This window comes from Candidatus Neomicrothrix sp. (assembly GCF_035329545.1).
GTDB classification, from domain to species: domain Bacteria; phylum Actinomycetota; class Acidimicrobiia; order Acidimicrobiales; family Microtrichaceae; genus Microthrix; species Microthrix subdominans.
The window spans coordinates 1-115343 of record NZ_DAOLGP010000011.1 but is presented as its reverse complement, the minus strand read 5'-3'; the positions used below and the strand labels follow the sequence as shown (position 1 = coordinate 115343).

At 67.9% G+C, this 115343-nt stretch carries 100 protein-coding genes (1 of these 100 running past the window's edge); 60 read left to right on the top strand and 40 right to left on the bottom strand.

Annotated elements, in window-relative coordinates; all coding sequences use genetic code 11:
* Positions 1-85 carry the 5' end (the start) of a Holliday junction branch migration protein RuvA gene (gene ruvA / locus PKD89_RS08685; protein WP_287379275.1) on the bottom strand. The gene continues 530 nt to the left of window position 1, outside the view, so the window shows 85 of its 615 coding nt (coding positions 1-85); it begins with the start codon at positions 83-85; its stop codon lies off the left edge, out of view.
* Entirely contained in the window at positions 82-609 is a 528-nt protein-coding gene (gene ruvC, locus PKD89_RS08680; protein ID WP_287379274.1) for a crossover junction endodeoxyribonuclease RuvC, read from the bottom strand. Before ruvC ends, ruvA begins: the two co-directional genes overlap by 4 nt.
* A 113-nt stretch (positions 610-722) precedes the next feature.
* Between ruvC and PKD89_RS08675 the strand changes: the two genes are divergently transcribed.
* Entirely contained in the window at positions 723-1706 is a 984-nt protein-coding gene (locus PKD89_RS08675) for a hypothetical protein (protein ID WP_287379273.1), read from the top strand.
* A 13-nt stretch (positions 1707-1719) separates the two neighbouring features.
* Here PKD89_RS08675 and PKD89_RS08670 read toward each other — a convergent pair whose 3' ends face one another.
* Positions 1720-3891: a hypothetical protein gene (locus PKD89_RS08670; protein WP_324332382.1), complete on the bottom strand. Its 2172-nt coding sequence runs from the start codon at positions 3889-3891 to the stop codon at positions 1720-1722.
* A 341-nt stretch (positions 3892-4232) separates the two neighbouring features.
* Here PKD89_RS08670 and PKD89_RS08665 point away from each other — a divergent pair, with 341 nt between their 5' ends.
* The 5 genes from PKD89_RS08665 to PKD89_RS08645 all read left to right on the top strand — a co-directional run bounded on the left by PKD89_RS08665 (position 4233) and on the right by PKD89_RS08645 (position 6899).
* The gene (locus PKD89_RS08665; protein ID WP_425591239.1) at positions 4233-4805 is read left to right on the top strand and encodes an Asp23/Gls24 family envelope stress response protein; all 573 of its coding nucleotides are present in this window, start codon (positions 4233-4235) and stop codon (positions 4803-4805) included.
* A gap of 5 nt (positions 4806-4810) precedes the next feature.
* On the top strand, positions 4811-5149 hold the full coding sequence (locus PKD89_RS08660; protein WP_287379270.1) for a J domain-containing protein: 339 nt from the start codon (positions 4811-4813) through the stop codon (positions 5147-5149).
* 66 nt (positions 5150-5215) lie between these two features.
* Entirely contained in the window at positions 5216-5602 is a 387-nt protein-coding gene (locus PKD89_RS08655) for a hypothetical protein (RefSeq protein WP_287393166.1), read from the top strand.
* Complete coding sequence (locus PKD89_RS08650) at positions 5599-6153, top strand: hypothetical protein (RefSeq protein ID WP_287379268.1); 555 nt, start codon at positions 5599-5601, stop codon at positions 6151-6153. The genes PKD89_RS08655 and PKD89_RS08650 overlap by 4 nt, the downstream gene beginning before the upstream one ends.
* Positions 6150-6899 carry a hypothetical protein gene (locus PKD89_RS08645; protein ID WP_287379267.1) on the top strand — a complete coding sequence of 250 codons (750 nt, stop codon included), beginning with the start codon at positions 6150-6152 and terminating at the stop codon, positions 6897-6899. Before PKD89_RS08650 ends, PKD89_RS08645 begins: the two co-directional genes overlap by 4 nt.
* On the opposite strand, the gene PKD89_RS08640 is transcribed toward PKD89_RS08645, so the two are convergent.
* The 11 genes from PKD89_RS08640 to PKD89_RS08590 form a co-directional block, all read right to left on the bottom strand.
* The gene (locus PKD89_RS08640) at positions 6845-7597 is read right to left on the bottom strand and encodes a YebC/PmpR family DNA-binding transcriptional regulator (RefSeq protein ID WP_287379266.1); all 753 of its coding nucleotides are present in this window, start codon (positions 7595-7597) and stop codon (positions 6845-6847) included. The genes PKD89_RS08645 and PKD89_RS08640 overlap by 55 nt on opposite strands.
* Positions 7598-7662: 65 nt before the next feature.
* On the bottom strand, positions 7663-8250 hold the full coding sequence (gene pdxT, locus PKD89_RS08635) for a pyridoxal 5'-phosphate synthase glutaminase subunit PdxT (RefSeq protein ID WP_287379265.1): 588 nt from the start codon (positions 8248-8250) through the stop codon (positions 7663-7665).
* 29 nt (positions 8251-8279) lie between these two features.
* On the bottom strand, positions 8280-9194 hold the full coding sequence (gene pdxS, locus PKD89_RS08630; protein WP_287379264.1) for a pyridoxal 5'-phosphate synthase lyase subunit PdxS: 915 nt from the start codon (positions 9192-9194) through the stop codon (positions 8280-8282).
* A 72-nt stretch (positions 9195-9266) separates the two neighbouring features.
* Positions 9267-10136 (bottom strand): M48 family metalloprotease, encoded by an 870-nt coding sequence (locus PKD89_RS08625; protein WP_287379263.1) that lies wholly within the window; start codon positions 10134-10136, stop codon positions 9267-9269.
* A gap of 7 nt (positions 10137-10143) precedes the next feature.
* A complete protein-coding gene (locus PKD89_RS08620; RefSeq protein WP_349257335.1) occupies positions 10144-10641 on the bottom strand; it encodes a LemA family protein in 498 nt (165 codons plus the stop codon).
* A gap of 421 nt (positions 10642-11062) precedes the next feature.
* Positions 11063-12949, bottom strand: coding sequence for an excinuclease ABC subunit UvrC (gene uvrC, locus PKD89_RS08615; RefSeq protein WP_287379261.1), 1887 nt, complete (start codon positions 12947-12949; stop codon positions 11063-11065).
* A gap of 351 nt (positions 12950-13300) precedes the next feature.
* Complete coding sequence (locus PKD89_RS08610) at positions 13301-14419, bottom strand: patatin-like phospholipase family protein (RefSeq protein WP_289010688.1); 1119 nt, start codon at positions 14417-14419, stop codon at positions 13301-13303.
* Between the two features lie 16 nt (positions 14420-14435).
* The gene (gene pyk, locus PKD89_RS08605) at positions 14436-15863 is read right to left on the bottom strand and encodes a pyruvate kinase (protein WP_289010687.1); all 1428 of its coding nucleotides are present in this window, start codon (positions 15861-15863) and stop codon (positions 14436-14438) included.
* An 89-nt stretch (positions 15864-15952) separates the two neighbouring features.
* The gene (locus PKD89_RS08600) at positions 15953-16780 is read right to left on the bottom strand and encodes a methyltransferase domain-containing protein (protein WP_287393168.1); all 828 of its coding nucleotides are present in this window, start codon (positions 16778-16780) and stop codon (positions 15953-15955) included.
* Positions 16781-16783: 3 nt separating this feature from the next.
* Positions 16784-17575, bottom strand: coding sequence for a transglutaminase-like domain-containing protein (locus PKD89_RS08595; RefSeq protein ID WP_287379257.1), 792 nt, complete (start codon positions 17573-17575; stop codon positions 16784-16786).
* Between the two features lie 57 nt (positions 17576-17632).
* Entirely contained in the window at positions 17633-18970 is a 1338-nt protein-coding gene (locus tag PKD89_RS08590) for an MFS transporter (protein ID WP_287393170.1), read from the bottom strand.
* A gap of 67 nt (positions 18971-19037) precedes the next feature.
* Between PKD89_RS08590 and PKD89_RS08585 the strand changes: the two genes are divergently transcribed.
* From PKD89_RS08585 to PKD89_RS08545, 9 genes are all read left to right on the top strand, one after another.
* Entirely contained in the window at positions 19038-19790 is a 753-nt protein-coding gene (locus PKD89_RS08585; RefSeq protein WP_287379255.1) for a glycerophosphodiester phosphodiesterase, read from the top strand.
* Positions 19772-20494, top strand: coding sequence for a ribosomal RNA small subunit methyltransferase I (locus PKD89_RS08580; protein ID WP_287379254.1), 723 nt, complete (start codon positions 19772-19774; stop codon positions 20492-20494). Before PKD89_RS08585 ends, PKD89_RS08580 begins: the two co-directional genes overlap by 19 nt.
* 97 nt (positions 20495-20591) lie before the next feature.
* On the top strand, positions 20592-22304 hold the full coding sequence (locus PKD89_RS08575; protein WP_289010686.1) for an ABC transporter substrate-binding protein: 1713 nt from the start codon (positions 20592-20594) through the stop codon (positions 22302-22304).
* Between the two features lie 21 nt (positions 22305-22325).
* Positions 22326-22871: an ABC transporter permease gene (locus PKD89_RS08570; protein ID WP_289010685.1), complete on the top strand. Its 546-nt coding sequence runs from the start codon at positions 22326-22328 to the stop codon at positions 22869-22871.
* Positions 22868-23272 (top strand): ABC transporter permease, encoded by a 405-nt coding sequence (locus PKD89_RS08565; RefSeq protein ID WP_289010684.1) that lies wholly within the window; start codon positions 22868-22870, stop codon positions 23270-23272. Before PKD89_RS08570 ends, PKD89_RS08565 begins: the two co-directional genes overlap by 4 nt.
* Positions 23265-24224 carry an ABC transporter permease gene (locus PKD89_RS08560; protein WP_324332380.1) on the top strand — a complete coding sequence of 320 codons (960 nt, stop codon included), beginning with the start codon at positions 23265-23267 and terminating at the stop codon, positions 24222-24224. The genes PKD89_RS08565 and PKD89_RS08560 overlap by 8 nt, the downstream gene beginning before the upstream one ends.
* Positions 24221-25525 carry an ABC transporter ATP-binding protein gene (locus tag PKD89_RS08555; RefSeq protein ID WP_289010682.1) on the top strand — a complete coding sequence of 435 codons (1305 nt, stop codon included), beginning with the start codon at positions 24221-24223 and terminating at the stop codon, positions 25523-25525. Before PKD89_RS08560 ends, PKD89_RS08555 begins: the two co-directional genes overlap by 4 nt.
* A 1-nt stretch (position 25526) precedes the next feature.
* Complete coding sequence (locus tag PKD89_RS08550; RefSeq protein ID WP_287393870.1) at positions 25527-26573, top strand: ABC transporter ATP-binding protein; 1047 nt, start codon at positions 25527-25529, stop codon at positions 26571-26573.
* An 89-nt stretch (positions 26574-26662) separates the two neighbouring features.
* Entirely contained in the window at positions 26663-29014 is a 2352-nt protein-coding gene (locus PKD89_RS08545; RefSeq protein WP_287379248.1) for an excinuclease ABC subunit UvrA, read from the top strand.
* 54 nt (positions 29015-29068) lie between these two features.
* Here the strand turns inward: PKD89_RS08545 and PKD89_RS08540 are convergent, their stop codons facing one another.
* Positions 29069-30157, bottom strand: a complete 1089-nt coding sequence (locus tag PKD89_RS08540; RefSeq protein ID WP_349257333.1) for an S-(hydroxymethyl)mycothiol dehydrogenase — start codon at positions 30155-30157, stop codon at positions 29069-29071.
* Positions 30158-30271: 114 nt separating this feature from the next.
* Entirely contained in the window at positions 30272-30904 is a 633-nt protein-coding gene (locus PKD89_RS08535) for a DNA-3-methyladenine glycosylase 2 family protein (RefSeq protein ID WP_287379246.1), read from the bottom strand.
* A 79-nt stretch (positions 30905-30983) separates the two neighbouring features.
* Here PKD89_RS08535 and PKD89_RS08530 point away from each other — a divergent pair, with 79 nt between their 5' ends.
* From PKD89_RS08530 to PKD89_RS08495, 8 genes are all read left to right on the top strand, one after another.
* Positions 30984-32705: an AMP-binding protein gene (locus PKD89_RS08530; protein WP_287393872.1), complete on the top strand. Its 1722-nt coding sequence runs from the start codon at positions 30984-30986 to the stop codon at positions 32703-32705.
* A 31-nt stretch (positions 32706-32736) separates the two neighbouring features.
* Positions 32737-33441 (top strand): PGPGW domain-containing protein, encoded by a 705-nt coding sequence (locus PKD89_RS08525; RefSeq protein WP_287379244.1) that lies wholly within the window; start codon positions 32737-32739, stop codon positions 33439-33441.
* Positions 33434-34393 carry a hypothetical protein gene (locus tag PKD89_RS08520; protein ID WP_287379243.1) on the top strand — a complete coding sequence of 320 codons (960 nt, stop codon included), beginning with the start codon at positions 33434-33436 and terminating at the stop codon, positions 34391-34393. The genes PKD89_RS08525 and PKD89_RS08520 overlap by 8 nt, the downstream gene beginning before the upstream one ends.
* A gap of 137 nt (positions 34394-34530) precedes the next feature.
* Positions 34531-34821 (top strand): hypothetical protein, encoded by a 291-nt coding sequence (locus PKD89_RS08515; RefSeq protein WP_287379242.1) that lies wholly within the window; start codon positions 34531-34533, stop codon positions 34819-34821.
* A gap of 56 nt (positions 34822-34877) precedes the next feature.
* A complete protein-coding gene (locus PKD89_RS08510; RefSeq protein WP_287379241.1) occupies positions 34878-35624 on the top strand; it encodes a glycosyltransferase family 2 protein in 747 nt (248 codons plus the stop codon).
* Positions 35625-35693: 69 nt separating this feature from the next.
* Positions 35694-36086, top strand: a complete 393-nt coding sequence (locus PKD89_RS08505) for a DUF2304 family protein (protein ID WP_287379240.1) — start codon at positions 35694-35696, stop codon at positions 36084-36086.
* Positions 36087-36153: 67 nt separating this feature from the next.
* Positions 36154-40650, top strand: coding sequence for an alpha-(1->3)-arabinofuranosyltransferase domain-containing protein (locus tag PKD89_RS08500; RefSeq protein ID WP_289010681.1), 4497 nt, complete (start codon positions 36154-36156; stop codon positions 40648-40650).
* Positions 40651-40652: 2 nt separating this feature from the next.
* On the top strand, positions 40653-41864 hold the full coding sequence (locus PKD89_RS08495; RefSeq protein WP_287379238.1) for a glycosyltransferase family 4 protein: 1212 nt from the start codon (positions 40653-40655) through the stop codon (positions 41862-41864).
* A gap of 47 nt (positions 41865-41911) precedes the next feature.
* Here PKD89_RS08495 and PKD89_RS08490 read toward each other — a convergent pair whose 3' ends face one another.
* A complete protein-coding gene (locus tag PKD89_RS08490; RefSeq protein WP_287393876.1) occupies positions 41912-42910 on the bottom strand; it encodes a glycosyltransferase family 2 protein in 999 nt (332 codons plus the stop codon).
* Positions 42911-43004: 94 nt separating this feature from the next.
* Between PKD89_RS08490 and PKD89_RS08485 the strand changes: the two genes are divergently transcribed.
* A complete protein-coding gene (locus PKD89_RS08485) occupies positions 43005-43811 on the top strand; it encodes a TIGR03084 family metal-binding protein (protein WP_324332379.1) in 807 nt (268 codons plus the stop codon).
* Between the two features lie 5 nt (positions 43812-43816).
* Here the strand turns inward: PKD89_RS08485 and PKD89_RS08480 are convergent, their stop codons facing one another.
* Both PKD89_RS08480 and gltB read right to left on the bottom strand, forming a co-directional pair.
* Positions 43817-45277, bottom strand: a complete 1461-nt coding sequence (locus tag PKD89_RS08480; protein WP_289010680.1) for a glutamate synthase subunit beta — start codon at positions 45275-45277, stop codon at positions 43817-43819.
* 10 nt (positions 45278-45287) lie between these two features.
* On the bottom strand, positions 45288-50066 hold the full coding sequence (gene gltB, locus PKD89_RS08475) for a glutamate synthase large subunit (RefSeq protein WP_324332378.1): 4779 nt from the start codon (positions 50064-50066) through the stop codon (positions 45288-45290).
* Between the two features lie 343 nt (positions 50067-50409).
* Here gltB and PKD89_RS08470 point away from each other — a divergent pair, with 343 nt between their 5' ends.
* The 3 genes from PKD89_RS08470 to PKD89_RS08460 are packed head-to-tail and all read left to right on the top strand — an operon-like array spanning position 50410 to position 54207.
* Positions 50410-51642: a CapA family protein gene (locus tag PKD89_RS08470; protein WP_287393879.1), complete on the top strand. Its 1233-nt coding sequence runs from the start codon at positions 50410-50412 to the stop codon at positions 51640-51642.
* Positions 51643-51646: 4 nt separating this feature from the next.
* Entirely contained in the window at positions 51647-53110 is a 1464-nt protein-coding gene (locus PKD89_RS08465) for a M18 family aminopeptidase (RefSeq protein ID WP_324332377.1), read from the top strand.
* Positions 53107-54207: a CapA family protein gene (locus tag PKD89_RS08460; RefSeq protein ID WP_324332376.1), complete on the top strand. Its 1101-nt coding sequence runs from the start codon at positions 53107-53109 to the stop codon at positions 54205-54207. The genes PKD89_RS08465 and PKD89_RS08460 overlap by 4 nt, the downstream gene beginning before the upstream one ends.
* Before the next feature lie 159 nt (positions 54208-54366).
* Here PKD89_RS08460 and hisG read toward each other — a convergent pair whose 3' ends face one another.
* Positions 54367-55206 (bottom strand): ATP phosphoribosyltransferase, encoded by an 840-nt coding sequence (hisG, locus tag PKD89_RS08455; protein WP_349257334.1) that lies wholly within the window; start codon positions 55204-55206, stop codon positions 54367-54369.
* A 94-nt stretch (positions 55207-55300) separates the two neighbouring features.
* On the bottom strand, positions 55301-55564 hold the full coding sequence (locus PKD89_RS08450) for a phosphoribosyl-ATP diphosphatase (RefSeq protein ID WP_287379230.1): 264 nt from the start codon (positions 55562-55564) through the stop codon (positions 55301-55303).
* A 150-nt stretch (positions 55565-55714) separates the two neighbouring features.
* Between PKD89_RS08450 and PKD89_RS08445 the strand changes: the two genes are divergently transcribed.
* Positions 55715-56434, top strand: coding sequence for a J domain-containing protein (locus PKD89_RS08445; protein WP_289011715.1), 720 nt, complete (start codon positions 55715-55717; stop codon positions 56432-56434).
* Here PKD89_RS08445 and PKD89_RS08440 read toward each other — a convergent pair.
* The gene (locus tag PKD89_RS08440; protein WP_289011716.1) at positions 56406-58034 is read right to left on the bottom strand and encodes an ABC1 kinase family protein; all 1629 of its coding nucleotides are present in this window, start codon (positions 58032-58034) and stop codon (positions 56406-56408) included. The genes PKD89_RS08445 and PKD89_RS08440 overlap by 29 nt on opposite strands.
* 100 nt (positions 58035-58134) lie before the next feature.
* Complete coding sequence (locus tag PKD89_RS08435) at positions 58135-58686, bottom strand: peptidylprolyl isomerase (protein ID WP_287379227.1); 552 nt, start codon at positions 58684-58686, stop codon at positions 58135-58137.
* A gap of 276 nt (positions 58687-58962) precedes the next feature.
* Between PKD89_RS08435 and PKD89_RS08430 the strand changes: the two genes are divergently transcribed.
* Complete coding sequence (locus tag PKD89_RS08430; RefSeq protein ID WP_289011717.1) at positions 58963-59913, top strand: type IV toxin-antitoxin system AbiEi family antitoxin domain-containing protein; 951 nt, start codon at positions 58963-58965, stop codon at positions 59911-59913.
* Positions 59914-60055: 142 nt separating this feature from the next.
* On the opposite strand, the gene PKD89_RS08425 is transcribed toward PKD89_RS08430, so the two are convergent.
* Both PKD89_RS08425 and PKD89_RS08420 read right to left on the bottom strand, forming a co-directional pair.
* Positions 60056-60517 (bottom strand): hypothetical protein, encoded by a 462-nt coding sequence (locus PKD89_RS08425; protein ID WP_289011718.1) that lies wholly within the window; start codon positions 60515-60517, stop codon positions 60056-60058.
* 277 nt (positions 60518-60794) lie between these two features.
* Complete coding sequence (locus PKD89_RS08420) at positions 60795-62054, bottom strand: LCP family protein (RefSeq protein ID WP_324332375.1); 1260 nt, start codon at positions 62052-62054, stop codon at positions 60795-60797.
* A 327-nt stretch (positions 62055-62381) separates the two neighbouring features.
* Here PKD89_RS08420 and PKD89_RS08415 point away from each other — a divergent pair, with 327 nt between their 5' ends.
* Both PKD89_RS08415 and PKD89_RS08410 read left to right on the top strand, forming a co-directional pair.
* A complete protein-coding gene (locus PKD89_RS08415) occupies positions 62382-63335 on the top strand; it encodes an alpha/beta hydrolase (protein ID WP_289011721.1) in 954 nt (317 codons plus the stop codon).
* Between the two features lie 54 nt (positions 63336-63389).
* On the top strand, positions 63390-64316 hold the full coding sequence (locus PKD89_RS08410; RefSeq protein ID WP_287379222.1) for an FKBP-type peptidyl-prolyl cis-trans isomerase: 927 nt from the start codon (positions 63390-63392) through the stop codon (positions 64314-64316).
* Positions 64317-64350: 34 nt separating this feature from the next.
* Here the strand turns inward: PKD89_RS08410 and PKD89_RS08405 are convergent, their stop codons facing one another.
* From PKD89_RS08405 to PKD89_RS08395, 3 genes are all read right to left on the bottom strand, one after another.
* Positions 64351-64923: a 2OG-Fe(II) oxygenase gene (locus PKD89_RS08405; RefSeq protein ID WP_287379221.1), complete on the bottom strand. Its 573-nt coding sequence runs from the start codon at positions 64921-64923 to the stop codon at positions 64351-64353.
* Positions 64924-65068: 145 nt separating this feature from the next.
* Positions 65069-65389, bottom strand: a complete 321-nt coding sequence (locus tag PKD89_RS08400) for a hypothetical protein (protein WP_287379220.1) — start codon at positions 65387-65389, stop codon at positions 65069-65071.
* 120 nt (positions 65390-65509) lie between these two features.
* Positions 65510-66952, bottom strand: coding sequence for an aldehyde dehydrogenase family protein (locus PKD89_RS08395; RefSeq protein ID WP_289011722.1), 1443 nt, complete (start codon positions 66950-66952; stop codon positions 65510-65512).
* A 107-nt stretch (positions 66953-67059) separates the two neighbouring features.
* Here PKD89_RS08395 and PKD89_RS08390 point away from each other — a divergent pair, with 107 nt between their 5' ends.
* From PKD89_RS08390 to PKD89_RS08380, 3 genes are all read left to right on the top strand, one after another.
* Positions 67060-67899, top strand: a complete 840-nt coding sequence (locus tag PKD89_RS08390; protein ID WP_287379218.1) for a glucose 1-dehydrogenase — start codon at positions 67060-67062, stop codon at positions 67897-67899.
* Between the two features lie 348 nt (positions 67900-68247).
* Positions 68248-68883 carry a nucleotidyltransferase domain-containing protein gene (locus PKD89_RS08385; protein ID WP_287379217.1) on the top strand — a complete coding sequence of 212 codons (636 nt, stop codon included), beginning with the start codon at positions 68248-68250 and terminating at the stop codon, positions 68881-68883.
* A 41-nt stretch (positions 68884-68924) separates the two neighbouring features.
* A complete protein-coding gene (locus PKD89_RS08380; RefSeq protein ID WP_287379216.1) occupies positions 68925-69272 on the top strand; it encodes a hypothetical protein in 348 nt (115 codons plus the stop codon).
* Between the two features lie 45 nt (positions 69273-69317).
* On the opposite strand, the gene PKD89_RS08375 is transcribed toward PKD89_RS08380, so the two are convergent.
* Positions 69318-70553 (bottom strand): P1 family peptidase, encoded by a 1236-nt coding sequence (locus PKD89_RS08375; RefSeq protein WP_289011723.1) that lies wholly within the window; start codon positions 70551-70553, stop codon positions 69318-69320.
* Positions 70554-70710: 157 nt separating this feature from the next.
* Between PKD89_RS08375 and PKD89_RS08370 the strand changes: the two genes are divergently transcribed.
* From PKD89_RS08370 to PKD89_RS08345, 6 genes are all read left to right on the top strand, one after another.
* Positions 70711-72114 carry a glutamine synthetase family protein gene (locus tag PKD89_RS08370; protein ID WP_287379214.1) on the top strand — a complete coding sequence of 468 codons (1404 nt, stop codon included), beginning with the start codon at positions 70711-70713 and terminating at the stop codon, positions 72112-72114.
* A 108-nt stretch (positions 72115-72222) separates the two neighbouring features.
* Positions 72223-73260: a magnesium and cobalt transport protein CorA gene (locus PKD89_RS08365; RefSeq protein ID WP_287379213.1), complete on the top strand. Its 1038-nt coding sequence runs from the start codon at positions 72223-72225 to the stop codon at positions 73258-73260.
* A gap of 152 nt (positions 73261-73412) precedes the next feature.
* Entirely contained in the window at positions 73413-75281 is a 1869-nt protein-coding gene (locus PKD89_RS08360) for a polysaccharide biosynthesis protein (protein ID WP_289011725.1), read from the top strand.
* A gap of 9 nt (positions 75282-75290) precedes the next feature.
* Complete coding sequence (locus PKD89_RS08355; RefSeq protein WP_287379211.1) at positions 75291-76724, top strand: OB-fold domain-containing protein; 1434 nt, start codon at positions 75291-75293, stop codon at positions 76722-76724.
* The gene (locus tag PKD89_RS08350) at positions 76721-77905 is read left to right on the top strand and encodes an acetyl-CoA acetyltransferase (RefSeq protein ID WP_289011726.1); all 1185 of its coding nucleotides are present in this window, start codon (positions 76721-76723) and stop codon (positions 77903-77905) included. Before PKD89_RS08355 ends, PKD89_RS08350 begins: the two co-directional genes overlap by 4 nt.
* A 32-nt stretch (positions 77906-77937) precedes the next feature.
* Complete coding sequence (locus tag PKD89_RS08345; protein ID WP_289011728.1) at positions 77938-79206, top strand: nucleotide sugar dehydrogenase; 1269 nt, start codon at positions 77938-77940, stop codon at positions 79204-79206.
* Positions 79207-79293: 87 nt separating this feature from the next.
* On the opposite strand, the gene PKD89_RS08340 is transcribed toward PKD89_RS08345, so the two are convergent.
* From PKD89_RS08340 to PKD89_RS08330, 3 genes are all read right to left on the bottom strand, one after another.
* Positions 79294-79983, bottom strand: coding sequence for a hypothetical protein (locus PKD89_RS08340; protein WP_289011729.1), 690 nt, complete (start codon positions 79981-79983; stop codon positions 79294-79296).
* A gap of 101 nt (positions 79984-80084) precedes the next feature.
* Positions 80085-81098, bottom strand: a complete 1014-nt coding sequence (locus tag PKD89_RS08335) for an NAD-dependent epimerase/dehydratase family protein (RefSeq protein ID WP_289011730.1) — start codon at positions 81096-81098, stop codon at positions 80085-80087.
* Positions 81099-81203: 105 nt separating this feature from the next.
* Positions 81204-83453 carry a DUF4012 domain-containing protein gene (locus PKD89_RS08330; RefSeq protein WP_289011731.1) on the bottom strand — a complete coding sequence of 750 codons (2250 nt, stop codon included), beginning with the start codon at positions 83451-83453 and terminating at the stop codon, positions 81204-81206.
* Between the two features lie 328 nt (positions 83454-83781).
* Here PKD89_RS08330 and PKD89_RS08325 point away from each other — a divergent pair, with 328 nt between their 5' ends.
* A complete protein-coding gene (locus PKD89_RS08325; protein WP_289011732.1) occupies positions 83782-84390 on the top strand; it encodes a hypothetical protein in 609 nt (202 codons plus the stop codon).
* Positions 84391-84407: 17 nt separating this feature from the next.
* On the opposite strand, the gene PKD89_RS08320 is transcribed toward PKD89_RS08325, so the two are convergent.
* The 5 genes from PKD89_RS08320 to PKD89_RS08300 are packed head-to-tail and all read right to left on the bottom strand — an operon-like array spanning position 84408 to position 90253.
* Positions 84408-85067 (bottom strand): sugar transferase, encoded by a 660-nt coding sequence (locus PKD89_RS08320; protein WP_289011733.1) that lies wholly within the window; start codon positions 85065-85067, stop codon positions 84408-84410.
* 11 nt (positions 85068-85078) lie between these two features.
* Positions 85079-86215, bottom strand: coding sequence for a glycosyltransferase family 4 protein (locus PKD89_RS08315; protein WP_200865159.1), 1137 nt, complete (start codon positions 86213-86215; stop codon positions 85079-85081).
* 29 nt (positions 86216-86244) lie between these two features.
* Positions 86245-87030 carry a polysaccharide deacetylase family protein gene (locus PKD89_RS08310; protein WP_324332373.1) on the bottom strand — a complete coding sequence of 262 codons (786 nt, stop codon included), beginning with the start codon at positions 87028-87030 and terminating at the stop codon, positions 86245-86247.
* Between the two features lie 47 nt (positions 87031-87077).
* A complete protein-coding gene (locus tag PKD89_RS08305) occupies positions 87078-88862 on the bottom strand; it encodes a polysaccharide biosynthesis tyrosine autokinase (protein WP_012229225.1) in 1785 nt (594 codons plus the stop codon).
* The gene (locus tag PKD89_RS08300; RefSeq protein ID WP_289011734.1) at positions 88859-90253 is read right to left on the bottom strand and encodes a hypothetical protein; all 1395 of its coding nucleotides are present in this window, start codon (positions 90251-90253) and stop codon (positions 88859-88861) included. Before PKD89_RS08300 ends, PKD89_RS08305 begins: the two co-directional genes overlap by 4 nt.
* 1088 nt (positions 90254-91341) lie before the next feature.
* On the opposite strand from PKD89_RS08300, the gene PKD89_RS08295 reads away from it, so the two are divergent.
* The 14 genes from PKD89_RS08295 (at position 91342) to PKD89_RS08230 (ending at position 106344) form a co-directional block, all read left to right on the top strand.
* Positions 91342-92526 carry a glycosyltransferase family 4 protein gene (locus PKD89_RS08295; RefSeq protein ID WP_012229222.1) on the top strand — a complete coding sequence of 395 codons (1185 nt, stop codon included), beginning with the start codon at positions 91342-91344 and terminating at the stop codon, positions 92524-92526.
* 34 nt (positions 92527-92560) lie between these two features.
* A complete protein-coding gene (locus PKD89_RS08290; RefSeq protein WP_012229221.1) occupies positions 92561-93244 on the top strand; it encodes a class I SAM-dependent methyltransferase in 684 nt (227 codons plus the stop codon).
* 37 nt (positions 93245-93281) lie between these two features.
* Positions 93282-94994 (top strand): ABC transporter ATP-binding protein, encoded by a 1713-nt coding sequence (locus PKD89_RS08285; RefSeq protein WP_012229220.1) that lies wholly within the window; start codon positions 93282-93284, stop codon positions 94992-94994.
* An 89-nt stretch (positions 94995-95083) separates the two neighbouring features.
* Positions 95084-95830, top strand: a complete 747-nt coding sequence (locus PKD89_RS08280) for a class I SAM-dependent methyltransferase (RefSeq protein WP_162143577.1) — start codon at positions 95084-95086, stop codon at positions 95828-95830.
* A 217-nt stretch (positions 95831-96047) separates the two neighbouring features.
* Positions 96048-97025, top strand: coding sequence for a UDP-N-acetylglucosamine 4,6-dehydratase (inverting) (pseB, locus tag PKD89_RS08275; protein WP_289011735.1), 978 nt, complete (start codon positions 96048-96050; stop codon positions 97023-97025).
* Positions 97022-98116: an aminotransferase class I/II-fold pyridoxal phosphate-dependent enzyme gene (locus tag PKD89_RS08270; protein WP_289011736.1), complete on the top strand. Its 1095-nt coding sequence runs from the start codon at positions 97022-97024 to the stop codon at positions 98114-98116. The genes pseB and PKD89_RS08270 overlap by 4 nt, the downstream gene beginning before the upstream one ends.
* A 1-nt stretch (position 98117) precedes the next feature.
* On the top strand, positions 98118-99164 hold the full coding sequence (pseG, locus tag PKD89_RS08265) for a UDP-2,4-diacetamido-2,4,6-trideoxy-beta-L-altropyranose hydrolase (RefSeq protein WP_289011737.1): 1047 nt from the start codon (positions 98118-98120) through the stop codon (positions 99162-99164).
* Positions 99157-99726 carry a UDP-4-amino-4,6-dideoxy-N-acetyl-beta-L-altrosamine N-acetyltransferase gene (pseH, locus tag PKD89_RS08260; RefSeq protein WP_289011738.1) on the top strand — a complete coding sequence of 190 codons (570 nt, stop codon included), beginning with the start codon at positions 99157-99159 and terminating at the stop codon, positions 99724-99726. The genes pseG and pseH overlap by 8 nt, the downstream gene beginning before the upstream one ends.
* Complete coding sequence (pseI, locus tag PKD89_RS08255; protein ID WP_289011739.1) at positions 99726-100787, top strand: pseudaminic acid synthase; 1062 nt, start codon at positions 99726-99728, stop codon at positions 100785-100787. The genes pseH and pseI overlap by 1 nt, the downstream gene beginning before the upstream one ends.
* Entirely contained in the window at positions 100784-101659 is an 876-nt protein-coding gene (locus PKD89_RS08250; RefSeq protein ID WP_289011740.1) for an aldo/keto reductase, read from the top strand. The genes pseI and PKD89_RS08250 overlap by 4 nt, the downstream gene beginning before the upstream one ends.
* Positions 101656-103002: an aminotransferase class III-fold pyridoxal phosphate-dependent enzyme gene (locus PKD89_RS08245; RefSeq protein WP_324332369.1), complete on the top strand. Its 1347-nt coding sequence runs from the start codon at positions 101656-101658 to the stop codon at positions 103000-103002. The genes PKD89_RS08250 and PKD89_RS08245 overlap by 4 nt, the downstream gene beginning before the upstream one ends.
* Complete coding sequence (locus tag PKD89_RS08240) at positions 102980-103666, top strand: aminotransferase class III-fold pyridoxal phosphate-dependent enzyme (protein WP_324332384.1); 687 nt, start codon at positions 102980-102982, stop codon at positions 103664-103666. The genes PKD89_RS08245 and PKD89_RS08240 overlap by 23 nt, the downstream gene beginning before the upstream one ends.
* 527 nt (positions 103667-104193) lie before the next feature.
* Positions 104194-105576 carry a hypothetical protein gene (locus PKD89_RS08235; RefSeq protein WP_012229205.1) on the top strand — a complete coding sequence of 461 codons (1383 nt, stop codon included), beginning with the start codon at positions 104194-104196 and terminating at the stop codon, positions 105574-105576.
* 111 nt (positions 105577-105687) lie between these two features.
* Positions 105688-106344, top strand: coding sequence for a class I SAM-dependent methyltransferase (locus tag PKD89_RS08230; RefSeq protein WP_155852240.1), 657 nt, complete (start codon positions 105688-105690; stop codon positions 106342-106344).
* 198 nt (positions 106345-106542) lie between these two features.
* On the opposite strand, the gene PKD89_RS08225 is transcribed toward PKD89_RS08230, so the two are convergent.
* Positions 106543-107601 (bottom strand): GNAT family N-acetyltransferase, encoded by a 1059-nt coding sequence (locus PKD89_RS08225; protein ID WP_289010427.1) that lies wholly within the window; start codon positions 107599-107601, stop codon positions 106543-106545.
* A 653-nt stretch (positions 107602-108254) separates the two neighbouring features.
* On the opposite strand from PKD89_RS08225, the gene PKD89_RS08220 reads away from it, so the two are divergent.
* Both PKD89_RS08220 and PKD89_RS08215 read left to right on the top strand, forming a co-directional pair.
* Positions 108255-109409 carry a glycosyltransferase gene (locus PKD89_RS08220; protein WP_012229200.1) on the top strand — a complete coding sequence of 385 codons (1155 nt, stop codon included), beginning with the start codon at positions 108255-108257 and terminating at the stop codon, positions 109407-109409.
* Positions 109410-109519: 110 nt separating this feature from the next.
* On the top strand, positions 109520-110281 hold the full coding sequence (locus PKD89_RS08215) for an MBOAT family O-acyltransferase (RefSeq protein ID WP_012229199.1): 762 nt from the start codon (positions 109520-109522) through the stop codon (positions 110279-110281).
* A gap of 164 nt (positions 110282-110445) precedes the next feature.
* On the opposite strand, the gene PKD89_RS08210 is transcribed toward PKD89_RS08215, so the two are convergent.
* Entirely contained in the window at positions 110446-111939 is a 1494-nt protein-coding gene (locus tag PKD89_RS08210) for an IS1380 family transposase (protein ID WP_289010428.1), read from the bottom strand.
* Between the two features lie 96 nt (positions 111940-112035).
* Between PKD89_RS08210 and PKD89_RS08205 the strand changes: the two genes are divergently transcribed.
* Positions 112036-112740 (top strand): MBOAT family O-acyltransferase, encoded by a 705-nt coding sequence (locus PKD89_RS08205; protein WP_081661125.1) that lies wholly within the window; start codon positions 112036-112038, stop codon positions 112738-112740.
* Positions 112706-113674 (top strand): SGNH/GDSL hydrolase family protein, encoded by a 969-nt coding sequence (locus tag PKD89_RS08200; protein ID WP_162143664.1) that lies wholly within the window; start codon positions 112706-112708, stop codon positions 113672-113674. Before PKD89_RS08205 ends, PKD89_RS08200 begins: the two co-directional genes overlap by 35 nt.
* A 106-nt stretch (positions 113675-113780) precedes the next feature.
* Here PKD89_RS08200 and PKD89_RS08195 read toward each other — a convergent pair whose 3' ends face one another.
* Positions 113781-114794, bottom strand: coding sequence for a GNAT family N-acetyltransferase (locus tag PKD89_RS08195; protein ID WP_012229174.1), 1014 nt, complete (start codon positions 114792-114794; stop codon positions 113781-113783).
* Between the two features lie 82 nt (positions 114795-114876).
* On the opposite strand from PKD89_RS08195, the gene PKD89_RS08190 reads away from it, so the two are divergent.
* Positions 114877-115014, top strand: a complete 138-nt coding sequence (locus tag PKD89_RS08190; protein WP_155852543.1) for a hypothetical protein — start codon at positions 114877-114879, stop codon at positions 115012-115014.
* The last annotated feature ends 329 nt before the right edge of the window (positions 115015-115343 follow it).

Here is a 115343-nt window from a genome sequence, read left to right as displayed (position 1 = left end):
CACAGCGATAACCGATACCGGCAACCTCGATCGTCAGCTCGGCGCCATGGCGGGCCAGCAGCGTGCCGCGCAGCGACCCGATCATCGGCCGGCCCGGACGCTGGTGGCGCTGCTCGACGCGCGGCGTCCGGTGGTGCCGACGCCGGCGATCGCCACATGACACAACGCGATCGCCGCCGCGTCGGCGGCATCGGCGGGATGTGGCGGCTTGCTCAGCCCCAACAGCCACTGCACCATCGTGGCCACCTCGTCCTTGTCGGCGGAACCGTGTCCTGCGACCGCACCCTTCACCTGGTTCGGCGAGTACTCGACGACGTCGCAGCCCCGCCCGGCCGCCTCGGCCAAGACGAGCCCGCTGGCCTGGCCGACCGAGATGGCGGTGCGCACGTTGACCTGAAACAGCACCCGTTCAACCGCAACCGCCTGGGGTCGAAGCTCGTCGAACAACGCCCGAATGTCGCCGGCCAGCTCGGCCAGCCGCTCGGGCACCGGCGCCGACGGCGGCGTGGTCAACACCCCGAGCGCCACCGTGCGATGGGTGCGGCCATCGGTATCCAAACAGCAGTACCCGCATCGGGACAAGCCCGGATCGATCCCGAGAACGAACACGCGTACGACCCTATCCGATTGATCGCTTTGCCGGGGGGATCGCTCGGGGGCGAATATCGTCGGAGACCCCCTCCCCCGGTCATCTACGCGGGCCACACAGCGACAGGAACTCCATGAGCAACACGAAAGCCTTCACCGGCCCGGCGGGGCGCCACCGGCGAGCTTCGTGGTTGCGGCGCAGCGGTGTGGCGGTGTCGTTGTCGGCGCTGCTCCTGGGTGCATCATGTGGGAGGACGGTCGACGAGGCTGCGACCGATCGCACGACGACCACCGAGACGGAGGAAGCCTTCGTCGCGACGAGCCCCCCACGGGAGCTGACCACCGGGGAGGTCGACGACGACACCATCGCCATCGTCGAGGAGTACCGCATCGACGGCGACCAATTGGTTCCCAACGACGACACGCCAATCCCCGCCTTGACCCAGAAGGCGTGGGGCCGCTTCGCTGCGCTGTTTCCCGCCGCCGGGCGCCCGGAGATCGACCTGCTCGTCGGCATCGACCAGGACGCCTCGGACGGCACCGACGGAGCCCTCCAGAACAGCGCGACCGATGACGACAAGCGGTACCTGGCCATCGACGTCAGCGGCGCGGTGGAGTTCAAGGAGCTGACCCGCACGATGATCCACGAGTACGCCCACCTGCTGCAGTTCCGCCCCTCGGCGTTGACTCCAGGCACCGAGGACGAGTTCTGCGACGTGTACGACGGTGGGGAGGCGTGCCCCAAGCCGGGGTCGTACCTGCGCCTGTGGAGCGAAGCCTTCTACCCGGACGTGACCGATGGCGACGACTATCCGGAGGAGCAGTCCGACATCGACGATCGCTACAGCGCCACCGAGCACGTCACCGACGACTACGCGGCCACCAACCCCGCCGAGGACATGGCCGAGACCTTCGCCGAGTGGGTGCTGCTCAATGCCCCCGCCGGTCCGAAATTCGTCAACGACGACCCCCACTACGACGCTCCCGTCACCGGCGACCGGGTGGTCGACCAGAAGCTGCGCTTCTTCGATCAGTTCCCCGAGTTGGTGGACCTGCGGGCCAACATCCGCGGTGAGCTCGGGTTGGCCCCGCTGGCGGTGCCGGCAGCGACCGGTTGAGCCGGCGGGCCGGTCAGCCGGTCGGTTTGGCCCGGCACGGCTCGCCGCCGCAGGGGTCGATGATCGTGCCGGTCTCGAAGAACGTCTGCTTCTGCGTGACGAATCCGATCGCCCGACGTGGGTCCTCGTGCGGGTCGGCGCACTTGGCGTCGGCATCCACCTCGTCCTCGCTCAGCGAGCTGCAGGTGTCGATCCACTCGTCGCTCATCGTCGGGCTGACGTTGCCGGGGGGCGGGGCGAGCGCACCACTGTCCCAGTAGAACAGCGCCGAGCCATCGGCCGGGTAGTCGGTGATCGGGTCGAGCCCCCACAGCGGCTCCTCCCGGGGGTCCCGGCCATCGGCCAGCGACGGCTCGTGGAAGGGGATCTTCAGCATTCTCGCCATGTTCTCCGCCGTCACCGGGGCCACCTGATGGTCACCGAAGGCGACGGCGAGGATCACCTGGTGTTCGGGGGTTTTCGGATACGGATTGGAGGTGAGGTGTTGCACGTAGCCGCCCGCCTCGCCCCGATCCCACAGCATCTGTAGCAGGCCGAACACCAGCTGGCGGTCGGCGTCGCTCGGGTAGGCGGGGTCCATCACCGCGGCATAGGTGGCCCAGTCGGTCGAGCGCTGCAGCAACGTGGAGTAGTTCATGCCCGGCACCCCCAGCGTCGCCCGCTTCCAGTCGGTGGCCACCGCCGTAGCGGCGGCGCCCATGATGGCGCCCTGACTGTTGCCGTCGAAGAACACCTCGTCGGTGAAGTAGCTGACCGAGCCGTCCTTGTTCCGAAACTGCGGAAGCTGGGGCAGCGACCGGGGGTCGATGATGGCCCTGGCCAGCACGAGCTGCGCCAGGATGCCCTGCTGCATGCGGTCGGCCATCGCCGGAAACTTCGAGAGATCCCCGAGGGCCTCGGTGGCATAGCCGATGTCCTGTGTGCTCATGCCCAGCCAGTCGGTGGCGCAATACATCTGGTTGCCGGAGGCGGCGTTGGCCCCCAGGTCGTTGCCGGCCACCTCGTCCCGGCTGCCCAACAACCCATGGCCGTAGACGACGGCGCGGGCCTTGCCCCCCAGCTCGTTGCCCAGCTGGGCGTTGGTCAGCATGCATGTGAACCCGGCCTGGTAGGTCGTCCCCGTCGCCTTGGGCGTGGTGCCGTCTTTGTCGTAGGTCATCGGCGACCCGGGCTCGCCCTTTCCCTTCAAGAACAGCGGCAGGGCGAAGGTGCCGGTGACCTTGCGGCCGATGCCCTTGGGCAGCTTGGTCGGGTTCTCCTCGGTGCCGGTGACCTTCACGACGACCGGCTGCTTCTCGGTTGCCTTCAGCGCAGCGTTACGCATCGACAGCAACCGGCCCGACAGGCTGGAGGTGCTGGCGACGGTGAAGTCCCAGGCGACGATCAGCCCAGCGGTGTCGACGCCGGCCTCGTCGAGCTGGTCGAGCACCGGCGCCAGCTCGTCAGAGCGCTCGCCCAGCGTGGCCTTGGCTCCGGCCGAGACGTCAACCTCGTCGAGGTCAAGCCCATCCCGGATGGCACGGAAGGCGGCCGACGGGGGGATCGCGCGGCCCCGCTCGTCGAGCAGGTCCCGATAGGCGACCGCAAAATGATGCCCCTCGGGGAGCGAAACCGCCGGCCGCATGATCGTCAACCGTTCGGCCGGGTCCTCGGCCCGCTGGTCGACCTCGACCCAGTGGGGAATCTGCTTGCCATCGGTCAGGTCGAACAACACGCTGGGGCTGTCGGCCGACATGCTGACGCTCAGTTCGCCTTCGGTCGGCGTGGCGCTGCGCTCGAGGTCCACGTTGGGGAAGTAGGTCAGGATCGGGGTGTTCGGGCTGAAGCCGTCGTTACGGTTCCATTCGGTCGGGTCGATGTGGACGTCGTCGGCGTTGGCCGGCATGTTCTTCTCGACAAAGGCCACCGTCCGGCCGGTCCCCTTCTCCGAGGACACCGACGACGTCCCCGAATCGTCGGACACGGTGTAGGTGTCGGAGGGAAACGGCAACAGGCATCTGGTCGTGTCCAGGGCATCGCAGCCGGGACCCTGGTCGTCGAGTCGGGTGAGGGCCTGAAGCTCGGTGGTCGACAGTTCGGGCGCGGCGGTGTCGGAGCCGGTCGACTCCTCGGCGGTCCGGTCCGACGCCGTGCCGTCGGTGCAGGAGGCGCCCAACAGGGCGACGGTCAGCGCGGTTGCCGCCACCGCCAAAGGGGCCTGGCGACGCGTGGTCGGCGGCTGCATCGTTCGCCCCGCTCGGGCCCGTCGTCGGAACACGTTGTCCTCTCCTCGGTCGGGCCGGCTGAGCGCCCGACACCTGGTGGCTGGCACTCGAACGCCTGCGCTTGGTGGCTCGGCCTGCGGCGGCCGACGAGTCGGCGCTGCCGATGCTCAACGCTACCCGTCCACCCTCGATCGTCGTTGGACCCTTGAAGCGGGCCCACGGGTCGCCGATGGAGGTCGCCCGCAGGTTTGGCCGCGTGCGGTGGCGGGCATCTGGCAACCTTGCATACCGCCCACCACCGCCTCCCGGGGGAACCACCATGATCGACCAGACGTCCACCGCCACTTCGCCGCCCACCGATGACGGTGTTGGAGGTGACGTGGACGGTGCCCCGAGCTCCGAACATGGCTCGCAGAACGCTCTCACGGGCGCGGACCCCGGCGCTTCGACATCGATCGAGGTGCGCCCCGAATCGGCGCTGCACACCGATAAGGGCACCACGACGATCGCCGAGGGGGTCGTCGCCAAAATCGTGGGCATGGCCGCTCGCGAGGTGGCGGGCATCCACTCGATGGGTTCCGGGTCGGGCCGAGCGATGGGGGCGGTCAAAGACCTGCTGCCCGGCAGCTCGTCCAGCGTGACCGAGGGCGTCTCGGTCGAGGTCGGCGCCACCCAGGCGGCTGCCGACCTCAGCCTCGTCACCATCTACGGGGCTGCGATCCAGGACGTCGCCCAAGCGGTTCGTGACAACGTCATCCGCCGGGTGCAGGAGATGACCGGGCTCGAGGTGGTCGAGGTGAACATCTCGGTCACCGACGTCAACGTGCCGAGCGACGGTGTCCAGGCCGGCTCCGACGGTCAGGCCCAACCGGGTGCGCACCAGCGGGTGCAGTAGCGGCGATGAGCCCCAACGGTCCCGCAGACGGGCCGCCACCCGCCGCTCCCGAGACCGTCCTGGGGGTCCCTCCGGGTGCGACCGAACGAGAGATCGACCTCGCGTGGCGCGCCTACGTGAAGCGTCACCACCCCGACCGGGGCGGCGACGCCGAGGCGTTCCTGCTCGGACGTTCCGCCAGGGAAACCTTGCTGTCGTCGATCGGCCCCGCATCTTGCACCCCCAGGAGTGCGAGTCCGGTCCTGGGCGCCCCGTCGCGACGACGGCTGAGGGTGCGGCGCCTGCGCCGGTCGTTGGCCACGATGTTCCCGTCCCTGGCGCCTCCACCTTCGCGGGTCGACTGACGCCATGACCGCTGACCCTCACACGCGCCCGAGCCGTCTCGCCGGCGCTATCGACGGACCGATCCGATGAGCGACGTCGTGCGCCTCGCCTTCCCCGGATCGATCGACGGCCGCCTCGACGTGTCCTTCGAGGTGATCGCCAAGTTGGCGACAGGGTTGGCCCTCACCGTCGACGGCGTGGCGCAGCCTGCCCAACGAAGCGGCCTGCGACGCCTGGCCGGGTCGGCCGACGCCCCCGTGACCAGCGCGGTGACCCGGGAAGGCGGCGGGGTTCGGATCACCCTGCGGGTCGATGCCAGCTGGGGCACCCCCCTGGGCGAGCTGGCCGACAGGCTCCGACGAACGGTGTCCGACGGCGTCAACGCCTCGCTGGGAACGACCCTCGACCCCGAGGCGGTCTGGGTTCGCTTCGATGCCCTCCGGGTCGAGGACACCGACGGGGCGCTGCTGTGAGGGGCAACCGGCTCCGTCGCGTCGCCCGGGCAACCGCAGCGCTGGCCGCGTTGGCGCTGATGGGCGTCGGCACGTTGGTCGTCATCGAGGCAGTGGCCCACATCGGCGGGTTTTCGCCGGTTGCGTTCAGATGGCCGGTGCTCGCCCGTCGTTTGGAGGACGTTCGCCTGGGTGAGCGTTGGCTGACGGGGGTTGCGGTGGGCCTCTGTGCGCTCGGCGCATGGTTGCTGCTGCTCAGCCTGGCCAGGACGGAGCGCCGACGGGTGGCGCTGGCGCTCGTTCCCGCCGGGATGGTGGTGACCCTCGACCTGGCCGATGCCCGCTCGGCAGCGGTGCGCGCAGCCCGGTCGGTGCCGGCGGTCGAGCGAGCATCGGCCCGGTGGACGGTCCGCAAGCGGGTCCGGGTGAAGGTTCGCTACCACCCCTCCGACCTGCCGCCGGGCGCCGACGTCGATGCGCTCGTCCAACAGCGGGTGGTCGCCGCCTTGGAGCGTCTGGCCATCCAGCCCCGGCGCGGCATCAAGGTCAAGCGGTCGAGGCGGTCGCCGTGAGCCGTTGGGATCGGGCATGGCTGATCGTGCTCGGCGTGATCAGCGCGTCGGTGGGGGCGACTTTTCTCGTGTGGCACCGCTGGATCAACCCCGGCCGCCGGGTGGTCGGCGAGCCATTCAAGGGCTGGCTGGGCGAGCCGTGGTTTCCGTGGGCGGTCGCCGCACTCGGCGTGGCCGTCGTCCTCGCCGGGCTCGCCTGGCTGATCAGCCAGACCCGCCGCACCCGCGACCGGGCCGACCGCTTCGATGCCGGAGGCGGCCCAGCCGATGCGCCTGTCTCGGTGCGAGCCCGCCCGGCGGCCGACGCGGTCGCCCAGCAGGCCGAGCTGGTGCCCGGTGTGATCTCGGCGGCGGCGCGGGTGCTCTCCGACGCACCGCCCACCATCGAGCTGCGCCTGATCGTCGACGACGGATACGACCTGACCGCCCTCACCGGCCGGATCGACGAGCGGGTGCGGGCCGGACTGCGCCGCACGCTCGGCCGGCCGGACGCTGCGCTGATCCTGCGCATCGGCCTCAAGCACGCCAAGACCGGCGTGGTCGACGGCGGCACGCTCGTTGCGCCGACCGCCTCCGCTCGGGCAATTGTCGCACCGGGCAAGGTGCCCCAGATCACCCTGACCCAGGCCATCCTGCCGGTTCCGGCGTTGCCGCAACCGGCAGGGTGGCCTGGCGGGTCACGGCCGTCAGATCACTCGGCCGAAAGCTCGGCGGCGACGTCGTCGGGCACATCGACGTTGGCGTAGGTGTCGGCCACATCGTCGTGGTCCTCCAGCGCATCGATCAGCGCCAGCACGCCCCGCGCCTCGCCGGCGGTGGCCAGCTCGACCAGGTTGATCGGGATCATCGTCAGCTCGGCCGACGTGGTGGCGATGCCCGCCTCGACCAGCCCGTCGCGCACCGCCATCAGCTCGTGCGGGTCGGTGGTGACCACCCAGGCCCCGTCACCGGGGACGATGTCCTCGGCGCCGGCCTCGATGGCGGTCAGCATCAGCTCGTCCTCGGTCACCTCGGCGGGCACGAGGATCATGCCCTTGCGCTCGAACTGCCAGGCGACGGCGCCCGGCTCGGCCAGCGACCCGCCCGCCTTGGAGAAGATCGCGCGGATCTCGGCGCCGGTGCGGTTGCGGTTGTCGGTCGAGCCGTCGAGGAAGATGGCCACGCCGTGGGGGCCGTACCCCTCGTAGGTGACCTCCTCGTAGGTGACCCCTTCCAGATCGCCGGTACCCCGTTGGATGGCACGGTCGATCGTGTCGACCGGCACCGAGGCGTCCCGGGCCTTCTGGTACATCGTGCGCAACGTGGGGTTGGAGTCCAGGTCGCCGCCCCCTCCCCGGGCGGCGATCTCCAACTGGCGGATGAGCTTGGCGAAGAGCTTGCCGCGCTTGGCGTCGGCGGCGCCCTTCTTGTGCTTGATCGTCGCCCATTTGGAGTGACCCGACATACGTGGTGATCCTTCTCGTTGGCGTGGGGCTGTGAGCGGAGGCCGCGCTCCGAGGAGCGCCCCGCTTATCCGAGCATAGGGGCACCACCGGCGACCGTTTCCAGCCACGCCCGATGGAAACGGGTGTCGTCGCTGAGCTCGGGGTGGAACGTCGTCGCCCAGGCCCGGCCCGAGGCCACCGCCACCGGTTCGGACCCCAAGGCGGCGAGCACCCGCACGTCGGCACCCACCCGCTCGATGCGGGGCGCGCGGATGAAGACGGCGTGGATGGCGGCCGGCAGTTCGGCGCCGTCGGCTACCTCCAGATCGGCCTCGAAGCTGGCCAGCTGGCGGCCGTAGGCGTTGCGCCGTACGGTCACATCGATCGACTGAAAACTCGCCTGGTCCTCGCGGCCGTCCCGGATGTCGGAGGCGAGCAGGATGGCGCCTGCGCAGGTGCCCAGCACCGCCATGCCATCGGCGAGCCGCGCCGCCAGAGGCGCCCGCAGGCCGCTGCTGTCCAACAGCTGGGACATCGTGGTCGACTCCCCGCCGGGGATGATCAGCGCGTCGACGTCGTCGAGCGCCGCTGCGGTGCGCACCTCGCGTACCGGCGCGCCCAGGCCTTCGATCACCAGCCGGTGCGCCCGGAAGGCGCCCTGAAGCGCCAGCACACCAATCGTCGGCCGGGCTCCGCCCAGGGCTACCAGCCCCGCTCGGAGAAGCTCATCTCCTGCGAGGCCGAGTCGAGTCCGCGCATGGCGTCGCCCAGGCCCCGGCTGACCCGAACCACCGTGTCGGGGTCCTGGTAGTTCGTCGCCGCCTCGACGATGGCCTTGGCCATCACCGATGGCGTCTCGGACTTGAAGATGCCCGAGCCGACGAACACCGATTCAGCGCCGAGCTGCATCACCAGGGCGGCATCAGCCGGCGTGGCCACTCCCCCGGCGCAGAACAGCGGGACGGGCAGCCACCCGGTGCGGGCGACCTCCTGCACGAGCGGCAGCGGCGCCGACAGGTCCTTGGCCCAGCCGAACAGCTCGGCCTCGTCGGCCTGCGAGATCGCCCTCATCGCCGAGGTGATCGCACGCATGTGGCGGACCGCCTGGACAATATCGCCGGTGCCGGCCTCGCCCTTGGAGCGGATCATGGCCGCACCCTCGGAGATCCGGCGCAGTGCCTCGCCCAGGTTGGTCGCGCCGCACACGAAGGGCACGTCGAAGGCGAACTTGTCGATGTGGTACGCCTCGTCGGCGGGGGTCAGCACTTCGGACTCGTCGACGAAGTCGACGTTGAGCGCCTGCAGCACCTGGGCCTCGGCGAAGTGGCCGATGCGGGCCTTGGCCATCACCGGGATGCTCACCGTCTCCTGGATGCCCTCGATCAGCGCAGGATCAGACATGCGGGCGACGCCACCGTCGCGACGGATGTCGGCCGGGACCCGCTCGAGCGCCATGACGGCGACCGCCCCGGCGTCCTCGGCCACCTTGGCCTGCTCGGCGTCGACGACGTCCATGATGACGCCACCCTTCAGCATCTCGGCCAAGCCTCTTTTCACCGTCATCGTTGCCGAGGTGGAGGGGGTGTCTGCGTTGCCGTTGGCGGAACTGTCGCTCATCGCCCGAAGTGTACCGACCGCACTCGATGGGTCAGAAGCCGGGGCGTCCGACCGATGGCCACCGGGGCCGCGCTACAACTCGTTGAGCAGCGCCAGGCGGCGGGCGATCGTCACCTGGGCGGCGTTGTTGACCTGGAACTCGTCCGGTGCTGCCATCCACAGGTGGGAGACGGCAGGGTCGCCGTCGGAGCCGGCCGGGCCCATCTCGGCGATCAGCTCGAGGGCGGAGATCAGGCCCGGCGGGTAGCGGGTGAACTCGAGGGCGTTGAGGTCGCACAGCTCCTCGCGACGGGCGGGCAGCAGTCGGTCGAGCTCGTAGCGCCAACCGACGCTGGTGCGGAAGGCATGGGCTGCGGTGGCGGCCTGGGCATCACCGCCGGCCAGGTGAGCCACCTGCTGGGCGAGGACCGCCTCCAAACGCATGCGGTCGGCGGCGTCGAGCAGCCCGGAGGTGACCACAACGCAGGCATCGTCGCCCAACGCCACCGTGGCGGCGTTGGCCCGGGGGTCGTCGACAACGTACAGCCGGGGCTCCGCCACCCCCGACGACATCGCCAGCCCCTCGATCAGGTTGGCGTAGCGGGGATTCTCCCCGGCCCGCAGCCGCCGGGCACCCAGGGCGTTGAGCGCCGCGGTCACCGCGCCGGATCGCCGCCAAGCGACCAGCGCTACGACGAGGGCGATGCTCACCACCAACAGCGCCAGGCCCAGCATCCAACCGACGAAGATGCCCACCAGGAGGGAGACCAGGATCAGCGGCACCGCCAAGGCCGCTGCGGTCGACCGGTACACCGACCGAACTTCGCCCTCGAGCAGGGCCCGGCGCTCGGCGAGATCCAAGGGAACGGTCCGCAGCGAGCGGGTCGCTTCCGCATGGACGGCTGCGGCGTCGGGATCGGCGTCGGTGGGTGGCTCTGCGGTGCTGAAGGACTCTGCGTTCACCACCGGCTCAGAATTCAACCTGGACGTTGGCCCGGCTGGCCTCGTCCGCTTGGAAGTACGCCCGCTCGGTGAAGCCCATCTTGTTGGCGATCAGGCTCTGGGGGAACGACTGGATCTTGGTGTTGTAGGTCCGCACGTTGTCGTTGAAGTACTGGCGCGAGTAGGCGATACGGTCCTCGGTCTCGGACAGTTGGCGTTGCAGGTCGAGAAACTGGGTGTTGGCCTTCAGGTCGGGATAGGCCTCCGACAGGGCAAACACCTGCTTCAGCATGCCGCTGAGCACGCCTTCGGCCTCGGCCTGGGCCTCGGGGCCCTCGGCGGCCACGGCGGCGTTGCGGGCGGCGATGACCCCTTCGAGCGTCGCCCGCTCGTGGGTGGCGTACCCCTTGACCGTCTCGACCAGGTTAGGGATGAGGTCGTGGCGACGGTTGAGCTGCACGTCGATCTGGGCGAAGGCTGATTCGATCTTGTTGCGCAGCTTGACCAAGCCGTTGTAGGCGCCCATCAGGTACAGGCCGCCGCCGATGACGACGAGCAGCACGATGACGAGCAAGACGATGAGAACGGTCACGCAGGTGCCTCCTTCTTCGAGAAGGGTCCATCCTAGCGGTCGATCGACGCTGGGCCGACCGACCCCGGTGCCCCCGGCCGTGGTTCTCGAGGTGCTCGGATTCGACGCCTGGCCATGCGGGTAGCGTCGAGCGTTGCGACACCGCTGGGACCTTGATTGAGGGCTTTCATGTCCGATTGGCACCACGACCTGGCCGGGATCCCACCGTTTGCCGAGGTGGACTACTCCGGTCGCTTCGACGAAGCGTTTTGCGACCCGCTTCGGCATCGCCGTTTGAGCATCCGGCAACCGGAAGGTGTGGACGGGTCATCTCCGGCCGACGGCTCGGGTAGCGCGTTCCAGCCGGAGCCATCCGTCAGCTGTCAGCCACCGGGATACCGTGCAGCGCCTCCCACACCCCGTCGGCGACGGCGTCGGGCAGCCAGCTGAACGCCCGCAGCTCGGACGGTTCGGCTGCCCGCAGCTTGGTGATGCCCCCGGCCTCGTCGAGCAGCCGCCTCTTGCGGGTGGGCCCCAGCCCGGCCACATCGTCGAGCACCGACGCCGTCGACCGCTTCTCTCGCAGGGTGCGGTGATAGCCGATGGCGAAGCGGTGGGACTCGTCTCGGATGCGCTGCAAGAGGAACAGCGCGTCGGAGCCGCGGGGCACCTCGACCGGCACATCGGAGTGAGGCACGAACACCTCCTCGAAGCGTTTGGCCAGCGACGCGACCGGGATCTCCTCTGAGAGGCCGACCGACTCCAAGGCACGCACGGCGGCGCTCAGCTGGCCTTTCCCGCCGTCGACCAGCAACAGCTGCGGCGGGTACTGAAACTTGCCCCGTTCGGCGAGCGGCAGGTCGCGGTCGGCAACGAAGGCCTTCAGGCGCCGGGTGACCACCTCCTCCATCGCTGCAAAGTCGTCGGAGTCGCCGGCGTAGCGTCCGCCGACGGTGCGCACCTTGAAGCGCCGGTACTCGCTCTTCTTGGGCAGCCCGTCTTCGAGCACCACCATCGAGCCGACGTAATCGGTGCCCTGGAGGTGGCTCATGTCGAAGCACTCGATGCGCAGCGGCGCCTCGGGAAGGTCGAGCGCCAGCTGAATCTCGTTGAGCGCCTTGGCCCGGCTGTTGTGGTCCGAGCCACGCTTCAGCCGGTGCCGGTTGAAGCTGTCGGTGGCGTTGCGGGTCACCGTCTCGAGCAGCTCGCGCTTGTCCCCGCGTTGGGGTACCCGAATCTGCACCTTGGACTCACGCCGTTCGCTCAGCCAGCGGGTGAACAGTTCGCCGTCCGCCGGTTCGGCGGGCACAACGATCAGGCTGGGCAGGCCGACGACCGGATCCTCGGCGTACAGCTGCTCGATCACTTCGGCCATCGTCTCGCTGGTATCGAGGTCGAGCGCCTTGTCGAGGATGAAGCCGTTGCGCCCCACCACCCGGCCGTGGCGGACGTGGAACACCTGGGCCGCCGCCTCCAATTCGTCCTCGGCCAGCCCGATCACGTCGAAGTTCTCGTTGCCCGGTGCCACCATCTGTTGACGCTCGATCGCCCGCTCGACGTTGGCCAGCCGGTCCCGCAGCCGTGCCGCCGACTCGAAGTCGAGCTCCGCTGCCGCGGCCGTCATCCGGCCTCGCAGCTCGTCGAGGACCGGTTGGGTGTCACCTTCAAGGAACGCCGCCAGGTCGGCCAACATCTGGTTGTAGTCCTCGCGGCTCACCTCGCCCACGCAGGGCGCCGAGCACTTCTCGATGTGGAAGAGCAGGCAGGGGCGTCCGCTGGCGGCGTATCGCTTGAACTTGCCGTCGGTGCAGGTTCGGATCGGGAACGTGCGTAACAGCAGGTCGAGCGTTTCGCGGATCGCGTAAGCGTGGGCGAAGGGCCCGAAGTAGCGGTTGGGCTTCTTGCGCTTGCCCCGCATCACCATCGCCCGGGGCCACTCGTCGCCCAAGGTGAGGGCCAGGTAGGGGTAGGACTTGTCGTCGACCAGCCGCACGTTGAAGCGCGGTCGGTGGGTCTTGATCAGGTTGTACTCCAGCATCAAGGCCTCGACCTCGTTGCGGACCGTGATCCATTCGACCGATTCGGCCGCCGCCACCATCTGGGCGGTGCGCACGTGCAGGGTGCGGGGGTCGCCGAAATAGTTGGACAGCCGCTGGCGCAGCGACTTGGCCTTGCCGACGTAGATGATCCGGCCGTCACCGTCGCGGAACTGGTAGCTGCCGGGTTCGTCGGGGATCGTACCGGCGGGGGGACGCTCAATCATCGGGTCGCAGCCTACGGTCCGACGCCGCCGTCTCCTTCCCACCGAGCGCCCGTCTCCCCACCTCGTTGGCCAACTCGGGAGCCCAGAGCGCGCCCTGGCGGTCGTTTGGGCTCCCCGGTTCGGGACAAGCCACCAACTCGGGAGTCCAGAGCGCGCCCTGGCGGTCGTTTGGGCTCCCCGGTTCGGGATGGGTGGGTCGAGTCCAGCGTCGGGACACGCCGCCAACCCGGGAGCCCACAGCGCGCCCTGGCGGTCGTGTGGGCTCCCCGGTTCGGGGTGTGGTCGGTTCGGGGTGTGGTCGGTTCGGGGTGTGGTCGGTTCGGGGTGTGGTCGGGTCGGGCTGTGGGCGGGTTAGGCGTCCCCGGGGTGGGGCGAGGCGGCCTCGACCAGCTTGAGCGCCGCGGTGAGCTCGGCGTCGTCCTCGAACGCGGCACCGTCGCCGGGGCCGGGCAAGAGCGCGTCGGCGGGCAGCCGGGGGCCGATCACCACGCCCGGCCGCCCCAGGCCCAGGCGCCCCAACCAACGGGACGGCTTGGGCAGGGAGGCAAACTCGTCGCCGTCGAGGAACTCCGCCGCCCGTAGATATCCGACCTGGATCAGCTCCTCGGTGCGGCTGAAGTCGTCGTAGCGCAGTTCGGGGCGCGCGCCGGTGGGCAGGATGACCACCTGGGTGCCGTTGGGGATGTTGGACAGATCGCGCATGAAGCGGTGGTTACGGGCGATCCAGTAGCCCAACATGGCGCCGTCGACCGGACGACGGATCGTGGCCTCGGGCCGGCCGTGCAGCCCGACGTGCAGCACGTACACCCGCTCGGCACCCAGCTCGACGGCTCGGGAGATCGGAACGTTGTCGATCACCCCGCCGTCCACGTAGCGACGGCCCTCGAGCGTGACCGGCGGGTACACCGCCGGCAACGCGGCCGAAGCGAGGATCGGATCGAGCAGCTCGCCGGAGCCGAACCAGCGGGCCACGCCCGACACCAGGTCGGTCGCCACGCACTCGAAGCGGATCTTCAGCGACTCGAAGGTCTGACGATCACCGAGGAAGGTGCCGACCAGCGAGCGAAGCCCCTCGTTTGAGGACACCGCCTCGCCCTTGCGCAGCAGCTGCACCATGCTCGGCATGCGGCCGGTGGGCATCAGCTTGTCGCCGGTGACCTCCCGCCACTGTGCCTCCATGCGCCGGACACCGGCCAGGGTGGGGTCGGCGGCGTAGGCGGCGCCGTTGAGCGCACCGACCGAGCATCCCAGCACCACGTCGGGCCGGATCGAACGCTCGGCCAGCGCCCGCATCATGCCCACCTGCACCGAGCCCAGGTTGCCGCCGCCCGAGAGGACGAAGGCCACCCGGGGCTCCTTGTGGCGCCGGGGCTTGGGCACTGCGGTCGTGCCGTCGGCGGCGACCGCCGGCTCGGCTTCGGGGCGCTCGGTGGAACCTTTGGGGCGGGGTAGCCAGGCCGGGATCTTCATCGGTTCGCCGGCTCGCTCACGGGACCCGCAACAGGCGCACCGTGTCGGTTTTGCGAACGCCGATGCCCGAGCCCCACACCACCGCGATCAGGTCGCCGGAGCGCACGTGTCCGCTGTCGCGCACCCGGGTGGCCAGGTCGTCCACCTTGGAATCGTCATTCTGGCTGGGCGCCCCCATCGGCGTGACCCCCCAGCTCAGCGACAACTGGTTGACCGTCCGTTGAGACGGCGACAGCCCGATGATGCCCATCGACGGGCGGAATCGGGCGATCGAGCGCACGGTGAAGCCGGTGTCGGACACGCACACGATGGCGGCGACGTCCAACTCGGTGGCCGCCCGCCAGGCGGCGCCGCTGATCGCGTCGGTGATCGAGCTTTCGACCGAGGTGGCGGCGGTGCGGCGCAGGTTGCGGATGCCGCGAGGCCACGCCTCGTAGTCGAACTCGGCATCGGCACGCTCGGCGATGCGGGACATCGTCGCCACCACCTCGACCGGGTCGTGCCCAACGGCGGTCTCCCCCGAGAGCATCACCGCCGACGTGCCGTCGAAGATGGCGTTGGCCACGTCGGTGATCTCGGCCCGCGTGGGGGCGGCCGCATGCACCATCGACTCGAGCATCTGGGTGGCCGTGATCACCGGCCGGCCCGAGGCGATGCAGCTGCGGATGATGCTCTTTTGCAGGTGGGGCAGCTCCTCGATGCCACACTCGATGCCCAGGTCGCCGCGCGCCACCATGACCGCTCCGGCCACTTCGAGGATCCCCTCGAGGTTTTCGACCGCCGCCCTCGTTTCGATCTTGGCGACGATCAGCGGACCCCGCGGCGGCGGCTCCACCCCGACCCGGCGGATGTCGTGGGCCGAGCGGACGAAGGACATGCCGATCATGTCGACGCCTTCCTCGACCAGGGCATCGAGGAAGTACAGGTCCTCGGCGGTCGGCGTTCCCATCGTGAGCCGATCGGACGGGATGTGCAGCCCCGGACGCCCTTGCATGAGGCCTTCGCCGCTGACCGTGGCCTTGAGCGATACCCCGTCGTTGGACGTGACCCGCAGTGCGACCCCGCCGTCGCCGACGGTCAGTACGTCGCCGGGACCGACGTCGTCGATCAGCAGCGGATAGTCCACCCAGAGCCCGTCGGGACCCGAGCGATCGGTACCCGGTGCCACCGACACCGTGTCGCCTTCGTGCAGCACCATGCCGCCCTCGACGAACTCGGTCAGGCGCACCTTGGGGCCGGGCAGGTCGGCCAGGATGCCGACGACGCGCCCGGTCTCGGCCGCCAGGCGTCGCACCAGCCGCATGCGCTCGATCGCCTGGCCGACCGTGCCGTGGGCCAGGTTGAGCCGCACCACGTCGCAGCCGGCCTCGATCATGGCCCGAAGGGTCTCCTCGGGCTCGGACGCAGGCCCGAGCGTGGCGATGATCTTGGTGCGGCGGGGCATGATCCCAGCCTAACGAGGCGATGTCGGATCGCTTCGGCCCGAGCCTGGACCCGGACCCGGAGGTTCGATCCGCCGTCCTGGCCAGGACGTCACTCGGCCAGCGTGGCCAGGATCTCGCCGTGGGGCACGAGGAACCAGCCATCTGGGTGCTCGGCCCATTCCCGAAAAGCGGCGCCGTACTCGGCGAGCTCGTCGGCACCGGCGATACCGAGCTCCACCGCCTGAGCGGCGAGGGTTGAGTGCAGCATCCGGTCGGCCCACAGACCGCCCCACCAGCGCCGATCCTCCAGGGTGCTGAAGCACCAGGTGGATGCCGACGCGACCGGGTTGGGCAGGCCGGCCCGGTTGGCCCACGCCAGCAGACGCCGGCCGGCATCGGGCTCGCCGCCGTTGCGGCGGGCCACCGACTGGTAGGTCGCCATCCAGCGGTCGAGCCGCGGGTCGGCCGGGTACCAGCCCATGGCCCCGTAGTCGGCGTCCCGGGCGGCGACGACCCCGCCGGGGCGGACGACGCGGGCCATCTCGGTCAGCGCGGCCACCGGGTCGGCGACGTGCTGGAGCACCTGGTGGGCGTGCACCACATCGAGGTGAGCGTCGGGGAACTCGATGGAGTGAACATCGCCCACGTGCCCGGTGACGTTGTCCAGGCCCCGGTCGGAGGCCAACGCCACCGCCTCGTCCACGATGTCCGGGCTGCGGTCGAGGGCCACGACGTGCCCCGGGGCCACCAGCGCCGCCAGATCAGCGGTGATCGTTCCCGGGCCGCAACCGATATCGAGTACCGAATCCCCGGGCGTGAGCCGCTCGAGGAGGTAGGCGGCGGAGTTGTGGGCGGTGCGCCACCGGTGGGAGCGCAGCACCGACTCGTGATGGCCGTGGGTGTATCGACCGTCGCTGGGGCCGTCCGGCACCGACACGGCTCAGTTCAGCAGCGCGCTGAGGCGGCGGCCCTCGGCCCGCCACCGGCTGGAACGCTCGTCGTCGTCGATGCCCTCGGCCAGCGCCATGCACACGGTGGCGGCGGCACCCCAGCGACCCAGACGGGTGAGCACGACCGCAAGTTCCTGTTGGGCGTCGATCTTGGAGGCACAGCACTGGGCGAGCAGCGGAAGCACCCAGGCCAGCCCCTCAAGGTCGTGGTGGCGTCCGTAGGCGATCCGCAGGTTGGCGAGCGTGCGCACCAACATGACGCGATGGTCGACCGGGTCGAGCGAGTCGGGCGGGAGCGGACGGCCGAGCAGCCGGACGTGGAGGTCGGCCACTTGGCCGGGCGTCAGGGCACGGCCCCGATCGAAGGGGTCGAAGTAGCGCCCCGCCCCGTCGACCCGGCCCGGTTCACCAAGAAGGAAGTGCCCGGGCATGCCCACCCCGACCAGCGGCGTGTCCCAGCGTTCGGCGACGGCCAAGGCCAGGGCCGACAGCGACAGCGGAATGCCCAAGCGGCGCTCGAGCACCCGGTTGACCAGCGAGTTGGCGGGGTCGTAATAGTTGTGAATGTTGGGTTGAAAGCCGTCGGTGCCGAACAGCCCGGCGCACAGGCGGGCCGGGTCGGCGTGGCCGTATTTCTCGGCCAGGCGATCGAGTTGGCCGGTGACCAGCGCGGGGTCCAGGGCCGGATCGGCGTGGACGGCGATGGCGATCAGGCCCCGCTCCAAGCGTCCGCGCTCGGGGGCGCCGGTCAGTTCGTCGAGCAGCTGGTGTGACGCATCCACGTGGTCAACCTACGGCGCCGTCAGCCGATCGCCCCCGCGCTGTTGGCGGCCAGACGATCACGCCTGCGTCACCCGGGGCGGTGTGGCGGGGGCGGAGCGCTCCAGGTCGCGCCGGGCGGCGAGCATGCCGGCGGCGCTGATCAGCGCCAGCAGCGCAGCGGTCGACCACGTGAGCGGGTAGCCCAGCGACTCGGACACCGGCCCAAAGATCAGCGGGCCGAGCGTGGTTCCGACGTAGATGCCGGTCTGGCTGACGCCAGTGGCCCGTCCCGGTTCGTCGGGGCGGGCCCGGACGACCGCCAGGTTGAACACGCCGGGCCACGCCCATCCGATGCCATAGGCGCCGGGCAGCGCCAGCCACTGCGCCCACGGGGTGCGCAGCCCGAACCCGATGAGCGCCACTGCGCCGACCGCAAGCATTGCCGCCACCCAGCCGAGGATCCGCTCGGGTGAGGCGCCGGTGCGGTCGGCCCGCACCCCGGCGACGATGCGACCGACGATCGAGGTGGCGGATCCCAGCGAGGCGGCCAGCCCGGCGGCGGCAAGGCCGACGCCGGCGTCCCGGGCCGACTCGACGTAGAAGCCGCCGAGCGCCACCGCGCTGGCCGAGCCGAACCCAGCCGCAGCCGCCACCAGCCCCAGCGTCCGATCCTTCCGCGGCGAGGCCGGGGTAGGGAGCGAGGCGGCGGGCCCTGGGGCGGGAATGGCGGCGGACGCTGGGGCGGGCTTGGCGGCGGGCGCCGGGGCGGGCATGGCGTCCGCAGGCCTGCGGTTGGCCACCCGCAGGCCGGGATGCCAACGTCGAACCGCCTCCAGGCCCAGCGCAGCGGCCAGGGCGGCACCGGAGGCGACGCCGAACGCGCTGCGCCAGCCGGTGGTCAGCACCAGGGTCGGCAACAGCAGTCCGGCCACCAGCACACCGCCGGGGTTGGCCGACTGCTTGATCGAGAAGGCCACGCCGTGCCGGGCCGGCGGGAGGTATCGGGCCAGGTACACGTTGGCGGCGATCTGGGTGAGCGCGTTGCACCCGCCGCCAACCATCATCGCCACGGCCAGCACGGGCACCGAGTCGGCGATCGTCGCCATCGTCGCCCCGGTGACGGCCGAGCCGGACAGCCCGACCTGCAGCGTCCTCACCGGGCCGACCGAGTCGGCGATCGATCCTGCGCGCCGGGACACGAGCGCCGAAACGGCGAAGAACGAGGCCATCAGCCAGCCGGCGGTGGTCTCCCGGTAGCCGAACTCCGAGCCCATCGGACCGACGAGGGCGCCGATGAGAAAGACCGGCAGGATCGAGGCGACGATCGCCGGCAACAACGGCGCCAGCAGTCCGACCACCGGTGCCTCGCCGCGCGGAGATGCGGCGCTGCGGCGGTCGGTCGACGGGGTCGGCACGGCCCCAGGATGGCAGCGTCCGGTTCGATCCTGGGCATCGCCGGACCGGGGTGGGAGACTCCCCGATGTGGCACCGACGCTCCATCCCTACCTCGACCTCCCGACCCCTCACGCCATCGCCCACCGTGGCGGGGCATCGGAGGCGCCCGAGAACACGATCGCCGCCTTCCGAAAGGCGCTGAGCGCCGGCTACCCGTTTCTGGAGACCGACACCCACGCCACCGCCGATGGGGTCTTGGTCGCCTTCCACGACGATCGCCTCGACCGCGTGACCGACCGGGAGGGCACCATCGCGGAGCTGCCCTACGCCGAGGTGGCCAAGGCCAGGGTGGGCGACCAGCCGATCCCGAGGTTGGAGGAGCTGCTCGAGGAGTTCCCCGGTCACCGCTTCAACATCGACCCCAAGTCCGATGCCGCCGCATCCCATCTGAGCGCCGTGCTTCGCCGCACCAAGGCCCTCCCCCGAGTGTGTGTGGCCTCGTTCTCCAGCGAGCGGCTCATCCGGTTGCGACGCGACCTGGGCGATAAGGCGTGCACGGCGGCCACACCGCGCGAGATCGCCCAATGGCGCGCCGGTCGGGTGGGCCGGGGCTTCGATGTACTCCAGGTGCCCACGTCGCATCGCAACGTCGAGCTGGTGACCCGCAGGAGCGTCGCCCGTGCCCACCGGACCAACGTCCTCGTCCACGTCTGGACGATCGACGAGCCGGCCGAGATCGAGCGCCTGCTCGACCTGGGCGTCGACGGCATCATCACCGACAGCCTGGAAAACCTGGGCGGCGTGCTGAAGCGCCGAGACCAATGGCATCCGGTCACCTGAACGAGCCTGCGTCAGCGGGTTTGGGCACCCTGGTCGTGATCGCCACGCCGATCGGCGATGTCGACGACCTGTCTTCCGCCGCCCGCCTCGAGCTTCAGCGGGTTGACGTCCTCGCCTGCGAGGACACCCGTCGCACCCGTCGGCTGCTCGCTGCGGCGGGCATCGCCGCCCCGCGCCTGCGCTCGGTTCGGCGGGAGAACGAGGCGGCCGCCGTCGGCTGGACGCTCGCCCAGCTCGACGCAGGCCGGCGGGTCGGGCTGGTCAGCGACGCCGGGCTGCCCGCCATCTCCGACCCGGGGCAGCGCCTCGTCGCCGGGGTCCGCGCCGCCGGGGGTTCGGTCGCCGTCGTGCCGGGGCGCTCCGCCGTCTCGGACGCGCTCGCCCGTGTCGGGTGGGCGAGATCCGGGTTCGTGATGGCCGGCTTCCCGCCCCGCTCGGGCGCCGATCGTCACCGCTGTTTCGAGGCGGTCGCCCACAGCGCCGTGCCCTCCGTGATCTTCGAGAGCCCCCGCCGGGTCGAGGCGACCCTCGCCGACCTTGCGCACGCCTGCGGACCGGACCGGCGGGCGCTGGTGGCCAAGGACCTGACCAAGACCCACGAACGGGTGGTGATCGGCACGCTGAGCACCCCGATTGGTCAGGCGCGCGGGGAGTACGTGGTCGTCGTCGACGCCCTTCGCGCCGGCGACGCGTCAATGCCCTAGAGTGTCGCCGCGCCTGTGTTGGGGGTCACACGCTGTGATCACCTCGGGTGTGACGCAACGGTTTGAAGGGGTGCGACATCAGCGAGCGAGCAACCACGTGAAAGCACCTGGCACGAGCGTGCAGTCGACCGGATCGCGCGCCCGCTGGGCGTCGCCGCTCCGGGCCCTCATCGGCTTGGCCGTGCTGGCCGCCGGGCTGGCCGCATGCACCCCGCCTCCGGCCGAGAACACGGTCATCTACGGCATGGAGGCGGAGAACGACGGAGGCTGGTGCCTCCCCGAAGGGCAACTGGCCATCGCTGGGCTGCAGACCGCCCGGGCGCTGTACGACCCGCTCACCATCCCGGACGAGAACGGCGAGTACGTGCCTTTTCTCGCCAAGGACGTCACCTCCAACGACGACTACACCGAGTGGACGATCACGCTGCGCAAGGGCGTGACGTTTCACGACGGCAGTCCCCTGACCGCCCAGGTGGTGAAGAACAACCTCGACGCCAACCGGGGCCAGTACCCGGGCCGAAGCGCTCTGCTGCAGCAATTCATCTACGGGAACATCGCGTCGGTTGACGTCGTCGACGAGTACGCGGTGAAGGTGACGACCGGGGTGCCCTGGCGGGCGTTCCCCGCCTTCCTCAACAGCTCCAACCGCTTCGGGGTGATGGCCCAGGCCCAGCTCGACGACCCCGACACGTGCGATGCCAAGCCGATCGGCACCGGACCGTTCATGTTCGAAAGCTGGAGCCCGGGCGACAAGCTGGTGCTGAAGAAGAACCCCGACTACTGGATCGAGGGCTACCCGCTGCTCGACGGCATGGAGTTCCGGCCGATCCCCGACGGGGACGCTCGCTCCAACGCGCTGCGCGGCGACGAGATCGACGCGATGCACGTGTCTGACGACCTGGTGGTCGACGACTTCCGAACCGACGCCGACACCGGCAACCTGAACATGTACGACACGTTCAAGTTCGCCGAGCTCAGCTATGTGATGTTGAACAACTCCAAGCTGCCGTTCTCCAACAAGAACGCCCGGCTGGCGCTCGCCTACGGCGGCGACCGGAAGGCGATCAACCAGGCGGTCTATGCCGGCCTGGCCGAACAGCGCAGCGGGCCGTTCCCGCCCGGCAGCCCCGGCTATCTCGAGGACCCGGGTTTCCCCGAGTACAACCCGAAGAAGGCTCGGGAGTACGCCAGGAAGTACGTCGAGGAGACCGGCCAGCCGCTCGAGTTCGAGATGTCGGTCGTCCCTTCCGTCCTCAGCCTCGGCCAGTTGCTCCAGCAGTTGGCCGCAGAAAGCGGGGTCACGATCAACTTGAAGACGATCGACCAGGCCCAGCTGATCAACGATGCGATCAGCGGCGACTTCGAAGCGTCGGTCTTCCGGCTGCACCCGGGCACCGAGCCCGACCTGCAGTCGGTGTGGTGGACCGACGGCCCGACCAACTTCGCACGCTTCAACGCCAAGACCGAGGACGGCGAGTGGATGCACCCGGGCGGAAAGAAGATCAACGACCTGATGGTCGAGGCCCGCTCCGAACCCGACCTGGCCAAACGGACCGAGCTGTACGAGGAGGTCAACCGCACCTTCAGCGAGGAGGTCTTCAACATATGGGCCTACTCGTCGCACTGGGCGATCGTCACCCAGCCCGATGTCCTGGGCATCCTCGGGCCCAACAACCCCGACGGTTCCAAGCCGTTCCCGGGGCTGTCCAGCGGACATGCGGTGCACGGGCTGTGCCGGAAGGGCGTCTCGTGTCCTCCGGAGGCCGAGGTCGACTACATCCCCGTCGATGTGAAGACGATCGATGAATAGTCCCAAGGGAGCCTGACGCCAATGGCCAAGTTCATACTTACCCGTCTCGGCCAGTTGGTGCTCGTCGTCATCGTGGTCACGTTCGTTACCGCGGTGGTGATGAGCTTCATCCCCGGCGACCCGGTGACGGTCATCGCCCCGTTCGCCGAGGGTCAGCAACGAGACGAGATCCGCGCCGACCTCAACCTGGACGACCCGGTGCCCGTGCGCTACGTCAAGTGGCTGGGCGGCTTTGCCACCGGCGACCTGGGTAACTACTACACCGTGTCATCCAACCGGCCGGTTGCCGACCAGTTCTGGCCGGCGATCCGAACCTCGGCGATCCTGATGCTGTGGGCCCAGGTGCTCGCCCTGGCGATGGCGATCCCCTTGGCGATCCATTCCGCCTCCCACGAGGGGGGCTGGATCGACAAGATGATCTCCAACTCGGCCTATGCAGCACTGTCGATACCCGGCTTCGCGCTCACGTTGACCTCGCGTACGTGCTCGGCGTCAAGTTGCACTGGTTACCCCCGTCCGGCTGGCGGGACCCCTGGTACGACACCATCGGTCACCTCCGGCGCGTGATCATCCCGGCCTTCGCGCTGTCGCTCGGTCCGGCGGCGATCTACATGCGCCTGCTGCGGACCGACCTGATCGCCACCCTGCGCCAGGACTTCATCACGATGGCCCGGGCCAAGGGGCTGTCGCCTCGGCGCATCATGTGGCGCCACGCCCTACGGGCGTCGTCGATCACGCTGCTGACCGTCGCCGGCCTGTCGGTGGGCACGATGATCGGCTCCGCACTGATCGTCGAGGTGATCTTCGGCATCCCGGGGCTGGGCACGCTCACCGCCCAGGCCATCCTGTCCCGGCAGTACGGCGCCCTTCAGACCTTCGTGGCGGCGATGGCCATCCTGTTCGTGCTGGTGAACATCGCCGTGGACATCCTCTACGGCTTCGTCGACCCGAGGATCCGCAATGCCTAAGACCCCAACCTCGACCGAAGACCTCCTCGAGGAGGCCGCCGCGCCCGTACGGCCGGTCAGCGCGCTCGACTCGATGACCGCATCCGGACCCGATGAGCTGATCCCCACCGACCAGCGGGCACCCCTCGGCATCGGGGCCTGGCTGTCGATCGCCTGGCTGGCCGTCATCACGTTGGCGTCGATTTTCGCCCCGTTGTTTCTCGTCGACCCGACCGCCGCCAACCCGATCAACGCTCGCAAAGGCCCCTCCGGCGCCGCCATCCTCGGCTATGACGAGGTGGGGCGCGACCTGTTCAGCCGGCTGATCAACGGCGCCAAGTGGACACTGGTGATCGCGGTCGGCGCCATCGCCATCGGGCTGCTCGTCGGTGGGCTGCTCGGCCTGGCCGCCGGCTACTTCCGGGGCAAGACCGATGCCGTGCTGTCGCCGACGTTCAACGCATTGCTGGCATTCCCGCAGCTGGTGTTGGCGCTGCTGTTGGTCTCGGTCTTCGCCAACGGGCCCCAGGATTCGGTCGCCAAGCGGATCGTCGTGTTGATGGCGGCGTTGGGCATCATCGCCATCCCGCTGCTCGCCCGGATCACGCGAGCCAACACGCTGGCGTGGGCCGACCGCGACTTCGTCATGGCCGCCCGGGCGATGGGCGCCAAACCGTGGCGGGGGGTGTTCCGTGACGGGCTGCCCAACGTCCTCCCCGCCATGATGGCGATCACCCTGCTGGCGATCGGCGTCGCCATCGTGGCCGAGGCCGGCCTGGCCTTCCTCGGCTTGGGCGTCAAGCTGCCGACCCCGTCCTGGGGCAACATCCTGGCGGCGGGCAAGCCCGAGCTGCGGCGGGTGCCGATGATGGTGATCGCGCCGACCATCTTCATCTTCTTCACCGTCATGTCCCTGAACTTTCTGGGCGATGTCATCCAAAAGCGATTCAACGTGAGAGAGAGCCTCTTGTGAGCCCTGGAACCAATGCTGCGGCAACCGACCATCCAACGACCCGGCCAACCGAGGGCACCTCGGGTGGCACGGACTCCGCCAACGCTCCTCTCTTGGAGGTCACCGACCTGCACACGGCGTTCAGAACCCCGCGGGGCATGGTGCGCGCGGTGGACGGGCTCAGCCTGACCGTCGAGCGGGGCAAGACGCTCGGCATCGTCGGCGAGTCCGGCTCGGGCAAGTCGGTTGCCAGCCGTTCGATCATGGGGCTCACGCCCCGGCGCAATGTCGAGCGATCGGGCACCGTGCGCCTCAGCGGTCGGGAGATCACCGACCTGTCCGAGGCCGAATACCGCGACCTGTGGGCGACCGAGATGGCGATGATCTTCCAGGATCCGATGACCGCCCTCAACCCGGTGATGAAGGTGGGTGCCCAGATCGCTGAAAGCATGCGGGTGCACCTCGATCTGTCCAAGAGCGAGGCCCGCGAGCGCACCATGGCGCTGCTCGAGGCGGTCCACATCCCCGAGCCCCACAAGCGCATCGACGTCTATCCCCACGAGATGTCCGGCGGCATGCGCCAGCGGGTCGTGATCGCCATCGCCCTGGCGTGCGGTCCCAAACTGCTCTTCGCCGACGAGCCGACCACAGCGCTCGACGTTACCGTGCAGGCCCAGGTGCTCGACCTGCTGGCCGAACAGCAGCGCGAGCGCTACATGGGCATGATCCTCGTCACCCACGACCTGGGCGTCGTCGCCTCCCGGGCGGACGAGATCGCGGTGATGTATGCCGGGCGCATCGTCGAGCGCGCCCCGACCCGGGTGCTGTTCCGCGAGATGAAGATGCCCTATACCGAGGCGTTGCTCGCCGCGATCCCCAAGCTGGAGATGGCGTCGCACACCCGTCTGGTGGCCATCGGCGGACGGCCGCCCGACCTGGTCAACCCTCCGGAGGGATGCAGCTTCAGCCCCCGGTGCCCCTATGCGCAGGACCGCTGCCGCACCGAGGAACCTCAGCTGATCGAAAGCCCGACCGCTCCCGGCCACTTCTACGCCTGCCACTTCCCGGTCGGTTCCCCGGCCAACGACGAGATCCGTGTGCAGTTGCGGCGCGCCGGGGTGTCGCTGCCCGGCGATGAGGTGGTGCTGGACGAAACGACGGTTTCGCCGTCGTCCCATGCATCGGTGCGGTCACAGCTGGCCGAGCAGGCCGACCGCGCCCAGGCGGACCGACCGGCGGGCAGCGACGAAACGAACACGATCACCCCCCCACACATCAACACCCAGGCCGACGGGTCGCCCGCGGCGACCGAGGAGAGCTGAGATGGCTGGTTCCGGAACAGCGCACCTGCGCCCCGCCGACGAGGTCTTGCTTCGGGTGGAGAACCTGGTGATGGAGTTTCCCGCCAAGGGCGGGCGCAAGGTCAACGCCGTCTCCAACATCAGCTTCGATGTGGCCCCCGGCGAAACGCTGGGCCTGGTGGGCGAGTCGGGCTGCGGCAAGTCGACGACCGGCAAGGCGATCATGCAGCTGCCGCCTCCCACCCGGGGCACGGTCACGCTGGACGGCACGGAGCTGACCTCGCTGAAGGGCGAGGCGCTGCGGGCCACCCGGCCGACGATGCAGATGATCTTCCAGGATCCGATCTCGTCGCTCAACCCGCGCCGCTCGGTGATCGACATCGTCGCCGAGCCGCTCAACATCTGGAACCTGGGCACCAACGACGAGCGGACCGCCAAAGCGTCGACCACACTGGCCGACGTCGGCGTGGACCCGGAGGCGGCCGGCGACCGCAAGCCACACGAGTTCTCCGGCGGCCAGTGCCAGCGCATTTCGATCGCCCGAGCGGTGATCACCGACCCGAAGCTGATCATCTGCGACGAGCCGGTGTCGGCGCTCGACGTGTCGGTGCAGGCCCAGATCCTCAACCTGCTCGAGGAGATGAAGCAGCGCTACGGCCTGACGCTGGTGTTCATCGCCCACGACCTGGCGGTGGTCAAGAACATCTCGGACCGGGTGGCGGTGATGTACCTGGGCAAGATGTGCGAGATCGGCCCGCCGGACACGCTCTATGACTCCCCCGCCCACCCGTACACCCGGGCGCTGATCTCGTCGATCCCGGTGCCCGACCCCGAGGTGCCCCAGGACGTCGAGCACCGTCTCGAGGGCGAGTTGCCCTCGCCGATCACCCCGCCGTCGGGCTGCCGGTTCCGCACTCGCTGCCCGATCGCCCAGGACATCTGCTCGCAGGTGGAGCCCCAGATGGCCCGTGTCGGCGACGACGACGATCACTGGGTGGCCTGCCACTTCCCGCTGACGCCGACCGCGGTCGACACCCCGATGACCAAGGCGAACGCCCCCACCATCTGAGCCGGATCACCACCGGGCAGCAGTCCGGCCTCCGTGGCCTGAACGGTCACAGCGAAGCGGGGGCCTGCTCGAACAGGTAGAACGTAGGGGTGCACCCCGCCGACGCCCACGACACGATCCGCGTCGTGGGCGCCCGGGTCAACAACCTGGCCGACCTCAGCGTCGAGCTTCCGAAGCGCCGCCTGAGCGTGTTCACCGGCGTGTCCGGTTCGGGCAAGAGCTCGCTGGTGTTCGACACGTTGGCCGCCGAGTCCCAGCGGCTGATCAACGAGACCTACAGCGCATTCCTTCAGGGGTTCATGCCGACGATGGCCCGTCCCGAGGTCGACATGCTCGACGGCCTGACCACAGCGATCCTCGTCGATCAGGAGCGCCTGGCGGCCAACCCCCGCTCCACGGTCGGCACGGTGACCGATGCCAACGCCATGTTGCGCATCCTGTTCAGCCGGCTGGCGACGCCGCGGTTGGGCTCACCCCAGGCCTATTCGTTCAACGTGGCCTCGATCAGCGGCTCCGGGCGGGTCCGCTTCGAGAAGCAGGGGCGAACGACCAGCGAGACCCGCAGCTTCTCGATCACCGGGGGCATGTGCCCGCGCTGCGAGGGCATGGGAGCGATCGACGACATCGACCTGTCGGCGATCTTCGACGCCACCAAGTCGCTCAACGAGGGGGCGATCACCGTCCCCGGCTACAGCATGGACGGCTGGTACGGCCGGATCTATCGCGGCTGCGGCTGGTTCGACCCGGACAAGCCGATCGTCGAGTTCAGCGCCGCCGAACTCGACGACCTCCTGTACAAGGAGGCGACCAAGATCAAGGTGGACGGCACCAACCTGACCTATCTGGGTCTCATCGGACAGGTGCGCAAGTCGATCCTGTCCAAGGACGTCGAGGCGATGCTCCCCCACATCCGCCGCTTTGTCGAGCGGGCGGTGACGTTCACGACCTGCACCGGGTGCGACGGCACCCGGCTGAGCGACGAGACCCGAGCCTCGACGATCGACGGCGCCAACATCGCCGAGCTGTGCGCGATGCAGATCGGTGACCTGGCCGGCTGGGTCACCCGGCTCGACGAGCCGTCGGTTGCGCCGCTGCTCTCGGGGCTCCGGCACGTGCTCGACTCGTTTGAGGACATCGGCCTGGGCTACCTCAGCCTCGACCGGCCCTCCGGCACGCTGTCGGGCGGTGAGGCGCAGCGGGTCAAGATGATCCGCCACCTCGGCTCGTCGCTCACCGACGTCACCTACGTCTTCGACGAACCGACGATCGGGCTGCATCCCCACGATGTGGCGCGCATGAACTCGCTGTTGCTGCGGTTGCGGGACCAGGGCAACACCGTGCTGGTCGTCGAGCACGATCCCGAGACGATCGCCATCGCCGACCACGTCGTCGACCTGGGCCCCGGTGCCGGCACGGGCGGAGGCCACGTGTGCTTCGAGGGCACGGTCGAGGGGTTGCGCGCGAGCGACACGATCACCGGTCGCCATCTGGACGACCGGGCAACGCTCAAAGCGGCGGTGCGGGCACCGAAGGGTGTGCTGGAGATCCGGGGCGCCAACGCTCACAACCTGGTCGATGTCGACGTCGACATCCCCCTCGGGGTGCTGGTCGTCGTCACCGGCGTGGCCGGGTCGGGCAAGAGCTCGCTCCTCCACGGATCGTTGGCGGGGCGCGACGGGGTGGTCGAGGTGGACCAGGGCGCGATCAAGGGTTCCCGGCGCAGCAACCCGGCCACCTACACCAAGTTGCTCGACCCGATCCGCAAGGCGTTCGCCAAGGCCAACGACGTGAAGGCGGCGCTGTTCAGCGCCAACTCCGAGGGCGCCTGTCCCGAGTGCAAGGGCGCCGGCGTGCTCTACACCGATCTGGGCGTGATGGCCGGCGTGGCCACCACGTGTGAGCACTGCGAGGGCAAGCGGTTTCAGCCGGAGGTGCTCGAGTACGCCCTGGCCGGGAGAAACATCGCAGAGGTATTGGCGATGACGGTCGACGAGGCGGAGCGGTTCTTCGGCGACGGTGAGGCTGCGCTTCCGGCGGCCCACAAGATCCTCACCCGGCTCGTCGACGTCGGGCTGGGGTACATCGGGCTGGGCCAGCCCCTGCCCACCCTGTCCGGGGGTGAGCGCCAGCGGCTCAAACTGGCCACCCACCTGGGTGAACGGGGCGGCGTGTTCGTGCTCGACGAGCCGACCGCCGGGCTGCACCTCGCCGACGTCGAGCACCTGCTCGGCCTGCTCGACCGGTTGGTCGACTCCGGAAAGTCGGTCATCGTCGTCGAACACCACCAGGCGGTGATGGCCCACGCCGACTGGATCATCGACCTCGGTCCCGGCGCCGGCCACGACGGCGGCCGGGTGGTGTTCGAGGGCACGCCCGCCGACCTGACCGCCGATCGCAGCACCCTCACCGGCGAGCACCTCGCCGCCTACGTCGGCCGGTAAGCGGCGAGCCAGCCTCCGTGGCCTGAACGGTCTCAGCGAAGCGGGGACCCAGCCCTACAGTTCGACAACGCTGCGCAGGACGTCGCCGGTGCCCATCTTGGTGAAAGCCTCCTCCACATCGTCGATGCCGATGCGTTCGGTGACGAACTTGTCGAGGGGAAACCGGCCCTGCAGGTACAGGTCGGTCAGCGCCGGAAAGTCGCGGCTCGGCAGGCAGTCGCCGTACCAGGACGGCTTCAGTGCCCCGCCGCGGCCGAAGAAGTCGATCATCGGCAGCTCGGGCATGACCATGTCGGGGGTGGGCACGCCGACCAGCACCATCGTGCCGGCCAGGTCGCGGGCGTAGAACGCCTGCTTGAGAACCTCGGGGTGCCCGACCGCCTCGATCACGACGTCGGCGCCAAACCCGCCGGTGGCGTCCTGGATCGCCTCGACCGGGTCGACCGACGAGGCGTCGACCGTGTGGGTGGCGCCGAACTGCGTGGCCAACTCCAGCTTCTTCGGGTCGCGGTCGACGGCGATGATCGTGGTGGCCCCGGCCAGCGCTGCGCCGGCGATGGCGGCGTCACCCACACCACCGCAGCCGAAGACGGCCACCGAATCGCCACGTGACACCTCGCCGGTGTTGACCGCTGCGCCGAAGCCCGCCATCACGCCGCACCCAAGCAGGCCCGCTGCAGCCGGATCGGCCTCGGGGTTCACCTTGGTGCATTGGCCGGCGGCCACCAGCGTCGCCTCGCAGAAGGAGCCGATGCCCAGTGCGGGCGACAGCGGCGTGCCGTCGGTGAGGGTCATCTGCTGCGTGGCGTTGTGGGTGTTGAAGCAGTACTGAGGTTGGCCCTTGGCGCACGCCCGGCACTCGCCGCACACCGCCCGCCAGTTCAGCACGACGTAGTCGCCCACCTCGACCTCGGTGACCCCCTCGCCGACCGACTCGACGATGCCGGCCGCCTCATGGCCGAGCAGAAACGGGAAGTCGTCGGAGATGCCGCCCTCGCGGTAGTGCAGGTCGGTGTGGCAGACACCGCAGGCCTGCACGGTCACCCGGGCCTCGCCCGGACCGGGGTCGGGGACGACGATGTCGGTCACCTCGACCGGTGCGCCTTTGCTGCGCGCGATCACTCCACGAACGGTCATCGACATCTGGTCCCCCTCGATTGGCTGTCAGCCCGAAGCTAGTCGGCCGTCCGCTCGTCTTTCGGCCGTTCCGACCGCCCGCACTGCCCGGGTGGCACCCATGCCCCCAGCGGAACCCCCCTACTCGGGGAGGGCGGTATCGGCGCTCTGCCAGCAGTACCAGGCGACCAGGGAACGGTAGGGCCGAAACGGTTCGCCCAGCTTGGGCATCTGATGGACCGACGGCGCCTCGGTGCGATGCGCCTTGCCCCAGCCGGCCCGCACGCCGACGTCGCCGCAGGGCCACACGTCGGGTCGTCGCAGCGCGCTGATCAGAAACATCTGCGCCGACCATTCACCGATGCCTCGCACGCTGACCAGCCGTTCGGTGACCTCCTCGTCGCCCATCGTCCCGAGCCGACCCAGGCGGAGCCGGCCGTCGAGCACACGGGCCGCCAGGTCCCGGAGCGCCGCCACCTTCGCCCGGGACAGCCCGGCGGCCCGCAGCTCGGCCTCGGGCACGGCCAGCAGGGCGGCTGGGTGGACCGGGGCACCGCCGGATGCCGCCTCGACTCGCCCCCAGATCGCTGCGGCGGCGGCGCCGGCCAGCTGCTGGTAGGCGATGCCCCGCGCCAGGGTTGGGAAGCGGTCGGCGACCGGGATCGGACGCCCCCACGGCGGCGCGCCGTGCCGATCGATCAAGGTGTCGAGCTGCGGGCTGACTCCCCGCAGCTCCCGAACCCCCTCGTAGACCCAGCGGGCAGCCCGTGCCATCGACCGAGCCTGCCACGTATGCGGCCCGCCGAGCACTCTCCGAAGCCATTTCATATTCGGGCCCGGTACGGTCCCTGACGTGGAACCTCATTTCCCGACCCTGTTCGATGCCATCGCCCGGGCCAGGCCTGATCGTCCGGCGATGCGCACCCCGGACCGCACGACGACGTGGGCCGACCTGGCCCGGCGTACCGATGCGTTCGGGGCGGCGCTGGTCGAGGCCGGCATCGTCGCTCCCCCGGTTGCGGCAGCGGCGCCAACCGAGCCGTGGCGGTGCCCCAACCCGCGGGTCGCCCTCTACATGCACAACCACCCCGCGTACCTGGAGGCGATGGTCGGCGCCTGGAAGGCCCGGGCGACGGGGATGAACGTCAACTACCGCTACCGGGCGACCGAGCTGGTCGATCTGCTCAACGACGCCGAACCCGAAGCGGTCGTCTATCACCAGGCGTTTACCCCCACCCTGTCGGAGGCCCTCCCCCGCTTGGCGCACCGCCCCCGGCTGATCCTGCGGGTGCCCGACGACTCCGGCCATCCCCTCCTGCCCGGGGCGCTCGACTACGAGGAGGTGCTCGCCGGCGCCGGGGCGCTGCCCGACGAGGTGCGTGCGGCCTGGAGCCACGAGGACCGCTATGTGGTGTTCACCGGCGGCACGACCGGCACGCCCAAGGGGGTGCTGTGGCGCCAGAGTGACTTCGCCGTGTCGGCGCTGGGGTTCCACCCGGGCGAACTCGCCGACGAGGTTGGTGCCGAGGCGTGGGCGGCGTCGTTGCCCGACGCTCCGCCCATCACCTTGCCGGCGCCGCCGTTCATGCACGGGGCCGCCCACTGGAATGCGCTGGCCGCCTGGTTGAAGGGTGGCACGGTCATCCTGCCCGAGCACCCCGAGCGCTTCGACCCGGATGCGGTGCTCGATGCGGTCGAGTGGGGCGAGGCAACCGCGTTGATCATCGTCGGCGATGCCTTCGCCCGGCCGCTGCTCGAGGCCGACCGCCGCCGTCACCGGCAACTCCCCAGCCTCCGCCACCTGCTGACCGGAGGTGCGATCCTCTCCCCGTCGGTCAAGTCGGAGCTGGCCGAACGCTGGCCCCACCTGAGCATCGTCGACGTGCTCGGCAGCTCGGAGTCCGGTCGCCAAGCGGTGCACCGTCACCGCGCCGGCCCCCCCGGGATGACGGTCGAGGCCGAGGCGCGGGCGTTTCGCCCCGGCGCCGGCACCGTGATCGTCAACGACGCGGCCGACGCGCTGATCGAACCCCCACCCGAGGGTCGACCGAGCTCGGAGGTCGGCTGGCTGGCCCGCAGCGGCCGGGTGCCGCTGGGTTACCTCGGCCACCCGGGACGCACCGCCGGCACCTTCCCCGTCCTCGGCGGCCGGCGCCTGGCGGTCACCGGCGATCGGGCCCGGTACCGGCGCTCCGGGGATCGGCTCAACATCGAGCTGCTCGGCCGGGAGTCGGCGTGCATCAACACCGGCGGCGAGAAGGTGTTCGCCGAGGAGGTCGAGGAACGACTGGCCCATCACCCGTCGGTGGTCGACCTGGTCGTCGCCCCCGCCGAGGATGCCCGCTTCGGTCAGGCGGTTGGAGCGGTGGCGGCGCTGCGCCCGGGCGCTCGGCTGAGCCTGGACGAGCTGCGGGAGTTCGGGCGGGCGCACCTGGCGGACTACAAGCTGCCTCGCCGTCTGGTGCTCGTCGACCAGGTGGTGCGGTCGCCGAGCGGCAAGCCGGACTACCCGTGGGCTCGGGCACAGCTCGCCCCGGACCCCTCCGAGCCCCACGCTCCCAACGAATCGGTTTAGCCACGACCGAGGCGGCGGTACGATTGGTCGGATGAGGGGCGCCGCGAGAGAGGGCTACGGGCAGGACGGGACGCCCGAGGCGCCGGCCGAGCCTGGATTGGCCGATGACGCCGGGGGGTCCTGCGAACCCGAGGTCACCGACGAACCCGAGTTGGCCCCCGAATCCGGATTGGCCGACGAAGCCGAGCAGTCCGACGATGCCGGGCGGTCCGGCGAGGGGTCGGCGGGCTCCGCCAACGACGACACGACGCCAGGTTCGACGCGGGCCCGTCGCTTTCGCCCCGGGGCGTCCAACCCGAGCGTCGCCATGTTTCGCCGACCCAAGCGCCCGCGTTTTCGGCGCTCCTCCGACGTGCTGATGGAGCCCAAGCAGCGTGGCCGACTGAGGGCGGCGGCGATCGCCGCCGAGTACGCCACCGGGCACGGCGAGGACAGCGAGGAGGAGGCGAGCCGCAACGTGCTCATCCGCCTCGGCCGCATCAGCCTGGGCACGGTGGTGATTCTCGCCGGCATCATCATGTTGATGGCCCCCGGGCCCGGGGCTCTGGCCATCGCCGCAGGGCTGGCCATCCTGTCCAAGGACGTCGCCTGGGCCGACCGGGCGCTGCACTACATCCGGGAGAAGGTTCCGGGGGTACCCGCCGACGGCTCGATCCCCCGCTCCACCTGGCTGGTGATGGGGCTGCTCACCGCATCGGGCATTGCGGTCGGGATCTACCTCAAGACCGGTGTCTGACCCCTCCGCCAACGCCACCGCCGCCGAGCGTGGCACCTGGGCGCTCGCCCGGCCACTCGACCTGCGCGCCACGCTCGGGCGGCTGCGGGGCGGCTCGACACCCACCCGCCGGCTGTGGCCCGATCGGGCCCGCTGGGCCGGCCGCTGGCCGTCGGGGGTGGCCACCCTCGCCCTGCGCGTCGCCGACGGGGCCCTCATCGCCGTCGCCGCCGGGCCGGGCGCTGCGGAGGCGATCGCCCTGGTCCCGACGCTGGTGGGGCTGGACGATCACCATCGGGCACTCATCGACGCTCGGCCGCCGGCGCTGGCGCGCCTGGCCCGCCGCAGCACCGGGTATCGCATGGGCGCCACCGGCGACCTGACCGGTGCCCTCCTCCCCGCCGTGCTCGGCCAACGGGTGACCGCCGGCGAGGCCCACGGCGCCTGGACCCGGATGTGTTGGGCCTACGGCGAGGCGGCACCCTCACACCCGCACCTCGACCGGCTGATCCCCGACCCCGACCGCCTGGTCGTGCCCCCGAAGCCGAGTGTGATCGCCACCCTGACCGCCCACGAGCTACACGGCTTCGGCGTCGAGCGCTCCCGTGGCGACCTGATGATCGGCCTGGCCCGACGGGCGTCGTCGCTCGATCAGCTCGTCACACGACACCCGGCCGCCGAGGTTCGCCGCAGGCTGTGCACCATTACCGGCCTGGGCCCCTGGACCGTCTCGATCGCCACCCGCGTGGCGATGGGCGATCCCGATGCGGTGCTGCTCGGCGACCTTCACCTCCCCTCGACCGTGGCCTGGGCCCTGGCCGGGGAGCAGCGGGCCGACGACCAGCGCATGCTCGAGCTGTTGGCGCCCTACGCCGGGCAACGGGCCCGGGTACAACAGCTGATCAAGCTGGCGGGCATCCGCGCCCCCCGCCGCCATCACCGCTATCGACCCCTCCCGATCGCCCGGATGTAGCCCTTCGCCGCGGTGGAGTAGCCCACAGGATCTCCACAGCGGGGCGGTCGTCTGCACCGTCATCTCCACAGAAATATCCCGAAAGACACAGCCTTGTCCTCTTCCTCCGCACAGGGTGACCGGCGTACGGTCGACACATGGCCACTTACGAGGTTCATTTGCGAGACGGATCCACCCACGAGGTCGACGGCGTCGACGCCTACCAGCCGGAACGCACGATGACGACGTTCTTTCGCTCCAACAATGCCCGCAAGGCGATCGACTGCTGGTCCGAGCGGGTGGCCAGCTTTCGCACCGACGAGCTGCTGGTCATCCGGGTGTCGCCCGAGTGCGCCGCCGGCGCCGACGGTGCGCTGCCCGACGACGGCCGGCACGCCTCCGGACCGTCGGCCGCCACCCGACGCAACGTCAGCCTGGTGTCGGCCTAGCACCTCGGCCCCACGTCTCGATCGGTGGGCGACGCGGCGACGGTAGGCTGCGCTGCGTGGAGGGACAGCTGGCCGCACGGCGTCCGAGGATCCTGGTCATCGTTCCCGCCTTCAACGAGGAGGAGTCGATCGACGCCCTCCTGCAGCGGGTGGCTTCGCTGAGCGACTCCTCGGCGACCCTCGACGTGCTCGTCGTCGATGACGGCTCGATCGACGCCACCGCTGCCATCGCCCGGCGCGCCGGCGTGGCGGTGGCCCCGATGCCGGTACACCTGGGCATCGGGGCGGCGCTGCGGACCGGGTTTCGCCATGCCCACGACGCCGGCTACGACGGCGCTGTGCAGCTCGATGCCGACGGCCAACACGACCCCGAGGAGATCGAGCGGATCCTCGCCGGGCTGGCCGAGGGCGCCGACCTGGTGATCGGCACCCGGTTCGGCCACGACGACGACATCCGGGCGCCCAACTACCGGCCTTCGGCCTACCGGGCGCTGGCGATGCGCTGGCTGCGTCTGGGGGTGCGCCTGCATACCGGCGCCCACCACAGCGATCCCTCCAGCGGGTTTCGGGGTTTCTCCGCACCGTTGGTGGCGTCGTTCGCGGCCGACTACCCGCTCGACTACCTGGAATCGGTCGAGTCGCTCATCACCGCCCACCTGCTCGGCTTCAGCGTGGCCGAGGTGCCGATCACCGGCCGCACCCGGGTCTCGGGGGTTCCCTCGCACCGGGGCCACCGGCTGGGGTTCCACTACCTCCGCATGTGGACGGCGTTGATGTTGCTGCGCCGCCGGCGCGCCTCATGAGACCGACGAGCGGTGCGATACACGGGCTGACGCCGTGAGACGAACGGGCGTCAGGATCGGTGGGGCGAGATGAACGACATGTGGCGCTGGCTGGCGCTGATCTGGGCGGTCGTGTCGGTGGGCACGGTCCTGTGGTTCGTCCGCCTCGGGCGCCTGCGGATCAAGTACGCCTTTCCGACGATGGCCCTCGGGCTGCTGGTCGGGGCCCTGGCGGCCGCTCCGGCGTTGGCCGAGCAGGCCGCCAGGCGCCTCCACTTGGAAACCCCCTTGGCGTTGGTGACGCTGCTGGTGCTCGCCTACTCCTCCGGCATGTCCCTGGTGGCGGTGCGCGAGCTCAGCCGGCTCGAGGCCCGCATCCGGTCGTTGGCCGAGGCGGTGGCGCTGCTCGACGCCCGCACCTACCGGGTGCAGGATCAGCGGCCCGCCGCCGACCCGCCATCCCCACCTGCACCGGAGGACTAGGCCTCACGGCACGTGAGCGGTTGCCCGCGCAGATCATCCGGCGCCGCCCACTATCATCGCCCGGGTCATGAGACGGCTCCTCGGCAGGTTGGAGCAGTGGAGGCCCTGGCCTGTCGCTGCGCTGGCCCTCGTCTCCTATGTGCCGCTGCTGTTGACCCATCGCGGCCAGGTCGGCGCCGACACGAAGAGCTACCTGTACCTCAACCCGGGCAAGCTGCTCGCCGACGCCCCCTGGTTGTGGGAGACCGGCGTTGGGCTGGGCACGGTCACCCACCAGAACATCGGGTATTTGTGGCCCGCCGGGCCGTTCTATTGGTTCTTCGAGACGATCGGCGTCCCGGACTGGATCGCCCAACGGATCTGGTTGGGCACGATCATCTTCGCGGCGGGCATGGGCGTGCGCTTCATGTTGCGCACCCTGCGCTGGGAGTTGCCCGGCGTCACCGTCGCCGCGCTCGCCTATGCCCTCAGCCCCTACCTGCTGCACTACGGGGCCCGCATCTCGATCATCTTGTTGCCCTTCGCCGGGCTGCCGTGGCTGATCGCCTTCACCGCTCGGGCACTGCGCCACGGCGGCTGGCGGGATCCGGCCGCCTTCGCGCTGATCACGATGACCGTCGGCGGCATCAACGCCACCTCGTTGCTGTTGGTGATGATCGGCCCGGGCATGTGGGTGCTCTACGCGCTGCTCGCCGAACGGGAGATCACCTGGGGCCGGGCGTTGGCGGTCGGTGCCCGCATCGGCGTGCTCACGCTGATCACCTCGCTGTGGTGGATGGCCGGGCTGATGCTGCAGGGCAAGTACGGCATTCCGATCCTCGACTACACCGAGACCTACAAGGTGGTCGCAGGGGCGTCGTCGGCCCCGGAGATCATGCGGGGGCTCGGGTACTGGTTCTTCTACGGCAGCGACTCGCTGGGTCCGTGGATCTCCGGCGCGGTGACGATGGTGCAGAACCCGCTGGTGCTGGTGGTCAGCTTCCTGCTGCCCGCCCTGGTCGTGGTCTCGGGGTTCCTCACCCGGTTCCGTTACCGGGCGTACTTCGTGCTGATGGTCGTCGTCGGTGCGCTGACCGCCATCGCCTCCCACCCCTTCGACTCCCCCACGCCCGCCGGTGCGCTGTTCAAGGCGGCGACGACCACCGATGCCGGCCTGGCGTTCCGGTCCACCCCGCGGGCCCTCCCCCTGCTCGCCCTCGGCGGGGCGGTGTTGCTCGCCGCCGGCATCTCGGCGGTGGCCACGCTGCGCCCCCGGCTGCGGGTGCCGCTGAGCCTGGTGATCGTGGCGCTGATCGGCATCAACCAGGCGCCGCTGTTCCTCGGACGGATGGTCGACGACAACCTGCAGCGCTCGGAAAACATCCCCGAGTACTGGAACGAGGTGGCCGCGGCTCTGGACGCCGGCGACCGGGACACCCGCGTGCTCGAGATGCCGGGTATCGACTTTGCCAGCTACACCTGGGGCAACACGGTCGACCCGGTCACCCCTGGCCTGATCGACCGCGACTACGCCGCTCGCGAGTTGATCCCCTACGGCTCGTTCGCCTCGGCCCAGCTGATGATGGCCCTCGACCTGCCCTACCAGGAGGGCACGGCCAACCCGGCGGCGTTGGGCCCGATGCTGCAGCTGATGTCGGTCGGCGACCTGGTCGCCCGCAACGACCTGCGCTTCGGTCGGTACCGCTCCCCCCGTCCCCGGACGTTCTGGGATCAGGTGACGTCGGCCCCCGGTCTGGGCGATCCGGTGGGCTTCGGCCCCGACGTGTCCGATCGCCCCGACCCGGTCGTGCCGCTGTTGGACGGGATCGAGTTGGGGACCGACCCGGCGTTGCCCGACCCGCCGTCGGTCGGCATCGTTCCGGTCGAGGATCCCCGCCCGATGGTGCGCACCGAATCGGCCGCTGCCCCCACCCTGTTGGACGGCGACGCCCACGGGCTGGTCACGGCGGCCGGCGCCGGGATGATCGACCCGGACCGGCCGGTGCTGTACTCGGCCAGCTTCGCCGACGATCCGGACGCGCTGCGGGCGCTGGCCACCGAGCCGGGGGCCGAGCTGATCGTCACCGACTCCAACCGCAAGCAGGGCCTGCGCTGGGGCTCGGTCCGGGAGAACCGCGGCTACACCGAGCGCGCCGACCGGGAGCCGATCATCACCGACGTCAGCGACAACCGCCTCGACGTGTTCCCCGAGGCCGACCGCGATTCAAACGGCGAAACCGACACCGACACCCAGACCGTCGTGGAGACCCGCGGCGGTGCCACCGTGGACGCGACCACCTACGGCAACGGGGTCAGCTACACGCCCGGGGACCAACCGTTCTTCGCCGTGGACGGTTCGCTGAACACCGCATGGCGCACCGGGGCCTTCGGCGAGCTCAAACAGGATGCGCTCGAGCTCACCTGGGACTCGCCGGTCACTACTGACACCGTGACCTTGGTACAGAGCCAGCGCAGGGGCAACAGGCACATGACCCAGGTCGAGTTCAGCTTCGATTCCGGCGACGGAGTCTTCGCCGATCCGATCGAGGTCGACCTTGGGGAGGAATCGCTGAGCCCGGAGGGGCAGGTGGTCGACTTCCCGGAGCGGACGTTCTCCCGGATGCGGGTCGAGATCCTCGACACCAACGTGGGTGAGCTGGCCGACTACGGCAAGGTGTCCGAGGTGGGCATCGCCGAGCTGATGGTGGCCGATACCACCCTCGAGCAGGTGGTGCGCCCGCCGACCGACCTGCTCGACACGTTGGGCGGCGACAGCCTGTCCAACCCGCTGGCGATCGTGTTACGCCGTGCGGCGGCCAACCCCGAGGAGGGCGTGCTCGACGACGAGGAGCCATCGATCGTGCGCACCCTGTCGGTGCCCGCTGAGCGCAGCTTTGCCCTCGGAGGGCTGGCCCGGCTGTCCCTCGGCCAGCCCGACGAGAGCATCGACGCCATCCTCGGCGTGCCCGGCGCCGACGAGGGAGGCGTCACCGCCAGCTCCGCTGCACGTTTGGCCAGCCTGCGGGCGCGTGCGGCATCGGCGAACGATGGCGACCTGAGCACCGCCTGGCAGAGCCCGGCCAACCCGCAGGGCGGCACCTGGGTGAACTTCGAGTATCCGAAGGCGATCAGCGTCGACGAGCTGGAGTTCAGCTACCTCAACGACGGACGCCACTCAACACCGAAATCCATCCATCTCGAGGGCGACGGTGTGGCCTCGGCGTCGATCGAGGTGCCGGAGGCCAAGCCGGGCGATACGCGTGGCGACACGACGACCGTCCGCCTCGAGGTGCCCGAGGCGGTGCGCGGTACCAACCTTCGCCTGGTCGTCGACGAGATCCACCCTCGCACCACGCTGGAGTGGTTCAGCCACTCCGAGGCGGACCTGCCGATCGGCATCGCCGAGGTGGGTTGGGGCGGACCGACGATGGGCGCCCCACTCGACGATCTCGGCGGCGTCTGCCGCGACGACCTGTTGTCGCTCGACGGCCAGGCGATCGGCATCCGGCTCGAAGCGACGGCCGACGAACTGCTCGACCGCCAACCGGCAGGGGTACGCACCTGCGACCCGGAGGCGCCCGCCGGTTCGGGCACCGCCGACGACGAGCGTCCGACGATCGAGCTCGGCCCCGAGGCCTCGCTGCTGCGCAGCGGCGCCGGCCTGAGCGTGGGTGTCGACCTCGACGAGCTGTGGCTCACCTCGGCCGCCGGGGGCGACGCGGTGGCCACCCCGGCCGAGCCACTGGGCAGCACCGATCTGAAGGGCGGCGCCGCGGCGCCACGGCTGGGCGTCGACCCGAACACTGCGCCCGGCCAGTCGGCGCCTCGCACCGAGACCGGGCGCACGTCGCGTTTGACCTACGAGGTGTCGGTCGCCGACGCCGACGAGCCCTACTGGTTGGTGATGGGCCAGTCGTTCAACCCCGGGTGGCATGCGACGACCGCCGACGGCACCGACCTGGGGCCGCCCACGCTGATCAACGGCTTCGCCAACGGGTGGCTGGTCAACCCCGGCGAAGTGGGCCCCGACGCCAAGATCGTCATCGAATGGACCCCGCAGCGGACGGTGTGGATCGCACTCGCCCTCTCGCTGATCGGCCTGCTGGTCACGCTGGGGATGGCGTTCTTCGACCCGAAGTGGCTGGGTGGACGGGTCAACCGTCCTTCGGCCCGGGTGTCCCACGTGGTGCCGCTCAGCCCGCTCGACCGCTTCGGGGCGCCCCGGTCGTGGGTCCGGGCCGGCCTGCTCGGCCTCGGCGCCGCCGTCGTCGGCGTGCTCGCTTTCGGGCTGCCCGTCGGGCTGATCGCCGGCGCGTTCACCGCGTTGGTGTTGCGCTATCCGTCCGCCTGGCCGGCGCTGCGGGTGGTGGGGATCGGCGGCTACGGCCTGGGCGGCCTGTTCGTCATCGCCAAGCAGATCCGCAACGGCTACGAGCTGGGCTTCGAGTGGCCCAACCTGTTCTCCGCCGCCCATGGGCTGGTGCTCGTGTCGCTGGCGCTGCTCGCCGTCGACGTGGTGGTCGAGGGGCTCGTCGGCGGCTGGCGACGGACGGTGGACGACGATTTCGACCGGGAGAAGACCTGACGATGACCGGACCATCGGTGCACGCCGGCTCGCTCAGCACGGCGGGACGGGCGCGCCTGGCCGAGTTGGCCGACGCCTCCGGGATCCGCCGGGTTCACATGTTGGGCTGGCGCGACCTGGACGACGACGAGGCGGGCGGCTCCGAGGTGCACGCCTCGACCGTGGCCGCCCTGTGGGCGGAGGCGGGCCTCGAGGTGACGATGCGCTCGTCGGCGTCGAAGGGCCGCAGCGCCGAGGGCTTCCGCGATGGCTACCGGGTGATCCGGCGGGGCTCACGTTACGGGGTGTTCCCCCGGGCTGCGGCCGCCGAGATCACCGGGCGTCACGGGCCCAGCGACGCCCTGGTCGAGATCTGGAACGGCATGCCGTTTGTTTCTCCGCTCTGGTGGCGCGGCCCGCATGCGGTGTGGCTGCACCACGTGCACGGCCCGATGTGGAACATGGCGCTGGGCGACCGGCTGGGCAAGGTGGGGCGCCTGCTCGAGGAACGTGTGGCTCCACCGCTCTACCGGCGGGTGCCGGTGGTGACGTTGTCGGCCTCCTCCGAGGAGGAGTTGACCCGTGACCTGGGCTTCTCGCAGGACCGTGTGGGCGTGGTCGAGCCGGGCATCGATGCCCGCTATACCCCCGGCGGCACCCGCTCGGAGACGCCGCTGGTCGTTGCGGTGGCCCGCCTGGCGCCGGTCAAGCGGTTCTCGATGCTTGTCCGGGCCGCCGCCCGGGCTCGCGAGCGGGTGGGGGACCTGCGGCTGGTGATCGTCGGCGAGGGCTACATGCGCCCGGACGTCGTCGCCACGATCGAGGCGGTCGGCGGACAGTCCTGGGTGCACATGGCCGGACACGTCAGCGATGACGAGCTGATCGACCTCTACCGCTCGGCCTGGTGCGTGGCCTCGGCGTCCGAGCGCGAGGGGTGGGGCATGACGATGACCGAGGCGGCCGCCTGCGGCACGCCGGCGGTCGCCACCGACATCGCCGGGCACGCCGACGCCATCCGGGCCGACCACAGCGGCCTGCTCGTCGACGGCGAGCAGGGGCTGGCCGACGGCCTGGCCCGCCTGCTGGGCGACGCCGCCCTGCGCACCCGGCTGCAGGCCGGCGCGCTTCTGCGGGCCGCCGAGCTCACCTGGGAGCACACCGCCGTCGCCAACTTCGAGGTGCTGGCGACCGGGTCGGTGGCCAACGCCCGACCCCTCGGTACAAGCGGGCCGTAGGGACCAGGCGGCTGTCTCGCCGTGTGGGTGGTGCGGCGGCCCGAGGCCTAACGGGGCGTGAGGTAGCGCTCGGGTGGAGGCCCGTACCGGCCCCGCACAAAGTCGACGATGCCCTCCCACCGGGCACGGGCGTCGAACACCAGCGGGCGACGGGCGGGGCGCAACACGCCCCCGGCCAGCTGGTACAGCGAGATGCACAGTCGGATGAAGGCGTGGTACAGCCCGGAGTGGGTGCGCACCAACAGCAGCGTGTTGCGGTGCTGGAGGTAGTCGACCAGGGCCACGCTGGAGCCGAGGTGGGTGTTGGTCACCCGGGCGCCGCGCACCAGGCCGACGCCCCAGCCCAGCTGCCGGGCGCGGGCGCCCAGGTCGGCCTCCTCGCAGTAGGCGAAGTAGCGCTCGTCGAACAGCCCGATCTCCTCGAGCGCCGCCCGGCGGGCGACCATCAGCGTGCCGTGCGGGTAGTCGACGTCCTCCCACCCGTCGGGGTCGGCCGGCGTCGCCGCCGGGCCCGGCACCGTCACCATGCCGCCGAAGTAGGGGTCGAACACCGGGATGGATCCGTCGCCGACGTCGGCGCAGGCCAGCGCAGCGCCGGGCCGGGCATCGAGTGCCGCCCCCATCCGCTCCAGGCAATCCACCGCCGGTGCGGCGTCGTGGGGGGCGAGCGCCACCCACTCGGTGTCCTCGTCCGTGTTGCAGCTGGCCAACCAGTGGCGCAGGCCAAAGTTGGCGCCGGGCCCAAACCCCAGGTTCTCCCCGGCCTCGAGCAGCTCGATGAGGGGGCCGTTGTCACCCGGCGGGCGGCCGCGCTCCAAACCGGCGCTCTCCAGCCCGGGGCGCTCCAACCCGGCGCTCTCCAGCCCGGCGCGCTCCAACCCGGCGCGCTCCAGCCCGGCGCGCAGTGCCTCCAGGTGTTCGGCGGTCGAGCCGTTGTCGACGACGATCAGGCGTTCCAGCTCGGTCTGAGCCAGCCAGGCGTCGAGCACGTCGAGGAGCGCAACCGATGCGTTGCGATGGATGAGGATCCCGGTGAAGCGTGCCACCGCAGCAGCCTCCCCCGGGCTGGTACCGTCCCGCCAAACGAACCGGCGGCCCCGAGGCATCGATCGGCCGGACACAGCCTGGAGGCACACACCCGTGGACACAGCGCAGTTGAACCGCGACCTGAGCGACGAGCAGTCGGCGCTCGACGAGGTCGTCGCCGGCCTCGACGACGCCGCCTGGTCGCTGCCCACCCCCAGCGAACGCTGGAGCGTGGCCGACCAGATCGCCCATCTGACGTTTTTCGACCGGGCCGCAGTCCTGGCGATCGAGGATCCCGACGCGTTCGGGGCGCTGTTCGAGGCGCTGCTCGGCTCCGCCGTCGACGGTGACGAGGGCGTCGACGCCCACACGCTGGGCGAGTTTCGGGCGATGAGCCCCGCCGACTTGCTCGAGGCCTGGCGCGAGGGCCGCCGCCGGCGGGGGGGTGCCGCGGATTCGCGGGAGGAGGGTGCCCGGGTGAACTGGTTTGGCCCGCCGATGAGCGGCCGCTCGTTTCTCACCGCCCGCCTGATGGAGGTGTGGGCCCACGGCCAGGACATCTGCGATGCGGTCGGCGCCACCCGGCAGCCCACCGCCAGGTTGGCCCACATCGCCCGGCTGGGCTTCCTCACCCGGGGCTGGACGTTCACCAACCGCGGCGAGGTGCCGCCGGTCAGCGACGTGCGGGTCGAGCTGGTCGCCCCCGATGGATCGAGATGGGACTTCGGGCCCGCCGACGCCGCCGAGCGGGTCAGCGGCGGCGCCGAGGATTTCTGTCTGGTCGTCACCCAGCGCCGCCACCTGGACGACACCGAACTCGATGTGGTCGGCGACGACGCGCTGAGCTGGATGACCCAGGCCCAGGCGTTCGCCGGCCCACCGACAGACCCACCCGTGCCCGCCGGGATCAAGCTGGAGTAGGACAGCTACAACGGTCGGTCGCCGGGCGCCACCGGGGTGGGCAGGTCGGTCGAGCCCATCAGGGCGGCATCGACCGATGCGGCGCACGATCGGCCTTCGGCGATCGCCCAAACGATCAGGCTTTGGCCGCGGCCCATGTCGCCGCACACCCAGACGTCGTCGGCCGAGGTGCGGTAGTGGTCGTCTCGGGCCACGTTGGAGCGGGCGTCGCGCTCGACCCCAAACTGCTCGAGCAGCGGAGAGTCCTCCGGCCCGGTGAAACCCATCGCCAGAAACACCAGGTCGACCGGCAACTCGGTTTCCGATCCCGGCACTTCGTCGAAGCTCATCCTCCCGTCGACCAGGCGGGGGCGCACCTCGACGAAGTGCAGGCCGGTCAGGACGTTGTCCTCGTCGGCGACGAAGTGCTTGGTCGAGACGGCGTAGGTCCGTTCGCCGCCTTCCTCGTGGGCCGAGGTGGTGCTGTAGGTGAAGGGCCAGGTGGGCCAGGGGTGGGCGTCGGTCCGGTGCGTGGGCGGCTGCTCCATGATCTCGAACTGCTCGACCGACGCGGCCCCCTGGCGGTGGGCGGTGCCGAGGCAGTCGGCCCCGGTGTCGCCCCCGCCGATGATCACGACCCGCTTGCCGGCGGCCGAGATCGGGGCGTCGACCCGGTCGCCCTCCTGCACCCGGTTGGAGCCCGGCAGGTACTCCATCGCCTGGTAGACGCCGGTGGCCTCACGCCCAGGGATCGGCAGGTCGCGCCGGGCGGTGGCGCCGCCGGCGAGCACGACCGCGTCGGAGGCGCGACGCAGTTCGTGCGCATCCAGGTCGATGCCCACCTCGGTGTCGGTGACAAACCGGGTGCCCTCGGCGCGCATCTGGGCCAGGCGGCGGTCGAGCACCCGCTTCTCCATCTTGAACTCGGGGATGCCGTAGCGCAGCAGCCCGCCCAAGCGGTCGGCCCGCTCGTAGACGGTGACGGTGTGACCGGCCCGGGTGAGCTGCTGGGCGGCCGCCAGGCCGGCCGGGCCCGAGCCGACCACCGCCACCCGCTTGCCGGTCAGGCGGGCGGGTGGGATCGGGCGCACCCAGCCCTCCTGCCAGGCCCGGTCCACGATCTCCTGCTCGACGCGCTTGATCGTCACCGGATCGGCGTTGATGCCCAACACGCAGGCCGCCTCGCACGGCGCCGGGCACAGCCGCCCGGTGAACTCCGGGAAGTTGTTGGTGGCGTGCAGCGCCTCGATCGCCTGGTGCCACTGGTGGCGGTAGATCAGGTCGTTCCAGTCCGGGATCAGGTTGCCCAGCGGGCATCCCTGGTTGCAGAACGGGATGCCGCAGTCCATGCAGCGGCTGGCCTGCGCTTCGAGGTCCTCGGCGGGGAAGTCCTCATACACCTCGTGCCAGTCCTTGATCCGCACCGGCACGGCCCGCCGCGCCGGCAACGCCCGGCCGAGCTCGAGAAATCCTCGTGGGTTACCCATAGTTGGCTCCTTAAGCTCGGGCTGCGGCCATGACCGCGTCCATCGTGGCGTCGGCGTCCAGGCCGTCGGCCTCGGCCTTGGCGGTCACCTCGAGGACTCGCCGGTAGTCGGTGGGCATCACCTTGGTGAACTCGCCAACTGCGCTCTCCCAGCGGGCGAGCAGCTCGGCACCCACGTCGGAGCCGGTCGCCTCGACGTGTCTGGCGATGACCTCACGCAGGAATTCGGCCTCGGCGCTCGAATCCTGGGAGCCGTGGTGCTCACCGTTGCTCTCAGCGGAGCTGTCGTGGGAGGTCCGGCCATCGGCATGACTGTCGGCGGCGCCGACAGCGAGTCGCTGCAGCTCGACCATGCCCGGGTTGACGTTGGCAACGAGCGCCCCGTCGGGGTCCCACACATAGGCGATGCCGCCCGACATGCCGGCGCCGAAGTTTCGTCCGGTCGGCCCGAGCACGACCGCTCGGCCGCCGGTCATGTACTCACATCCGTGGTCGCCCACGCCCTCGGTGACGACCAGGGCGCCCGAGTTGCGCACGCAGCACCGCTCCCCCACCTGGCCGCGCACGAACATCTCGCCGCCGGTGGCGCCGTAGGCCATCACGTTGCCGGCGATGATGTTGTCGGCGGCCACGAAGCTCGGATGGGTTTTCAGCGGGGGCGCCAGAACGAGGCGGCCGCCGGAGAGGCCCTTGCCGACGTAGTCGTTGGCGTCGCCGAAGAGGCCGAGCGTGATCCCCCTGGGCAGGAAGGCGCCGAAGCTGTTGCCCGCCGACCCGGTGAAGTCGATGGTGATCGTGTCGTCGGGCAGGCCCTCGGCCCCCCAGGCCTTGGTCACCTCGTGGCCCAACATGGTGCCCACCGTGCGGTTGACGTTGCGGATCGGCAGCTCCAACCGTACCGGGGTGCCATCGGCGATCGCGCCTTCGCTGAGGGCGATCAGGGTGTGGTCGAGCGCCCGTTGCAGGCCGTGATCCTGTGCGGTCGTGTGGTGAAGGGCGGTGCCCATGCTCGGCTCCGGGGTGTACAGGATCGGCGACAGGTCCAGCCCGGCTGCCTTCCAGTGGTTGATCGCCGCCCTCGTGTCGAGCAGTTCGGCGTGGCCGACCGCCTCTTCGAGCGTGCGGAACCCCAGCTCGGCGAGCAGCTCGCGCACCTCCTCGGCGATGAACTCCATGAAGTTGACGACGTGGTCGGCCTGGCCGGCGAAGCGGGACCGCAGCTCGGGGTTTTGGGTGGCGATGCCCACCGGGCAGGTGTCGAGGTGACACACCCGCATCATCACGCAGCCGGAGACGACCAGCGGCGCGGTGGCGAAGCCGAACTCCTCGGCGCCGAGCAGCGCGCCGATCACCACGTCGCGACCGGTCTTCAGCTGGCCGTCGACCTGCACGACGATGCGGTCGCGCAGGCCGTTGACCAGCAGGGTCTGCTGGGTCTCGGCCAGGCCCAGCTCCCAGGGCGCGCCGGCGTGCTTCAGCGACGTCAGCGGGCTGGCGCCGGTGCCACCGTCGTGGCCGGAGATCAGCACCACGTCGGCCTTGGCCTTGGCCACCCCGGCCGCCACGGTGCCCACCCCCACCTCGGCGACCAGCTTGACGTGGATGCGGGCCTCCGGGTTGGCGTTTTTCAGGTCGTGGATCAGCTGGGCCAGGTCCTCGATCGAGTAGATGTCGTGGTGCGGGGGCGGGCTGATCAGCCCGACGCCGGGCGTGGAGTGCCGGGTGCCGGCGATCCACGGGTACACCTTGTGGCCGGGCAGCTGGCCACCCTCGCCCGGCTTGGCCCCCTGGGCCATCTTGATCTGCAGGTCGTCGGCGTTGGTCAGGTAGTGCGACGTCACCCCGAATCGGCCGGAGGCCACCTGCTTGATCGCCGAGCGGCGCAGGTCGCCGTTGGCGTCGGGCAGGTAGCGGTCGGCGTCCTCGCCGCCCTCGCCGGTGTTGGACTTGGCCCCGAGGCGGTTCATGGCGATCGCCAGGGTCTGGTGGGCCTCCGCCGAGATCGAGCCGTAGCTCATCGCCCCGGTGGAGAACCGCTTGACGATCGCCGACACGGGCTCCACCTCGTCGAGCGGCACCGACGGTCGGGCGTCGGTGTCGAAGGTGAACAGGCCCCGCAGGGTGGCCAGCTGCTCGGACTGGTCGTCGACCAGCGTCGTGTACTCCTTGAAGATGGCGTAGCTCTTCGACCGGGTGGCGTGTTGCAGCTTGAACACGGTCTTCGGGTTGAACAGGTGGTACTCGCCCTCCCGGCGCCACTGGTACTCGCCGCCGGCCTCCAGCGGCCGGTGGGCCAGCTCCTCGGGCCGGTCGGGCCAGGCGAGCGCGTGACGGCGCCGCACCGCCTCGGCGATCTCGTCCAGGCCGATGCCGCCCAGGCGGCTGACCGTGCCGGTGAAGTACTCGTCGACCAGCTCGTGGCCAAGGCCGATCGCCTCGAAGATCTGGGCGCCGGTGTAGGACGCCACCGTCGAGATGCCCATCTTCGACATCACCTTGAGGATGCCCTGGCCCGCGGCCCGCACGTAGTTGGCGACCGCTTGCTCAAAGCTGACGTCGCCCAGGCGACCTTCGGCGACCAGGTTCTCGATCGTGTCGAAGGCGGTGTAAGGGTTGACCGCCGCGGCGCCGTAGCCGATCAGCGTGGCGAAGTGGTGCACCTCGCGGCACTCGCCGCTCTCGACGATCAGGCCCACCCGGGTGCGGGCCTTGGTTCGCACCAGGTGGTGGTGCACCGCCGAGGTGGCCAACAGCATGGGGATCGGGGCCCGGTCCTCGGTGGAGAACCGGTCGGACAGGATGACGACGTTCACCCCCTCCTCGATGGCGGCGGACACCTCGCTCCGCAGGCGCTCCAGGTCGGCGGCCAGGCCGGCCCCGCCGGCGGCCACCCCGAAGTGGGTGTACAGCACCCGGCTCTGGAAGCCGTGGGGCCGGGTGTCGTCCAGGTCGCGCAGCTGGCGCAGCTGGTCGTTGTTCAGCACCGGGTAGGGCACCTCGATCAGCTCGGCGTCGGCCGGGTCCAGGTCCAAGATGTTGCCCTCGGGCCCGAACACCTTGCCCAAGCTGGTCACCAGCTCCTCGCGGATGGCATCGAGCGGCGGGTTGGTCACCTGAGCGAACAGCTGGGTGAAGTAGTCGAAGAGCAGTCGTGGCCGATCGGACAGCACGGCGATCGGCGTGTCGGTGCCCATCGAGCCCAGGGCCTCCTTGCCGTCGCGGGCCATCGGGGTCAACAGGATGCGGATCTCCTCGAGGGTGTAGCCAAACACCTGCTGGGCGCGCAGCGTGTCGAGGGCCGGCTCGGTGAAGTGCGGCTTGGCCGGCAGGGCCTCCAGGTCGATCAGCCCGTCGTCCAGCCAGCGCTGGTAGGGGTGGGCGGCGGCCAGCTGGGCCTTGATCTCCGAGTCCTCGATGATGCGACCGGCATCGGTGTCGATCAGAAACATGCGACCGGGCTGCAGGCGGCCCTTGCGCACGATTCGCTCGGTCGGGATCTCCAGGGTGCCCACCTCGGAGGCCATCACCACCAGCCCGTCGTCGGTCACCCAGTAGCGGCTGGGCCGAAGGCCGTTGCGGTCGAGCACGGCGCCGACGATCGTGCCGTCGGTGAAGGTGATCGACGCCGGCCCGTCCCAGGGCTCCATCAGGCAGCTGTGGTACTCGTAGAACGCCCGCAGCGCAGGGTCCATCGATGTGTGGTTCTCCCACGCCTCGGGGATCATCATCAGCACGGCGTGGGGCAGGCTGTAGCCGCCCAGGTGCAGCAGCTCGAGGGCCTCGTCGAAGCGGGCGGTATCGGAGGCGCCGGGTGTGCAGATGGGAAACAGCCGGTCGAGGTCGCCCTCGATCAGGTCGGTCGACAGCATCGCCTCCCGGGCCCGCATCCAGTTCTGGTTGCCCTGCACCGTGTTGATCTCACCGTTGTGGGCGATGTAGCGGTACGGGTGGGCCAGCGGCCAGGACGGAAAGGTGTTGGTCGAGAACCGGCTGTGCACCAGCGCCAGCGAGGACTCGAAGCGCTCGTCGGTGAGGTCGGCGAAGAACGCCCCCAGCTGCGGGGTGGTCAACATGCCCTTGTAGACGATCGTGCGCGAGGACAGGCTGGCAAAATAGGCCGTTTCGCCCCCGTCCACGCCCACTCCTTCGACCGTTTCTCCGCCCACGTCCTGGCCCAGCTCGTGTTCGATCCGCTTGCGCAGTGGATAGGCGGCCCGGTCCAGGTCGATGCCGCTGCGGCGTCCGCCGGGACGGTCCTCGGGGTCGGCCACGATCAACATGACGAAGCGCGGCATGGCGTCCAGCGCCCAGCTGCCCAGCATCGAGGGGTCGACCGGCACGTCGCGCCAGGCGATGGTGCACAGGCCCTCGTCGAGGACCAGATCCTCGATCGCGTCGGTGACCGCCCTGGCGTCACCGTCGTCGCGAGGCAGGAACCCGATCCCGGCTGCGTAGTGGCCGGCCGGGGGGAGCTCGGTGCCGACGACCGATCGCAGAAAGCGGTCGGGGACGCCGACGAGGATGCCCGCGCCGTCGCCCGAGTTCTCCTCGGCGCCGGTGGCACCCCGGTGTTCCAGGTTGCACAGTGAGGTCAATGCCTGCTGCACCAGCCGGTGGGAGCGGCGGCCGTGCAGGTCGACCACGAAGCTGACGCCACAGGCGTCGTGTTCGTAGGCGGGGGCATACAGCCCGTGCTCGGCCGCCGCCTTGACGTTCGGGGCCGGGTCGGTCGGGTGCGGGTCGGTCGGGCGCCGTGGCGCACGGGTCGGGTTGATCAAGCGTCGTTCCATCGGGAGCCTTCCAAAAGGAGTTGGGCGGCTCGAGACAACGCTGGCCCGGCTCACCCACATTAACCACGCATCGCGCCGTCCTCCACTCATTTGGGTTGAGCGGTTGACGTTGGAGGTGTGCCCGCAGCGCCCACGGGTTCGCTCCAGGGATCTGGCCACCGCATCCCCGGTCGGCTCGCTCGGCAGCGTTCCCCGCCGCGTCGGTCGGCGGGCCAGTCGGCAGGTTTCCCCAACGCGTCAGTCGTCCAGCAAGTCTGCAGGTTTCCCCGACGCGTCCGTCGTCCAGCAAGTCTGCAGGTTTCCCCGCCGCGTCCGTCATCGGGCCAGTCGGTAGAGTTCGGGCATGTCGATCGCTCGCACCGGGCCCTCCCGGCCCCTTCGCAGCCCTTGCGTGGCCCTCGTCCTCACCGTCTTCTCCGCCCTGGCGCTCGGCGCCTGCGGCGGGACGACGTCGGCCGACGTCGCCACCCGTGCTCCCGCCGCAAAGGCGGCCTCGGACGGGGCCGACGCCCCCAAGGCCGGCGAGGAGGCTCAGGCCCCGGCCGACGGTGGGGATGGCGCTGCCGAAGCGACCACCACCGAGGCCGACGACGGCCGCGACCCCGTGTTGGGCGACGGCAAGCCGGTGACCATCGCTTTCGCCGGCGACATGAACTTCGAGGGGGCGACCGCCTCCCGGCTCGATGCGGACCCCAACTCGGTCTTCGGCCCGGTCAGCAACATCCTGTCCGACGCCGACCTCACCATCGCCAACCTGGAGACGGCCGTCACCAAGGGTGGCGGCTCGCCGGTGGGCAAGCAGTTCACCTTCTCGACCGGGCCCGAGGCGTTGACGGCCATCGCCGCCGCGGGCATCGACGTGGTCTCGATGGCCAACAACCACGGCATGGACTACGGCGAGGCCGGTTTCGCCGAGTCGCTACAGGTGCGCGACGAGACCGACCTGCCGATCATCGGCATGGGCGCCAACGAGAACGAGGCCTACGCCCCGCACATCGCCGAGGTGAACGGCCAGCGCATCGGCGTGATCAGCGCCACTCAGGTGCTCGACGGCTCGTTCATCGACAGCTGGACGGCCACCTCCGATCACGCCGGGCTGGCGTCGGCCAAACGGGTGGACAAAATGGTGGAGACCGTCGAGGCCACCCGCCCCAAGGTGGACACCCTGATCGTCTTCCTTCATTGGGGGACCGAGACCGAAACCTGTCCCAACGAGGCCCAGACGACGCTCACCCCGCAGCTGATCGACGCCGGTGCCGACATCGTCGTCGGTGGCCACCAGCACCGCGTGCTGTCCGCCGGCTATTCCGGGGCAGCGTTCGTCGGCTACGGCCTAGGCAACTTCCTGTTCCGGGCCAACTCCGAGCTGGGCAGCCGCTCGGGCGTGCTGAAGGTCACCGCCACCGGGCGGCGCATCGACGGCTACGAGTGGGTACCCGCCCGCATCAACGGCGCCAACCAGCCGATCCCCGCCGAAGGCCAAGAGGCCCAGAACCTGCTGGCCAGCTGGAACGAGCTGCGGGGTTGCACCGGCCTGACCGATGCGGCGACCGCCGAACCCACCCCGGCAGGCTGATCCAATGACCTCCCCGCAGCGGCGCGCCGTCGACCCGGACCGCCGCGTCGACGATCAAGGGTCCGGACAGCCTTCCGATCGGACCTCGGGGCACTCGGTCGACCCGACCGACGACCTGTGCAACCTGATCTCCGCGTCGCCTTCGCCCTATCACGCAGCCGACGAGGTCACCCGCCGATTGGTCCAGGCCGGCTTCGACGAGCGCTCCCCCGGTGACGATCTGCCCGGTGACGGCCCGGTCGTCGTCCGCAGCGAGGGGCTGGTCGTCGCCTGGTGCCGCCGGGGCCAACCCGCCGACGCACCGTTGCGGGTGGTCGGTGCCCACACCGACAGCCCCAACCTGCGGGTCCGCCCCCAGCCGGACCGCTCAGTGGCCGGGTGGCGCCAGCTGGGCGTGGAGGTCTACGGCGGGGCGCTTCTAAACAGCTGGCTCGATCGCGACCTGGGCCTGTCCGGCCGGGTGGCGCTACGCGCATCGCACTCCGGCGATGGCATCGCCGAGAGGACCGAAGCGTCCGTTGGGGCGTACGATGCCGGGGTCGGTCGCTCCGCCCGCCCCGAGCGCCGCCCTGCCGTCCAGCTTCGTCACGTCCGTTGGGACCGACCGCTGCTGCGGGTGCCGCAGCTGGCGATCCACCTCGACCGGGACATCTCGTCCGATGGCCTTCAGCTCAACAAACAGCAGCACCTGACGCCGGTGTGGGGCATCGGCCATTCCAGTCCAGGCGAGTTTCGAGCCTGGATCGCCGACGAGCTCGGCGTCGACGGTGACGACGTGTTGTCGTGGGACCTGATGACCCACGACCTCACCCCGCCGGCTCGACTGGGTCAGGCCGACGAACTGCTGGCGGCGCCCCGCCTGGACAACCTGTGTTCGTCCTGGGCCGGCACGACGGCGCTCATCGAGGCCGCCGGGCGGGACCCGGCCGATCTGGAGCTCTCGATCGTGCCCGTACTCGTGCTCGCCGACCACGAGGAGGTGGGCTCGACCAGCGGCGTGGGCGCCGCCTCGGCGCTCATCGTGGGGTTGCTCGAGGGCTCGATCCGGGCCGCCGGTGGCGACGACCGGGCGATTCAGCGGGCGCTGGCAACCTCGGTGATCGCCTCGGTCGACATGGCCCACGCCACCCACCCCAACTATCCGGATCGCCACGAGCCGGGGCACCCGATCACCCCAGGTGGCGGCCCGGCGCTGAAGGTCAACTCCAACCAGCGCTACGCATCCGATGCCCGCACGATCGCCCACGCCCGCCTGGCCGCCGAGCGGGCCGGGGTGGCGCTGCAGACCTACTCGCATCGGGGTGATCTGCCGTGCGGTTCGACGATCGGACCCACGCTGGCCGCTTCGCTCGGGGTGGGCGTCGTCGACCTGGGTGCGCCGCAGCTGTCGATGCACTCGGCTCGCGAGCTGATGGCGGGGGCGGACGTCGAGCCGCTGGCCAAGCTGCTCGCCGCCTGGTTCGGGTGAGTCGGGCAGAAGCGGTGCGGCCGCCCCTGGCCGGGCTGTCGGTCGCTGCGGTGCTATTCGTCGGCGCGGCGTGCGGCGGTTCCAGCTCCGCGGCGGGCGACGGGCCCGCACCGCGCCCGTCCGCCGAGGACCTGGGCTCGGGCGAGCCGGTGACGATCGCGTTCGGCGGCGACACCGCCATCGAGGGGCCCAGCATCGCCCGGCTCAAGGAGGACCCAACCTCGGTGTTCGGTCCGATCACCGTGCAACTCGGCGAGGCCGACCTGGCGTTCCTCAACCTGGAGACCGCCATCACCACCGGCCCAGCCACCCCGGAGGACAAGCAGTTCACGTTCTCCACCGGCCCCCGGGTGTTCGATGCGCTGCGCTCGGCCGGCGTCGACGCGGTGACGATGGCCAACAACCATGCGATCGACTTTGGAAGCGACGGGCTCGCCCAAACGCTCGACGCGATCGAGGACGACGGGTTTCCCGTCGTGGGTATCGGCCGCGACGAGGCGGCTGCCCTTGCACCCCGCCTCTTCGAGGTGAAGGGCCAGCGCATCGCCCTGTTGGGCACCACCGAGGTGATCGACTCCAGTTTGGTTGACCGCTGGAGCGCCGTCGGGGACCGGCCAGGGGTGTCGTCGGCCAAGCGGGTCGATGCCCTGGTCGATGCAGTCAAGGCCGCTCGGGAGCAGGCGGACACGGTCGTCGTGTTCATCCACTGGGGCGAGCAGTACGTGCCCTGTCCCGAGGACGTCCAGCTAGAGCTGGCCCCCAAGCTGGTCGAGGCGGGCGCCGACATCGTGGTCGGCGGACACCAGCACCGGGTGGCGGCGGCCGGATACCTCGGCTCGGCGTTGGTCAGCTACGGACTGGGCAACTTCCTGTTCCCGGCGAGCACGCCGGCCGCCAGCCACAGCGGCATCCTCGAAGTGACCGTCACCGGCCGGCGTGTCGACGACTACCGGTGGCGCCCCGCCGTCATCAACGACCAGGCCCAGCCGGTGCTGACCCCCGAGGACGAACGCCCGTACCAGGCGTTGATGAACGAGTGGAACGCCCTGCGAAGCTGCACCGACCTGACAGAAAGGCCAACCCAAACCCCAGGCTGACCCCGTTAACCACCGCCGCTCTCCCTGCCATGGCGACCGGCGAGCGAGAGCGAGCGACGGGCTTGCGGAACGACGAAGGGCGAGGACGAGGGGTGCGGAGGCCAGGAACTTAGCGAAGCGGTTCAGGGCCTCCGTGCCCCTCGTCCTCGCCCGGACCAACTACAACCGACACGTCCGGAGATCGCTCGCCAGGATCGCCTTGGCCCCGAGGGCGGCCAACTCGTCCATCACCCGGTTGGCGTCAGACTTCGCCACCATCACCCGGATCGCCACCCAGCCCTCCCGGGCGAGGGGGGCCACGGTCAGGCCCTCCATGCCGGGGGCGACGGCGGTGGCCTGGGCCACCAGATGCTCGGGCAGGTCGTACTCGACCATCAGGTAGCTGGCGGCCACCACGACGCCCCGCACCCGTTCGATCATCACCCGGTCGGCGGCGTCGAGTTGGCGGCCGCTGCGGGCGATCAGCACGGCCTCGGAGGCCAGCAGCTGCTCACCGACCACCTCCAGGCCGGCCTCGGCCAAGGTGCGGCCGGACTGCACCACGTCGGCGACCGCATCGGCCACGCCCAGGCTGGGCGCCAGCTCGACGGCGCCGTCCAGGTGGATCACCTCCGCTTCGACGCCCCGCTCGGCCAGGTACCGGCCGAGAAGGCCGTCGTAGGAGGTGGCGATGCGACATCCGTTTGTCAGCGCAAACCCGGAGCCCACCGGTGCGGCCAGGCGAAACTCGGCCTGGCCAAAACCCAGAGCGAGCACCTCGTCGACCGGCGCTCCGCTGTCGGTGGTCAGGTCGCGCCCGGTGATGCCCAGGTCGATCACCCCGCTGCCGACGTAGATGGCGATGTCGCGCGGGCGCAGAAACAGGAACTCGACCGACTCGGCCCGGTCGATGACCCGCAGCGCCTTGCCAGAGCGGCCGATGCGGTAGCCGGCCTCCTCCATCAGCGCGGCGGCCTCCTCGGCGAGGGCACCCTTGTTGGGCAGCGCCACCTTCACCATCGGGGGCCGGCTCACGTGGTCGGCGGTCGCGTCCTCGGCACTGTGGGGATCGGTGGTGGCCTGACCGGTGGGGGCCTGACCGGTGGGGGCCTGCTCAGAGGTGGGCATAGACGTCCTCCAGGCTGAGGTCGCACGCCAGCATCATCACCTGAATGTGGTACAGCAACTGAGAGATCTCCTCGGCCGTGCGCTCCCGGCCCTCGTGTTCGGCGGCCATCCACACCTCGGCCGCCTCCTCCACCAGCTTCTTCCCAACCTCGTGGGGGCCGGCCTGCACCGCCGCCACCGTGCCCGACGTCGGGTCGTCGGCGGCCACCTTGGCCCCGAGCTCCTCGAACAGGTCTTCGAATCGTTTCATCGCCGCCTCGACGTTGGGTGAGGGTAGGGGTGCATGGTGTGAGTGGACCGATGGAGGGTACTGGAGCGTGCGCTCGGCACCCCAGTGTGTCCGATCGCCCCGCAACATCGGGAGTCGCTACCGTGCCGGTGTGACCGAGGCGTGCACACGATGACACCGGCGATGACCCCCGCCGAGGCGCGCGCCGCACTCGGGGTGGATGCCGCAGCGAGCTCGGAGGAGATCCGGGCCGCGTTTCGGGCCCAGATCGGTCGCCACCACCCCGACGTCAACCCAGGCCAGGACACCTCTGCCCGGGCGGTGCGCCTGATCAACGCCTGGGCGGTGCTCAGCGCGTTGCCCGCGGCTCCCAGGTCCCGACGTCGGGCAAAGCGGTCCGGGAGCGATGAGCGCGCCGGGCCGTCGCGGGGCACCAAGGCTCGCCGGGACAGCGCCGACGCTCCCACCCCGCCTGGTCCCGCCGAGGCCGAGCCGGATCCCAATGCCGATGTTTCTGCGGGCAGAGCAGCGGCGTGGGCATCGGACGGCAGCGTCCTGGTGGCCGCCCCGTGGGAGGAGACCATGCTGTGGCTGGTCGACGCCGCTCATCGGGTGGGCGACGTCACCTTTCTCGACCCGTCCTCCGGCCTGGTCGAGGCGCTGGTCGAGTTCGTCGACGGCCCGACGGTCACGCTGATCATGTCGCTCCAGGGGCGGGCCGCGCTGACACCGGACGGCAGCAGCGGCACCGAGGTCTGGATCTCGATGGAACCCTGGAGCACCCCTCCCCGCCCGGATCTGCCCGATCACACGGCCGTCGCCGAGCTGGTGGCGCACCACCTGCGGACCGCCGCAGCCGAACTCAGCCCGCCGACTGCCCCCGACGGCTGACGCCCGGGTGACTGGGGCCGGGTCGGCCGGCTTCTGGACGGCCAGGCTCCGGTAGGCCGAGGTCCGGACTGGTCGCCTTCGGACCTCTCGTCTTCCCGCTGGCCACCTCCCAGGCGGCGATCGCCTCGCCCATCGGCGTCGACGGCGGTCCGAGCACGCTCGGCCACAGCTCCTCGGAGATGCGACGCCAGTTGGCGGTGGCCCGCAGCTCGCCGAGCAGCGCGTAGAGCCCCAGGTTGATCCGCTGGACGATCACCCAGTCGCCGGGCAGGTTGGCCATCTTCATGATCGAGGCGTACGGCCCGCTCAGGTCGAAGTAGCGGCGCACCGCCTCCTCGGACCACTCGGGCTCGATCGTCACCTCCCGGTCCTCCATGATGTGGTCGTAGAAGTGGCCGAAGTAGCCGACGACGTCCTCGGTGGAGAACGGGGCGCCCGCCGGTAACAAGCCAATGCGTTCCACCTCGGCGCGGAACTTGTCGGGATCACGCTGGAGCACCATCGCCACGATCAGCGATTCAAAGTCGGCCACGGTCTCGGTGTCGAAGTGCTTCACCAGGCCGTAGTCGAGGAACGAGAGGCGTCCCGGCCCCTGCACCAGGTAGTTGCCCGGGTGAGGATCGCCGTTGAAGGTTCCCAGCCCGTAGATCGAGCTGAACACGTAGCGAAAGATCGCTTCTCCGGCCAGGTTGCGCTCCTCCTGGGAGGCCTCGAGCAGCGCCGGCCAGCGGTCGCCGACGACGTATTCGCTGGTCAGCACCCGGGCGGTGGAGTACTCCTCGAGCACCCGGGGCACGTGGATCGCCGGGTGTCCTTCGAAGTAGTCGGCGAAGCGCCGCTGGTTGGCGGCCTCGTTGACGTAGTCGAGCTCCTCCCCCAGGCGCTCGCGCAGCTCGGCGACGATCGGCTTGGGGTCCATGCCGGGAAACATCATGCCCATGGCGGAGAACACGACGTTGGAGGTCTGCAGGTCGTGGCGGATGGCGTCGTCGACCCCCGGGTACTGCACCTTGACCGCCACCTGGGTGCCGTCCTTGGTGGTGGCCCGGTGCACCTGGCCGATGCTTGCGGCGGCGATCGGGCGGGGCTCCCAGCTGGCAAACACCTGCTCGGGCGGCGCTCCCAGCTCGGCGGCGATCACCTCGGCTGCCAGCTCGGGCGCCATCGGTGGGGCGTCGGCCTGAAGCTGCACCAGCGCCTCCCGCATCGGTTCGGGAAGGCCCGCTTCCAGATAGCTGGCCATCTGGCCCAGCTTCATCAGGGCGCCCTTCATGTTTCCCAGGGTCTCGGCCACCGCCTCGGCGGTGCGCAGCTCGGCGCCGGCGCGCAGCTCGGCGGTGCGTTCCTCGTCGGCGCCGATCGAGCGCACCCTGGCCACCGCCATGTGGGCTCCGCCGGTTGCGCCCACCCGGGCCAGGCCGGCGTTGCGGGCCAGCGACGACGAGAACTTCTTCGATGTGGGCGTGGGTTGCTGCGCTGAGGCTTCCGTGTCCCGCTTTTTGGCGCGCAGGGCCCGGGCGGCTGCGAGCGCCGTCACGGCCGCCCCACCGGCGATCAGCAACCGACGGGGGCCGAGCCTGCGGGGGGACAGGGAGGTCATCACGGCACGGTACACAGGATGGCCGAACAGCAACGAACCCGGGGCGGTGGACCACCCCGGGTTCGTTTCGTGTGCTTTTGGAGCGGTTTGCTCCGGGGCGTCAGCCTTCTGTGATCGTGACCGACTCGATGACGACGTCGGTTTTGGGGCGATCGCCGCGGCCGGTCTCGACCGACTGGATCTCGGCGAGCACGTCCAGCCCATCGAGCACCTTGCCGAACAGTGCGTAGTTGGGCGGCAGGTTGATGCCGCTGGGGCCGGACACGACGAAGAACTGGCTGCCGTTGGTGTCGGGGCCGGCGTTGGCCATCACCAGCGAACCCAGCTGGTATTCGCCGGGCTTGGGCAGCTCGTCGGGGAAGCGGTAGCCGGGACCGCCGCGGCCGGTTCCTTCGGGGTCGCCACCCTGGATCACGAAGTCCTTGATGATCCGGTGGAAGATGATGCCGTCGAAGTAGTGGTAGCGGGCGAGGAACACGAAGTTGTTCACCGTCTTGGGCGCACGCTTGGGAAGCAGCTGCACGAACATCGTGCCCTTCGAGGTGACGATCTCGGCGTGGTAGGCCTTCTCGACGTCGATGCACATCGGTGGCGGGGCATCGAACTTGGTCCTGCGTGCGCTGGATCCGTCCGGGTTCGGGCAATCGGCCATGGGGGCTCGCCTTTCCTGGGAGGGCACCGTCGGCCCGCCTCCCCCACAGCGTAGGCGCCCACGGAGCTCGCCTCCGCCCATGGCGTCAGCTCCACCCAAACGGCCGAGCGACGATCTTGGGTGGACTTTGTGTCACCAGTTGACCCAAAGTCCACCCAAGTTGGGTGAAAGTGGGGGCCCGGGTGGGTGTCGGGCCACTGGCTCAACCCGGTAGGTCGGCCGGAGCGGGTCGCGCTCCCCGGCGACAGACCCGGCTCCCGCTCGTACCGTGCCCGCATGGCAGGCATCGACGTGGTGATTGCAGAGCTGGGCGAGCGCCAGGCGGGCACCATGTCCCGCCAACAGCTCCTCGACTCCGGGATTGGGGCCAAGATGGTGCACCGCTCGGTCGAACGGGGCCGCCTGATCCGCCTGCACCGAGGCGTCTACCGGGTGCCCGGAGCCCCGGTCACCCGGCTTCAAGGCCTCTGGGCGGCTCACCTGTTTGCGGGCCCCGGGTCGGTGGCGTCGCACGGCTCGGCTGGATACCTGTGGAGGCTCGAGGCGGTGGAGCCCTGTCCCCCCACCGTGACGGTGCCCCACGAGCGGACCGTGCGGACGCCGGCAGGCGTCATTATTCACCGGAGCCGGCATCTGGACCCCGTCGACCGGGCGTCGCAGAGCAGTCTCATGGTGACGAACCCGGCGCGGACGATCGTCGATCTTGCCGGCGAGTACCGCCGCGCCCGCCTCGGCGCCGTTCTGGAGGGTGCCCACTTCAACCGCCATGCCTCCTACACCCAGGTGGGTGAGGCGCTGCTTCGAACCGGCGGTTCCCGCCGACCGGGCAGCGGGTTGCTCTGCAACCTTCTCGACGAACACACCGGCGGGGAGAACCTGGCACAGTCTGTGCTCGAACAACTGCTCGGCGAGCTCTTGCGTCGAGCCGGCATCGAGCATTTCGTTCGGCAGCACCCGCTCCCCAGCCTCGGCGCGATCGAGGGCATGGTCGATGCCTATGTCGACTATGCAGCCATGATCACCGAGGTTGACGGGCGCAGGTGGCACGCCCGACAGGCCGCCATGAAACGGGATCGAGACCGCGATTTCGCTGCCGCCCAAGTGGGTGTGATCACCGTGCGGTTTTTGCACGAGCACCTCACCAGCGACATGGACGCCTGTGCTGAGGGCTTGCGTCGCGTGGTCGCCACTCGGCTCACCGAGGCGCAGCGGCTCCTGCTTCCCTGAGGCACACGGGGAACGGCCGCAGTTGAGTGGCGACGCGGCGACCATTGGGCATGACCGCCGCCGGAGCCAGGCGTCACGCCCGATTCGCAGCAGGCATCACTGACCCGGCCTGGGTGACGCGCTCTGCTGCAACGACGGGGGGTTAGATCTCCTGTGCGAAGAGCGCCACGTACACCTTCTCGAGCGGCGCACTTCCCTGGTTGCGGAGGATGACGTCGTGGAGGACGGGCGCCACGACCGGAACGCTCATGGTGAACCCAGTTCCGCCGCTGGCTGGCGTTGCGTGCTCGAACTCGAGCGGGACACCACCCCCCTCGATCCACACAGTGCTGCTGGTGAGGATTCCGCCGCAGTGCATTCCCGGAACAGGAACACTGAACAGCACCCGAACCTGCAAGTTCGGAATCCCGCGGGCGTCCGCGCCGACGGTGAAATGGAGCCGGTCCCACTTGCTCACGTCGAGGCCCGGCCACAGGCGTGCCTCGCCACCATTGGCGGCAATCGTTGCGTCGCTCAGCAGAATCTTGGTGAATCCCGCCGTCTCGAAGGGCCCCTGAGGTGCGGGTGGGCGTTTGAATAGAGGGTTGCCTATGGGTGATCTCATGGCTTTGGTCCTCTCGTGCGGAGCACCATTCCATAAGGGCTCCTCTGTGACGCGGTGGATTCACCGCATCTGTAACTTCTGAACGAAATTGCTGGGTGTTTCGCGTGTTTGAGGTGTATCCGAGCGGCTCAGCATCAACGCTTCTCTTGAATGTGACGAGCGTTTGGCACGGTGATTGATGATCGGGCCGCCATGATCAACGAGGCGGTCGTGCGCAGGTGGCACGCCCGACAGGCCGCCATGGAACGGGATCGAGACCGCGACGTCGCTGCGGCCGCTAGCGGAACTGATCGAGGATCGGCACCGCCGCCTCGCGCTTCACGTACAGCACCTGCTGGGCGCCTTCACGCCCGGGCTCGGTCGGCAGCACCAGCGATTCCGGGCTGGTGCCCGCCAACCCCCGGGCCAACCCCAGTGCGCCAAAGGCGGTGAGGTCGTCGTCGATCTTCAGGTCCTTGCCCAAGGCCCGGGCCACCCTGGTCAGCCCGATCGGGTTGCGGGTGGCCCCCACCTTGCCCATCACGGCCTTCATGAAGTTCTGCTGGCGTAGCTGGCGACCCATGTCGGCGGTCGGATCCTTCTGGGGCTGCCCGTCGATCACCTCGGTGTACTGCCGCGAGCGCACGTAGGCCAGCGCCTGTTCGCCGTCGAGCGTCGTCGGTCCGGCCTGCTCGACCGACAGGCCGCTGCCCGGGTCGAACACCGGGTTGGGGAAGTCGATCTCGACGCCACCGACGGCATCGACCAGCGAGCCGAAGGTGACGAAGTCCACCTCGACGTAGTGATGAATCGGGATGTCGAGGGCGTCCTGCACGGTGGCGACCAGCCGCTGGGGGCCGCCGTTGTAGGCGGCGTTGACCTTCGCCGACCCGTCGGTGCCGGCGATCGGCACCCACAGGTCCCGGGGGACCGACATCATCTTGGGCACGCCGTCGCTGACCCGCATCACGATGAGTGTGTCGGCCCGTTCGCCACTGACCGAGCCGTCGGCGCGCTTGTCGGACCCGGCGATCAGGTAGTTGACCCCCTGCCCGGCCTGCGGGGTCAACGTGCCGGTGAGGTCGATACGGTCGATGCCGGCGAAGAGGCTGTACAGGTAGCCGACGAAGCCGACGATCAACAGCAGCGGGATGGCCACGATCAGCCAGCGCTTCTTGGGAAGACGAAAACGTGGGCGGCTGCGTCGTGGTCGACGGGGGCGACGGGCCTTGGGGGCGACAGCGGGAATCGGTGCCACCGTGGTCGGCGGGCCTGCGGAGGCGGGCCGTTCGGGGGGCGCCTGCGAAGGTGCGGCCGCCTGTTGCTCGGGGACGTACACCTGTCGAGGCGGCGACGACGCTGCCGGGGGGATGGGGGCTGCCGGGGGGCCGGGGGCTACCGGTGTACGACCTGCGCCCTGGCCGGGGCCGGGGCGAGGCGGCGGGGCGGCGGGCCCGGATGGCGCGTCGGGGGCCTCCTCGCCCGGTGGAGGCTTTGGCGAGCCGCCGGCCTCGCCGGGAGCGGGCACGAAGTAGGAGTCCGAGTTGTCGTCGCTCATCGCTCACCTCCGCGCTGGTCGCCCTCGACCGAGGGATGATCCGATCGGGAAAGCCCGATCGTGGGGGTGCACAGTTTGCCAGCCCCGGACCGGCACCCCGTGAATGCTGATGCCCCGTTCAGGGAGGCCGGTTTGCGGCGCCGTCGGCGCCCTTCCTCCCCTCGGTCGACGAACGGTTGGTGGCGCAGAGCACCCGCTACGATGAACCTGATGCACCCACACGATGCGGAGCCGCTCGATGGTGTGGTCGGGACGGACGACCACCCATCGGATACATCGCGCCGCCCGAGGTCGAGGCGATGGGCGTGGGGGCTCGGGGTCACGGCCGTGATTGAAGCACCCACCCTGTTCTTTACGCTCAGCCCGTGGCCCGGCACTCGGATCATTCGGTGGATCTTCAACCGAGACTCCGCCAAGGTGACGGCTGCACTCGAGCGGCACGCGCCCGACGGCGTCGATTCGATCACCGACGAGGCCTACCGGGCCGACGACCCCCAGGCACGTCTGGACGTGTACTTCCCGGCCGCTGCGGAAGGCGCCCTGCCCACGGTGATCTGGACCCACGGTGGCGCATGGATCTCCGGACGCAAGTCCGACTTCTCCGGCTACTACCGGCTGCTGGCGTCCCGTGGCTACACGGTCGTCTCGCTCGACTACTCCTTGGGCCCCGAAGCGACCTATCCCACTGCGGTGCGGCAGCTCAACGACGCCCACGCCCACCTGCTCGCCCATGCCGAGCGGCTCCGGGTGGAGCCCGGCTCGATCGTTCTGGCCGGCGACTCGGCCGGGGCGCAGCTGACCAGCCAGTTGGCGACTGCGATCACCAGGCCGGCGTATGCGGATGAGCTCGGCATCGTCCCCTCGCTCAAAGCGAACCAGCTCGCCGGGGTCATCCTCAACTGCGGCATCTACGACCTGAACGCTCTGAGCAGCGCTCCTGGCGTCATCGGCTGGGGCATCGAGGAGTCGCTGTGGGCCTACACCGGGGTGCGGGACGTTGCCCGTTCGGACGCCGCCGCTCAGATGTCGACGTTGAACCACGTCACCGGAGATTTCCCCGCCACCTTCATCAGCGGTGGGAACGGCGACCCCCTGACCGACGTGCAGTCCAAGCCGTTGGCGAAGCGTCTCACCGAACTCGGTGTCGACGTCGACACCCTGTTCTTCCCGGCCTCACACCGGCCGAAGTTGGGCCACGAGTACCAGTTCGACCTCGATGTTGATGATGGGAAGTTGGCCTTCGAGCGCACGGTCGACTTTGTGGCGGCGCACACGACCTGAGAGCGCCGACAGCACGGGACCGCTCGGCGGCAGGCCCCGGTAATGTCTGCCTTCGTGACCCCACGTCCCCGGCGTTCGATGGCGGCTCCCGTTGCCCGGCGCTCCCGGGCCACTGGCGCTCGCAGTTCCCGGGCCGCTTGGACCTACGCCACGCGTCTGGCCGGCCTCGGTCCGCTGGTGCTGGCCGTGTTGCTCACCGGCTGCAACTCGGCGCTGGAAAGCGAGCCTCAACCCCAGGCCGGTGCGGCTCATGCCGCCGAATCCGCCGACGCCGCCGGCGGCTTGAAGCGTTCCCGGGCCCCGAGGTCTGCGGGTTCGTTGACGATGCTGTCGGAGGTGGTCGGCCGCGGTGCGCCCGTCGACGAGGCCACGTGCCTGGCCCTCGATGTCGACCTCGAGGTGGCCGACGAGCACACCCCGGTCCCCTCCCCCAGCGCAGACGGTCCGCTGATCGTTGCCAGGGACGATCAGCGGCTGATCGTGGGCCTGCGGACCGGCATCGAGGGCATGGCCGTCGATGGTCGGCGGTCGATGCTGATCCCCCCGGCGCTGGCCTACGGCAACGCCGGCTGGGGGAACGGCTTGGTCGGGCCCAACGACACACTGCGCGCCGACATCTCGGTGCTGTGGGCCGGTCGCCGACCGTCGTGGACCTGGCCCGACCTGCGCCGTGCGGCCCGAGCCGGTGGCGGGGCGCTCGACCTGGTGACGGGCAGCGGGGCGCCCTTCAGCGCCGGCGCCACCGGGATGGTGATGATCGACGCGGTCGATCTGGATGCCGAGTCGATCGAGGGGTCCATGTGGGATGGCTGCAACGCTCGCGCGCTCGACCTGGCTTCGAACGATCTGGCGAGCTGGTTCGTCGATAACCTCGAGGGGCTTCGGCCCGGCGGCACCCGGCTGGTGCTTCAGCCCGATCACGCGTCCGGTGACCACGGCGTTGATGCCTGGGTGGTCACGCTGGCCATGACCCGGGATTGAGCGAGGGGCAGAGCCGGAGGGCTGAGCGGGGCGATCAGCGGAACGGGGGTCCAGCCACCCAGGCCACCAGCGAGCGGCGCCGCCCGGAGTTCAGCGGGGTCACCCGGTGGTATTCGAAGGCGCGGAACATCACGGCGGTGCCCAGCTGGCTGAACTCCTCGGCGGCCGCCGAGCGGTGCGGCCCGTCGGTGACGCCGAAGAACGGGTCGTGCTGATCCCCGAGGTCGGGAAACTCGAGCGCTCCACCCTCGTAGTGCTCGGGCGGGGTGAGCTGCACCACGATCGACAGCTTGCGGGTGGACACCGCCCCGTCCAGCCCGTCCCGGTGCCAGGCGTAGTGGTCGCCAGGCCCGTCGTAGCGGGTGTATTGCAGCTCCTCCTCGAAGCCGACCAGTTCGAAGCCCCAGTGCTCGTTTGCGTCGACCGCCAGCTCGCCCAAGCGGTCGTAGATCCACCAGGTGTCCTCGTCGGCGGGCAGCCAGCTCACCGACGACGATCGGGTGGTCCCGACATGCTCCACGCCTTCCAGGGTGGCGCGCTCGGCGGGCTCCGGCTCGCAAAGCGACACGATTCGGTCGCATTCGTCGGCGCTGAAGGCTGCGGGCACGACAAGGTGGCCGCGCTGGTGCCGCGGAACCGGTGACAGCAACGGCAGATGCCTCAGCACGGCTGGACGCTCATGACCGCTCAATCATCACCACCGCTTGACACTCGAGCCTCGACACCGTTGGAACCGTGCCGCAGCGCCGGCGTTAGGGCGAGTTTCCCTCAACGGCGGGGTCGGGCGTGGCCGTGGCGTCGCCGGGGGCGGTGCCGCCCTCCTCCGGTCCCAGTTCGTTGTCGGGGAAGAAGAAGGTGGTGCTGACGACCACCGTCGTGGTGGCAAACGTGCTCGGCGTGCCGATCGAGTTGGTCCTGTCGCCGGTGTAGACCACCTGGGCGGCGGGATCCTCCAGGTTTGGATCCTCGTCCCCACATGCCACCAGCGTGCCGCCGGCCAACAGCGCCACCGTGGCCCAGCCGGCGCAGCGGCGCAGCGAGGGGCGACGCTTCGGTGTGGATTCAGTGCTCATGTGGCGTGCTCCTTGGCCTTCGCAGAACCACATCACTGTGGTCTGAGTTCGTCGCCCACCGCAAGCTGAGGGCAGCGCCACGCAGGGGCGGTGCGTCGCGTCAGCGGGACAGGCCCGGCCTCAGCGTTCGGAGAAGAAGACCATCTTCGATTCGGTGTAGTGGTCGAGCGCGGCCATGCCGAGCTCGCGGCCCATGCCCGACTGCTTGAAGCCGCCGAAGGGTGCCTCGTAGCGGACCGACGAGTTGGAGTTGACCGACAGCACGCCGGTGCGGATCGCTCGCGCCACCCGCATGGCCCGGCCGACGTCGCCGGTCCACAACGACCCGGACAGCCCATAGGGGCTGTCGTTGGCCAGCCTCACCGCTTCGGCTTCGTCGTCGAAGCCGATCACGGCCGCCACCGGGCCAAAGATCTCCTCCTGACCTACCCGGGAGTCGTTGGCCACCCCGGTGAGCACGGCCGGGTTCATGAAGTAGCCCGGGTCGGTGGTCTGCCCGCCGATCGCCAGCGTTGCCCCATCGGCGGTGCCCACGCCGACGTAGTCGACCGCCTGGGATCGTTGTCCGGCCGAGATCATCGGGCCGATCTCGGTCTCGGGGTCGGTCGGGTCGCCCACCCGCAGCGCCCGGGTGCGCTCGACCATGGCGTCGGTGAACTCGTCGATCACCGACTGCTGCACCAGTACCCGCGAGCGGGCGCAGCAGTCCTGGCCGGCGTTGGCGAACACCGAGATCGGGATGTCGGCTGCGGCGGCGGCGATGTCGGCGTCGGCGAACACCACCGCCGCCGACTTGCCACCCAGCTCGAGCGACACCCGGGTGATGTTCGCTGCGGCGGCGGTCAGGATCGACGTGCCGGTCGACGTGTCGCCGGTGAACGACACCTTGTCGACCCGGGGGTCGGCGACGAGCGTTGCGCCCAGCGTGGAGCCCGGCCCGGGCAGTACCGACACGCAGGAGGCGGGCACGCCGGCGTCGACGAGCACGTTGCCGAGCAGCAGGGCACCCAGCGGCGTGAGCGAGGCGGGCTTGAGGATCACCGAGTTGCCGGCCGCCAGGGCCGGCCCCAGCTTCCAGGTGGCGATGTAGGACGGAAAGTTCCACGGCACGACCAGTGCGCACACCCCGATCGGCACCCGGCTGACCGTCATCATGCCGGCGTCCCGCACGGGGATCACGTCGCCGAAGTGCTTGTTGGCCGCACCGGCGTAGTAGTCGAACACCTCGGCCATCGCCCCGGCCTCCCAGCGGGCGTCGCTGATCGTGTGACCCGCGTCGGCCACCTCGGTGTCGGCAAACTCGTCGGCCCGTTCGCGGATCAGCTGTGCGGCCCGGGCCAGCACCTTGCCGCGCTCGGTGGCCGAGGTGCTCGCCCACTCGCCGGAGCCGTCGGCGAAGCCGGCGCGGGCGGCGTCGAGCGCGGCGTCCAGGTCGGCTCGGCCGGCCTGGGCCACCTCGGCCAGCGGTTTGCCGGTGGCCGGGTTGTAGGTGGTGAAGGTGGCGCCGTCGGCGGCGGGGCGGCGCACGCCGGCGACGATCAGTTCATGAACGGGAGGGGCCATCGCCGGAGACTAGCGGCGCGGTCACACCGTCCTCTCAGGGCTCAGAATGCCCGCCGATTACGGAGCAGGCTTGCCAAGTGCGGCGCAGCATCTACGCTGCCCGGCCAATGAGCGCAGATGCAGACAACGACGCAGGCAGCAACGACATCCAGCCGGCCCCCGGACGCAACGTTGCGGCCGGACGGTTGGCCGGCAAGGTGGCGATGATCACCGGCGCGGCCACAGGCCTCGGTCGGGTGGGCGCCGAGCGCTTTGCCGCCGAGGGTGCGGCCGTCGTCGTCGCCGACGTGGCCGATCCCACCTCTGCGGTGGCCGCCATCGAAGCCGCCGGTGGTCAGGCGATCGGCGTGTACTGCGACGTCACCGATGCCGACGCCGTTCAGGCTGCGGTCGACGCAGCCGAGGAGCACTTCGGCAAGCTCAATGTGCTGTACAACAACGCCGGCATCTCGATGGCCGATGACGACGGCCCCACCAACACCTCGCGCGAGGTGTGGCAGCGCACCCTTGAGGTCAACGTGATCGGCGTCGCCGAGTGCTGTTCCGCCGGTATCCCGGCGCTGAAGCGGGCCGGTGGCGGATCGATCATCAACGTGGCCAGCTTCGTCGCCCACCTGGGTGCGGCCACCCCACAGATCGCCTACACGGCGTCGAAGGGTGCGGTGTTGTCGATGACCCGGGAGATCGCCGTCGTGCACGCCCGCGAGAACATTCGAGCCAACGCCCTGTGCCCCGGCCCGGTGCTCACCCCGCTGCTGGCCAAGTACATGGCCGATGAGGCCGCCCGCCAGCGGCGCCTGGTGCAGATCCCGATGGGCCGCTTCGGCCAGCCGGAGGAAATCGTGTCCGGTGCGCTGTTCCTCGCCTCGGACGAGTCCAGCTTCATGACCGGCCAGTCGCTCCTCATCGATGGAGGCATCACGGCGGCGTACACCACGCCGGAGTAGAGCGATGCCAGCGATGAGGCGTCAGGCCTGGGCCCTCATGGCGCCAGGCCTCACCGACGAGGAGTGGGACGCATTCATCGAGGCACTCACCGAAGACTGAGCAACCATGACCAAGGTCGTCGTGCTGGACACCATGATGGTGACGGCACTCGTCAACGAGGGGCCGAGGACCCCTTGCTCACCTCGTGCGCCGGCCTGCGACTCGTCCGGCCTGTGTGAGCTCGTAACTGCGGAGTGCGAAGCGTTGAAACCAACCACCCGGCCGAGCTGACCCCTCCAATCCGCAGACGCACCAATAAACCTGGGTGAATGCCAACTATCTTGAGTGGTGGAAGATATGCTACTCCTGTGGATCTCTATCGCCCGTTCACGGTCATCACGCCCACCGCAGACGGTGATGCTCTCAGCGTTCTCGCCCGGGCGGATCGCGGCTTCACCGCCCCCGAGGTCCAGCGCCTCGCAGGCCAACGTTCCGTTGAGGGCATCCGCCAAGCGCTCAAGCGGCTGGAGGAGCAGGGGATCGTCCACGCATCCCAGGCGGGCAACGCCGTGCTTTTCTCACTCAACCGGGAGCATCTAGCGGCCGGAGCGGTCATCCAGCTGGCCACTCTTCGAGACGAACTCATCGCCCGCATCCAGAACCTGGTGCAGGGCTGGAGCCCGCCGTGCGACTACGCAGCTCTCTTTGGCTCGGCTGCGCTCGGCAACATGCGGCCTACGAGCGACATCGACATTCTCGTTGTCAGGGCGAACAACGTCGACCCCGACGCCCCGGCGTGGCGCGAGCAGATTGAGACGCTTCGTCGATCGGTTGAGGGCTGGACGGGGAACGACCCGCAGGTCTTGGAGTTGGACCAGGCCATCGCGGTTGCGCAGGCCCACGATGCTGATTCGTTTCTTCGCGACGTCGAACGAGACGGGATCTGGCTCGCCGGCGAGAGTTTCCACATCCGGCAAGCCCGGTCGATCCAGGTTCGATCGTGAGTCGAACCGCCACGTGCGGCGCAGCAACTCGGCAGGGCCGGATGACCAAAGCCGTCAGGTTCCTCGCGCAGGCGGAAGTGATACTCGCCGTGGCAGACGATGACGAGGTGGTCGCCGACCCTGCGATCACGCTCCTGATTCATGCTGGCATCGCTGCGTCCGACGCCATCTGCTGTGCCCGCCTTGGCGAACACGCTCGTGGCGAGTCGCATCGCGATGCTGTTGGGCTTCTTCGTACTGTTGACAAAGGGTGTGCAGATGATCTCCAAGTGCTGCTTGGCATGAAGGCGCAGGCCGGGTACATCGCCCAGGCAACCTCGCCTCAAGACCTCATTCGTGCCTCTCGGGCGGCTCGACGATTGGTCGAGGCAGCTCGTCGAGCCGCCTGATTCCACCTGTTCAAACTCTCGCCTGCAACGTGTCTGCGCACCGTGTCAGTTGGAAGCGTCGATCCAGGGGAGCGGGCCGGTCGGGGCGACGTCGGCCAGGGTGGCCAGCGCGTCGGCGGTGGCGCGCACCGCCATCCAGCGCAGCAGTTCCGCCTCGGCGACGCGGCGGGGATCGTCGAGAGCTGCCAGGGGTACGGCGCCGGTGGCTGCGGCCACCACGGCGTCGCCGTCCACCCGGCAGTGCGGCGGGGTGATCGCCCGGGCGTAGCCGTCATGTGCCCCTTGAGCGAGCAGTAGGCACTCGCCCTTGGTTAGGGCGGTGTCGCACACGATGAGGCCAAGCGTCGTGTTGGTCCCGGCCGACGATGCAGCGCTGCCGTCGGCAACGGCACTGTCGCGGCCCCCGCCGGCATCTTGGCCGACACTGTCGGCAGCGTTCGGGGCGGGGGTGCCGTCGGCACCGAACGCTCCCACCTCGTCGGGCGGCACCAGGCTGGGCCACGGCTCCCCTGCCGGCCCATGCCCGACGACGTCGCCGAATGCATTCGCCGCCACCAGCGCAGTCACGCTGAAGCCACCTTCGACGACGGTCGCTGTGACCAGCCCACCGGACACGGCGTGGTCCCGGCCCCGCCACTTGGACACGGTGGCGCCGGTACCTACACCAACCGAACCAACCGAACCGACGGTCGAATCGCCAGCAGCGCCAGGAAGCGACGCCAGGGCCGCAGCGGCAGCAGGAAGCGCCGCCAGGGCCGCAGAGGCGGCGGCTGCGCCCTCGGCGGCCCCCGGACGCACCTGTGGGGATCCGACGGTCAGGTCGAACAGCGACATGGCGGCGACGATCGGCACCACTCCCCCGGCGGTGACAAACCCGCGGCCGGCCTCGCCGAGGGTCGACATCACGCCGTCGACGGACGCCAGCCCGAAGGCGGATCCGCCGGACAGCACGACGGCGTCGAGCCGGGTAACGGTGGCGGAGGGGGCGAGTACGTCGAACTCGCGGGTGGCGGGTGCCCCACCCCGTACCTCGGCCGACGCGGTCGACCCCTCGGGAAGAATGACGACGGTGACCCCGGTGCGAGCCTCGGCATCGGTCCAGTGGCCCACCGCCACCCCGGAGAGGTCGCCCAGGGTCGACACGGTGACCCGGCCAAATCGGGGCTGGCCGGTCGATCGAGCCTCGGCCTCGGATCCAACCTGCTCGCCTGGTCGGTCCGGAGCGGCGGGCGTGGGTCCCGCCGCCGGCATCGGCTGGTTCGCTGGTCGAGCGGGTGACATGACGACGCACCTTCCGATGTGGGCCCAGGGCCGGGCAAGCGGGGTGCGCTCCGGCCTCAGGTCCAGGATGCCTCAGCCGCTATCGTGCCTGCGTGCTCCCCTGCCGACGCTCATCGACAGCACCGACACCATTCGGGGAGCCGGGGAGACACACACCATGACCACCGACGGTCCGCTCGATCTCGAAACCCTGGCGCTCGAGGCCGCCGAGGGCGCCCTGGACACGGTGGTCGTGGCGTTCACCGACCTGTCCGGGCGCCTGTTGGGCAAGCGGGTGACCGCTCGCTTCTTCCTCGACCATGTCGTCGATCGGGGCGGCCGGGCAGGCGAGGGCGTCGAGGCCTGCAACTACCTGCTGACCACCGACGTCGAGATGAACGTGGTGCCCGGCTACCGGTACGCCACGTGGGAGGCCGGCTTCGGCGATTTCCGGGCCACCCCCGACCTGAAGACGTTGCGGCGCATCCCCTGGCTGGAGGCGACCGCGCTGGTGCTGTGCGACCTCTCCGACCACGACGGCAACACGGTGGCGGTGTCGCCCCGCCAGATCCTCAAGGATCAGCTGAAGCGGGCCGAAGCGGCGGGGTTCTCGGTGATGATGGGCTCCGAGCTCGAGTTCTTTCTGTCGCCCGACACCTACGAGCAGGTCGCCGAGAACGGGTTCCGGGCGCCGCGCACCGCCGGTTGGTACAACCTCGACTACCACATCCTCCAGACCTCGAAGGACGAGCCGATCATCCGGCGCATCCGCAATGAGATGCTGGGCGCCAACCTGCCGATCGAGTTCTCCAAGGGCGAGGCGGCCCCGGGCCAGCACGAGATCAACCTGCGCTACTCCGATGCCCTCGAGATGGCCGACAACCACGTGGTGTTCAAGAACGGGGTGAAGGAGATCGCCCACCTCGAGGGGCAGTCGGCCACGTTCATGGCCAAGCCGTTCGCCGATCAGCCGGGCTCGTCCTGCCACATCCACACCTCGCTGTGGTCGCTCGACGGCCAGACACCGCTCAGCCCGGGCGACGCCGGCAACGGCATGAGCGGCGAGTTCCGGTCGTTCGTGGCCGGGCTGGTCAACCATCTGGCCGACGTCACGCTGCTGGGCGCGCCCAACATCAACAGCTACAAGCGCTACCAGCCCGAGTCGTGGGCGCCCACCGCCACGGTGTGGGCGCTCGACAATCGCACCGCCGGGCTGCGCCTGGTGGGCACGGGCCCCGGGCTGCGAATCGAAAGCCGCATCCCGGGCGCCGACGCCAACCCGTATCTGGCGTTCGCCGGGGTGATCGCCGCCGGGCTGGCCGGCATCGAGGAGGGGCTGGACTGCGGCCCGCCCTACGACGGCAACGCCTACGCCGCCGGTGCTGAAGGGGACACTGCGCTCACCCACGTGCCCTGGAACCTGCCCGATGCCACCGAGGCGTTCCGCAACTCCGAGGTGGCCCAGAAGGCCCTGGGCGAGGACGTGATGTTCCACCTGGCCCACGGGGCCGACGAGGAGTGGCGGGCCTTCCACCGGGAGGTCAGCGACTGGGAGTATCGCCGGGGCTATGAGCGGCTGTAACCCAGGCTCGACCCGGGACGGGGCGCGAGCGGGAGCCGCCGGCGCCCGCTCGGGAGCGACCGGAGCGACCGGAGCGACCGGAGCGACCGGAGCGACCGGAGCGACCGCGTGATCGTCGACTGCGCCGTCTACCGCGACGGCGTCCGGCTGGGCGGCGACCGCACGCCCGAATCGGTGGCGGGTGAGCTGTCCACCCCGCCCCCCGACGAGCACGAACCCGGTGGCGCCGGTCACGACCCCGCCGAGGGCGGCGGCGTCGTGCCCCGCGAGTTCGCCTGGGTGGGCCTGGCCGACCCGCTCAGCTCCGAGCTGGCCCAGGTGCGGCGCGCCTTCGACATCCATCCGTTGACGATCGAGGATGCCCTGTCGCCCCGGGAACGGCCCAAGGTGGAGAGCATCGAGGGCACCCTGTCGATGGTGCTGCGTTCGGCCCGCTACCTCGATGCCACCGAGGAGGTGGAGTTTGGCCAGATCACCGTGCTGTTGGGCGACGACTTTGTCGTCGTGGTGCGCATCGGCGATGCCGTGCGCCTCGAGCCGGTGCGCCGCCGCTTGGAGGCCCATCCCGAGCGATTGCACTACGGGCCGGCGGCGGTGCTGGTGAGCATTCTCGATGAGGTGGTGGACGCCTACGGCCCGGTGCTCGACGGCATCGAGAACGACATCGACGAGGTGGAGACGCAGGTGTTCGCCCAGGGCGTTCGGCCCGGCCAACCCACCGAGCGGCTGTACTACCTGCTGCGCGAGGTGTTGCAGACCCAGCGGGCCACCAGCCCGGTGCGCGAGCAGGTGGCGGCGCTGATGGATGGCGACGAGCTGCCCGAGGGCACCAAGCCCTACCTGCGCGACGTGGCCGATCACCTGGCCGACGTGATCGATCGGGCCGCCAGCGCTCGGGCGCTGCTCAGCTCGGCGCTGGAGGCCAACCTCACCCAGGTGTCGCTGCGCCAGAACGAGGACATGCGCAAGATGTCGGCGTGGGTGTCGATCCTGGCGGTGCCGACGATGATCGCCGGCATCTACGGCATGAACTTCGACCACATGCCCGAGCTGGATTCCCGGTACGGGTATCCGTTGATCCTCGGCCTCATGGCGCTGATCTGCACGGCTCTCTATCGAGGGTTTCGGCGGTCAGGCTGGCTGTAGACGGATGGGTCGCCGAACCAGAAGTGAATCTCACGTCTCGCTCCTGTGGACACGCACTAGTCTGCTCGGACTTCCGCACCGAAACATCCCATGACGATATGGTTGGGGCTACGCGGTAAGGGGGGGTGCGGCGGCATTCGAAAGGCTTGTTCATGACATCACCACTTGGCCCCAGATCCACGGCCGTCATCGAGCGGCTGGGCGGCGTGCATCGTCGCGCCGTCATGGGCTCGCTCGACTCGCTGGCGTGGTTTTTCGCCGTGCTCGCCACCTCGTCGCTGGCCTTCGTCGAATCCCGCAAGGCGTTCGACGTCGGCAACGCCCTGCTGCTGGCCCTCCTCGCCGCCGGGTTGCAGATCGGTGCGGGCTGGGCCGCCGGCCTGTACCGAAAGGCCTGGCGCGCCGGCTCGGTCGAGGAGGTGCACCGGGTCGTCCGGGCCGCCACGATCACCACGATCGGCATGGTGCTGTGCACGCTGTTGCTCACCGACGCCCGCCGCCAGGTGGCCGCCGTGCTGCTGGCCGGCCCCCTGGCCGCCTTCATACAGCTGGGCGTGCGCCTGGTGCTGCGCTGGTCCGGCGAGCAACTGCGGGCGGCCGGCAACTCCCGCGATGGCAAGCGCCCTGCGTTGGTCTTCGGCGCCGGCACCGCGGGCAGCCGGGTGATCGACGCCATGTTGAACGAGGACTCCGATCTCTATCCGGTGGGCCTGCTCGACGACGACAGGCGGCTGGCCAACCTGCGGGTGCGGTCGGTGTCGGTGCACGGCACACGGGCCGACCTGGCCCGGGTAACGGCCGCCACCGGCGCCGAGGTGCTCGTGCTGGCCATGCCGGCCAGTCCGTCCGAGGAATGGGCGGCGATCGGCCGCGATGCCCGTGAGTGTGGCCTGGAGGTGCTCAACCTTCCCCCGGTCACCCAGCTGTTCGACACGGTCACGGTGAAGGACTTCAAGCCGGTGTCCACGCACGACCTGCTCGGTCGGGATCAGGTGCGCACCGGGTTGATGGACATCTCCAACTATCTCAGCGACAAGCGGGTGCTGGTCACCGGTGCGGGTGGGTCGATCGGCTCGGAGCTGTGCCGCCAGATCCGCCAGTTCAACCCGGCCAAGCTGGTGATGCTCGACATCGACGACACGTCGCTTCAGGAGCTTCAGCTCTCCCTGGACGGCCACGGGCTGTTGAACAATCGGGCGTTGGTCATCGCCTCGGTGCGCGACCCCCAGCGCATGCTCGAGGTGTTCGAGACCCACCGGCCCCAGGTGGTGTTCCACGCCGCTGCGCTCAAGCACCTGCCGCTGCTGGAACAGAACCCGGACGAGGGCTTCAAGACCAACACGTTGGGCACCCTCAACGTGCTCGAGGCCGCTGCCGCCACCGGCGTGGAGCGGGTGGTCAACGTCTCGACCGACAAGGCCGCCGACCCCACCTCGGTGCTCGGCATCACCAAGCGCCAGGGCGAGCGTCTGGCCGCCAGCTTCGCCGACTCGGGCCGTCCCGGCACCTACCTGTCGGTGCGCTTTGGCAACGTGTTGGGAAGCCGAGGGTCGATGCTGCCCACCTTCCGCCGCCAGATCGCCGCCGGCGGCCCGGTGACGGTGACCGACCCCGACGCCACCCGCTACTTCATGACGGTCGAGGAGGCCTGCGGCCTGGTGATCGACGCCGGCGCGGTCGGCAGCTCGGGCGAGGTGCTGGTGCTCGACATGGGCGAGCCGGTGAAGATCGCCGACGTGGCCAACCGCCTGGCCAACGAGGTCGACCCACCGGTGGACGTGGTGTTCACCGGGCTGCGCCCCGGCGAGAAGCTGCACGAGGTGCTGCTGTCGCTCGGCGAGGACGCCGACCGTCCCCATCACCCGTTGATCTCCCACGTGCCGGTCGCCCCCTTCAGCGAGGAGGAGTGCGAGGTGCTGTGTGATCAGATCCGCGAGGTCGCCCCCGGATGGGTGCCGGGGCAGGCCTCCGACGGTGCCCGCCAGGGCGCATTTCTGACACTCCGTCAGCTTGCGGGTTAGCCTCCCGGCGTGCGAGGCATTCTCTCCTTCGGGGCTTCGGTCCCCCATTCCCGTCTTCAACGCTCCGCCATCGGGTCGTTCCTCGGCTCCGGCGGTGCCAACGGCACCCGATCGGTGGCGTCCTTCGACGAGGACACCTCCACGCTGGCGGTCGCAGCCGGCCGCCAGGCGCTCGTAACAGCGGCCGGAGCACCGGAGGCGCTGCAACCTGAAACGCTGTGGTTCGCCACGGCCGAGCCGACCTACCTGGAGAAGTCCAACGCCGGGGTGATCCACGCCGCGCTGCGACTTGACGAGTCCGTCCCCGCCCTCGACTTCGGCGGCGCCGCCCGCTCCGGCCTGGGCGCCCTGGTGGCCGCCGCCCGCAGCACCCAGCGGGTGCTGGTGGCCGCAGCCGACATTCGCACGGGCCTGCCCGGATCGCCCGACGAGGTGGATGGCGGCGACGCCGGCGCTGCGCTGCTGCTGGGCGACGAATCCGACGGCCCGCTGCTCGCCGAGTTTCTCGGGTCGGCCAGCGCCTCGCGGGAGTTCCTCGATCGTTGGCGCCTTCCCGACGAGACCAACACCCGGGCCTGGGAGGAGCGCTTCGGCGAGGGCGAGCTCACCGCCGCCGCGTTGGGAGCGCTCAACGCGCTGCTCGAAGACCTGGGCCTGCCCCGTGGCGACGTCGCCGAGCTGATCGTCACCGGCTGCTCCGGCCGGGCGGTCAAAGCGGTCGGCCGCAAGGTGGGGGCCGACGCCGATCCGCTGGCCTCGACCGTCGGCAACACCGGCGGCACCCACCCGCTGCTGCGCCTCATCGATGCCCTCGAACGCCACCCGGCCGGCGCCACGATTGTCGTGTTGCACCTGGCCGACGGCGCCGACGCCGTCGCCTTCCGGGCGACCGGCTCCACAGCCGAGCACAGCGACCGCCGCACCATTGCCGAGCAGGTGGCCACCGGCGACGACGGCCTCGCCTACTCCCGGTTCATGGCGTGGCGCGGCGTGCTCACCCAGCAGCCGCCCAACCGTCCCCCGCCCAACCGCCCGTCGGCCTCCGCCGCCGCACGGCACGCCGACTGGAAGTACGGCTTTGTCGGCAGCCGCGACCGCAGCAGCGGCGCCCTGCACCTGCCCCCGGCCCGGGTGTCGTTCAAGGGCCAGGCCCTCGACGACATGGAGCCGGCACCGATGGCCGACGTGCAGGCCACCGTGGTGACGTTCACGGTCGACAAGCTGGTGTACTCCATGTCGCCGCCGGTGGTGTTTGCGGTCGTCGACTTCGATGGCGGCGGCCGTCTGCCGGTGGAGCTCACCGACTGCCGCCCGGACGAGGTCGAGGTCGGCTCCAAGGTGGAGATGACGTTCCGTCGGCTCAACATGGCCGAGGGCATCGCCAACTACTTCTGGAAGGGCCGCCTGGTCAGAACCGGCGAGCAAGCGGGAGCGCAATCATGAGTTCGCACGGCATCTCCGACCAGGTCGCCATCGTGTCGATGGGCTGCACCCCCTTCAAGGAGCATTGGGACAAGGGCGCAGACGACCTGCTGGTGGACGCGGTCACCCAGACCACCGCTGCGGTGGGCCTGGTTCCCAACGACATCGACGCCTACTGGCTGGGCACCTCCCAGTCGGGCGCCTCGGGCATGATGGCCGCCGGGCCGCTCAAGCTGGAGGGCAAGCCGGTCAGCCGGGTGGAGAACTACTGCGCCACCGGCTCCGAAGCATTGCGCAACGCCGCCTACGCGGTCGCCTCCGGCGCCTACGACACCGCGCTGGCCGTCGGGGTCGAGAAGGTGAAGGACGGCGGCTATCAGGGCCTCAACGCTTTCCCGTACCCCACCGACGGCACCCAGCGCACCCTCACCGCCGCCGCCATGTTCTCGCTGGTGGCGCCCGCGTACGCCCGCCGCTACGGCATCGACGAGGACGATCTGCGCCGCGTGCTGGCCACGATCGCCTCGAAAAACCATTACAACGGCGCCCGCAACCCGCTGGCCCAGTTCCGTAAGGAGATGGACGTCGACGCCATCTGCGCCATGCCCGCCGTGGCCGGGCGCCTCGGCGTGTTCGACTGCGCCGGCGTGGCCGACGGGTCCTCCGCGGCGATGATCGTGCGGGCCGAGGATGCGCACAAGTACTGCGACAACCCGCTGTACATCAAGGCGCTCAGCCTGGTCGCCGGCAACGGCTCTGGTCTGCTGGACCCCGACTACGACTACACGACGTTCCCCGAGTGCGTGGCCGCCGGCGAGGACGCCTACGCCCAGGCGGGCATCACCGATCCCCGCACCGAGCTGGCGATGGCCGAGGTGCACGACTGCTTCACGCCCACCGAGCTGGTGCTGATGGAGGACCTGGGCTTCTCCAAGCGGGGCGAGGCCTACACCGACGTCACCGACGGCGTGTTCGACCTGAAGGGCGACCTGCCGGTCAACTCCGACGGCGGCCTCAAAAGCTTCGGCCATCCCGTCGGTGCCTCCGGTCTGCGCATGATCTACGAGCTGTGGTTGCAGCTGCGGGGCGAGGCCCCGGAGGATCGCCGCATCTCCACCGCCGATCGGGGCCTGGGCCTCACCCACAACCTGGGTGGCTACCCGGGCGAGATGGTCGCCTTCGTCGGCATCTTCGGCGTCTAACACCCGGCGTTTAACACACAGAGGACCCCCCCATGAAGGTACTGCTCGTCGGCCAGGGCTATGTCGGGCTGCCCGTGTCGATGGCGGCGGTCGACGCCGGCTTCCACGTCACCGGGTTCGACACCGATGTCAACAAGACCGGCACGTTGGCAGCCGGTGGATCCCACGTGGAGGACATTGCCCCGTCCACCGTGCGGGCCGCGCTCGACAGCGGCCGCTACCGGGCGGTGTCGAGCGCCGTCGAGCTGGACGACTTCGACGTGGCGGTCATCACCGTGCCGACCCCGCTCACCGACGGTGCGCCCGACCTGGGTGCCGTCGAGGCTGCGGCCGCCATGGTGGGGGGCCTGCTGCGCACCGGCGGGCTGGTGGTGCTGGAGTCGACCACCTGGCCGGGGACCACCACCGAGGTGGTGGGCCCCATCCTCGAGGCCAAGAGCGGGCTGCGGGCCGGTATCGACTTCCACCTGGGCTACAGCCCGGAGCGGATCGACCCGGGCAACCGCACCTGGCGGCTGGAGAACACGCCCAAGGTGGTGGGCGGCATCGATCAGCGCTCCACCGATGCGGTGGCCGCGTTCTACGGTGCCTTCGTCGACACGGTGGTGCCGGTGGGCTCCACCGAGGTGGCCGAGCTCACCAAGCTGCTCGAGAACACGTTTCGCCACGTCAACATCGCGCTGGTCAACGAGCTGGCCATGTTTGCCCACGACCTCGACATCGACATCGGCGATGCGGTCACCGCCGCGGCAACCAAGCCGTTCGGCTTCATGTCGTTCCGCCCCGGCCCCGGCGTCGGCGGGCACTGCCTGCCGATCGATCCCACCTACCTATCGTGGCGGGTGCGACGCCGTTTGGGCACGTCGTTTCGCTTTGTCGAGCTGGCCAACGACGTCAACGACCACATGCCCGACTACGTCGTGCGCCGCATCCAGGCCGGTCTCAACGACCGCGAGCTGGCCGTGCGGGGCCGCAACGTGCTGCTGTGCGGCCTGGCCTACAAGGCCGACACCTCCGACGCCCGCGAGACGCCCACCCGGGCGATCGTGGCCGGGCTGCTGTCGCTGGGCGCCCGGGTCACGGTGGCCGACCCCCACGTGCCCCTGGAGCAGTTCCCCGACGGCGTCGAGGTCGTCGAACACGACCCGCAGGCGCTCGAGCAGGCCGCACGGACGACCGATGCGGTCGTCGTGCTCGTGCCCCACGGCGACTTCGATCTCGAAGCGATCGTTACTGCGGCCCCGTGGGTGCTCGACTGCACCTCGGCAGCCCCGGCCGCCGCCAACGTCGAACGGCTGTAGCGCTCACCCGGACGCGAACAAGGCGCACCGCCTCGTCGGGCCGAAGCCCAACGTGGCGATGCGCCTTGCATTACTCGATCGAACCGATCAGTTGGTTCGGCGACGCCGTGCGACAGTGATCATCAGCAGGCCGCCACCGACCACCAGCGCAGTAGCCAACAGCGAGGGAAGCGTGGCGCCGAAGCCGGTGCGGGCCAGCGGCGTGCCCGCCCCACCGGGGGTGCCTGCGCCGGTCGTACCCGTGGTTCCGCCGGTTGGCGTGCCCGTGGTTCCACCGGTTGGCGTGCCGGTCGTTCCCCCAGTGGGGGTACCGGGAGGCGAGGGCGGGCTCGGCGTCGACGGCGTCTCCTCGACGTCGAACTGCAGACCGATCAGGCGGGGTTCGCCGTCGGCACCGATGCCGTAGGCGAACAGGTCGTGCCCGCCTGCCTCGAGGTCGGCCGGGATCGAGCCGGGGGCCGTAAAGGCGCCGCTGGCGTCGGCGGTGCCGGTGCCCACCTTGATCGGCGTGGAACAGACGTACAGGTTGATCGGGGCGTTGGCGGCGTAGCCGTCGCCGCCGACCACGAAGTCGGATCCGGGGGCCACCTCGCCGGACACCAGGGTCAGGCCGGGTACAAATTCGGGGCACTCAGCGAGGTCGAGGCTCTCGACACCGGTATAGGGATCGTCCTGGGCGCCGGCGGGCGCCACGAGGGCCATGCCCAGCAGCAATCCCAGCGCAGCGACGACGATACCCATCGCTCCCACTCGCTTGGTCGGTCCCGTGCGAGACATCGTCATAGCTTTCCTCCGGTAGTGGCAACGTGACGCAGCATATCGGGTGTTCACTGTCATTGTCACGCTTGGGTGAACAGGTTTCTCTCGTGCTCGTTCGTCTACGTCGTCGATGGTGCCCGAGCAACGCTCGAATCGGTACCCTCGGCCCCCCACCACTGGGCCGTTCGGCCCAGTCCCTCGGCCAGGTCGATCGCCTCGCGGGGGCCCATCAGCGCCTCCAGCCCGCTGGGGTCGGCCTGGCTGTGGGGCACGTCGCCGGGGCGGTCCGGGCCAAAGGCCACCTCCAGGCCACGGCTCAACAGCGTCTCCAGCTCGGCGATCACGTCCAGCAGCGTCCAGCGGCGGCCGAAGGCCAGGTTCACCGGCCGGGCCGAGTCCAGGCCGCCGAGGGCCACCTCGGCCAGCACGTCGGTGACGTCGCCCACGTAGGTGAAGTCGCGGCTCTGCATCCCGTCGCCGTTCACCGGGATCGGCCGGCCGGCCAGGGCGGCGTCGAGAAACGCCGGGATCGCGGCCGCATAGGCGTCACCCGCCCGCTGGCGGGGCCCATAGACGTTGAAGAACCGAAACGGCACGGCCGGAAAGCCGTAGCAGTGCCGCCAGGCCAGCACGGCCGACTCCCCCGCCAGCTTCGACACCGCATAGGGGCTCAGCGGCGCCGGGGCCAGGTCGATCGTCTTGGGCAGCACCTCGGCCGCCCCGTACACCGACGACGACGACGCAAACACCAGCGGCCGCCCCCCGGCCGAGCGGATCGCCTCCAGCACGTTCACCGTGCCGTCCACGTTGGTGGTCATCGACGGCCGGGGCAGGTCCACCGAACGCGGCACCGACGGGATGGCCGCCAGGTGCACCACCGCGGTGGCCTCGGCCACCAGACGGGTCACCAGCGCCTCGTCCAGCACCGAGCCCTCCACCAGGTCCACCGTGGTGTCCTGGCCGCCGACCCCGTCCAGGTTGTCCCGACGGCCGGTCGACAGGTCGTCCAGCACGATCACCCGCACCACCCGTTCGTCGGCAACCAACCGTTCGGCCAGGTTCGAGCCGATGAAGCCCGCCCCGCCGGTCACCAGCACATGCTGGTCGTGTCGTGGGCCGGTGGTCTCATGCATGGGGCGGGTCCTCTGCTGCTCGGGGAGCGAGCGATCGCTGGCTGAAGGTGACGGGAACAGCGAACAGTGTTTCGCACCCACCAACGGCGGCCGCAATCCCGACGGCTACCCGCCGCTGAGACGAACGGTCCGCCCGGGCTCCACCGTTTGGTCGATCACGGTGCGGTCCAGGTCGCGCACCACCACGGTGGTGTCGCTGGTCCCAGCGTTGGCGGGCCGCACCAGGGTCAGGTCGTAGGGCCCGCTGGGAAGGGTGCCCTCCAGGCGCCAGCGCAGCTCCACGGTGCCCCCGGGCGGGATCTCCACGCTCACGCTGTGGCGGTAGAGGCCCTCCTCCAGCGCCAGGCGAGACGGGGTCCGCTCGCCGTCCACCTCCAGACTTGCGTTGCGTGAGGGGCTCAACACCGACACCTCGCGGATCTGGGTTCCCGCCGGAGCGTCGGTCTGGTTGCCCACCACCACCGGCGGCAGCCGGGCCGGATCGGCCACGTCGTTGGTGTAGGTCGAGCTCAGCGTGGCGGTGCGGGCGCCGGTGTCCGAGCTCCAGGCCACGTCGTAGGCGTGGCTTCGCGTCAGAAACACGTCCAGTTTGTTGGGCGCCTTGTTGCGCTCCACGATCGCCAGCAGGTCGCCGTTCGTCTGGGGCAGCGGTGCGCTCAGCCCCAGCCGGTCGAGCAGGGCCCGGTCGCCGTCCTCGCCGGTTGCCATCGCCAGGTGACCGTCGCGCACCAGCGGACCGAAGGCGTCGCCCAGGGCGCGCGGGCCGGGCAGGTCGGCCGATCCCAAACGGTCGAAGATCTCGCCGGTGAGGTCACCGATCGCCTCGTCGCCCGCCTCGTCCTGGCTCAGCACCTGAAACTGGTCCCGGGTGAAGAACGCCTCGGTGTTGGTGGCGTTGATCTCGGCGACCGTGCCCGGCACCGGGATCGGCCCGGTGAGGGCGACAAACTCGGCCAATGCGGCCGGATCGGCGTAGATCACCCCGTCGATCTTCCCCCGGCCGTTGGCCTCCAGCAGGTTGGTCGCCGCGGCGGCCACCACGTCGAGGTCCACCGACGACGTCCAGTTCTGGGTGAACCGTCCCGGCGCCATGTCCATGAACGCGGGTGGATAGTCGCTCTGCGGCAAAGGCGGTTGCCGGTCGCCGGTCGGCCCATACAGCTCGCGGGGCGTCCCGGAGTCCTCCAGGTCGATCGCCCCGTCGTTCACCAACAGCAGCGCCCAACCGCCCATGAAGCCGCCGAAGTCGCGCCCCTCCGCCGGGTTGGCCACCATCACCAGATAGCGCCGCGGCCCGTCCGCACCCAACAGCGCCGGGGCGTCGGCCAGCGCCAGCCGCGCCAGCTCGGTCTCCGCTGCCAGGTCGTCAACCTCGGCGGCCACCTCGTCCAGTCGGGTGCGCAGCGGCGCCACCACCCACGGCGATTCGATGCCGGCCAACCCGTCCACCGCGGCGTCCAGCGACGACGCCAGCGCCCCCACCGGCACCTCGGTGGCCTTCAGCTGGGCCAGGTTGACGCCCCCGCCCTCCTGGCGCAGCGCCTGGTAGTCCACCGACGTGGCCGCAAACGCGGCGCTGCCGTTGAGGTCGCTGCCCATGTCCGCACCGGCACGCAACGCGTCCACGTTCTGGGCCACCCCCGGCACCATGCGGGCCGGAAACAGCCACACCGCCCCCAACCGGGTCGACACGTCCTCGAATCCGGCCGACGCCTCGTTCAGCAGCTCGGTGGCACCGCCGGTCTCCCCGTCGCGCACCGCCGCTGCACCCCGCCGGGTGTCGTCCACTGCGGTCTCCACCGAGTTTCGTGCCCCCAGCGCAACCACCCCGGCCACCGCCAGGCCGATCACCACAAACGCCCCTACCCCGGCGACGGCCCACCGGGCACGTCGCTGCCCCACACCGCTCAGGCGCTGGTAGCCCGAGACACACATCGCCAGGTACAGCACCGCGCCGATCAGCACGGTGAAGCCCAGCGGCCCCACCGGACGAAGCTCCATCAGGCTCAGCGTCACCGCCGCCCCGGCGACGGCCCCCACCACGCGGTTGCGCCGGTCGATCGTCAGCAGCGCCGTCGCCGCGGCGACGCCACCCAACGCCAGCGCCAGCCCAACCCCCTCGGCCAACACCGCCGCCAGCGCGGCGATCACAAACATCGGCCAGCGCCGGGCTCGCGAGCCAGCCAGCGCCCCGACCGCCACCAGCAACGCCCGCTCCAGCGCGTCCACTCCCCCGTTGCCGGTCGGCGCCACCGAGCCGGTCCACAGCGCCGCCACCAACGCACCGATCACCGTCACCACCACCACGCCAGCCACCACCCGGGGGCCGGTAGTGGCCTTGGCCCGCCGTGCCACCCGACGCTTCCCGTCCCCGCCGGGCACGGCCGGCGGTGCACCCGTGGCCGCCGACCCAAACCGCGACCCACCCGTCGGACCGGCGGGTTCGGCCCCGCTCCCCGGCCGGCCCGCATCCGGCACGGCCGCGTCGTCGGGCCCGGGCGCCGTGAGGTCCGCCCACTCAAAGGGTGGGTCGTCGTTCAGAGGAACCTCACCTGGACCCGACCCTCGACGTGACGATCTGCGCTGTCGCTTCGATGCCACGTGGGGAGGTCTCCAACGGTCTCGATGGTGGTTCGGGCGGACCGGCAACGCTACCAGCGCGCCAACGTGGGATGATCTCGCGATGGGCCCCACCCCACACGATCACGCAGCCGAGCCGTTTCGCCTGCTGTTCGTGTGCACCGCCAACCGCTGCCGGTCGCCGATGGCCGAGTACCTGGCCCGCCAGTCGTTGGCCCGCCGTCAGATCGACGCCGAGGTCGTGTCGTCCGGGCGCCTGGGCGGCTCGTTCGAGGCCTCACCGGGTGCGGTGGCGGCCCTGGCCAAACGCGGCATCGACCTGCGGGGTCACACCAGCGCCCCAACCGACCCCGACACGTTGGATCACGCCCACCTGGTGCTGGTCATGGAACGCGCGCACCTGGCCGACGTCTACCAGACCAAGCCGGGCGCCATCAGCCGCTCGTTCACCCTGGGCGAGTTCCCGACGCTGCTCAAAGCGGTGACCGCCCAGCCAGCGGATGCCGATGCCACCCCGACACAGCGGGCCCAACATCGCATCGCCCTCGCCCACGACGCACGAGACCCCGCCAGAATCCTGGTCGACGATGACAGCGCCGACATCGCCGACCCGATGGGTCGCTGGAACCTCCACTACCGGCGAACTGCCAAGCAGCTCGAACACCTCATCGAGGCCACCCTCGACGGGCTGTTCGGAAAACGGTCGGGGTAGCGGCTCAGTCGGTGAACTCAGCCTTCCCTCAACATCGGGTCGGCGGCGTCGTGGCCTTCGGCGCCGTCGCCGGTCAGCACGGTCGACACCGTGCGAACCAGAATGCCCACGTCCCGACGGAGCGACCGGGTCTCGACGTAGGCCAGGTCCAGCTCGATGCGGTCGGCCCACGCCAGCGAGTTTCGTCCCGACACCTGCGCCAGACCGGTCAATCCCGGACGTACGGTCAGCCGTCTGGCCTGGTCCTGGGTGTAGCGCTCCACCTGCGAGGCCACGGTGGGCCGAGGGCCCACCACGCTCATCTCGCCCTTCGCCACGTTCAGCAGCTGTGGCAGCTCGTCCAGCGACCAGCGGCGCAGCACCGCGCCCACTCGGGTGATTCGGGTGGGGTCGGGCACCAGCGGGTTGTCGCCGTTCACCATGCTGCGAAACTTGTACACCTGGAACGTCCGCCCATCGAGCCCCACCCGCTCCTGCAGAAACAGCACCGGGCCCCGCGACGTCAACGCCACGACCAGCCCGATCAGCAGCCCGACCGGCACCAGCACCGGCGAACACGCGATCAGCACCACCCAGTCGAGCGCCCGCTGCAGCCGGTAGGGCCGTGCGGCGGGCAGCGCGCCCAGGTCGGGCGGCGCCAACACGCTGTTCGTCGCAACCTCAACCGGGAACCCCACCGTCGCAGTCTTCACGACGGAGCGCGTTTGGGCAACAGCCGACGGTAGGTTTCCAGCGTCAGGTCGATCTGGTTCTGCTGGTCAAACCGGTCTCGTGCCCGCTGCGCAGCGGCCGCTCCCATCACGCCTCGCCGGACGGGATCGTCCAGCAGCGTTCGGAGCGCAGCCTCCAACGCGGCCGCATCGTTCACCGGCACCAACAGACCGGTGACGCCGTCGTCCACCACCTGACGACACCCGCGGATGTCGGTGGCGATCACGGGCAGCCCCATCGCCGAGGCCTCCATGGCAGCACGCGGAAACCCCTCGCGATGCGACGCCAACACAAACACGTCCCCGGCGGCGTAGTACCGCTCGGGTCGGTCGCTGAAGCCCACCAGGCGAACCCCGTCGGCGGTGGCCTCGGCCACCTCAGCCTCGGTCAGGCCGTCGGCCTTCCCGGCCTCGGTCGGCCCCACCACCACCAGCTCGTGGTTCGAGCCGCTTCGCCGCAGCCGACGGTGGGCCTCGAACAGCTCTCGGAAGCCCTTCTCGGCCACCAGCCGACCGACGGTCACCACCACCGGCGTCTTGTCGGACACCCCCCACTCAGCGCGTAGCTCGCGGCGCTCCCCCGCCATCGCCTCGCGTCGGTCAAACCGCCCTAGGTCGATGCCGTTGCCCAGGTTGAACAGGCGGCGCTCCGGAACGCCCCACCGGGCCAGCGTGGCCGTGTCCTCGGGGTTCTGGATCAGCTCGGCATGCGAGCACGTCGCAGCCCCTCGTTCCAGCACCCGCACCACGCTGCGCATCGCCAGGCCATCGGTCGGCTGGGCGTACAGCCCATGCACCGTGTTGACCACCGCCGGCACGCGGGCCGCCCGGGCCGCCGGGCGACCGAGCCAGCCTGGTTTTGGGTTGTGGGTATGCACCACATCGGGTTCCAAGCGCTTGAACAGCCGATACAGCTCGCGTGCCGCACGCAGGTCGGCTCGCGGGTCCATGCTGCGGGTCAGGTGTTCGACGGAAACGTGGCGGATCCCCCGAGCCTCCAAGGCAGCCACGTGCTCCCCCAGCGCCGACGCGCCGATCACGTCCCACCCGGCGGAGGCAAAGGCCTCCAGCTGCGGGCCCAACAACAGCTCCAGGCTGATGTCCGTGGTGGTCACGTGCAGCACCATTGGTGCCCCAGCGCGACTCATGTACGCGCCGCCCGGTAGGTCACGCGTTGCACCAGGCGACGCACGTCGTCCTCCAGGCGCATGCCGCCGGCAAACTTGTGGGCCACGTCCCGTGGGGTGTCCGAGCGTTGAATCGGCGACCGGGCCAACCGATACGGGTCGGTTCGCCCCACCCGGTTGGGTCGAGTCCCGGCCACAGCAGCCGAGACGAACCGCTCGCGCACCAGGGCGTCGTTCTGAAGCGAAGGCGCCAGCGCCTTCGGGTAGGCAAAATGCTCCGGCGGGCTTCCCGTCAGCTCGGTCAGCACCTCGATCGACCGATCCAGGTCGGCCGCCACCCCCGAGGGCCGCTCCCGGTCCAACAGCAGGTGGGCGTGCGTGTGGCACCCGATGGTCACCAACCGGTGGCCCGACACCTCGGTGAGTGCCTCGGCGCTCAGCGGTGCGGCGCCGTCGGGCCACCGTTCCCCGGTCAGCACCGGCTCGGTTGCCACGTACACCGTCGCCGGAAGCTCGAACTCGTCGAGGACGCCAACGACGTGCTCGGCGAAGTCGGCGGTGCCGTCGTCAAACGTCAGCGCCACGGCGGGATCCGAGCCGGTACGTTCGGCCGCAAACTCGTCGAGCGCCTGGTCCAGGCTCAGCACCCTGGCGGTGTCAGCCAGCCGGGCCATCTGATCTCGAAACCGATCGAGTGGCAGGTCCATCTGCGAGGTGCCTTCGCCGCCAACCCGGTGGTAGGCCAGCACCACCAGCCCGGAGGTCGGCAACACCGCATCGGCGACCCCGGCGAAGCGCTTCAAGCCGCGCCGAGCAGCACCCGCGAGGGCCTGTTTGCGGCCAGCGGCGATCAAGGCGCGCTGCCCACCTCGTCGGTTTGAGCCGACGCGTCCGGCAGGGTCGCGCCGTTGGTCTGCTTGGACGGCCCGGTTGCGCTGAAGGATCCCTCGGCCTCAACCGGCTTCGACGGGTCGCCGGGCCCATCCAATCCCTCAACCGAGTAGTAGTCGTAGTAGTAGGCCTGACGTCGCCCAGCGTTGGGTGTGCCCACCAACAGCGTGCCCATCACGTTGGCACCCACGCGCTCCAGCGCATCCACCGACTCCACCAAATCGTTCTCGGTGCTTCGGCCCGAGCGGACCACCATGATCACGTGGTCCACCACCGGCAACAGGTCCAACGCATCGCTGGAGGCGTTCAGCGGGCTCGTGTCGATGATCACCGTGGCGTTCTGCGCTGCGGCCTGGCTAACCAACTGGCGGGTTGCGGCGATCAGCTCGCTCACGTCGCGCGTGGGCTGTCCCGACAGCGCCAGGTACAGGTTGGTGAACTTGGTGGGCCGCACCACCTGATCCACAGTCGGGCGGTTCTCTGCCGGACCGGTCAGGTCGGCGATCGTCGCTCCGGGCTCCACGCCCATCACGCCGGCCAACGTCGGCCGACGGAAGTCGGCCCCAACCAGCAGCGTCCGCACACCAACCTCGGCCATCGCCTGGGCGGTCAGCGCCGCCGAGGTGGTCTTCCCTTCCCCAGGTGCTGTCGAGGTGAACATAAACACGCCGCCGCGTTCCGCCCCGTCTACCCCAACCTTGGTCGCCTCAGTGACGTGCGACCCGTCGTTGGTCGCAACAAGGGTCCCGCGCTCGTGAACAAACTGCATGGCCGATCGAACCCGTCGATACGCCTCGGCCCACACGCCGGTCAGCACCAGAGCCCCGTTCGACGTGGGTCGTCGCTTCTCGGCGACGAAACCGACCTCGGCGATGATCGGCAACGAGCACGCCTCGGCCAACTCTGGGCGGGTATCGATCCGCCGATTCAGACGTTCCAGAACCAGCGCCAGGATCGCTCCGAGTAGCAAACCAAAGAACCCGAGGAACGATGCCCGCAGCGGCAGGCTGTTGGGTACCTCAAAGGCGCCGCGCTTGTCCCGCTTCGGCTGCTGTTCACCCAAGGTCTGGTAGGGCTGGGTCGATTCCAGTTGGGCCTTCTGGACCGTCGCTTCGGAGCGCGCCTGAGCGGCTGCGTCCGACAGCGACTGCCGTTGCGCCACCAACGCCGGGTCAGGGCCATCAGCGCCGGGCACAGGCTCACCCGTTGCCGGGTCGGTCGTTGGCGCATCCGGGTCGGTCAGATCGGGATAGTTCTCATCAAATGCCACCAGATCCATCTCGGCGGCTCCCGCAGCATCTTCCAACTGCTGCACACGAACCCGTTCGGCTTCTTGACGCTGACCGTTGGTCACGTCCAAGAACGCCTTGGTCACCTCGTTCACCCGCCGTGCGGCCAGGTCGGGGTCAACGTCGACGCTGGCGATAGTGATCGACTGGCTATCGGTGTCCACCGTCACCTTCATGTCGGCCGCAAGCTTGTCCGCACGCTCTCCGTCCCCAAGTGCCTCTGCAGCGATCGTCGGAATCTCACCGCGCGTCACCTTCAGGCTGTCCTGTTGAACCGAGACCCCCCCGGTGCCAGAGGCGTTGGCCACCACCACCTGCTCGGCCCGGTACTGCTGCACGATGTCGCTGGGTGCCAACTGCGACGACACAACTCCAGCGAGCAGGCCAACCACGAGCGAGATGGCCAGTATCGGCCAGCGACGCCGCAAGACGGCGGTCACTTTGGTAGAGATCATGTAGTCACTTTCCGTGCTGTCCGGATGGTCGAGGCGTCCAGCTCCATGGATGACGCCCCGACTTGAACAGGCGACGCTACCGGCACTGACTCCTCCTCGTCAGAACGGGCGGGTCGGCTCAAGAGCAAGCCCCTACCCTTCGCTAGCGGCGGAGCGGCAAGAAGCGCCAACATCAACGCCAACATCACCGTCCGCTGGCGAGCAAGGATCCCGAAGTTCCCTATGTAGGAGAAGGCGACGATGAACCCGCTTGAGAAGGTCAGCACATAGACCAGGTATGGCCGTCGCAGCATCAGGCGGACACCTCCCGCCAATCGTCTCCAACCCGCCACCACCATCACCAGTAACGCAAGACTCTCGAGCGCCGCAAACGCAGTGCTGGCGTTGTCGGCCTCCCAAACGAACGGCCGGAAGAACACGGTGGCCACCCCCGCAGGGAGTTTGACGGGGGTGTCGACGGCTGGCGGATCGAAGCTCGAGCCCCCCGTAGTGGTCTGATCGAGGGTCTTTTCCAGCGCACTACTGAGACCGCCTTCACTGCCCTCTCCGCCAAAGAACCTCGCAGTCTGGCTGAGGACAACCACCGCCACCACCAACAACACACCCAACGCCACGACTCGAACCAAGGTCGACCGCAATCCGGCACCACCCCCTACTCCCCGCAGGGTTCCCACCAGGCTCCCAACCCCCAGTGCCATAACTGCCAGTGCGCCATAGTGAGGACGGATGACGACCAGCCCAGCGACGCCACCAACAAACACGACGATGCTTCCTGCCCGTACCTTGTCGGACAGCAACAACGCCGCCCCATAGGACACCACGCCGAGCGCCAGCATCATGAGCGCTTCCTTGCCGATCGAGGCTGGCCAGTACAGCAGAGAGGGGAAAAACAGCAGCAGCAGCAGATAGCGCCTGTGGTCAGCCTCAGGCACCGCAAGCTTCAGGGCTCGCCACATCAGGAGCCTTCCGCCGAATGCCATCCAAGCGAAGACTACGCTTCCAGCCCAACGAGATGCTCCAGTTACGAGGTAGAAGAAGGACAACACCAGCGCCACCCGCTGTGTCTCTGGTGGCCGGCCTTCGAGATTTGGAGGAACGCTCGTGAATACGCCGTTCTTCATCAGCTTGGCGATTTCAGCGGCGCCATCGGAGTAGACGCCAGCATCAGCAACGTCGTTGTACACCACTTTCACGACGAAATAGCGGACAACGACGCCCACAACGGTGGCGATCATCCCGAAGACGAGAAGCCGCATCAAGCTTTGATCGCCCTCTTTGCTGGACAGCCACGAGAGCACCGGAAGCGTCATTGCCACGAGAGCAGTCAGCGTCAGAATCCCCGACCATTCCTCAAAGTCCAGTCGGTCAAGGCCGACAGCAGCGGCGCCCACAACCAAAAAGACCCCCAAGAGCCCCCCAGTAACTGCCCAGAATTCCTCGCTCCTTCTTATCCGAGGCACAGGCTCACGGCTCCTCGGGTGGCTTTGGTGGACCCAATGTCCCCGATAGTCAGGTACTTGGGCATCGACCATCTCACGCCGTCCGACACCATTCGCTCGTCAGTATGAGAGCTGATGATACTCGTCGAACGATTCTGGACTAGCCAAGCCCGCTGACCAGGGCACAAGGAGGTCGAGTCCAGAAGCTTCAGCCCGATTCCGCGCCTCGGGCGTCCACACGCAGTCCTTCCAAATGGAACGCTGGTAGGTGCGAGATCGCAGGTAGTCAATATATCGGTCCAAATGAGCACCAGACGCCCCATAAGTAATGAAGACGGCTAGACGCTCACCCTTTGGCTGGCAGGTGACCCAACCTGGCAGTCGACCGGCGACTCGAGGCGAGACAGCCAACGGGATCCCAGGGCGGATGACGACCCCGTTTGCGCTATGGGTTGTCCTGAGGTTCCATGCGACCACGTCACCAACCTCGGTGCCAAGGTAGCGCGTCCGTCCTGCACGGACGTTTGGAACCAAATGAGACCTCTCACGCACGTTCAGACCACCCGAGTGCCTGTGATGGTCCTGGAGGTAGATCCCAATTCGGAGAATCGGATAGGAACTCTGCCAATCCGGCGCCGATGGATCGTACCGGTCCGCATTGTCTTTGTGATAGCCCCGGCCGGTCGACCGTATGGAGACGTTGCTATCACCAAAGTACTGAGGTGTTTCACCGAGCAAATCGCCAACCAAGGACACCACTGCGGGATCGGTAACGAGTTCCCCGACCCCTGGGGACGAGAGCACGTCTCCGGGCGCTAGGTCATTCGCCAGTATCTGGCGCCGATAACCCAAAATTCGGTCCTTCTCGAGGACCCCCCTCCGAACGAGGTACCCGTTGTCCCAAAACTCCGTTTCACCTGGCATCGGTTCCCTCTCACTGAATCCTGTTCCAGAAATGCTGCGTACCTACTCCCGGTTGGCGCGGCGTTCACCGGCCTAGTGTACTCGGGCGCATCAGCAGCGCCATCTGAGAGGCCGACGTGAGCAGCGTGTTTTGGTATGCCCCCTTTGACAACGCGGCCGAGATGGCTCTCGCAGAGGAGCTGGCGCGGCACGCGAACTTGGATCTCACGGTGCAGAGCATCTCGGAGCGATTCGGTCAACCGCTGACGCCCCGAAGCCACCCTGATTTCACCCTGGTTCGAGATCTCCCACCCCCTGCCACGGAACGCAGAGGGAGCAACACGGTAGCGTTGAGAGGGTGGACCGCTGCGGAGCGGAGCATAAGACGTGGCCGATTGGTGCGCCGTGGGCATTTCGATCTCCTGCACCTCCACACCTACAACCCGATCACCGATTGGGCAGCCATCCCACTGCTCCGACGCCGGACGCCGATCGTTGTCCAGTCAGTGCACAACGTTCGGCCGCACGACTCGGTGTTTCCGTATCGGTTGGAGACCCAGTTGCTCGGTCACGGGTATCGAGCGAGTTCTGCACTCGTAGTGGCCCACGACCATCTGAAGCGGCAACTGGTCGAGGAGTTCAACGTCGAACCGAATCGCGTGGCCACCATCCCCTTTCCGATCACCTTGCCTGTGCGACCGCCCGGCCAGGCACGAAGAACAACGCGCGGACGTGTCACCTTCCTGTTCTTCGGCACTCTCCGCAGCAACAAGGGGTTGCCGGTCCTGATTGAAGCGATCCGTGACCTGGACCGACAGTCGGGCCACGCCTCTCGAATCGACTTCGTAGTCGCAGGTCGAGGCGACCCCGACCTGGAGCTCGCGGTACGGGCCGCAGCGGATGAACTTGGAAACTTGACGGCGGAGATCGGGTACGTGACCAACCAGCGACGCCAAGAATTGTACGATCAAGCTCACTGCGTGCTGCTCCCGTACACATCGATAAGCGCGCAGAGCGGTGTGCTCTACGACGCCTACTCCCAGCGCCTTCCCGTGATCGCCTCCAAGGTTGGCCCCATTGGCGAAACCGTTCGTGAGCACCGCAGCGGGTGGGTGGTCAAACCAAACGACCGGCGGGCGTTGGTCGATGCCATCCTCATCGCAAGCCGGAGCCCCCTGGAAATGTCTGACGCAGCCGATCGAGGCGCTGCCGTAGCGGAACACCGAACTCCTCGACGGACGGCCGAAATGCTCTTCGATCTGTACCACCGCCTGCTGAACCCACGAGTGAGGTGCAACCACCGGTCTGACCTTCGCCAGTAGGGCTCTGCTGTGCCCGAGCTGGTAGATTTTGCCGATGCCCAGCAACGGGAGTCGAGAGGTTGTCCAGTCGAGGAGTGAGAAGCGTGCCTTCTTGCAGCCCAAGAGGTTCACTGCAGGCGCGTTCGTCGAGCGCGGTGACGCAATACGTCCTTTCGTAGAGGGTCGAACCGTGCTCGATCTTGGTTGCGCCTCAGCGTTCGGGCGACCCGACTGGATGCATGCTCAGCTGTCGGGCATGGCGTCGCAGCTGGTAGGCGTGGACCTGGATGATGCCGCAGTTGGCCGAATCCGCAGCGAGGGTTACGACGTTCGTCAGGGCGACGCCGAGAATCTGAACTTGGACGAGCGGTTCGACGTCGTGTTTGCAGGCGAACTTATCGAACACCTCGAACGATTCCCGGACTTCTTTGAGAGCGTCCGCAGGCACCTAGCCCCCGGGGGCAAGCTTGTCTTAACCACACCCAACCCGTTTGCGCTCTCCTGCTTCATCTACAGGATGAGTAAGGACGTGTGGGTCAACAGCGACCACACCTGCTGGTTCTGTGAGCACACACTCCCCCAACTCGCTGCTCGATGCGATTTTGACGTCGAGCAGATATCGTATATCGGCCACCCGACACCCGGCCGGTTGCGCCGCATCGTCGCTAATGCAGTCCGTGCTCCACTCCCGGACCGACTTTCCTGGGGGACCATGTTGGCAGTAGCCAAACCGACGTAGCCAAATGACAGACTCGACTCCGAGCATGAGAGCTTCGATGAAAGTGTTCCTCGGTGCAAGAGGGCGCACCATAGGAGCTCTTGCCCTCACTTCCTTTGGTAGCGGCATGGCTGAAGCGTTGTTTCTCGTCGTGATAAGTCGCGCCGCATTCGCAGTCACCGATGACGTCGACCAAATACAAGTCATCGGCGATCGAAGTCTGAGTCTCGGCGGAGCGATCCTCATCGGACTGAGCATGATCGCTATTCGGTGCGGGCTTGCGCTCTGGGCGGCAGCGCAGTCATCCCGATTCAGTACTTCCGTGGTTGCCGATACCCGGAGAACCCTCGCCGAGGCGTTCCTGTTTGCATCCTGGCCCGTCCAACAGTCAGATCGAAGCGGCCAGCTCCAAGAGCTCCTAACCACCTTCACGAATCAAGGCTCCCAGCTAGTCAACAGCGTGACACTCGGGGTCAGTTCCACGTTCAGCCTCGTCGCCCTTCTCGGGATGGCCGTTGCCGTCAATCCAGTGGGGTCACTCGTCGTTCTGGCGGCCGCACTTGCCTTCGGATCCTTGTTGCGGCCGCTTCGCTCCGCCGTGCGTCGGCGCGGGACAAACGCGGCGAATGCTGGAATGCACTTTGCCTCGTCCCTCACCAGTTTGTCGCAGCTTGGCCAAGAAATGCACATCTTTCGCATTCAGAAGCAGGCTACAAGTGCGGTCGACGAGCTGGTCACATCAAGCGCTGACGCCGAGCGTCGGCTCCTCTTCGCCAGATCGATCGTCGTGCCTCTCTACTCGACCTTGGCATACCTTGCCCTTATCGGGGCACTTGCCGGAATCACGATCTCGAATGCCACCAACGTCGCAGCACTCGGAGCCGTGATGCTCATCATGCTACGGGCCCTCAGCTACGGGCAAGCGATCCAGAACGCTCACTCCTCCGTAGCTGGCTCCCTCCCGTTCGTTGAACGCCTTCAGGTTGAGTTGGACCGCTACCGGGCCGGGCGCCAATACGACGGACAGCAGCCAGTCGGGCATGTGGGCGATCTAACCCTCAACAACGTGAGCTTCTCTTACGAGGACGAACGGCGGGTTCTCCACGAAGTGTCACTGACCATTCATCACAAAGAGGTTGTCGGTATCGTAGGACCCTCTGGCGGGGGGAAGTCAACACTTGTTCAACTGATGCTCGGGCTACGCGATCCGTCCGCCGGTTCGATCCTTGCTGCTGGTCGCCCAATCATCGAGATGTCTCGCGACGAGTGGGCACGAAAGGTCACCTTCGTCCCTCAGGAAGCTCACCTGGTGGCCGGGACGGTCGCTGACAACATTCGACTATTCCGCGATGACGTCTCAATGGAGGCCATCGAACGCGCCGTACGGCTCGCTCACCTCAGCGACGACATCGCTAGCTTCCCGGAGGGGTATGATCGGCCCGTTGGGGAACTAGGTGGACACCTCAGCGGAGGACAGCAACAGCGCCTTTGCCTGGCCCGAGCTCTCGTGGAGCGACCCGAACTCCTCATCCTTGACGAGCCAACAAGCTCGTTGGACGTCCGCAGCGAGCATCTCATCCGCCAGACCCTGGTGGAACTCAGTAAGCACATGACGATTGTCATCGTGGCCCACCGGATGTCTACCCTCGACATCTGTGACCGAATTATGGTGATTCAGGAGGGACAACTCAAGGGATTCGACACTCCTTCTCAGCTCTCAGAATCGAATGCATTTTATAGCGAAGCGCTGACACTCTCGGGGTTGAAATGACCGGCCGAATCCGCTTCCTACCAGCACCCGCCACCATAGCGCGTAGCTTAGGAGAATAGTACGAGATGAGATTTCGAGCGGATGAACTAATGACTATCGCGCAGAACCTGCGTCATCCATCGGTCGGGCGAGAAGCGCTCCGGCGGGTTCGATCCCGGGGATCGAAAAAGTCGCAGGCTCTGACACGAGCGACCTCAAAGGCATGGGCATCGGACCATGCCGAGTCTCTTGAAGATTTCGCGGGTTCGCTAGACAGCGATCTGTGGAAGGAGACGACCGAGTTCTCAGAAGCACTCGCGGGATCCTCGGTTGTACAGAGGGCTGACGGTCTTCGGTCTTTTGGTGGCGCAGACTATCGTCTCCTCTTCTTCCTAGTTCGACACCTAAAGCCTTCCGAGGTCGTGGAGACGGGCGTCGCTGCAGGCTATTCATCGGCTGCGATCCTTGAGGCCATGGACCGAAACGGAAAGGGCCACCTCTACTCAAGTGACCTTCCATACATATCTATGCAACATCCAGAGGATTTCATCGGTTCAGTGGTGGCAGCAAACCTGCGAGAGCGTTGGGATCTCCGCGTGAGAGGAGACCGCGTCCACCTACCCGAGTTGGCCCAGACCCTCAATCACGTCGACCTATTCCACTACGACTCCGACAAGTCATTTGAGGGTCGAACGTTCGCTCTAGACGTACTTGAGCCCGTACTAGACAGCCATAGCGTTGTTGTCTTTGATGATATTCAGGACAATGCACACTTTCAGGAGTGGACAAAGGCTCGTAGCGTACCATTTCGGGTCTTCGGATTTTCGGGCAAATACGTGGGTCTCGTTGGCTTGTGAATCCTGAAGCTGTAAGCTACCTCGAGTCTCGCAGGCTATTCGAGGTCGCACCTCATCGTACTGGACATCGAGACCATACCGGACATCGAGCATTGCTGAACCCAAAATCTAGTGGACATGTCGAAATCTCCTTTCCCGCCATCGCTCACGACTCAAGTTCACTTTCAAACTCTGACAATCGATCGGCAAAAAGCCAAGCTAGAAGGACGACAGGCCTATGAGCTATCTAGAGGAACGATCCATCCTGATTACAGGGGGGACAGGGTCGTTTGGCAAGGCGTTCGTGCGCTACGCACTCGAGCACCTCGATCCCCAACGGCTCGTTATCTTTTCCCGGGATGAACTCAAGCAGTACGAATTCCGGACCGAGATCGGCGACGATCCTCGCCTTCGATGGTTCATCGGAGATATCCGGGACGCAGACCGACTTGCACGGGCCCTCGATGGTGTCGAAGCCGTTGTTCATGCGGCGGCGATGAAGCAAGTGGACACCGCCGAGTACAACCCATTTGAGTGCATCCGGACAAACGTGATGGGCACCGAGAATCTGATCAATGCTTGCATTGACTCCGGCGTGGAGCGGGTAATCGGGCTTTCCACGGACAAGGCATCGTCACCTGTCAACCTCTACGGAGCCTCGAAACTTTGCTCCGACAAACTCCTCGTCGCTGGCAACGCCTACGCTGGCCACAGCGAAACCCGATTCGGTGTGGTCCGTTACGGAAACGTGATGGGGAGCCGCGGTTCAGTCATCCCGCTCTTCCGAAAGCTCGCCGCGACGGGACAGTTGCCCGTCACAGACGAGCGCATGACAAGGTTCTGGATCACACTGGATCAGGCGGTGCGGTTCGTCGTCGACAGTTTCAACCGACTGGTAGGTGGAGAGCTGTTCGTTCCTCGAATCCCCTCGACAAGTGTGATCGACCTCGCTCAGGCCATTGCACCCGACGCGAAGATCCACACCGTAGGGGTCAGGCCCGGAGAGAAGCTGCACGAAGAGATGATCTCGGAAGACGACGCCCGCCGCGGCCAGGCCTTCGACGACTACTTCGTCATCACGCCGGTGCTGGACTACTGGCAATCCGCTGAGTTTCAAGCGGGCAAGGCACTGCCTGACGGCTTCGCCTACCGGTCTGACACGAACGACCTGTGGCTCGACGTCGAAGAACTTCGCGAGTTGCTCGCCACGCTATGACTCAGGCCCACATACCATACGGACGGCAGTCGATCGACGAGAGTGACATCAGCGCCGTAGAAGCTGTGCTTCGCGGAGCCTGGCTGACGCAGGGCCCCGCGGTCGAGGCATTCGAGGAGGCTGTTGCCCTCAAGGTGCAGGCGCGTCACGCAGTCGCATTCTCCAGCGGAACTGCTGCCCTCCACGGCTGTACCGCAGTTGCGGGGCTCGGCCCTGGCGATCTGGTTGTCACCTCACCGCTCACGTTCATGGCCAGCGCGAATTGCGCACGCTACGTCGGAGCGAGTGTTGGTCTGGTGGACATTCGGCCCGAAACCTTGAACCTCGACATGGCCCAGATTCCGGCTGAAGCGGATGCGGTTGTAGCCGTGCACTATGCAGGTCTACCCGTGGATCTTCGAGGCATGAAGGTCCGGCCTCGGGTTGTGATCGAGGATGCCGCTCACGCACTCGGAGTATCGACCCCTGATGGTCCTGTCGGCAATTGCGCTCGAAGTGACATGTGCATGTTTTCGTTCCACCCGGTCAAGCCGATCACTACTGGCGAGGGCGGCATCGTCACGACCAATGACGACAGTCTCGCTCATAAGTTGCGGCAATTCCGCACTCACGACATCGAGCGAACACCCGATCACGGGGCCTGGACCTACCGGATCAGCGAGCTTGGGTTCAACTATCGGATGACCGATATCCAGGCGGCTCTGGGACTCTCTCAATTGACGAAGCTCGACACCTTCATCCAGCGCCGAAACGAATTGGCGGATCGATACCGAGCAATGCTCGCCTCACTTCCGGTGGTGCTCCCGCCGGAAGCACCGCCGGGGTTCACCCACGGGTACCACCTGTTTGCCATCCGCGTTCGTGACCGCGAACGGGTCTTCGAGGGTCTTCGCTCTGCTGGCATAGGAGTTCAAGTCCACTTTGTCCCGATTCACCACCACCCGATCAGCGCCGACATTGGCGTTGGCCCGGACGATCTCCCCGCATGCGAGGAGGCGTATGAGCAACTCATCAGCCTGCCGATGTTCCCGGACCTGACGGAGGCGGAGCAGGATCGCGTCGTCGCTACGCTGGCTACACTGGTGACTTGAGGTGCAGGCGGTAGCTCCCCAGCCGCTTGCTTTGCTCCGATCTGACGGCGGCGCCGGCATTGGCCTTGGACACCTCACACGAAGCCTGGCACTCGGTGAAGCGCTAGCCGATGTTGGCTGGCGAGTCGTTCTGGCTACCAGCAGTCCTCCGAGCGAGATCACATCGATGGCCATGGCCGCTGCAATAGATACACACGAAATCACGGCACCTGCCGGAACCGCTGGCGACGCTAGGCAATTGGCTTCGCTTCATCCGGACCTCGTGATCGTCGACGGCTATCAATTCGGCCACAGCTTCTACATCCAGTTAGGACAGGATGGGATTCGTCATGCGGTCATTGATGACAACGTGGAAACGGCAGCGACCAGTCCCGAATTCGTGATCAACCAGAACCCGCACGCGGCGGGCCGAATGTATTCCCATCTCGAGCCTTCGGAGCTATTGATCGGTCTCCGGTATGCCTTGATTCGCAAGGACGTTAGACTGGCTCGCTCCCGTAAGGTGCACAAAGAGTCCGAGTCGCCCAAAGTACTCGTATCGATCGGTGGGAGCGACCCAAAGCGCCTTACCGCTCCGCTGATCAGTGAGATGGGGCACCTCGGCGCTGATCTCAGAATTGCGATTGGACCGGCGAATGATCATGACGCCGCCATTCGATCAGAAGCCAGGTCGACCAGGCACGCGACAGTAATTAATCCGGAGCAATATCTGGCAGAGCTCGCCGCGTCAGACTGCGCCGTACTTGGCGCCGGGGGGACAGTTTGGGAGGCCGCATATCTCGGTGTCCCCACGCTCGCGCTGATCGTCGCAGACAACCAGGCCGAACCGGTTCGATCCGCCGAAATGCAAGGTTTCACCAACACCATCGACGGCCGAACAATCGATCCAGTCGTCGCGGCTTCTCGTGCGCTGGCGGGCATGTTGGATGATCCGGTTCGACGTGCCGATATGGCTGATGCCGGACAAAGGGCCATCGATGGCCAAGGAGTCCGGAGGGTGGCAGATGCACTTACAAAGGCGGCCCATAGAAAGGTTCCTCGTGGTTGAACTACGCCCCATTGTGACGGGTGACGCCGAACGCCTCTTCGAGTGGCGCAACCTCCCGGAGGTTCGCCGTTACATGTTCACCGATCTACCGATCCGGCGAGAGGAACACGATCGTTGGTTCAAAAGTGTGCTCGTCGATGCCACGCGTCGAGATTGGATTATCCAAACCGACGGGGTTCCGGCAGGCCTGATCAGTCTCACCAGCATCGACGAACACAACTCTCGTTGCTCCTGGGGCTTTTACATCGCATCTCAGGCACTGCGCGGCAGGGGCCTAGGCAGTAGTGCTTGGTTCCAGACGCTTCGCTATGCGTTCGATGATCTCGAACTTGAAAAAGTGTCGAGCGAGGTTCTGGACACAAACCTTTCGGTCATTGCGCTGCATGAGAGGTTCGGATTTCGTCGCGAGGCCTACTTTCGATCCCACGTGCGACGCGGAGACGAGAGGATTGATGTGATTGGCCTCGCTATGCTTCGGGCCGACTGGCAACTCTGCCGGCCGGGCATCGAAGATCAACTGCGGCGTAACGAGCGCTCGCACGCAGATTTGAAGGGCAAGTGATGGACCTCGTAGTCGATGGCCGTACCATCAACAGCACCCAACCTCCCTTTGTGATCGCCGAGTTGTCCGCAAACCATCGTGGAAGTCTCGCAGCAACACTAGAACTGATCCATGCAGCCCACGAGGCCGGTGCCGACGCCGTGAAGTTCCAGCACTTCACTCCAGATACGATCACCGTGCGATCTGACCACCCTGACTTCCGAATCAGCGGGGGAACGCTGTGGGACGGAGCGCAACTGGCCGACTTGTACGCGGAGGCCATGCTGCCGTGGGAGTGGACGCCGGAACTCGTAGCCGAAGCAAACAAGCTCGGCATCACTTGGCTCTCAAGTCCGTTCGATCCCACCGCGGTCGACTTCCTCGTGGCCCTCGATGTACCCGCTTTCAAAATCGCTTCGTTCGAGATTGTCGATCTCCCGTTGATCCGCTATGCAGCGACTCAAGGAAAGCCGTTGATCATCTCTACCGGGATGGCAACCTTGGCCGAGATCGATGCTGCCATCGGCGCCGCCCTGGCCAGCGGTGCACCAGCCGTAGCGCTGTTGCGATGCAATTCCGGCTATCCCGCTGATCCCAGAGAGATGGACCTCCTCACGATTCCCGCAATGCGCGGAGTGTGGGACCTACCCGTTGGGCTTTCCGATCACACGGTCGGAGCGAGTGCTGCGATCACTTCAGTAGCGCTCGGCGCAAGCATCATCGAGAAGCACCTCACACTGCGCCGGTCTGATGGCGGCCCAGACGCAGCCTTTTCGTCGGAGCCTGATGAGCTGAGATCGTTGGTGGCATCTATCCGAGAAGTACATGCTGCGCTCGGCACCGTCCGGTTCGGTCCCTCACCAGGCGAGGAAGCCAGCCTGGCGTTCCGCCGCTCGTTACGCGCAGTCCGTCCCATATCCAGCGGAGAGATGATTACCGCCGAGAATGTGCGGTCGGTACGTCCTGCTGGAGGGCTTGCACCCGATCAGTTCGAAGCAGTAGTTGGCATGAGCTCGAGCCGGGCCATCAACCAAGGAGAGCCGATCATGTGGTCTGATCTCGGCCGAACTGTGAATCGATGACCGAGATCGACCACGCGACCGAGCTGATCTTAGGCACCGCGCAGTTCCAGTCGGGGTACGGGGTCGTGAGGGACACTGAGCAAGCTCATCAGTCAGACGGAATAGATATTTTGGAGTTGGCCGCCCGCCTTGGCATAGCCGCCCTCGACACAGCGCCAGCATACGGCCGGGCAGAAGACACAATCGGCCAGTCAGGGTGCGGCCTACCGGTGCACACCAAGCTCGACCCGAAGCGAAGCCCCGCGGAATCTCTATCGCAATCGCTACAAGATCTGCGACGCGACCGCATAGACGTGCTCTACATCCACGATTCGGCGGAAGTGCTGCGGCCCGAGAGTCGCGTGGTCGCCTCTGCATCCGAGTTGGTAGGTGAACAAGTCGGCAGTCTGGGAGCATCCGTTTACGACCTGCCGGAGTTCGAAGCGGCTGTCGACGACCCTCGTATCGGCGTGGTGCAGGTGCCCCTCAACCTCTTCGATCGTCGTCTCACCCGAAACTTGATTGCATCAGCCGCCTCAACTGGCACGATCGTCTATGTACGAAGCGTGCTGCTTCAGGGCATCCTTGCAGCCGACCCATTGGAACTCGTCGGCCCGACTTTGCCGTTGCGTCCATACGTCGTGGCGTTCGCTGAGCTGGCGGAACGCGTCGGCAAGACGAGGAGGGACCTCGCGATCGGCTGGGTCAAGGCGATCTCGGGAATCCGCGGCATGTTGGTCGGAGCCGAGTCGGTCATTCAGCTTCGCGAGCTGGTCGCATCATTCAACTCCCCACCACTGGACGACGGTTTGATTGCCGAACTCGAAGCACTTCCCTATCCACCTGCTGCTCAGTGCGATCCGCGTAGTTGGACGATCGTGACTTCACCATGAGCCTCTACACCGACCAACACGTGGTGGCGATTGTGCAGGCGCGTATGGGTTCGGTTCGACTCCCTGGGAAGGTCCTCAGCCCGGTACTTAAGAAACCCGTTCTTGAGCATCTGATCGAGCGGCTCTCGCGTGCGGAGCTGGTTGACCAGGTCGTCCTGGCCGTGCCTGACACCGCGGCCAACGACGAACTGTCCGTTCTCGCTGACGGTCTCGGGGTTACTTGCATCCGCGGTAGCGAAACCGACGTCCTTGATCGTTTCGGGGTAGCAGCAGACTCGGCCGACGCCCAGGTCATCGTCCGCATTACGGGAGATTGCCCGCTGGTTGCACCCGAAATAGTCGATCGGGTCCTCTCGGAACTTGCCACCAACCAGTATGACTACCTCAGGACTGGACAATCGTTCCCGGATGGGTTTGATGTCGAGGCTTTCACCATTGAAGCTCTACAGCGGGCAAGGATGGAAGCCACCGAGCCGCACGACCGGGAACACGTCACGCCATATATGCAGCGGGATCCGGATACTCACGCGTCTGTTCTTGAGGCCGCGCAGGCGGTACCCGATGAACGAGTCACGCTGGACGAGCCCGAAGACCTTGAGGTCATAGGTACTGTCTTCGACTTCTTCGGACACAATCGCTTCAGCTTCGAGGCCGTTGCCGAGTTGATGCGTTCGGATCCGTCGCTGTTCGCCGGAAACCGACATCTTGGTCGAGACGGCGGTGCCTCGATGGGCACGGGTGAGAAGCTCTGGAAGCGCGCGAAGCGGGTGATCCCCGGTGGCAACATGTTGTTGTCCAAACGAGCCGAGATGCACCTCCCATCAGGCTGGCCCTCCTACTTCTCGCGAGCGAAGGGCTGCAGGGTTTGGGATCTCGACGACCGGATGTACGTAGACGTGGGACTCATGGGGGTGGGAACCAACATCTTGGGCTATGGGCATCCAAAGGTGGACGAGGCAGTCAGTGCGGCCGTCACCGCCGGGAATATGTCGACCTTCAACTGTCCGGAAGAGGTGTGGCTCGCTGAGCAACTCGTCGACCTGCATCCTTGGGCCGACATGGCTCGCTTTGCCCGCTCAGGCGGCGAGGCCTGTGCAGTGGCCGTCCGAATCGCTAGGGCTGCCTCGGGTCGAGATGGAGTCGCGTTCTGCGGCTACCACGGGTGGAGCGATTGGTATTTGGCGGCCAATCTCACGGAGGGGTCGACGCTGGCTACCCACCTGCTACCTGGGCTGGATCCCGCCGGCGTGCCTCAAGGCCTGGCGGGACCAGCCCCGTGTTTCCCGCAAAATTTAATCCGGCGATATCGGCGTGGCCTTTATGGAGGTGCAGCGGTCCGCTGAGCCTGACCCTGGCTTCCTTGACGGCGTCCGGGCTGCCGCATCTCGCCATGATGCCGTTCTGGTCTTCGACGAATGCACATCGGGCTTCCGCAAGAATCTGGGTGGCCTTCACCTGGTGCACAACGTCGAACCCGACGTTGCTGTGTTTGGGAAGACGCTGGGCAACGGCTACGCGATCAGCGCCGTCATCGGCAGGGAATCGGTGATGCAGGCGGCTCAGAATACGTTCATTTCAAGCACCTTCTGGACCGAACGCATCGGCCCAGCTGCAGGCCTTGCAAGCCTTGCCGCAATGCGGGTCGAGGATGCTCCCGCTCGAATCGACGCGATCGGGCTCGAGATCCGGAGGAGATGGGTCGAGCTTGCCGACTCGGCAGGGTTCCCGATCCAGACACTGGGGCTCCCGGCTCTGGGGAGCTATCTGATTGGCGGTCTCAACCCGCTGGCAGTGAAGACCTTCGTCACCCAAGAGATGCTCGCCCGGGGCTACCTGGCGGGAACTGCGACGTACGCCTCAGTCGCCCACAGTTCGGAAATTCTCGACGGCTATTTCGACACGCTGAGCCCCGTGTTCGACACCCTTGCAGGGATCGAGTCTGACGAGGCGCTGCTTGCGCACTTGCCAAACGGCACCGCCCATAGTGGCTTCCAGCGGCTGGCCTGATTCGTGTCAATCCCCATCAATATCGAAACCGAGCGACTGATTCTGAGGTCGGTCACCGCTGATGATGTCGGAGAGCAGGACCTCGGCTGGCTGAACGACACCATAGCGACGGGGTTCCTGGCGGAGCCTAGACGTTCTAAACAAGACACTTTAGGCGAAGATGAGTTTCTAGCAGATGACAGTGTTCTCTTCCATGCCCCCATCAACAAACCGGGGTCACGTCGGGAACATCGACGTCGGCCCAACCGACCGCTGATGCAACCGGAGCGACGTGGGGGACATGACCAACGACCGAAACACCGTGCGTCAGATGTTAGGGAAGAAATGATACCGGAACCGCCGATGTTCACCTTTCAGTCGCGTCACGCAACGAGGCCGCATCCATGCGCTCCCAGCATCGAACAGGCGCCGACTCACTGGTTTGAAGGAGCGACTCTCTCAACCCTGTGTAGTGGTCTTGGGAATCGAACCCCGCGTCAACAACGTCCCGTGACAACTCGACCCATCGGCTTCAGGTCTCCATCACCATGAGCGAGATCAATGCAGGTGCCGACTGGGAGACCGATCCGATCGTGACCCGGACGGCTGGTGAAGCGCCGAGTTTCACCATGGCGAAACCCGATTCGGTCAATGCAGAGGATCTCGCATGGTCTGCGCTCCCGCAAGTGGCAATGATGTTGCTACATGCTCCTGTGAGCGCCGATCGGGGAGCAGCAACAGAGGTGCTGGATCGTGCTCGGGCCATCGCTCGGGCGATCGCACCTCGGGCTGGCCCTCGATTGACACGCGTTGGCCCAGTGCTCCTGGTTGGGACCAGCGTCCAGACAGGACGGATAATGGCATCCTTGACAGAGGAGTTCACTAAACGACATGGGAAACCCAAGTTCATCCGGCTCCGCCCGCTAGGAATTGGAGCGCTCAAGAGTGTCCGGCAAAACGTTAGACGAGTCGAAAGTGACCTCGCAGGTGCTCTCTCGACCGCCAATATTGGCGAGCCCTTCGGTCTTCGTGATGAGTTACTTAAAGTGGAGACCTTCAGGCGTCGCATTGCGAAGGTCAAGTTTCGAAACGCTGGCATCCGTGCCGTCATCGTCGGTTCACAGAACAACGCTTCAGTCCGGGCGCTTCTTTCTGTTGTCCATCATCAGCATGTCAGCTCGTACTACATCCCTCATGCCCCTACCGCCGACAACGCCTTCTACCACGATCTTCCAACCAACTGGGCGCTGTTGCGTGGTGCGTCGGAGGTCGAATTCTACCGAGGCCTCGGCGCCACCCCGCTCGACCATTTAGCTGCTGTCGGCAACCCAGGCGAGCCGGTGTCACACGCGACGCCGCCAAATTCATCTTCTGTCGTATACGCGGCGTCCGCCCCTGAGGTGATACAAGGCGATATCGATGTCATCTATCACGCCATTCGTTCTCCCATCAAAGTATCCCTACACCCTCGAATGCGCTCACATGCGTACCGGCGGATGTTTCCATCAGCTTGGGAGATAATTGACGCGCCAGACACCTCCACCTATTTGCGACGGCATGGAGCGAAGGCTGTGGTCCAACATGGAAGTGGCGTGGGGTTAGAGGCTCTTTCCATGGGGCTGGACGTGATTGACCTCTGCCATCCGCAAGACCGACCCAACTATCCATATATCATTGAACCTTACGTCCAGATCGTCCACGACGTCAGCAGTCTACGAAAAGCGATGGATAAATTGTCGGTTCGTGCTGGGGGACGACTTGAACGGATTGATTACGCCCATTCTTGGTGTAATGAATCGAGCATCGACGTTGTGCGAAGTATCGCAGATCTCGTCGAGCAAAGTTCGACCTGCGACACGGCAGGTGGGGTTCTTCTCGACGGATGGGAGTGGGGTTGCGCCGCTAAGGGCGACTTCAGCTACCCCGATTGATCCTGGAATTCATCCGACTTCGGCCTTGGGCCGGTCTGCAGTACTGGCCGCAATCACGATCTCCAACCGGTCGGTGGAAGCTGTGTCTGAAAGCGACTACCATCCACCCTTGTGCGCTACAACGTAGACCTTAGTAGGGGATCCCCAACACCGGCCCTGCGAGCATGGAACGAGGTCTACAACCTTGTCTGGATACGTAGCCATGGTTTAAGAGGCACAAGGGTAGGAGTCGAATCGTTCACTAACAGGTACCGGTCGCGAGACGACGCCAATTGTTTCATGGTGATGTGGTTGCGAAACCTTGATCGGATCACAAAAACCCTTGAAGAAACCACACAGCTCAACACTCTGACTTTCCTTGATGTCGGATGTGGAACTGGAATCCCAACCCTGTACGCAGCGACTCGATACGAATTCGCTGATTTGCGAGGCTTCGACTTTGAGGCTCCGCTGATAGAGGACGCAAGACGTAACCAGGAAAAGTTCCCAAAGGCCGGTCGGCGCTGTACGTTCGACGTGGGCGACGCATCTCAGCTCAAACTCCCGAAGGCGAGGTACTTACTGTTTTTGGCAAATCCTTTTGGAGAGCGAGTCCTCGAACAGTTCATTTCGAACAATTTGGATATTCTGGCATCGACACGCTCATACATTGCAATGGTGAACGACCACGGAATCCAAAACGTCATGGCAACGAGCGGCGTTTCTCTAGTACATAGGAACCCGACCTACAACTGCTCCCTGCTTTCTGTCGGTGATGCCGATGGCTAAGGCTATGGTGTTTGTTCTCGACTCAAGACGATTGCTGCTCGATTGCGCAACCAGCGGTGAAATCTCGTAGCTGCTTCTTCGGGAGCGGCTGCCAGTTCGACGGGGTTTCTTCATCAAGCCAAATGGATCATGCCGGTCCGCAGCCGACTGTCATAGAATCGAAGAGCGGACAGAAGCGCCTCGGCGCGCCGGACTCTCTCAATCGGGTGAGGCCTCGGTTTTGAGTGTCGCAGCGTACTCTTCGGCCCGATGCGTCAGAACCAACACAGCTGCCGACGCGTCCCAAAACCGTTCGTGCTCCACCACGGGCACAGTCTGTCCCCCAAAGCCGCGCTTGAAGCGGGCAATTGCGAGTTCTTTGGGTGATGGGGCTCTCGCACTAGTGGGGGCGAATTGCTGCTGACCTAATTCGTAGGAGACGACGCCGCGTCGGGCAAGCTCCTCGACCGCCGCCCATTGCAGCACGTGTCCAATCGGCTGGCCCTCAACATCTGGGTGATTTGCCGCCGAGGCGTAGTAGGCACTTCTTCCCGAGACAAGCACGTAGCTGAAACCAACCCATTGGCTAGCGAGACGGGCCCCGAACAAGAGCCCAGTTCCGTCCGCGAGCCAGTTCTCCATCAGTTCCCAAGTCCGCGGCGGCCTCGTCGAACGACCCGCCGCTCGGCGGTGCATCTCACGGTAGGCAGAGAAGGCTTTGCGATCACTCGGGTCGGTGAGCGCCGCCGACATCGACCGCAAGCCGCGCGTAATAGCGGAGCGGTGGCCCTTGGACATTCCTCGACGAATCACATCAACCGGAAGCGAAGTATCGAGGACCTGGGTGGCGCCTCCACGTTCCGCCCATCCATTGCGCAGGGCGGCCACTCGAACAGCGGATTGGTACGTGGCGGCGTCAGTAGGGATCGATGCCAGCCGTGTTGAGCCGGACACCGCACCCTCGGCCGAGGCAATCTTTGAAAGGTGATCAAAGCACAACCTGATCGCTTCGGCGGTCGTCGCCTCATCCAACTCGGGAGAGACCGCAGGGACCCACACTGGCCCTCCTCCGAAACCAATTGAGCGCGACGTCGCCTCGGTACCGCCGATCGCAGACTCTTCAACCAGGGCGACAGCTGCCGCCACAACTCGGTCTTCCCCATCGCGCACGGTGAACACCGACCCACATGGGGACGTATCCTGGCCGTAAGCGATGGTGTAATCGATCCATGAACGCGAATGCCAGAACCACCCAGTTGGGCTCGATGATACGAACATGTCCCACTCCGGTGGTGGGACAAGGCCGTGGTCGACGATTCGCATCACCCGCACTGAACTAGGGTCGCGTTACTCTGATCCTGCTGCAGTCGCTGATCGCCGAACGTTGTAGGATCAGCGATCCCTCCCGTAGCCGGAGATTTCCCCCACGTCCATGCGCAGCAAACGGCTGACCGGCGTTCCGCTGCTCTGAGTGCGTCAAGGTTGGCGTTCATAGCCAATTCGGTCAGGTCTTGGCTCACGAATTGGCGGATTATCACAATCTCGTCGAACTCGCGATGAGAGCGCCAGCGGCGGGCGCGAAGCGAGGTGTCGTGAGGCTCCCATCGAGCAGCTTCTCGTCGAGGTGACTTGCGAGGCGGCAGAAAGCCGTTCTGCACAAAGCTGTAGTCCGAGTCGTACGAATTGCGGGCAAGGCACCTGCCAGGGGGTTGATGCACGAAACGGATGGTATCGGCAGTCGGCTCGAAGGACGAAGTTTGTGCGCGTAGAACATTCTGAGGTGCGAACCCGAAGAGGAGGCCCTGACCTCGTCGACTGAGGTGAAGCCAGGTCGTGCTTCGGAGAGTACGATCAGCCCCAGCCGGGCTACTTAGCTGGCGTAGAAATGAAGCCATCTTGCTTGCGATGACGCACCCGGCAATCATGAGACGGTGAGCCAGTCCCCCCCGATCGGCCCTCGCAGGTACGAAGCAGATACCCCAACTGCGGTGCTCTGGTTGGCCAAGGGCCTGGGCAAGGGTGGGATGGAGCAGTTGCTGCTCAACCACGCTCGAGCGGGTAACCGGACTGCGTTCTCATATCGAGCCGCCTACCTCGTCGACCGGCCGCATTCTGTTGTCGAGGACCTGCGCAGCGAGGGAGTCCCGGTCCAGCGTCTCGGCTCGGGGCGCATCATGGACCCACGGTGGATTCGGGACCTCCTTGCCGAGCTGAAGGATGGCCAGATCGACATCCTTCACATCCACTCCCCTCTTCCTGGTGCCATCGCCAGGCTGGTGCTTTCGGTCGCCAACCGGCACGTGAAGGTCGTGGTGACCGAGCACAACCGTTGGGACCGCTATACGCCCCCTACACGATGGGTGAACCGGGCGACGTTCGGCCTCAACGATGCTGCCCTAGCGGTGTCGGCCGACTGCCGGTCAACCATGCCCGCGAGGATTCAGGCGCGGGTGCGGGTGCTGGAGCACGGTATCGACGCCGACGTGGTGCTCAAGTCTTTGGACCAGCGCCAGCGGGTTCGTGAGCACCTCGGAATCTCTGCTGATGCGATCGTCGTCGGCACGGTTGCCAACCTGCGGGAGCAGAAGAACTACCCGCTGATGCTTGCAACGGCGAAGCGGGCGCTCGCCGAACATCCAGACGTGGTCTTCCTCGCTGTGGGCCAGGGGCCCTTGGAATCGAGTCTCAACCTGCTGCACGTCGAGCTTGGCCTCGGCGATCGGTTTCGGTTTCTTGGCTTCCGGTCCGACGCATCCGATGTGATGGCTGCGCTCGACGTGTTTATGCTCAGTTCACATCACGAGGGCCTACCGGTTGCCCTTATGGAGGCCATGACGCTGGGCCTCCCCATCGTCAGCACGGCGGTGGGCGGCATCCCCGAGATGGTCACCGACGACCACGAGGGACGCCTTGTGGCCGACGGGTCCGAGCGAGAGCTGACCCAGGCGCTGATCGAAGTGATTGAGGACGCCGACCTTCGCGCTCGGTACGGCGAACAGAGCCGAGCGACGGCGCTCGAGCGGTTCAGCGCCGCTACCGCGACCGCCGCGGTCGAGGCCATCTACCGTGAGGTACTCAGGAGCTGATCCTGGTTAGTGTTCTCAGCGGACCATTCCACTAAGTTTAGGCTGCACTCGCTCGCCTTGCCCGGCACAGCGGCGCTTCGATAGGACCCCGTTTCCCGGCAGGACCTGGCATGTTCTTCAACAGTCTTCAGTACGCGGCGTTTCTGCCCGTGGTTTGGATCGTCTATCGAGTGCTGAGGCGGGTTCCACAGCAGAACGCGTGGCTCTTGTTGGCCTCGTACGTGTTCTACGGCTTCTGGGATTGGCGATTCCTAGGACTCATTCTCGTCTCGACGGCGGTCGATTACACCGTCTCCCGGCTCATGAGACCAGCTGCCGAGCCGTTACGTAAGCAGCTCCTTTTGGTTTCCTTGGTCGTCAACCTTGGCCTGCTGGTGACGTTCAAGTATTTCGGGTTCTTCGTGGAGTCGACCGCAAGTTTGCTGCGGACGTTCGGCTTGGAGCCGAACCTCCCGCTGCTGAAGATCCTCCTCCCCGTGGGGATCAGCTTCTACACGTTTCAGACGATCAGCTACACGTTCGATGTCTTCAGACGCAGGATCGAACCCGAAGAGAATCCGGTCACGTTCGCTCTCTACGTCCCGTACTTCCCTCAACTTGTTGCTGGCCCAATCGAGCGTGCCCAGCATCTGCTTCCCCAGATTCAGGGTGAGCGGCGACGGGCCGATGAGCACGACATCCTCTCTGGCCTGCGGCTGATTCTCGTAGGGTTGTTCAAGAAGGTGGCCATAGCTGACGCCGTCGCACCGCTGGTAGCAAAGTCGTTCAACTCGCCAGGGGGTTCGGTGTCCGCTGCGATCGGGATCCTGGCGTTTAGCCGCGATCCGGCACGTTTCTCCGGTGTTGGCGGCCTGAAGGCCGTTTTGGTGTGAGGGGGGGTTGGTTTCGGGTGTGGTGGGGTGCTCGTTGCGGGTTCAGGGGGCTGCTACCCGGCTGTCCAGTGTGTTGAGGTGTGTTCGGGTTGGTGTGTGGGGTCGGTGAAGTAGCCCGGCCGAAGGTTCGGGCTGGTGGACTGGCTGTCTGGAGTAGGTGACGGTCAGATCTGGAGTGGTGTGGGCTGGTTCATGGTCCGGAGGCGGCGTCCGGCGTTGCGGAGGTGGGGGTTCCATGGCCAGTGTTTGGGCCAGAGAGTCCAGGTTTGTCGGTTGCGGACGCGGAGGATCGCGGGTGTGTTGAAGAGGCAACGTCTCAGCTTTTTGGGGTGGGCGTGTTCGAACTCGGTGCCGGCCAGGAGGTCGAGTTGGAACCAGCGACACAGGGTGTGGGCCCAGCCGACCATTGAGGTCCAGATCTTGTTGCGGGCGGTGTCGGGGAACGGGAACCGGTCGAGGCCACAGGTTTTGAGTCGTTTGATGTTCTCTTCGACGTGGGCGTGTTCGCGTTGGAGCCGGTCGACCTCCAAAGCTGATTCGCCTGGGAGGTCGGAGATGATGATGGTGTGGCGCCAGCCGTTCGTGTCGAACATCCGCTGCTGGGCGCCGGGGTGTAACGGTTCGCGTCGGACGACGACTCGGGTGCCGGGCGGGTAGTGAACATCGAGGTCGTCTTTGGGTCGTTTCTTCAGCCCAACCCATCTGGCGATGGCTGGGTCGTCGGTGACCTCAACGACTTGGGCTTTGCGGGCGTCGACGTCGGAATGCTCGTCGTCGAGGTCGACGTTGTGGGGTTCCAACGCCTGTTCCCAGTTGGTGTTGTCGTCGAAGCTGAGGATCACCGAGCTCAAGACGGTGTTCGACCTTCCGGTGACGCAGAACCGGACGTTGCGGTCCCACATGTCCCACATGAACCCGAGGGTGTGCCCGGCCGAATCGGATCTGACGAGGATTTCGTTGGCCGCGTCAGCAGCGACAGCGCCGGGGCGATGGGACCGGGCGACGCTTTCGGGGAGCGCGTCCAGTCCTGCGTCGACGATCCCAACGAGATCGGCGATGGTGTTCGCGCCGGCGTTGCCGGGCCGGTGCTCAACCGCGAGGGCCTCACCGGAGCAGTCAGCGAAACACGCCAGCGGGTGGAACCCGTACCCGCGTTTGTAGTTGCCTTTGGCGTCTTCTTTCTCCGAGTGCACACGGGTGAGGGTGGCGTCGATGTCCAAGGTCACCCGACTGTCGGGATCAGACCAGCCGTGTTCGGCCCACACGCGAGTGCGGACCTCGGCCATCACGTCGTCGATAGCACCGGTCGATCCGGGTGTTTTGGCGAAGTCGGCGATCATCCGCCGGAACGTCGTGTCCGAACCGACGTCACCCAGCACACCTTCGGCGGCTTGGACCATCGCCAGGTCGGTGCAGCAATCTCCTCCGGCGTTCAACATCAACAAGCCATGGACCAACAACCCGCCCCGGTCAACAACCGGTATTCCCGGGCCCAAATAGGGCACAGCACCGGCGAACCCGCCGGTCACTCCCAGCCGGTCGGTGTACTCCGCGAGCGGCCCCAAGCCAGCCAACGCGACGATCTTGTCGGTCTCATCATCGCCGTCATAGCGGACCGGTTCCGACGCGCTACATTGCACCTGACGGGTGCGTTCCATCCCAGCCTCTTTGTGTGTCTCGACAACCACAAGTTTGCCGGAACGGAGCGCATTTGTCGCGTCCGAACCTAGTTCTTCACGGTCTCAACGTGCCGGATCGAGGTTAGCCTTCAGATCTACGGCGACTTCAGCGGCTACACCGACATTGCCCGTGGAACCTCCCGTCTTTTCGGCATCGAGCTCATCCGGAACTTCCGCCAGCCTTACCTCTCCCGAAACATCACCGAATTTTGGCGGACCTGGCACATCTCACTCTCGAATTGGCTCCACGACTATCTCTACGTTCCTTTGGGCGGCAACCGCAACGGCGCGCTGTCCACCTATCGAAACCTGATGCTAACCATGCTGATCGGCGGTCTCTGGCACGGCGCCAGTTGGACCTTCGTGGTGTGGGGTGGGCTTCATGGCCTGTACCTCGTCGCCGAACGAGCGATTGGGGTTAGCGAGCATCGCGGGGTTCGGCCACCGATCAGAGCTGGGCAGCTTCCATCGAAGCTGTTCACGTTCGCTCTGGTGAGCATGACGTGGGTCTTCTTCCGGGCAGACGATTTCGGTCAGGCCATGGACGTCTTCCGCTCTCTCTTCAGTGGATCGGGTGGCCTCCCTATCGAAGACGTGATCCTCGTTGGCGTCATTGCACTGGAGGTCCTCCTGATGGACCTCTACGCACGCAGGCAGCCCGCGCTGATGAAAGTTCTGCAATATCCAGTGGTCGAGGGGTTCGCTTACGGCATGCTCGCCGTTGGGGTCATCGTGTGGAGTGGAGGTGGCGGTGCGCAGTTCATCTATTTTCAGTTCTAGACACAAACGTCTCTTGGGATTGGCTTGCGGGATGATGCTTGCGCTTGTCGCCTCCGAGGCTGGCGCGCGGCTGCTCGCTCCCGGGTTTGGGCACAACGGCGACTGGCCCAGCAACGAGACGTTTGTGAAGTACACCCAGCTGAGCAATCTCAGCGACCCTGTGGATACGGTCTACGTCGGTTCATCCCTGGTTGCATTTGGAGTCGACTCCAAGTTGATCTCTGAGCGGACTGGCAACTTCCACTACAACGCAGCCCTTTCAGCCGGACAGATCGAGACCCTTGACACGTGGACTAGGGAGTTCGTCGTGCCGTTGGCCAGGCCTCGACGTATCGTTTTGGGAGTTGGCCCGACCGAACTTGCCGGGACTGCGGCCGATGACGGCAACCGTGATCGCTTCGCACAGGCCCCGGCTATCGCGCAGGCCAGACACCCGACACGGATGCGCAGCGCTGAGGAGTCGGTGCAGGTCAGGTCGGAACTGTTCAACGTCCGCCGTCAACTGCGGAGCGTTCGCGATGCCGGACGGGCCATCGTGGACGGCGAGTTTCCTCAGTACTGGGGTCCGTATGGTGAGCGGCAGGACGACTTCGGTGGGGAGCGAGTTGTTGCGAGCCTCGACGCCGACAGTGCCTTGGATGGCCCTTCTCCGGAGCGGATCGCCACACTCAATGAACTTGTCGACTGGCTGACTGACCAAGGCATTGAGGTCGTTCTGTTGGAGATGCCTGCATCGCCGACCTTGCTCGATCAACTTGGAGGCGCAGGTGACGACGTCCTCAAGGTGCTGGAACAAACCGCCAGTCGGCAAGGGGTCTCGGTGATCGACGGCAGGCCCTTGGCGGATCAGGACGAGTTATTCTTCGACGGATCTCACCTGAATCCTGCTGGCCAGGCCGAATTTTCCCAAGCCCTGTCTGCCAAGCTCGAGTAAGGACGGACACTCCCCTCGTGGGCAAGGGGCGTCACGAGGCGGCGGACCCTCAAAGTTTGACATGGCCCTCTGCAACCGGCTTCCAGCTGGCCAAACCCTTGCCTGCTCAGAACAGCTCGATGTCTCCGAGGCTCAGGGCCAGCTGATCCATCGCTGGCACCATCGGCGTGGCAACCGGGCGCCACGTGAGGATCGGGCCCAACGCCGGAACCGGAACGAAGCCTTGCCGGGCATCGGCGAGCGGCAACCGACCCTGCGACGTCGAGCCCTTCAAGAGGTAGTCGACGCCCGCACCTTTGAGGGCCTTCCACGCCCGTCTCGGTGACGTCCCGGCGGGGGTGAGCACGTCGCAGATCGTCGCCTCCACTGCCGTGCCCCGACGTCGGGCCCGGAACACCACGAGGCCGTCCTCGACCCCTGTTCCCAGGCTGACCGCTCGGTAGCGCAACGGTTCGAACCGGTAGCGCCAATGGAGAAACTCTGTGGTCCGATCGGTGGCGATGTGCGACCCGGTGTCGATCCGGGCCAGGAGCGCCTCGACGGCGTCGTGATCGGCGAACGCCTCAGCGGCCGGGCGCCCCACGGAGCACTCCTCCGACCACTTCTCGGCGGCGGTGCGGGCGCCCGCCAACTTGGCGATCGAACCCGGGCCGGTCAGCCGGACCGACACCGGCACCTTGCCGACCTGTTGCCAACCCATCTTGAGGTAGCCCGGGCGGCTCTTGTCGTTGGGCGTGTTGAACACGCAGTCCACGCTGTCGTCCCGGAGGTCGTCGAGGGCACCCAGCGTCAGCCGGCTGAAGATACCCCGCCCCTGCCAGTCGGGGTGGGTGGCGGTGTCGACCGCACGGACGGCGTTGATGGTGGTGCCGTCGAATCGCCGGAAACGCCAGCGGAGGAAGGTCCGCAGGCCCACGAGGGTGCCACCTTCGTCCTCAGCCACCCAGGTGGGCGACGGCCCAAACGGGTTTTCGTCGTGCTTCCACTCGAAGAACGCCTCGTTGGGTTCGCCGGCCTTCCAACCGAGCGCCTGCCGACACAGCTCGATGATCGCCGGGCGGTCGTCGGCCGTGGCACGCCGAAGTCGCAGGTCGTCGGGTGCATCCTTAGGGGCGTTCACGGCCCGACGATACAGGAGTCGGTTGTTTGGCGGCTCAGGCCGATCGCCCCATCAACCGATTCTTCAGCGCAAAGACCGCGGAGTGAGCGCCGCTGGCGATGGCCGCTGTCCGCTCAACCAAGACGCCACAATCGATGTTCAAGGCGAGCTACTGCTCGACGTACGTCTCGGCAACCTTCCCGATGAGGAGGGCGACACCTCCAAGCATGACGAGACTTGAGAGACCCAGTCCCAGCATCAAGGCTACGGGCACCCCCGCGCCGAACGAGTCCAATTGCGGTTGAACCAGCACAACCTTGAAACCAGCAGCGATGGCGCTGCGTCCTTGAGGAGCTCCAGCCATCGCTCCGAGAAGGGCGCTGAGCATCAAGGCGATTTCCAAAAGGTTCCCGAACCGCAGCACCAAAGATGCTTACCCCCGCTGATCGTCACGCCGGCCAAGGCCAACGGATCGACACTGCCCGTCAGGCCGACCTTGATGCCGCCTACCAAGCACACCCGGAGCGGTTCCCCAACGGGCGGCCACACCCGCCCCACCAGCCCGAACGG

Excerpts from the sequence above, each read along its gene's own strand:
- PKD89_RS08540 (WP_349257333.1), bottom strand. The coding sequence starts at position 30,157 with ATGTCGATGACCGTTCGTGGAGTGATCGCGCGCAGCAAAGGCGCACCG.
- pdxS (WP_287379264.1), bottom strand. The coding sequence starts at position 9,194 with ATGAGCGACAGTTCCGCCAACGGCAACGCAGACACCCCCTCCACCTCG.
- PKD89_RS08500 (WP_289010681.1), top strand. The coding sequence starts at position 36,154 with ATGAGACGGCTCCTCGGCAGGTTGGAGCAGTGGAGGCCCTGGCCTGTC.
- PKD89_RS08325 (WP_289011732.1), top strand. The coding sequence starts at position 83,782 with ATGGGCCCCACCCCACACGATCACGCAGCCGAGCCGTTTCGCCTGCTG.
- PKD89_RS08395 (WP_289011722.1), bottom strand. The coding sequence starts at position 66,952 with ATGGCCCCTCCCGTTCATGAACTGATCGTCGCCGGCGTGCGCCGCCCC.
- hisG (WP_349257334.1), bottom strand. The coding sequence starts at position 55,206 with ATGGTGAAGGTGGCGCTGCCCAACAAGGGTGCCCTCGCCGAGGAGGCC.
- pseB (WP_289011735.1), top strand. The coding sequence starts at position 96,048 with ATGAGCTATCTAGAGGAACGATCCATCCTGATTACAGGGGGGACAGGG.
- PKD89_RS08465 (WP_324332377.1), top strand. The coding sequence starts at position 51,647 with ATGACCTCCCCGCAGCGGCGCGCCGTCGACCCGGACCGCCGCGTCGAC.
- PKD89_RS08620 (WP_349257335.1), bottom strand. The coding sequence starts at position 10,641 with ATGGGCGCCTACAACGGCTTGGTCAAGCTGCGCAACAAGATCGAATCA.
- PKD89_RS08445 (WP_289011715.1), top strand. The coding sequence starts at position 55,715 with ATGACACCGGCGATGACCCCCGCCGAGGCGCGCGCCGCACTCGGGGTG.
- pseI (WP_289011739.1), top strand. The coding sequence starts at position 99,726 with ATGGACCTCGTAGTCGATGGCCGTACCATCAACAGCACCCAACCTCCC.
- PKD89_RS08420 (WP_324332375.1), bottom strand. The coding sequence starts at position 62,054 with ATGAGCGACGACAACTCGGACTCCTACTTCGTGCCCGCTCCCGGCGAG.
- PKD89_RS08435 (WP_287379227.1), bottom strand. The coding sequence starts at position 58,686 with ATGGCCGATTGCCCGAACCCGGACGGATCCAGCGCACGCAGGACCAAG.
- PKD89_RS08380 (WP_287379216.1), top strand. The coding sequence starts at position 68,925 with ATGACCAAAGCCGTCAGGTTCCTCGCGCAGGCGGAAGTGATACTCGCC.
- PKD89_RS08610 (WP_289010688.1), bottom strand. The coding sequence starts at position 14,419 with ATGAAGATCCCGGCCTGGCTACCCCGCCCCAAAGGTTCCACCGAGCGC.
- PKD89_RS08515 (WP_287379242.1), top strand. The coding sequence starts at position 34,531 with ATGGCCACTTACGAGGTTCATTTGCGAGACGGATCCACCCACGAGGTC.
- PKD89_RS08340 (WP_289011729.1), bottom strand. The coding sequence starts at position 79,983 with ATGTCTCGCACGGGACCGACCAAGCGAGTGGGAGCGATGGGTATCGTC.
- uvrC (WP_287379261.1), bottom strand. The coding sequence starts at position 12,949 with ATGATTGAGCGTCCCCCCGCCGGTACGATCCCCGACGAACCCGGCAGC.
- PKD89_RS08580 (WP_287379254.1), top strand. The coding sequence starts at position 19,772 with ATGGCATCCGGTCACCTGAACGAGCCTGCGTCAGCGGGTTTGGGCACC.
- PKD89_RS08375 (WP_289011723.1), bottom strand. The coding sequence starts at position 70,553 with ATGTCACCCGCTCGACCAGCGAACCAGCCGATGCCGGCGGCGGGACCC.
- PKD89_RS08480 (WP_289010680.1), bottom strand. The coding sequence starts at position 45,277 with ATGGGTAACCCACGAGGATTTCTCGAGCTCGGCCGGGCGTTGCCGGCG.
- PKD89_RS08450 (WP_287379230.1), bottom strand. The coding sequence starts at position 55,564 with ATGAAACGATTCGAAGACCTGTTCGAGGAGCTCGGGGCCAAGGTGGCC.
- PKD89_RS08655 (WP_287393166.1), top strand. The coding sequence starts at position 5,216 with ATGAGCGACGTCGTGCGCCTCGCCTTCCCCGGATCGATCGACGGCCGC.
- PKD89_RS08495 (WP_287379238.1), top strand. The coding sequence starts at position 40,653 with ATGACCGGACCATCGGTGCACGCCGGCTCGCTCAGCACGGCGGGACGG.
- PKD89_RS08285 (WP_012229220.1), top strand. The coding sequence starts at position 93,282 with ATGAAAGTGTTCCTCGGTGCAAGAGGGCGCACCATAGGAGCTCTTGCC.
- PKD89_RS08535 (WP_287379246.1), bottom strand. The coding sequence starts at position 30,904 with ATGGCACGGGCTGCCCGCTGGGTCTACGAGGGGGTTCGGGAGCTGCGG.
- PKD89_RS08235 (WP_012229205.1), top strand. The coding sequence starts at position 104,194 with ATGAGCGAGATCAATGCAGGTGCCGACTGGGAGACCGATCCGATCGTG.
- PKD89_RS08240 (WP_324332384.1), top strand. The coding sequence starts at position 102,980 with ATGGAGGTGCAGCGGTCCGCTGAGCCTGACCCTGGCTTCCTTGACGGC.
- PKD89_RS08280 (WP_162143577.1), top strand. The coding sequence starts at position 95,084 with ATGACTATCGCGCAGAACCTGCGTCATCCATCGGTCGGGCGAGAAGCG.
- PKD89_RS08225 (WP_289010427.1), bottom strand. The coding sequence starts at position 107,601 with ATGTTCGTATCATCGAGCCCAACTGGGTGGTTCTGGCATTCGCGTTCA.
- PKD89_RS08390 (WP_287379218.1), top strand. The coding sequence starts at position 67,060 with ATGAGCGCAGATGCAGACAACGACGCAGGCAGCAACGACATCCAGCCG.
- PKD89_RS08640 (WP_287379266.1), bottom strand. The coding sequence starts at position 7,597 with ATGTCGGGTCACTCCAAATGGGCGACGATCAAGCACAAGAAGGGCGCC.
- PKD89_RS08350 (WP_289011726.1), top strand. The coding sequence starts at position 76,721 with ATGAGTTCGCACGGCATCTCCGACCAGGTCGCCATCGTGTCGATGGGC.
- PKD89_RS08250 (WP_289011740.1), top strand. The coding sequence starts at position 100,784 with ATGACCGAGATCGACCACGCGACCGAGCTGATCTTAGGCACCGCGCAG.
- PKD89_RS08270 (WP_289011736.1), top strand. The coding sequence starts at position 97,022 with ATGACTCAGGCCCACATACCATACGGACGGCAGTCGATCGACGAGAGT.
- PKD89_RS08210 (WP_289010428.1), bottom strand. The coding sequence starts at position 111,939 with ATGGAACGCACCCGTCAGGTGCAATGTAGCGCGTCGGAACCGGTCCGC.
- PKD89_RS08215 (WP_012229199.1), top strand. The coding sequence starts at position 109,520 with ATGTTCTTCAACAGTCTTCAGTACGCGGCGTTTCTGCCCGTGGTTTGG.
- gltB (WP_324332378.1), bottom strand. The coding sequence starts at position 50,066 with ATGGAACGACGCTTGATCAACCCGACCCGTGCGCCACGGCGCCCGACC.
- PKD89_RS08400 (WP_287379220.1), bottom strand. The coding sequence starts at position 65,389 with ATGAGCACTGAATCCACACCGAAGCGTCGCCCCTCGCTGCGCCGCTGC.
- PKD89_RS08335 (WP_289011730.1), bottom strand. The coding sequence starts at position 81,098 with ATGCATGAGACCACCGGCCCACGACACGACCAGCATGTGCTGGTGACC.
- pyk (WP_289010687.1), bottom strand. The coding sequence starts at position 15,863 with ATGCCCCGCCGCACCAAGATCATCGCCACGCTCGGGCCTGCGTCCGAG.
- PKD89_RS08360 (WP_289011725.1), top strand. The coding sequence starts at position 73,413 with ATGACATCACCACTTGGCCCCAGATCCACGGCCGTCATCGAGCGGCTG.
- PKD89_RS08305 (WP_012229225.1), bottom strand. The coding sequence starts at position 88,862 with ATGATCTCTACCAAAGTGACCGCCGTCTTGCGGCGTCGCTGGCCGATA.
- PKD89_RS08660 (WP_287379270.1), top strand. The coding sequence starts at position 4,811 with ATGAGCCCCAACGGTCCCGCAGACGGGCCGCCACCCGCCGCTCCCGAG.
- PKD89_RS08675 (WP_287379273.1), top strand. The coding sequence starts at position 723 with ATGAGCAACACGAAAGCCTTCACCGGCCCGGCGGGGCGCCACCGGCGA.
- PKD89_RS08245 (WP_324332369.1), top strand. The coding sequence starts at position 101,656 with ATGAGCCTCTACACCGACCAACACGTGGTGGCGATTGTGCAGGCGCGT.
- PKD89_RS08430 (WP_289011717.1), top strand. The coding sequence starts at position 58,963 with ATGGCAGGCATCGACGTGGTGATTGCAGAGCTGGGCGAGCGCCAGGCG.
- PKD89_RS08505 (WP_287379240.1), top strand. The coding sequence starts at position 35,694 with ATGAACGACATGTGGCGCTGGCTGGCGCTGATCTGGGCGGTCGTGTCG.
- PKD89_RS08440 (WP_289011716.1), bottom strand. The coding sequence starts at position 58,034 with ATGACCTCCCTGTCCCCCCGCAGGCTCGGCCCCCGTCGGTTGCTGATC.
- PKD89_RS08550 (WP_287393870.1), top strand. The coding sequence starts at position 25,527 with ATGGCTGGTTCCGGAACAGCGCACCTGCGCCCCGCCGACGAGGTCTTG.
- PKD89_RS08290 (WP_012229221.1), top strand. The coding sequence starts at position 92,561 with ATGCCCAGCAACGGGAGTCGAGAGGTTGTCCAGTCGAGGAGTGAGAAG.
- PKD89_RS08425 (WP_289011718.1), bottom strand. The coding sequence starts at position 60,517 with ATGAGATCACCCATAGGCAACCCTCTATTCAAACGCCCACCCGCACCT.
- PKD89_RS08370 (WP_287379214.1), top strand. The coding sequence starts at position 70,711 with ATGACCACCGACGGTCCGCTCGATCTCGAAACCCTGGCGCTCGAGGCC.
- PKD89_RS08345 (WP_289011728.1), top strand. The coding sequence starts at position 77,938 with ATGAAGGTACTGCTCGTCGGCCAGGGCTATGTCGGGCTGCCCGTGTCG.
- PKD89_RS08525 (WP_287379244.1), top strand. The coding sequence starts at position 32,737 with ATGAGGGGCGCCGCGAGAGAGGGCTACGGGCAGGACGGGACGCCCGAG.
- PKD89_RS08560 (WP_324332380.1), top strand. The coding sequence starts at position 23,265 with ATGCCTAAGACCCCAACCTCGACCGAAGACCTCCTCGAGGAGGCCGCC.
- PKD89_RS08570 (WP_289010685.1), top strand. The coding sequence starts at position 22,326 with ATGGCCAAGTTCATACTTACCCGTCTCGGCCAGTTGGTGCTCGTCGTC.
- PKD89_RS08470 (WP_287393879.1), top strand. The coding sequence starts at position 50,410 with ATGTCGATCGCTCGCACCGGGCCCTCCCGGCCCCTTCGCAGCCCTTGC.